This is a genomic window from Priestia sp. TGN 0903, from assembly GCF_050846855.1.
Classification (GTDB): Bacteria; Bacillota; Bacilli; order Bacillales; family Bacillaceae_H; genus Priestia; species Priestia zanthoxyli.
The window spans coordinates 111,502-220,592 of record NZ_JBOZGL010000003.1 but is presented as its reverse complement, the minus strand read 5'-3'; the positions used below and the strand labels follow the sequence as shown (position 1 = coordinate 220,592).

The 109,091-nt window shown below is 39.4% G+C and carries 140 protein-coding genes, 1 other RNA gene and 2 pseudogenes (2 of these 143 only partly in view); 41 read left to right on the top strand and 102 right to left on the bottom strand.

All coding sequences use genetic code 11. The features are described 5' to 3' along the window. Both ACRPLY_RS11970 and ACRPLY_RS11965 read right to left on the bottom strand, forming a co-directional pair. Positions 1-249: the 5' portion of a DUF4440 domain-containing protein gene (locus tag ACRPLY_RS11970; RefSeq protein WP_251439780.1), read on the bottom strand. Its footprint begins 111 nt before the window's first position; 249 of the gene's 360 nt are visible here — the first part of the coding sequence; its start codon is at positions 247-249; its stop codon lies off the left edge, out of view. Between the two features lie 107 nt (positions 250-356). Beyond that, positions 357-902, bottom strand: a complete 546-nt coding sequence (locus ACRPLY_RS11965; protein ID WP_155010002.1) for a CBO0543 family protein — start codon at positions 900-902, stop codon at positions 357-359. A 283-nt stretch (positions 903-1,185) separates the two neighbouring features. On the opposite strand from ACRPLY_RS11965, the gene ACRPLY_RS11960 reads away from it, so the two are divergent. Both ACRPLY_RS11960 and ACRPLY_RS11955 read left to right on the top strand, forming a co-directional pair. After that, positions 1,186-1,842: a DUF975 family protein gene (locus ACRPLY_RS11960; protein ID WP_028414473.1), complete on the top strand. Its 657-nt coding sequence runs from the start codon at positions 1,186-1,188 to the stop codon at positions 1,840-1,842. A gap of 114 nt (positions 1,843-1,956) precedes the next feature. Next, positions 1,957-2,370: a DUF1259 domain-containing protein gene (locus tag ACRPLY_RS11955; protein ID WP_028414474.1), complete on the top strand. Its 414-nt coding sequence runs from the start codon at positions 1,957-1,959 to the stop codon at positions 2,368-2,370. A 115-nt stretch (positions 2,371-2,485) separates the two neighbouring features. Here ACRPLY_RS11955 and ACRPLY_RS11950 read toward each other — a convergent pair whose 3' ends face one another. Then, positions 2,486-2,815, bottom strand: coding sequence for an AzlD domain-containing protein (locus ACRPLY_RS11950; protein ID WP_028414475.1), 330 nt, complete (start codon positions 2,813-2,815; stop codon positions 2,486-2,488). Beyond that, a complete protein-coding gene (locus ACRPLY_RS11945) occupies positions 2,812-3,537 on the bottom strand; it encodes an AzlC family ABC transporter permease (protein ID WP_028414476.1) in 726 nt (241 codons plus the stop codon). Before ACRPLY_RS11945 ends, ACRPLY_RS11950 begins: the two co-directional genes overlap by 4 nt. Positions 3,538-3,632: 95 nt before the next feature. Between ACRPLY_RS11945 and ACRPLY_RS11940 the strand changes: the two genes are divergently transcribed. After that, complete coding sequence (locus ACRPLY_RS11940) at positions 3,633-4,184, top strand: helix-turn-helix domain-containing protein (RefSeq protein ID WP_028414477.1); 552 nt, start codon at positions 3,633-3,635, stop codon at positions 4,182-4,184. A 38-nt stretch (positions 4,185-4,222) separates the two neighbouring features. On the opposite strand, the gene ACRPLY_RS11935 is transcribed toward ACRPLY_RS11940, so the two are convergent. Then, positions 4,223-4,906: a TerC family protein gene (locus tag ACRPLY_RS11935; RefSeq protein WP_028414478.1), complete on the bottom strand. Its 684-nt coding sequence runs from the start codon at positions 4,904-4,906 to the stop codon at positions 4,223-4,225. Between the two features lie 272 nt (positions 4,907-5,178). Beyond that, positions 5,179-6,162 carry a LacI family DNA-binding transcriptional regulator gene (locus ACRPLY_RS11930; RefSeq protein WP_028414479.1) on the bottom strand — a complete coding sequence of 328 codons (984 nt, stop codon included), beginning with the start codon at positions 6,160-6,162 and terminating at the stop codon, positions 5,179-5,181. Positions 6,163-6,321: 159 nt separating this feature from the next. Between ACRPLY_RS11930 and ACRPLY_RS11925 the strand changes: the two genes are divergently transcribed. Together ACRPLY_RS11925 and ACRPLY_RS11920 are read left to right on the top strand one after the other, a co-directional pair. Further along, positions 6,322-6,801 carry an RrF2 family transcriptional regulator gene (locus ACRPLY_RS11925; RefSeq protein ID WP_013057917.1) on the top strand — a complete coding sequence of 160 codons (480 nt, stop codon included), beginning with the start codon at positions 6,322-6,324 and terminating at the stop codon, positions 6,799-6,801. Positions 6,802-6,819: 18 nt separating this feature from the next. Next, positions 6,820-7,203: a nuclear transport factor 2 family protein gene (locus tag ACRPLY_RS11920; RefSeq protein ID WP_028414480.1), complete on the top strand. Its 384-nt coding sequence runs from the start codon at positions 6,820-6,822 to the stop codon at positions 7,201-7,203. A gap of 37 nt (positions 7,204-7,240) precedes the next feature. Here the strand turns inward: ACRPLY_RS11920 and ACRPLY_RS11915 are convergent, their stop codons facing one another. Beyond that, positions 7,241-8,065, bottom strand: a complete 825-nt coding sequence (locus tag ACRPLY_RS11915; protein ID WP_325077177.1) for an SPL family radical SAM protein — start codon at positions 8,063-8,065, stop codon at positions 7,241-7,243. Between the two features lie 446 nt (positions 8,066-8,511). On the opposite strand from ACRPLY_RS11915, the gene ACRPLY_RS11910 reads away from it, so the two are divergent. Both ACRPLY_RS11910 and ACRPLY_RS11905 read left to right on the top strand, forming a co-directional pair. Next, positions 8,512-8,640, top strand: coding sequence for a hypothetical protein (locus tag ACRPLY_RS11910; RefSeq protein ID WP_255219776.1), 129 nt, complete (start codon positions 8,512-8,514; stop codon positions 8,638-8,640). 145 nt (positions 8,641-8,785) lie between these two features. Continuing rightward, positions 8,786-9,310, top strand: coding sequence for a hypothetical protein (locus ACRPLY_RS11905; RefSeq protein WP_028414482.1), 525 nt, complete (start codon positions 8,786-8,788; stop codon positions 9,308-9,310). Between the two features lie 141 nt (positions 9,311-9,451). On the opposite strand, the gene ACRPLY_RS11900 is transcribed toward ACRPLY_RS11905, so the two are convergent. Together ACRPLY_RS11900 and ACRPLY_RS11895 are read right to left on the bottom strand one after the other, a co-directional pair. Next, positions 9,452-9,892, bottom strand: a complete 441-nt coding sequence (locus ACRPLY_RS11900; RefSeq protein ID WP_013083968.1) for a cell wall hydrolase — start codon at positions 9,890-9,892, stop codon at positions 9,452-9,454. Positions 9,893-9,981: 89 nt separating this feature from the next. Further along, positions 9,982-10,500 (bottom strand): dihydrofolate reductase family protein, encoded by a 519-nt coding sequence (locus ACRPLY_RS11895; protein WP_325077181.1) that lies wholly within the window; start codon positions 10,498-10,500, stop codon positions 9,982-9,984. Positions 10,501-10,590: 90 nt separating this feature from the next. Between ACRPLY_RS11895 and ACRPLY_RS11890 the strand changes: the two genes are divergently transcribed. Next, positions 10,591-11,526, top strand: a complete 936-nt coding sequence (locus ACRPLY_RS11890; protein WP_325077182.1) for a helix-turn-helix transcriptional regulator — start codon at positions 10,591-10,593, stop codon at positions 11,524-11,526. A 71-nt stretch (positions 11,527-11,597) separates the two neighbouring features. Here the strand turns inward: ACRPLY_RS11890 and ACRPLY_RS11885 are convergent, their stop codons facing one another. Further along, positions 11,598-14,747 (bottom strand): bifunctional cytochrome P450/NADPH--P450 reductase, encoded by a 3,150-nt coding sequence (locus ACRPLY_RS11885; protein WP_325077184.1) that lies wholly within the window; start codon positions 14,745-14,747, stop codon positions 11,598-11,600. 26 nt (positions 14,748-14,773) lie between these two features. After that, a complete protein-coding gene (locus tag ACRPLY_RS11880; protein WP_028414486.1) occupies positions 14,774-15,352 on the bottom strand; it encodes a TetR/AcrR family transcriptional regulator in 579 nt (192 codons plus the stop codon). A 303-nt stretch (positions 15,353-15,655) separates the two neighbouring features. Here ACRPLY_RS11880 and ACRPLY_RS11875 point away from each other — a divergent pair, with 303 nt between their 5' ends. Then, positions 15,656-16,024, top strand: a complete 369-nt coding sequence (locus ACRPLY_RS11875; RefSeq protein ID WP_325077186.1) for a nuclear transport factor 2 family protein — start codon at positions 15,656-15,658, stop codon at positions 16,022-16,024. Positions 16,025-16,093: 69 nt separating this feature from the next. Here the strand turns inward: ACRPLY_RS11875 and cotJC are convergent, their stop codons facing one another. From cotJC to ACRPLY_RS11860, 3 genes are read right to left on the bottom strand one after another with little or no spacing between them, the layout of a single operon-like run. After that, positions 16,094-16,663 (bottom strand): spore coat protein CotJC, encoded by a 570-nt coding sequence (gene cotJC, locus ACRPLY_RS11870; protein WP_025751043.1) that lies wholly within the window; start codon positions 16,661-16,663, stop codon positions 16,094-16,096. A 21-nt stretch (positions 16,664-16,684) separates the two neighbouring features. Next, a complete protein-coding gene (locus tag ACRPLY_RS11865; protein WP_025751042.1) occupies positions 16,685-16,945 on the bottom strand; it encodes a spore coat protein CotJB in 261 nt (86 codons plus the stop codon). Continuing rightward, positions 16,942-17,190, bottom strand: a complete 249-nt coding sequence (locus tag ACRPLY_RS11860; protein WP_033580510.1) for a spore coat associated protein CotJA — start codon at positions 17,188-17,190, stop codon at positions 16,942-16,944. The genes ACRPLY_RS11865 and ACRPLY_RS11860 overlap by 4 nt, the downstream gene beginning before the upstream one ends. A 203-nt stretch (positions 17,191-17,393) precedes the next feature. On the opposite strand from ACRPLY_RS11860, the gene ACRPLY_RS11855 reads away from it, so the two are divergent. After that, positions 17,394-17,756, top strand: a complete 363-nt coding sequence (locus tag ACRPLY_RS11855; protein WP_033580509.1) for a hypothetical protein — start codon at positions 17,394-17,396, stop codon at positions 17,754-17,756. An 87-nt stretch (positions 17,757-17,843) separates the two neighbouring features. Here the strand turns inward: ACRPLY_RS11855 and ACRPLY_RS11850 are convergent, their stop codons facing one another. The 3 genes from ACRPLY_RS11850 to ACRPLY_RS11840 form a co-directional block, all read right to left on the bottom strand. Further along, the gene (locus ACRPLY_RS11850; RefSeq protein ID WP_260503752.1) at positions 17,844-17,978 is read right to left on the bottom strand and encodes a hypothetical protein; all 135 of its coding nucleotides are present in this window, start codon (positions 17,976-17,978) and stop codon (positions 17,844-17,846) included. A gap of 158 nt (positions 17,979-18,136) precedes the next feature. Further along, positions 18,137-18,766, bottom strand: coding sequence for a LysE family translocator (locus ACRPLY_RS11845; RefSeq protein ID WP_048018916.1), 630 nt, complete (start codon positions 18,764-18,766; stop codon positions 18,137-18,139). Between the two features lie 27 nt (positions 18,767-18,793). Then, positions 18,794-19,627, bottom strand: coding sequence for an AraC family transcriptional regulator (locus ACRPLY_RS11840; protein ID WP_325077188.1), 834 nt, complete (start codon positions 19,625-19,627; stop codon positions 18,794-18,796). A 202-nt stretch (positions 19,628-19,829) separates the two neighbouring features. Here ACRPLY_RS11840 and ACRPLY_RS11835 point away from each other — a divergent pair, with 202 nt between their 5' ends. The 7 genes from ACRPLY_RS11835 (at position 19,830) to ACRPLY_RS11805 (ending at position 25,564) form a co-directional block, all read left to right on the top strand. Further along, the gene (locus ACRPLY_RS11835; protein WP_028414492.1) at positions 19,830-20,651 is read left to right on the top strand and encodes a sensor histidine kinase; all 822 of its coding nucleotides are present in this window, start codon (positions 19,830-19,832) and stop codon (positions 20,649-20,651) included. After that, positions 20,652-21,293, top strand: a complete 642-nt coding sequence (locus tag ACRPLY_RS11830) for a response regulator (RefSeq protein WP_033580507.1) — start codon at positions 20,652-20,654, stop codon at positions 21,291-21,293. Between the two features lie 177 nt (positions 21,294-21,470). Beyond that, the gene (locus tag ACRPLY_RS11825) at positions 21,471-22,463 is read left to right on the top strand and encodes a glycerophosphodiester phosphodiesterase family protein (protein ID WP_325077190.1); all 993 of its coding nucleotides are present in this window, start codon (positions 21,471-21,473) and stop codon (positions 22,461-22,463) included. Positions 22,464-22,619: 156 nt separating this feature from the next. After that, positions 22,620-23,999 (top strand): PepSY-associated TM helix domain-containing protein, encoded by a 1,380-nt coding sequence (locus tag ACRPLY_RS11820; protein ID WP_099000377.1) that lies wholly within the window; start codon positions 22,620-22,622, stop codon positions 23,997-23,999. Between the two features lie 29 nt (positions 24,000-24,028). Beyond that, positions 24,029-24,493, top strand: coding sequence for a FixH family protein (locus ACRPLY_RS11815; protein WP_099000378.1), 465 nt, complete (start codon positions 24,029-24,031; stop codon positions 24,491-24,493). Positions 24,494-24,633: 140 nt separating this feature from the next. After that, entirely contained in the window at positions 24,634-25,056 is a 423-nt protein-coding gene (locus ACRPLY_RS11810) for a NucA/NucB deoxyribonuclease domain-containing protein (RefSeq protein WP_028414496.1), read from the top strand. A gap of 163 nt (positions 25,057-25,219) precedes the next feature. Beyond that, positions 25,220-25,564: a DUF1516 family protein gene (locus ACRPLY_RS11805; RefSeq protein ID WP_028414497.1), complete on the top strand. Its 345-nt coding sequence runs from the start codon at positions 25,220-25,222 to the stop codon at positions 25,562-25,564. 40 nt (positions 25,565-25,604) lie between these two features. Here the strand turns inward: ACRPLY_RS11805 and ACRPLY_RS11800 are convergent, their stop codons facing one another. The 20 genes from ACRPLY_RS11800 to ACRPLY_RS11705 form a co-directional block, all read right to left on the bottom strand. Continuing rightward, positions 25,605-26,198: a hypothetical protein gene (locus ACRPLY_RS11800; RefSeq protein ID WP_028414498.1), complete on the bottom strand. Its 594-nt coding sequence runs from the start codon at positions 26,196-26,198 to the stop codon at positions 25,605-25,607. Positions 26,199-26,350: 152 nt separating this feature from the next. Next, a complete protein-coding gene (locus tag ACRPLY_RS11795; protein WP_028414499.1) occupies positions 26,351-27,007 on the bottom strand; it encodes a TetR/AcrR family transcriptional regulator in 657 nt (218 codons plus the stop codon). A 22-nt stretch (positions 27,008-27,029) separates the two neighbouring features. Next, on the bottom strand, positions 27,030-28,310 hold the full coding sequence (locus ACRPLY_RS11790; RefSeq protein WP_432231859.1) for a glycosyltransferase: 1,281 nt from the start codon (positions 28,308-28,310) through the stop codon (positions 27,030-27,032). 329 nt (positions 28,311-28,639) lie between these two features. After that, on the bottom strand, positions 28,640-29,125 hold the full coding sequence (locus tag ACRPLY_RS11785; RefSeq protein ID WP_154973776.1) for a hypothetical protein: 486 nt from the start codon (positions 29,123-29,125) through the stop codon (positions 28,640-28,642). A gap of 78 nt (positions 29,126-29,203) precedes the next feature. Beyond that, positions 29,204-29,872, bottom strand: coding sequence for a fructose-6-phosphate aldolase (fsa, locus tag ACRPLY_RS11780; RefSeq protein ID WP_014459236.1), 669 nt, complete (start codon positions 29,870-29,872; stop codon positions 29,204-29,206). Between the two features lie 49 nt (positions 29,873-29,921). Then, positions 29,922-30,815 carry a phosphogluconate dehydrogenase (NAD(+)-dependent, decarboxylating) gene (gene gnd / locus ACRPLY_RS11775; protein ID WP_014459235.1) on the bottom strand — a complete coding sequence of 298 codons (894 nt, stop codon included), beginning with the start codon at positions 30,813-30,815 and terminating at the stop codon, positions 29,922-29,924. 30 nt (positions 30,816-30,845) lie between these two features. Next, entirely contained in the window at positions 30,846-32,840 is a 1,995-nt protein-coding gene (gene tkt / locus ACRPLY_RS11770; protein WP_098112361.1) for a transketolase, read from the bottom strand. A gap of 28 nt (positions 32,841-32,868) precedes the next feature. Further along, complete coding sequence (gene zwf, locus ACRPLY_RS11765; protein ID WP_028414505.1) at positions 32,869-34,371, bottom strand: glucose-6-phosphate dehydrogenase; 1,503 nt, start codon at positions 34,369-34,371, stop codon at positions 32,869-32,871. Positions 34,372-34,816: 445 nt separating this feature from the next. After that, positions 34,817-35,188 carry a hypothetical protein gene (locus ACRPLY_RS11760; protein ID WP_034328210.1) on the bottom strand — a complete coding sequence of 124 codons (372 nt, stop codon included), beginning with the start codon at positions 35,186-35,188 and terminating at the stop codon, positions 34,817-34,819. Positions 35,189-35,454: 266 nt separating this feature from the next. Then, positions 35,455-36,309: a GAF domain-containing protein gene (locus ACRPLY_RS11755; protein ID WP_028414507.1), complete on the bottom strand. Its 855-nt coding sequence runs from the start codon at positions 36,307-36,309 to the stop codon at positions 35,455-35,457. 306 nt (positions 36,310-36,615) lie between these two features. After that, on the bottom strand, positions 36,616-37,182 hold the full coding sequence (locus ACRPLY_RS11750; protein ID WP_028414508.1) for a GNAT family N-acetyltransferase: 567 nt from the start codon (positions 37,180-37,182) through the stop codon (positions 36,616-36,618). 233 nt (positions 37,183-37,415) lie between these two features. Further along, positions 37,416-37,805, bottom strand: coding sequence for a VOC family protein (locus tag ACRPLY_RS11745; RefSeq protein ID WP_028414509.1), 390 nt, complete (start codon positions 37,803-37,805; stop codon positions 37,416-37,418). A gap of 5 nt (positions 37,806-37,810) precedes the next feature. Then, entirely contained in the window at positions 37,811-38,371 is a 561-nt protein-coding gene (locus tag ACRPLY_RS11740; protein ID WP_325077197.1) for a shikimate kinase, read from the bottom strand. A gap of 11 nt (positions 38,372-38,382) precedes the next feature. After that, positions 38,383-38,835, bottom strand: coding sequence for a hypothetical protein (locus tag ACRPLY_RS11735; protein WP_226313302.1), 453 nt, complete (start codon positions 38,833-38,835; stop codon positions 38,383-38,385). Between the two features lie 230 nt (positions 38,836-39,065). Next, complete coding sequence (locus ACRPLY_RS11730; RefSeq protein ID WP_154973782.1) at positions 39,066-39,761, bottom strand: ABC transporter ATP-binding protein; 696 nt, start codon at positions 39,759-39,761, stop codon at positions 39,066-39,068. Further along, positions 39,761-40,846, bottom strand: a complete 1,086-nt coding sequence (locus tag ACRPLY_RS11725; protein ID WP_325077199.1) for an ABC transporter permease — start codon at positions 40,844-40,846, stop codon at positions 39,761-39,763. The genes ACRPLY_RS11730 and ACRPLY_RS11725 overlap by 1 nt, the downstream gene beginning before the upstream one ends. Before the next feature lie 72 nt (positions 40,847-40,918). Then, entirely contained in the window at positions 40,919-42,301 is a 1,383-nt protein-coding gene (locus ACRPLY_RS11720) for a sensor histidine kinase (protein ID WP_028414514.1), read from the bottom strand. Beyond that, on the bottom strand, positions 42,298-42,972 hold the full coding sequence (locus tag ACRPLY_RS11715; RefSeq protein ID WP_028414515.1) for a response regulator transcription factor: 675 nt from the start codon (positions 42,970-42,972) through the stop codon (positions 42,298-42,300). The genes ACRPLY_RS11720 and ACRPLY_RS11715 overlap by 4 nt, the downstream gene beginning before the upstream one ends. A 163-nt stretch (positions 42,973-43,135) precedes the next feature. Then, positions 43,136-44,017 carry a PhzF family phenazine biosynthesis protein gene (locus ACRPLY_RS11710; RefSeq protein WP_028414516.1) on the bottom strand — a complete coding sequence of 294 codons (882 nt, stop codon included), beginning with the start codon at positions 44,015-44,017 and terminating at the stop codon, positions 43,136-43,138. Between the two features lie 14 nt (positions 44,018-44,031). Further along, complete coding sequence (locus tag ACRPLY_RS11705; RefSeq protein ID WP_028414517.1) at positions 44,032-44,376, bottom strand: YunG family protein; 345 nt, start codon at positions 44,374-44,376, stop codon at positions 44,032-44,034. A gap of 190 nt (positions 44,377-44,566) precedes the next feature. Here ACRPLY_RS11705 and ACRPLY_RS11700 point away from each other — a divergent pair, with 190 nt between their 5' ends. Beyond that, on the top strand, positions 44,567-45,340 hold the full coding sequence (locus ACRPLY_RS11700) for a DUF2628 domain-containing protein (RefSeq protein ID WP_028414518.1): 774 nt from the start codon (positions 44,567-44,569) through the stop codon (positions 45,338-45,340). 58 nt (positions 45,341-45,398) lie between these two features. Here the strand turns inward: ACRPLY_RS11700 and ACRPLY_RS11695 are convergent, their stop codons facing one another. The 3 genes from ACRPLY_RS11695 to ACRPLY_RS11685 form a co-directional block, all read right to left on the bottom strand. Continuing rightward, on the bottom strand, positions 45,399-46,535 hold the full coding sequence (locus ACRPLY_RS11695) for a GAF domain-containing sensor histidine kinase (RefSeq protein ID WP_048019595.1): 1,137 nt from the start codon (positions 46,533-46,535) through the stop codon (positions 45,399-45,401). 80 nt (positions 46,536-46,615) lie between these two features. Further along, a complete protein-coding gene (locus ACRPLY_RS11690) occupies positions 46,616-47,188 on the bottom strand; it encodes a GNAT family N-acetyltransferase (protein WP_028414520.1) in 573 nt (190 codons plus the stop codon). 347 nt (positions 47,189-47,535) lie between these two features. Further along, positions 47,536-47,877, bottom strand: coding sequence for a hypothetical protein (locus tag ACRPLY_RS11685; protein ID WP_432231858.1), 342 nt, complete (start codon positions 47,875-47,877; stop codon positions 47,536-47,538). 516 nt (positions 47,878-48,393) lie between these two features. Between ACRPLY_RS11685 and yjcZ the strand changes: the two genes are divergently transcribed. Then, complete coding sequence (yjcZ, locus tag ACRPLY_RS11680) at positions 48,394-48,543, top strand: sporulation protein YjcZ (RefSeq protein WP_014459214.1); 150 nt, start codon at positions 48,394-48,396, stop codon at positions 48,541-48,543. Between the two features lie 298 nt (positions 48,544-48,841). On the opposite strand, the gene ACRPLY_RS11675 is transcribed toward yjcZ, so the two are convergent. The 3 genes from ACRPLY_RS11675 to ACRPLY_RS11665 all read right to left on the bottom strand — a co-directional run bounded on the left by ACRPLY_RS11675 (position 48,842) and on the right by ACRPLY_RS11665 (position 50,992). Further along, entirely contained in the window at positions 48,842-49,288 is a 447-nt protein-coding gene (locus tag ACRPLY_RS11675; RefSeq protein WP_028414522.1) for a GNAT family N-acetyltransferase, read from the bottom strand. A 20-nt stretch (positions 49,289-49,308) separates the two neighbouring features. Continuing rightward, a complete protein-coding gene (locus ACRPLY_RS11670; protein WP_025751010.1) occupies positions 49,309-49,692 on the bottom strand; it encodes a MerR family transcriptional regulator in 384 nt (127 codons plus the stop codon). 364 nt (positions 49,693-50,056) lie between these two features. Continuing rightward, the gene (locus ACRPLY_RS11665) at positions 50,057-50,992 is read right to left on the bottom strand and encodes an aldo/keto reductase (RefSeq protein WP_325078168.1); all 936 of its coding nucleotides are present in this window, start codon (positions 50,990-50,992) and stop codon (positions 50,057-50,059) included. 269 nt (positions 50,993-51,261) lie between these two features. Between ACRPLY_RS11665 and ACRPLY_RS11660 the strand changes: the two genes are divergently transcribed. Beyond that, a complete protein-coding gene (locus ACRPLY_RS11660; protein ID WP_154990220.1) occupies positions 51,262-51,477 on the top strand; it encodes a hypothetical protein in 216 nt (71 codons plus the stop codon). 34 nt (positions 51,478-51,511) lie between these two features. Here ACRPLY_RS11660 and ACRPLY_RS11655 read toward each other — a convergent pair whose 3' ends face one another. Continuing rightward, positions 51,512-52,432: an EamA family transporter gene (locus ACRPLY_RS11655; RefSeq protein WP_154990218.1), complete on the bottom strand. Its 921-nt coding sequence runs from the start codon at positions 52,430-52,432 to the stop codon at positions 51,512-51,514. A 108-nt stretch (positions 52,433-52,540) separates the two neighbouring features. On the opposite strand from ACRPLY_RS11655, the gene ACRPLY_RS11650 reads away from it, so the two are divergent. Next, positions 52,541-53,440, top strand: a complete 900-nt coding sequence (locus ACRPLY_RS11650) for an AraC family transcriptional regulator (protein WP_165636465.1) — start codon at positions 52,541-52,543, stop codon at positions 53,438-53,440. A gap of 30 nt (positions 53,441-53,470) precedes the next feature. On the opposite strand, the gene gvpU is transcribed toward ACRPLY_RS11650, so the two are convergent. The 16 genes from gvpU to ACRPLY_RS11570 all read right to left on the bottom strand — a co-directional run bounded on the left by gvpU (position 53,471) and on the right by ACRPLY_RS11570 (position 62,708). After that, on the bottom strand, positions 53,471-53,887 hold the full coding sequence (gene gvpU / locus ACRPLY_RS11645) for a gas vesicle accessory protein GvpU (protein ID WP_013057987.1): 417 nt from the start codon (positions 53,885-53,887) through the stop codon (positions 53,471-53,473). Positions 53,888-53,910: 23 nt separating this feature from the next. Then, positions 53,911-54,792 (bottom strand): YtxH domain-containing protein, encoded by an 882-nt coding sequence (gene gvpT, locus ACRPLY_RS11640; RefSeq protein WP_033580321.1) that lies wholly within the window; start codon positions 54,790-54,792, stop codon positions 53,911-53,913. 36 nt (positions 54,793-54,828) lie between these two features. After that, positions 54,829-55,131, bottom strand: coding sequence for a gas vesicle protein (gvpJ, locus tag ACRPLY_RS11635; RefSeq protein ID WP_028414528.1), 303 nt, complete (start codon positions 55,129-55,131; stop codon positions 54,829-54,831). 21 nt (positions 55,132-55,152) lie between these two features. Further along, entirely contained in the window at positions 55,153-55,437 is a 285-nt protein-coding gene (locus ACRPLY_RS11630; protein WP_028414529.1) for a gas vesicle protein K, read from the bottom strand. Then, on the bottom strand, positions 55,388-55,678 hold the full coding sequence (locus ACRPLY_RS11625) for a gas vesicle protein (RefSeq protein ID WP_028414530.1): 291 nt from the start codon (positions 55,676-55,678) through the stop codon (positions 55,388-55,390). Before ACRPLY_RS11625 ends, ACRPLY_RS11630 begins: the two co-directional genes overlap by 50 nt. A gap of 17 nt (positions 55,679-55,695) precedes the next feature. Beyond that, a complete protein-coding gene (locus ACRPLY_RS11620; RefSeq protein WP_224980292.1) occupies positions 55,696-56,505 on the bottom strand; it encodes a GvpL/GvpF family gas vesicle protein in 810 nt (269 codons plus the stop codon). After that, positions 56,506-56,772, bottom strand: a complete 267-nt coding sequence (locus ACRPLY_RS11615) for a gas vesicle protein GvpG (RefSeq protein WP_013084016.1) — start codon at positions 56,770-56,772, stop codon at positions 56,506-56,508. Position 56,773: 1 nt separating this feature from the next. Continuing rightward, positions 56,774-57,541: a GvpL/GvpF family gas vesicle protein gene (locus tag ACRPLY_RS11610; protein ID WP_224980294.1), complete on the bottom strand. Its 768-nt coding sequence runs from the start codon at positions 57,539-57,541 to the stop codon at positions 56,774-56,776. Between the two features lie 14 nt (positions 57,542-57,555). Further along, positions 57,556-58,482 (bottom strand): gas vesicle protein GvpN, encoded by a 927-nt coding sequence (gene gvpN, locus ACRPLY_RS11605; RefSeq protein WP_033580318.1) that lies wholly within the window; start codon positions 58,480-58,482, stop codon positions 57,556-57,558. Between the two features lie 28 nt (positions 58,483-58,510). Further along, on the bottom strand, positions 58,511-58,777 hold the full coding sequence (gvpO, locus tag ACRPLY_RS11600) for a gas vesicle protein GvpO (RefSeq protein ID WP_033580317.1): 267 nt from the start codon (positions 58,775-58,777) through the stop codon (positions 58,511-58,513). A gap of 74 nt (positions 58,778-58,851) precedes the next feature. Beyond that, complete coding sequence (gene gvpJ, locus ACRPLY_RS11595; protein ID WP_013057997.1) at positions 58,852-59,118, bottom strand: gas vesicle structural protein GvpA; 267 nt, start codon at positions 59,116-59,118, stop codon at positions 58,852-58,854. A gap of 19 nt (positions 59,119-59,137) precedes the next feature. Beyond that, on the bottom strand, positions 59,138-59,611 hold the full coding sequence (gene gvpQ, locus ACRPLY_RS11590; protein WP_033580316.1) for a gas vesicle protein GvpQ: 474 nt from the start codon (positions 59,609-59,611) through the stop codon (positions 59,138-59,140). 25 nt (positions 59,612-59,636) lie between these two features. Continuing rightward, on the bottom strand, positions 59,637-60,122 hold the full coding sequence (gvpT, locus tag ACRPLY_RS11585) for a GvpT/GvpP family gas vesicle accessory protein (protein ID WP_048019585.1): 486 nt from the start codon (positions 60,120-60,122) through the stop codon (positions 59,637-59,639). A 60-nt stretch (positions 60,123-60,182) separates the two neighbouring features. After that, positions 60,183-60,443, bottom strand: coding sequence for a gas vesicle structural protein GvpA (gene gvpA / locus ACRPLY_RS11580; protein ID WP_013058000.1), 261 nt, complete (start codon positions 60,441-60,443; stop codon positions 60,183-60,185). A gap of 450 nt (positions 60,444-60,893) precedes the next feature. Continuing rightward, positions 60,894-61,379, bottom strand: a complete 486-nt coding sequence (locus ACRPLY_RS11575; protein ID WP_033580314.1) for a general stress protein — start codon at positions 61,377-61,379, stop codon at positions 60,894-60,896. A 108-nt stretch (positions 61,380-61,487) separates the two neighbouring features. Next, complete coding sequence (locus tag ACRPLY_RS11570) at positions 61,488-62,708, bottom strand: MFS transporter (RefSeq protein ID WP_165636463.1); 1,221 nt, start codon at positions 62,706-62,708, stop codon at positions 61,488-61,490. A 109-nt stretch (positions 62,709-62,817) separates the two neighbouring features. Between ACRPLY_RS11570 and ACRPLY_RS11565 the strand changes: the two genes are divergently transcribed. After that, positions 62,818-63,687 (top strand): LysR family transcriptional regulator, encoded by an 870-nt coding sequence (locus ACRPLY_RS11565; protein ID WP_325078166.1) that lies wholly within the window; start codon positions 62,818-62,820, stop codon positions 63,685-63,687. Positions 63,688-63,714: 27 nt separating this feature from the next. Here ACRPLY_RS11565 and ACRPLY_RS11560 read toward each other — a convergent pair whose 3' ends face one another. From ACRPLY_RS11560 to ACRPLY_RS11540, 5 genes are all read right to left on the bottom strand, one after another. After that, positions 63,715-64,194: a DUF2798 domain-containing protein gene (locus ACRPLY_RS11560; RefSeq protein ID WP_325078165.1), complete on the bottom strand. Its 480-nt coding sequence runs from the start codon at positions 64,192-64,194 to the stop codon at positions 63,715-63,717. A 255-nt stretch (positions 64,195-64,449) separates the two neighbouring features. After that, complete coding sequence (gltP, locus tag ACRPLY_RS11555; RefSeq protein WP_325078164.1) at positions 64,450-65,694, bottom strand: glutamate-aspartate/proton symporter GltP; 1,245 nt, start codon at positions 65,692-65,694, stop codon at positions 64,450-64,452. Positions 65,695-65,894: 200 nt separating this feature from the next. After that, positions 65,895-66,233 carry a zinc ribbon domain-containing protein YjdM gene (locus tag ACRPLY_RS11550; protein WP_029715023.1) on the bottom strand — a complete coding sequence of 113 codons (339 nt, stop codon included), beginning with the start codon at positions 66,231-66,233 and terminating at the stop codon, positions 65,895-65,897. A gap of 90 nt (positions 66,234-66,323) precedes the next feature. Then, complete coding sequence (locus ACRPLY_RS11545) at positions 66,324-66,524, bottom strand: hypothetical protein (protein ID WP_165636460.1); 201 nt, start codon at positions 66,522-66,524, stop codon at positions 66,324-66,326. Between the two features lie 32 nt (positions 66,525-66,556). Then, positions 66,557-66,739, bottom strand: coding sequence for a hypothetical protein (locus ACRPLY_RS11540; RefSeq protein ID WP_165636459.1), 183 nt, complete (start codon positions 66,737-66,739; stop codon positions 66,557-66,559). Between the two features lie 225 nt (positions 66,740-66,964). Here ACRPLY_RS11540 and ACRPLY_RS11535 point away from each other — a divergent pair, with 225 nt between their 5' ends. Then, positions 66,965-67,303, top strand: a complete 339-nt coding sequence (locus ACRPLY_RS11535) for a hypothetical protein (protein WP_325078163.1) — start codon at positions 66,965-66,967, stop codon at positions 67,301-67,303. Between the two features lie 29 nt (positions 67,304-67,332). Here the strand turns inward: ACRPLY_RS11535 and ACRPLY_RS11530 are convergent, their stop codons facing one another. The 3 genes from ACRPLY_RS11530 to ggt form a co-directional block, all read right to left on the bottom strand. After that, positions 67,333-67,944: a CBO0543 family protein gene (locus tag ACRPLY_RS11530; protein ID WP_034263929.1), complete on the bottom strand. Its 612-nt coding sequence runs from the start codon at positions 67,942-67,944 to the stop codon at positions 67,333-67,335. A gap of 43 nt (positions 67,945-67,987) precedes the next feature. Continuing rightward, a complete protein-coding gene (locus tag ACRPLY_RS11525; protein WP_034263928.1) occupies positions 67,988-68,488 on the bottom strand; it encodes a CBO0543 family protein in 501 nt (166 codons plus the stop codon). A gap of 202 nt (positions 68,489-68,690) precedes the next feature. Next, complete coding sequence (gene ggt / locus ACRPLY_RS11520) at positions 68,691-70,301, bottom strand: gamma-glutamyltransferase (protein WP_325078162.1); 1,611 nt, start codon at positions 70,299-70,301, stop codon at positions 68,691-68,693. A 176-nt stretch (positions 70,302-70,477) separates the two neighbouring features. On the opposite strand from ggt, the gene ACRPLY_RS11515 reads away from it, so the two are divergent. Then, the gene (locus ACRPLY_RS11515) at positions 70,478-71,866 is read left to right on the top strand and encodes an alpha/beta fold hydrolase (RefSeq protein WP_325078161.1); all 1,389 of its coding nucleotides are present in this window, start codon (positions 70,478-70,480) and stop codon (positions 71,864-71,866) included. Between the two features lie 36 nt (positions 71,867-71,902). Here the strand turns inward: ACRPLY_RS11515 and ACRPLY_RS11510 are convergent, their stop codons facing one another. Further along, positions 71,903-72,448: a GNAT family N-acetyltransferase gene (locus ACRPLY_RS11510; RefSeq protein WP_325078160.1), complete on the bottom strand. Its 546-nt coding sequence runs from the start codon at positions 72,446-72,448 to the stop codon at positions 71,903-71,905. Positions 72,449-72,550: 102 nt separating this feature from the next. On the opposite strand from ACRPLY_RS11510, the gene ACRPLY_RS11505 reads away from it, so the two are divergent. Then, positions 72,551-73,015: a hypothetical protein gene (locus tag ACRPLY_RS11505; RefSeq protein WP_325078159.1), complete on the top strand. Its 465-nt coding sequence runs from the start codon at positions 72,551-72,553 to the stop codon at positions 73,013-73,015. 255 nt (positions 73,016-73,270) lie between these two features. Here ACRPLY_RS11505 and ACRPLY_RS11500 read toward each other — a convergent pair whose 3' ends face one another. From ACRPLY_RS11500 to ACRPLY_RS11485, 4 genes and pseudogenes are all read right to left on the bottom strand, one after another. Continuing rightward, a complete protein-coding gene (locus ACRPLY_RS11500) occupies positions 73,271-73,513 on the bottom strand; it encodes a hypothetical protein (protein ID WP_376185460.1) in 243 nt (80 codons plus the stop codon). Continuing rightward, positions 73,488-74,672 carry a M20 family metallopeptidase gene (locus ACRPLY_RS11495; RefSeq protein ID WP_165636456.1) on the bottom strand — a complete coding sequence of 395 codons (1,185 nt, stop codon included), beginning with the start codon at positions 74,670-74,672 and terminating at the stop codon, positions 73,488-73,490. Before ACRPLY_RS11495 ends, ACRPLY_RS11500 begins: the two co-directional genes overlap by 26 nt. Next, positions 74,650-74,931, bottom strand: coding sequence for a hypothetical protein (locus tag ACRPLY_RS11490; RefSeq protein WP_325078158.1), 282 nt, complete (start codon positions 74,929-74,931; stop codon positions 74,650-74,652). The genes ACRPLY_RS11495 and ACRPLY_RS11490 overlap by 23 nt, the downstream gene beginning before the upstream one ends. A gap of 405 nt (positions 74,932-75,336) precedes the next feature. Continuing rightward, positions 75,337-75,903 (bottom strand): annotated as a pseudogene (locus ACRPLY_RS11485) (NAD(P)-dependent alcohol dehydrogenase); the annotation flags it as partial. Between the two features lie 152 nt (positions 75,904-76,055). On the opposite strand from ACRPLY_RS11485, the gene ACRPLY_RS11480 reads away from it, so the two are divergent. The 4 genes from ACRPLY_RS11480 to ACRPLY_RS11465 all read left to right on the top strand — a co-directional run bounded on the left by ACRPLY_RS11480 (position 76,056) and on the right by ACRPLY_RS11465 (position 80,543). Further along, positions 76,056-76,748, top strand: a complete 693-nt coding sequence (locus tag ACRPLY_RS11480) for a response regulator transcription factor (RefSeq protein WP_325077647.1) — start codon at positions 76,056-76,058, stop codon at positions 76,746-76,748. Beyond that, positions 76,741-77,745, top strand: a complete 1,005-nt coding sequence (locus ACRPLY_RS11475) for a sensor histidine kinase (RefSeq protein WP_325077644.1) — start codon at positions 76,741-76,743, stop codon at positions 77,743-77,745. Before ACRPLY_RS11480 ends, ACRPLY_RS11475 begins: the two co-directional genes overlap by 8 nt. Positions 77,746-77,845: 100 nt before the next feature. Further along, positions 77,846-78,607 carry an ABC transporter ATP-binding protein gene (locus tag ACRPLY_RS11470; RefSeq protein WP_047750431.1) on the top strand — a complete coding sequence of 254 codons (762 nt, stop codon included), beginning with the start codon at positions 77,846-77,848 and terminating at the stop codon, positions 78,605-78,607. After that, complete coding sequence (locus tag ACRPLY_RS11465) at positions 78,597-80,543, top strand: ABC transporter permease (RefSeq protein ID WP_325077642.1); 1,947 nt, start codon at positions 78,597-78,599, stop codon at positions 80,541-80,543. Before ACRPLY_RS11470 ends, ACRPLY_RS11465 begins: the two co-directional genes overlap by 11 nt. 48 nt (positions 80,544-80,591) lie before the next feature. On the opposite strand, the gene ACRPLY_RS11460 is transcribed toward ACRPLY_RS11465, so the two are convergent. The 3 genes from ACRPLY_RS11460 to ACRPLY_RS11450 form a co-directional block, all read right to left on the bottom strand. Then, positions 80,592-81,206 carry a GNAT family N-acetyltransferase gene (locus ACRPLY_RS11460; protein ID WP_325077641.1) on the bottom strand — a complete coding sequence of 205 codons (615 nt, stop codon included), beginning with the start codon at positions 81,204-81,206 and terminating at the stop codon, positions 80,592-80,594. A gap of 107 nt (positions 81,207-81,313) precedes the next feature. Continuing rightward, positions 81,314-81,856 (bottom strand): dienelactone hydrolase family protein, encoded by a 543-nt coding sequence (locus tag ACRPLY_RS11455; protein ID WP_411736793.1) that lies wholly within the window; start codon positions 81,854-81,856, stop codon positions 81,314-81,316. A 65-nt stretch (positions 81,857-81,921) separates the two neighbouring features. Beyond that, positions 81,922-83,124 carry a PLP-dependent aminotransferase family protein gene (locus ACRPLY_RS11450; RefSeq protein WP_325077639.1) on the bottom strand — a complete coding sequence of 401 codons (1,203 nt, stop codon included), beginning with the start codon at positions 83,122-83,124 and terminating at the stop codon, positions 81,922-81,924. Positions 83,125-83,643: 519 nt separating this feature from the next. Here ACRPLY_RS11450 and ACRPLY_RS11445 point away from each other — a divergent pair. The 3 genes from ACRPLY_RS11445 (at position 83,644) to ACRPLY_RS11435 (ending at position 84,782) form a co-directional block, all read left to right on the top strand. After that, entirely contained in the window at positions 83,644-83,970 is a 327-nt protein-coding gene (locus ACRPLY_RS11445) for a PadR family transcriptional regulator (RefSeq protein ID WP_028414558.1), read from the top strand. Continuing rightward, on the top strand, positions 83,971-84,510 hold the full coding sequence (locus ACRPLY_RS11440) for a DUF2812 domain-containing protein (RefSeq protein ID WP_028414559.1): 540 nt from the start codon (positions 83,971-83,973) through the stop codon (positions 84,508-84,510). It abuts the gene before it with no gap. Positions 84,511-84,605: 95 nt separating this feature from the next. Beyond that, complete coding sequence (locus ACRPLY_RS11435) at positions 84,606-84,782, top strand: hypothetical protein (RefSeq protein ID WP_165573543.1); 177 nt, start codon at positions 84,606-84,608, stop codon at positions 84,780-84,782. Between the two features lie 26 nt (positions 84,783-84,808). On the opposite strand, the gene ACRPLY_RS11430 is transcribed toward ACRPLY_RS11435, so the two are convergent. The 11 genes and pseudogenes from ACRPLY_RS11430 to ACRPLY_RS11380 form a co-directional block, all read right to left on the bottom strand. Continuing rightward, entirely contained in the window at positions 84,809-85,585 is a 777-nt protein-coding gene (locus ACRPLY_RS11430; RefSeq protein WP_028414560.1) for a sulfite exporter TauE/SafE family protein, read from the bottom strand. Between the two features lie 70 nt (positions 85,586-85,655). Then, complete coding sequence (locus tag ACRPLY_RS11425; protein WP_028414561.1) at positions 85,656-85,880, bottom strand: sulfurtransferase TusA family protein; 225 nt, start codon at positions 85,878-85,880, stop codon at positions 85,656-85,658. Between the two features lie 24 nt (positions 85,881-85,904). Then, positions 85,905-87,032, bottom strand: a complete 1,128-nt coding sequence (locus ACRPLY_RS11420) for an MBL fold metallo-hydrolase (RefSeq protein ID WP_028414562.1) — start codon at positions 87,030-87,032, stop codon at positions 85,905-85,907. Between the two features lie 62 nt (positions 87,033-87,094). Continuing rightward, entirely contained in the window at positions 87,095-87,646 is a 552-nt protein-coding gene (locus ACRPLY_RS11415; RefSeq protein WP_325077638.1) for a sulfurtransferase TusA family protein, read from the bottom strand. 55 nt (positions 87,647-87,701) lie between these two features. Next, on the bottom strand, positions 87,702-87,998 hold the full coding sequence (locus ACRPLY_RS11410) for a rhodanese-like domain-containing protein (protein WP_088048717.1): 297 nt from the start codon (positions 87,996-87,998) through the stop codon (positions 87,702-87,704). Between the two features lie 22 nt (positions 87,999-88,020). Next, complete coding sequence (locus tag ACRPLY_RS11405; RefSeq protein ID WP_098112400.1) at positions 88,021-88,377, bottom strand: rhodanese-like domain-containing protein; 357 nt, start codon at positions 88,375-88,377, stop codon at positions 88,021-88,023. 27 nt (positions 88,378-88,404) lie between these two features. Continuing rightward, the gene (locus ACRPLY_RS11400; RefSeq protein ID WP_013058040.1) at positions 88,405-88,887 is read right to left on the bottom strand and encodes a DsrE/DsrF/DrsH-like family protein; all 483 of its coding nucleotides are present in this window, start codon (positions 88,885-88,887) and stop codon (positions 88,405-88,407) included. A 46-nt stretch (positions 88,888-88,933) separates the two neighbouring features. Next, positions 88,934-89,162 (bottom strand): annotated as a pseudogene (locus tag ACRPLY_RS11395) (sulfurtransferase TusA family protein). Between the two features lie 92 nt (positions 89,163-89,254). After that, positions 89,255-89,515, bottom strand: coding sequence for a metal-sensitive transcriptional regulator (locus tag ACRPLY_RS11390; protein WP_098112401.1), 261 nt, complete (start codon positions 89,513-89,515; stop codon positions 89,255-89,257). Next, positions 89,505-89,864 (bottom strand): sulfurtransferase, encoded by a 360-nt coding sequence (locus ACRPLY_RS11385; protein WP_098112402.1) that lies wholly within the window; start codon positions 89,862-89,864, stop codon positions 89,505-89,507. Before ACRPLY_RS11385 ends, ACRPLY_RS11390 begins: the two co-directional genes overlap by 11 nt. A gap of 343 nt (positions 89,865-90,207) precedes the next feature. Further along, positions 90,208-90,525, bottom strand: a complete 318-nt coding sequence (locus ACRPLY_RS11380) for a hypothetical protein (RefSeq protein ID WP_028414569.1) — start codon at positions 90,523-90,525, stop codon at positions 90,208-90,210. A 158-nt stretch (positions 90,526-90,683) separates the two neighbouring features. Between ACRPLY_RS11380 and ACRPLY_RS11375 the strand changes: the two genes are divergently transcribed. Continuing rightward, entirely contained in the window at positions 90,684-90,902 is a 219-nt protein-coding gene (locus tag ACRPLY_RS11375) for a hypothetical protein (RefSeq protein WP_028414570.1), read from the top strand. A gap of 107 nt (positions 90,903-91,009) precedes the next feature. Here the strand turns inward: ACRPLY_RS11375 and ACRPLY_RS11370 are convergent, their stop codons facing one another. From ACRPLY_RS11370 to ACRPLY_RS11360, 3 genes are all read right to left on the bottom strand, one after another. Beyond that, a complete protein-coding gene (locus ACRPLY_RS11370) occupies positions 91,010-91,546 on the bottom strand; it encodes a hypothetical protein (RefSeq protein ID WP_049165631.1) in 537 nt (178 codons plus the stop codon). A gap of 149 nt (positions 91,547-91,695) precedes the next feature. Next, complete coding sequence (fabI, locus tag ACRPLY_RS11365) at positions 91,696-92,475, bottom strand: enoyl-ACP reductase FabI (protein WP_013084067.1); 780 nt, start codon at positions 92,473-92,475, stop codon at positions 91,696-91,698. 130 nt (positions 92,476-92,605) lie between these two features. Beyond that, on the bottom strand, positions 92,606-93,478 hold the full coding sequence (locus ACRPLY_RS11360) for a LysR family transcriptional regulator (RefSeq protein ID WP_205664232.1): 873 nt from the start codon (positions 93,476-93,478) through the stop codon (positions 92,606-92,608). A gap of 114 nt (positions 93,479-93,592) precedes the next feature. Between ACRPLY_RS11360 and ACRPLY_RS11355 the strand changes: the two genes are divergently transcribed. Together ACRPLY_RS11355 and ACRPLY_RS11350 are read left to right on the top strand one after the other, a co-directional pair. Continuing rightward, complete coding sequence (locus ACRPLY_RS11355; protein ID WP_028414573.1) at positions 93,593-94,486, top strand: DMT family transporter; 894 nt, start codon at positions 93,593-93,595, stop codon at positions 94,484-94,486. A 160-nt stretch (positions 94,487-94,646) separates the two neighbouring features. Next, entirely contained in the window at positions 94,647-95,066 is a 420-nt protein-coding gene (locus ACRPLY_RS11350; protein ID WP_154973836.1) for a hypothetical protein, read from the top strand. A gap of 91 nt (positions 95,067-95,157) precedes the next feature. On the opposite strand, the gene ACRPLY_RS11345 is transcribed toward ACRPLY_RS11350, so the two are convergent. From ACRPLY_RS11345 to ACRPLY_RS11335, 3 genes are all read right to left on the bottom strand, one after another. Beyond that, complete coding sequence (locus ACRPLY_RS11345) at positions 95,158-95,649, bottom strand: GNAT family N-acetyltransferase (RefSeq protein ID WP_154973838.1); 492 nt, start codon at positions 95,647-95,649, stop codon at positions 95,158-95,160. A gap of 23 nt (positions 95,650-95,672) precedes the next feature. Continuing rightward, positions 95,673-95,855: a hypothetical protein gene (locus ACRPLY_RS11340; protein WP_234943128.1), complete on the bottom strand. Its 183-nt coding sequence runs from the start codon at positions 95,853-95,855 to the stop codon at positions 95,673-95,675. 169 nt (positions 95,856-96,024) lie between these two features. Next, entirely contained in the window at positions 96,025-96,735 is a 711-nt protein-coding gene (locus ACRPLY_RS11335; protein WP_014459154.1) for a GntR family transcriptional regulator, read from the bottom strand. Between the two features lie 168 nt (positions 96,736-96,903). On the opposite strand from ACRPLY_RS11335, the gene ACRPLY_RS11330 reads away from it, so the two are divergent. Together ACRPLY_RS11330 and bglA are read left to right on the top strand one after the other, a co-directional pair. Beyond that, on the top strand, positions 96,904-98,790 hold the full coding sequence (locus ACRPLY_RS11330) for a beta-glucoside-specific PTS transporter subunit IIABC (RefSeq protein WP_325077635.1): 1,887 nt from the start codon (positions 96,904-96,906) through the stop codon (positions 98,788-98,790). Between the two features lie 13 nt (positions 98,791-98,803). Then, positions 98,804-100,243 (top strand): 6-phospho-beta-glucosidase BglA, encoded by a 1,440-nt coding sequence (gene bglA, locus ACRPLY_RS11325; RefSeq protein ID WP_289578093.1) that lies wholly within the window; start codon positions 98,804-98,806, stop codon positions 100,241-100,243. Positions 100,244-100,323: 80 nt separating this feature from the next. Here bglA and ACRPLY_RS11320 read toward each other — a convergent pair whose 3' ends face one another. The 5 genes from ACRPLY_RS11320 to ACRPLY_RS11300 all read right to left on the bottom strand — a co-directional run bounded on the left by ACRPLY_RS11320 (position 100,324) and on the right by ACRPLY_RS11300 (position 104,323). Beyond that, complete coding sequence (locus ACRPLY_RS11320) at positions 100,324-100,473, bottom strand: hypothetical protein (protein WP_013058052.1); 150 nt, start codon at positions 100,471-100,473, stop codon at positions 100,324-100,326. A gap of 200 nt (positions 100,474-100,673) precedes the next feature. Further along, the gene (locus tag ACRPLY_RS11315) at positions 100,674-102,071 is read right to left on the bottom strand and encodes an NCS1 family transporter (protein WP_034263876.1); all 1,398 of its coding nucleotides are present in this window, start codon (positions 102,069-102,071) and stop codon (positions 100,674-100,676) included. A gap of 239 nt (positions 102,072-102,310) precedes the next feature. Continuing rightward, positions 102,311-102,574 carry an excalibur calcium-binding domain-containing protein gene (locus ACRPLY_RS11310; RefSeq protein ID WP_028414580.1) on the bottom strand — a complete coding sequence of 88 codons (264 nt, stop codon included), beginning with the start codon at positions 102,572-102,574 and terminating at the stop codon, positions 102,311-102,313. Positions 102,575-102,673: 99 nt separating this feature from the next. Next, positions 102,674-103,606, bottom strand: coding sequence for a class A beta-lactamase (gene bla, locus ACRPLY_RS11305; protein WP_028414581.1), 933 nt, complete (start codon positions 103,604-103,606; stop codon positions 102,674-102,676). Positions 103,607-103,777: 171 nt separating this feature from the next. After that, complete coding sequence (locus ACRPLY_RS11300; protein WP_028414582.1) at positions 103,778-104,323, bottom strand: helix-turn-helix domain-containing protein; 546 nt, start codon at positions 104,321-104,323, stop codon at positions 103,778-103,780. Positions 104,324-104,460: 137 nt separating this feature from the next. Between ACRPLY_RS11300 and ACRPLY_RS11295 the strand changes: the two genes are divergently transcribed. Together ACRPLY_RS11295 and ACRPLY_RS11290 are read left to right on the top strand one after the other, a co-directional pair. Continuing rightward, entirely contained in the window at positions 104,461-105,078 is a 618-nt protein-coding gene (locus ACRPLY_RS11295) for a LysE family translocator (protein WP_028414583.1), read from the top strand. A gap of 108 nt (positions 105,079-105,186) precedes the next feature. After that, positions 105,187-105,321: a hypothetical protein gene (locus ACRPLY_RS11290; protein ID WP_325077633.1), complete on the top strand. Its 135-nt coding sequence runs from the start codon at positions 105,187-105,189 to the stop codon at positions 105,319-105,321. Positions 105,322-105,355: 34 nt separating this feature from the next. Here the strand turns inward: ACRPLY_RS11290 and ACRPLY_RS11285 are convergent, their stop codons facing one another. After that, positions 105,356-105,670 carry an MGMT family protein gene (locus ACRPLY_RS11285; protein WP_033580267.1) on the bottom strand — a complete coding sequence of 105 codons (315 nt, stop codon included), beginning with the start codon at positions 105,668-105,670 and terminating at the stop codon, positions 105,356-105,358. A gap of 345 nt (positions 105,671-106,015) precedes the next feature. Here ACRPLY_RS11285 and ACRPLY_RS11280 point away from each other — a divergent pair, with 345 nt between their 5' ends. Further along, positions 106,016-106,558, top strand: a complete 543-nt coding sequence (locus ACRPLY_RS11280; RefSeq protein ID WP_325077631.1) for a MerR family transcriptional regulator — start codon at positions 106,016-106,018, stop codon at positions 106,556-106,558. Positions 106,559-106,590: 32 nt separating this feature from the next. On the opposite strand, the gene ACRPLY_RS11275 is transcribed toward ACRPLY_RS11280, so the two are convergent. From ACRPLY_RS11275 to rnpB, 3 genes are all read right to left on the bottom strand, one after another. Further along, the gene (locus ACRPLY_RS11275) at positions 106,591-107,475 is read right to left on the bottom strand and encodes a LysR family transcriptional regulator (protein ID WP_033580265.1); all 885 of its coding nucleotides are present in this window, start codon (positions 107,473-107,475) and stop codon (positions 106,591-106,593) included. 357 nt (positions 107,476-107,832) lie between these two features. Beyond that, complete coding sequence (locus ACRPLY_RS11270) at positions 107,833-108,222, bottom strand: VOC family protein (protein WP_165636438.1); 390 nt, start codon at positions 108,220-108,222, stop codon at positions 107,833-107,835. Positions 108,223-108,402: 180 nt separating this feature from the next. Then, an RNA gene (rnpB, locus tag ACRPLY_RS11265) (RNase P RNA component class B) lies at positions 108,403-108,791 on the bottom strand. A gap of 248 nt (positions 108,792-109,039) precedes the next feature. Here rnpB and ACRPLY_RS11260 point away from each other — a divergent pair. Further along, positions 109,040-109,091 carry the 5' portion of a histidinol-phosphatase gene (locus ACRPLY_RS11260; protein ID WP_165636437.1) on the top strand. Its footprint extends 767 nt past the window's final position, so the window shows 52 of its 819 coding nt (coding positions 1-52); it begins with the start codon at positions 109,040-109,042; its stop codon lies beyond the right edge, outside the window.

The window sequence follows — 109,091 nt, the reverse complement described above, 5'->3', positions numbered from 1 at the left end:
ATGATAGGTAGTTAATACGCAGTCAGGAGACAATACGTCTACATGAAAATGAGAGATCTCAAATACATCTGGCGAAAGTACATGATTGTGATTGTAATCTTCTCGTTTCCATACCCTGCCCGAGCTGCCAAACTCCACGTAATCATCTGCAAGAATGTTTGAAAGCTCTTTAGCAGAGGTTCGTATCTCTGATTTTAAGTGGCTGCATTCCAACTCATAAAATGTTCGGGTGATATTCGCTTTTTCCACTTTCACAGTCTCCTCTCATTCTTTCTTACATTCATTATAAAGGAATACTGCCATTTTCCTTTAAACAAACAATACTCCTATCTCAAATAGATAGGAGTATTGTTTGTTTAGCTAACGCTATAGCCTCTCTTCTTACCCGCAACCCAATCGCTAATCATTTTCACGACAATTCCCATGACGAATACGGTAAGAAATGAATAAAACATCGACCAGTTCAGCAATTGGTACAAATACAGCGCTTTGAATATCGGAATGCCTATAAAAGCAATAACGGCAGACGTAATAATATGTGCGATAAAGAAAAATTTCCATTTGCTGAAAAATTGGTAGACGAGTGCGATACTTACCGGAATAATAGCAAAGTCAACCGTATTGAAGCGATCTGTAAACGGCAGCATCTGATGAGGATAGCACCACAGGTTAAAAAATTTCCCGAATTCATCTACTAAACCGACTATGTCAAAGCTGATAAAAAAAACGAGAAGCATAAAAAAGAGACGCTGTCTATCAATAAAAAAGTAAAAAAGTAGCAGAAAAAGAGCATTTATCACTACTATGAGCCACCATTGAAAACTAAAAAGATCTTGATGAACCCAATAAGAAAATTCCTTTTTGTTTAAGACTTGTTGCATCATTTTAATCATTTCAAACATAGAAATCCCTCCTATCTTAGCAAGTCTTTCCATGAGGGTTTCACTTCATACTAAAATAAAACATCGCACACAGTGCTTTTGCACCTCCTCCTTCTTCAAAAACAGATTGTACCTATTTAGCGATTTCTATCTGTCTAGTAAAATTTTTTCGCAGGAGCATTGCTTTTCATCTCAGAACCTATTGACTATTATTTTCATTTCATACAAAATTAACAATTGTGCATGGTTTACATGTTAATACGAGCAAAAAGATACTGTTTTGCAACATTAAAGGAGGAACAACATGAACATCGGTACGATTAAAAGAGAAGCTAAAGCTTCTTTAAAGAATCGCTGGGGACTTGCGATTCTACTGACGGTGGTGACGTACGGAGTATATACGCTTCTGCCTATTCCATTTGAAATTGTGGCAAGCGGAGGCTATGACAATTGGATGAAAGATGAATCTGATTCCGCTTCATGGATTTCAACTGCCTTTGCTATTGTCTTCTCGCCTCTTCTGATGGCGAACTACTGGGCATTTTTAGGTCTAGCACGAGGTGAATCTGTTCGATTGGGGCACTTGTTTAAAACATTCCAAGACTTTGGCCTTTATGTAAAGTCATTAGGAATTTATGTACTTATGACTCTTTATGTGATGCTGTGGTCGCTGCTTTTACTCATTCCTGGAATTATTAAAGCACTGGCATATTCACAAACGTACTATATTTGTAAAGACAATCCTACTTACTCGATGAATCAAGCGATTACAGAAAGCCGTAGGTTGATGAATGGTTATAAAGGACAGTACTTCCTGCTGCTGCTAAGCTTTCTTGGCTGGTTTTTATTAAGTATTATTACAGTAGGAATCGGCTTTTTATGGTCTATTCCATACCTTTCTGCTTCACTTGCTCGTTTTTATGAAAATTTGTTAAACGAACGTTCATCGCATGCTGAATAATAAAAAAATCCTCTTCATCGTGAAGAGGATTTTTTTATAAGAACACGGTTTGCATAAGTGAAGCTCTTATGTCATAAAGCTTACTAAGAGTATAGAAGAAAGGCAGGGGCTTATATGTATACTACAAGTGAGATATGTCAGCAGTTTGGCCAGATTTTAAACGCTAAAAGCAAAGTTAGTCCAACAGGATGCTCAGTGTCGCTTAAAAGAAGCTTTCAGGCTTCTGTTCAAGGGCGGAAAAGCAGCTCTGTCGTTCCTGTTGGTGTATCATTTGAGGCGATAGACGCGCAGGGAAACGCGTTAAACTTGGCTGAGATTGCTATTTTACAAGAAGAAATCCCTCGTTTTACAGAAGCTGCTGCGCGGCAAGGTCTTATCGTAAGCGCTTTGCATAACCATTGGCTTTTTACAGAACCCGTCCTTATGTATCTTCATATTCAATCTGTAGAGCCTCCTTTGCATTTTGCAAAAAAAATGGCTTTTTGTTTTACAACGCTAAGCAGCTTGCCTGTTTCAACAAACGTATAATAAAAAAGAAGCACCTTTTAAAAGCATGGTAGAGCTATAAAAGATGCTTCTTTTTTATGAATGAACATATTATGAGTAGACTCAATTTTATCTTCAACTAAACGAAAACACTCTTTTATGAAAATAAAAACAAACGAAGCAGCGCCATCATTCCAACTCCGCTAATAACGGTGAGAGATAAACTTTTTGTTTTCAGCGCAATCAGTAAGGTCGGAATGACTACGATGATGACGGGCCAGTTAATTTTCACACTGTCATTTGTTTGAATGATAAAGTTCTGTACAACAAGTGCTGTTAAAATACAAATAGGAATATAGGACAGCCATTTTAATACGGGTTCTGGCAGCGCGATGTTACGCACAACTAAAAACGGAACAATACGAGGAACTACGGTAACAAGGGCACACCCTAAAATAATGATAAGTGTTGAATAGTGGATACTCATTTATCCGTCACCACCCCAATCGTCGCTACAATAATCGTTGAAATTAAGACAGCTACATGTGAAGGTACAAAAAAAGACAGCACAATCATAATAATCGCCATATAAAGAATTAAACGTAAATAATGATTAAGTTTTGAAGGTAACACGCTTTCGATTTGTAAAACAAGCAGAGCTAAAAACATAGCCGTTAAGGCAAAATCAAATCCAAAGGCTTCCGGGTCAGATAGCAAATGCCCAAAAATGGCTCCCATCGTACAGGCGATAATCCAGCTGACGTAAGCCGTTATATTTAATCCGTTCATCCAGCGGTCATTAATTGGCTCCCCTTTTGCAATTTTATTTGAAGACACTCCAAATGATTCATCCGTCAGAAGTGCTCCAATTCCAACGTTTTTTAATAACGAATATTTTGTGAATTTAGGCGCGACCGTAGCACTCAAAAGAAAATGTCGTAAGTTAACGATAAATGTTGTGAGAATAATAGCTGAAATCGAACTGTTCGCAACCATCAGTGCACAAATAATAAACTGAGCAGCCCCGGCATACACGAGCGCTGATAATAAAGTAACTTCCATAACGGAAAGATGCGAGGACACGCCGACAATCCCGGCGGCAAGCCCTATGCTTATGTAACCGAGTAGCGTAGGGACACAGTCCTTGGCCCCTTGTCTGAACGTTAGATCCACTTTTTCTCTCTGCTGTACTGCTTTTTCTGCGATCACCGTACTCCCTCCTTTTCTGCTATATTATACATCTATACGTTATATTAAACAACGGTATGTTATACTATCTTTATAATCATTAAAGGAGTACAACAATGGACGCGATTCAAGATATTATTGCTAAAAATCTTGTTAAACTACGAAAAAATCGAAATTTGACGCTTGATCAAGTTTCTGAATTAACAGGTGTGAGCAAAGCAATGCTTGCACAAATTGAAAAAGGTAAATCCAGTCCGACAGTTACTACGCTTTGGAAGATTGCGAACGGCCTTCAAGTCTCTTTTTCTGTATTTATAAAAGAAGACACTCCGGATGTGCAGAAAGTAAGCATAAAACAGCTAGATCCCATCACGGACAACAAAGGTGATTACTTAGTGTATTCTTTTTTTCCTTATCACCCGGAAAAAAAGTTTGAAATTTACATTGTCACATTAAAGCCCGGATGCGTGCATGAAGCAAAAACTCACTTAGGAGATGAATACTTACTTATTAAAGAAGGAGAATTAACGGTTCGTTTTGAAAGTGAAGAACATGAATTAGTCTCAGGAGACGCTCTGCATTTTTCAGGAAATACCTCTCACAGCTATATCAATTCATCTGAAGAAGAAGCAAGCTTTTTTTTACTTATGCACTATCCCGAATCATAAAAAAAGAGCGTACGGATCATCCGTACGCTCTTTTTTTATTAAGCTGCGTGGGCTTGTTCTTTTTTCATTTTTTTGTTTTTCATGTATCCAATACTTACAACTGCAATCGTTAAGATAACTTGAACAGCAAGATGTAAAGCTGTACTTGGAACAAATCCACCAATAATTTTATCTTCAACAATCATTTTTCCAGCAGACCATGCGAGCATCGCCGCTCCAGCGTAAATGATAATCGGAAATTTTTCCATTGCTTTCATAATAAAGCTGCTTCCCCAAATAATAATCGGAATTGAAATTAATACACCAATCATAATTGGAACAAATTCATGAGCTACACCAGCTAGAGCTAATACGTTATCTAATGACATGACCGCATCTGCGATAATAATCGTTTTAACCGCACTCCATACCGTTGCTCCACCTTGAGGGTTATCGCCGTGTTCGTGATTATCGGCTAATAATTTATACGCGATCCAGACTAGCATCAAGCCGCCGACCGCTCCGATTAATGGAATCTTTAATAATGGGACAATAATAGCCGCAAATAATAATCGAAGACCAATCGCGCCGCCTGTTCCAATTAAAATCGCTCTTTTTTGTAAGTCTTTTGGTACGTTACGAGCCGCCATTGCAATCACAATCGCGTTATCTCCGCTTAAAATTAAATCAAGAAAAATAATTTGCAGCAAACCTTGCACTGATACGCCAATTAGTTCCTCCATAGTTACCTCCACCTTCTCTTTTTATGTAACGTTTCTCCTCTAAATGTCCGAGCCTTTTCCTCCTTTTTTATAATTGAATACAAAAAAGACCCTTACCAAATAAGCGGTAAAGGTCTTGCTAACAACATAATGTCGCCAACAAAGCCGAGAGATAATCTCTGTAATGACGACTTTGCTGTTAAAGCTACTCCCCTTTAGGAGATACGTTCAATTATTTGTTTGTATTTACACCATTCATACTATAGCATCTCCTACATTCTGTCAATCATTTTTTATGTAAAACGATTGTCAACGCTTTCTCTTTCAATCAATTCATAGTTCGAAAGTGTAAGCTTTTCAACTTCTTCGCCGTTAACTAGCTTGATAATTCGCTGTGCTCCCATTTGGCCCGCTTCTTTATAGTAATATTTTACGGTTGTTAAGCTCGGATGAATCACACCTGTAATTTCATAGCCTCCAAAGCCGGTAATGGATACATCTTCAGGAACGCGCAGTCCGTTTAAATAAGCTGCCTTTAACGTACCAAGCGCAATGTTATCGGTCGCACATACAATCATGGACGGGTTAAATTCTTTCATCACTGCCGTAGCTGCTCCGATTGCATCGCTCATGTTAAAGCTTGTTTCATAACAGCGGATCTCGCAATCGCTGTCTTTAAGACCTTGCTTTACCCCTTCTTTTCTCTTTACCCCTACAGCTATGTCCTTTTCAGTTACGCCTAAAAAAGCGATTTTTTTATGCCCTTTTTCCCCTATGTACCTTCCAATGTCGCATGCAGCCTCGTAATCTTGGTGAATTAAACTGTGAACTTCTTTATGCTCCTGTCCAATTAGCAAAACGGGAATTGAAATCGTACGGAACGCTTCCAAATGAGCTTTTGTAATCTGAACGGCAAGCAAAATAATACCGGCTACCTTCTGCTTAGCCAGCGTATAAATATTTTCAATTTCTCTTTCTAAATCTTGATTAGAATTGGAAACAATCATTTGATAGTGGTGGTCTCTAAGTTCTTGGTCAATACCATCTAATGTGCGGGAAGTCGCAAAAGAACCCATGCGAGGAACAATGACACCGATGATATTTGTTTTTTTTGCTTTTAAGCTTTGAGCAAAAGCATTTGGGCTATAGTTTGTTTCTTTAATAATTCCTTCAATTTTTCGTTTCGTCGCATCGCTCACAGACCCTCCGTTAAGGTAGCGGGATACAGTGCTTTTTGCTACTCCTGCAAGCCGAGCGATATCTGCAATAGTTGTCATTCTCTCATCTCCGTATTTTGTTGCTGCTTCTTTCACAGTATACACGAATATCGCGTGTATATTAAGTAACTGCTTTACTTTTTGATTCATAAGCGGTATGATAATCTAACATGGATAATCATTATCCACATTGTACACATATGGCAGGAGATGATGTTTTTGCATATGAAAACAGGCGTTGAGCAATCGGTGTATGCCATTTTGCTGCTTACGTTTTTACCTGAAAAAGCTGTGCTGCCAGGAGATGTTATCAGCACTCAGCTTGGGGGTTCGCCTACGTATTTTCAAAAGCTTCTTCGCAAGCTGGTTAGCGCTGATTTACTTGCTTCCGTTCCTGGTAGCAAAGGTGGATTTCGCTTAAAGAAAACGCCGGAAGAAATTCGTATTTATGACGTATACGTAGCCATTGAAGGCAAGCAGTCTCTTTACTCATCAAGCGGTATTTTTCACGATATGCTTAATTTAAAAGACAAAGATATTTGCTTATTATCCGATTTAATGGAAGAAGCCGAATCTTCATGGCAGTCCATTTTAAAACGGCAAACCATTGCCACGCTTACAAATGAAATTCATAAAAAATGTCCAAAAGAAAACCTGGACATGCTAAAAGCAACTGTAGAAGAAAAAATGGTGCTGTAGCACCCAAAGGAGATTATCATGGAAAACTTAAATAGATATTTTGATTTATTCGATCAATCACGTACAAGCGAACAAGCATTTGAAGAATTGGTGAGCCTTTTTTCAGACGATATCGTATTTGTCTTAAACGGCCACGAAAAGCAAGGCATTGAAAACTGGAAGCTGTTTGTGAAAATGGTTTTTAAAGAAAATGCTGATATTAAGCATATGTTTGAAGGCTGGAAAGCAGTTGAAGGTACGGACATGTTTGAAACGCCTTGGGCAGTATGCGGAAAACGTGCATCTGGTAGCGTATTTACTCAAACGGGAAAAGATATTGCTAAGCTAGATAAAAACGGGAAGATCAGTTATTTAGAAAACGTACCTGATGACACAAACATGTTTGATACGTATAAAAATTAATATGGAGAAAAGAAGGGCTATATAGGCCCTTCTTTTTTTACGGCGCAAACCCTTCTTGAGAAAGATAAATCATCGAAGAAGGATAAAATTTTTCAAAATAACGAATGGCTTTGATATGAATGTCTTTGTCATACCAGTCTAGGAAACCGTGCTGATCAAATAGTTCCGGCATCCCTAGCCTTTTAGACGTTTTCCCTAAGGAACCGTCTCCTAAGTACAAGGTATCAATGCAAATCCGGTCCATCATTCCTTCTATTTTCTCAGGAAATTCAGGCGTGAAAGGAAGCATTGGAGCAATGGCTACTTGCGTTAAAATTCCGCTTTCTTTTACTTTTTTTAACGCATTTATACGAAGTTTCATCCCCGGAGCATAAGGAGAAAAAATTTGTTTTACATCTTCTCGGTCTGTTTCAATAGTCATCGATACGCGAAGGTCACATACTTTTTGAAGCTGTAAAAGCAAATCAATATCTCTCGTCACAAGCGGCGATCTTGTTTGAATCAGTAAAAAATCAGGCGGATGATTGATCATTGTTTCTAAAAGAGCCCGAGTGATGCCTGCTTTACGCTCAGCCGGCTGATAGGGATCTGTCGCTGAAGACATAAAAATGCACACCGGCTGCTCTTTTTTTCGCAGTTTTTGTATTTCTTTTTGATAGACTTCAGCTGCGTTGACTTTCAGCTCTAACCACGTTCCCCACTCCATTTCTTTAAAACGCTGAATTGGTAGTTCTCGCACGTAGCAAAATTTGCAGGAGAATGTACATCCAGCATATGGATTTAAACTATGAGTATAACCGGATGCCAAAAAGCCGGTCGCTTTTGTTAAAATACTTTTCGAAACCACGTCTTTTTGGTTCATCTTTCTCACCTCTTTGTCCAATAAGTATATCAAGTTCACAAATGAAAAAACTACTTCCCACATGGAAAGTAGCCCTTTATGTTTTCAACTCATCAACTTTGATTTTCTTTCTTTTCACTTGTCGTTTCAAGTAAAGAGGTTAAATATGAATTTAACTCAAATTGGTCCTTTTCAATAAAATCAGATAATACAGGCTGCTCTTCTTTTCTCATCTTTCTCCACTCCCTTTGTTTTTTATGTATGTGTTTTCAATCATCAATGGATAAAAGTAATGTACTTAACTCTACCCGTATCTAAACAAAAATAATCATGGTATTTTATACTATTTTTACATTTATGCACGTTTTATTTGTATATTTTTTACAATGTAACGTAAATTAATAGCAAGATTAGTAAACGTATAAACTTGATTAACAGCTCACTTCATAGAAGGAGGAATGACAAACATGAATCATGAACAAAAATCCACGCTGTCTCCTGTTTCACAAGAGCAGCAAAGCCCCGATACTCAACTAACGGAAAAAGAAGAGCGTATGCCGGAGTATACGCATACTTCGCTTAATCCAGACTCATAGAACAAAAAGAGAAATGCCTCGGCATTTCTCTTTTTAATGTTTCTATACTTTTCTTCATTAATCATGACGTTGTGACAAATAAAGGTAAAGATAATGAACATGGCGAATGAATACCATTATCTATTAATGACAAAGGAGAACGAGCATGAAGAAAAAAGTGATGGGAGCAATTTATGCTCTTTTAACGCTGTTCATTTTAAGTGCCTGCAGTACCGAAGACGTTGTGACAAATAATTCAGATCCAAAAGTTTCTGTTTCTACTACAGTTAAACCGCTGACGAAAAAAGAATTTAGTGAAGTTGGAACATCAGGGTTAACAGGCCCTTCTAAAAAAGATTTTCACAAAGTACATATGACTCTTACTTTACGCGGTACGAACTACCTGTCGGATATTCAAGTTAAGCTACCTAACTATAAAGAAGCTTTTAATAACATGAAAGACGATCAGCAAACAAGATATTGGTTTGGCAGCGGTGCAGATGAAGAGCAAGAAAACAAAAACATCTATACAAGGGAATTTGTCCTTTATACGAAAGGCTTAACCGATAAGCAAATCAAAGATATTTTAGCAGCAGCTAAGGTAAAGACGTCCTGGGTGGTAAAAGATACAAAAGCGAAGGATCAATCCGAATTTGCTGCTGGTAAAAACATAAAATTTGAAGCAAAATGAGACATGCACCAATTAGCAAAAGCCCTCTTTATGAAAAGAGGGCTTTCTCTTATTATATGAAGAAGAATTACCTTGTCACCTGCAGCTAACGGTTTGGATTTGAGGCCAGACTTTCAAAGCGCAGCATATCTTCTAAGCTATCTACCCGTTATAAACGCTAGCGCATGTTCCAGGCTTTGGCTCATAGTAGCAATGATTTTTGTATTGACCAGAAGCGGGTTGACCGTACCATGTTGGAGGGCATGGAGCGGATGGATTAAAGTACCACAGTGCATATTTCCCCGGGTGTTCTCTCCAATAATCCAAATTCTTTTTGGCTAACCTTTTTTCAACACCTCTTGCTCGTTGATAAAATACATTTCCTTTTTGAACAGCCTCGAACGAATAGTTGCCTCCCTGCACCTGATAAATAACTTGCGGAACGGATCTTAAATTCTTGAAATCTAAACAGTTTGCTTTAAGGCGATTTACAATGACATTTCCAACATACAGCATGCCTTGTTTTCCTTCGCCTTCAGCTTCTGCTCTCATCATCCTTGCCATTAAAGCAACGTCTGAATCTCGATAATTTACTCTTGGCATTTTTTCACCCCAAAAATATACTATGAAAAAAAGCCGGTCTTGATGTCACTGTCCCTAAAATAACAGTAATTGAATGCCCCGCAAAAGACTTATCCTCTTTTGTAATACAGCTGAGCAATTTGTCCGTACTGCTTCATATTAGTGAGCTTGAAGTTCATTTCTGGAATTCCTGGCTTAAACAATGGAATACCAGCTCCAAGCAAAACGGGAATAACCGATATAATAAATTCATCCACCCTGTTTGCTTTTAAGAAATCAGCGAGAATATCAGCACCTCCCACCAGCCATATTTTTTTCGTACCTTGATTGAGGTTGTTGAGAAATGACGCCACGCTTTCGTTTATAAACTCCACATACTGATCTTTTCCTTGAGCTGAGCGGCTAAACACGTAGCACTTTTTATCGAGATACGGAAACTCGGGTGTGAGCTTCAGCACGTGATCGTACGTAGCCTTTCCCATAACGACCGCATCACACGTTTGATAAAACGCTTCGTAGCCGTTGTCCCCCTCTCCTTCTACGCTTTCTAGCCAGTCAATCTCTCCGTTTTCTCTTGCGATATACCCGTCTAAGCTTGCGGCAATATATACGACGATTTTTTTCTTCATTCCCTTTTCTCCTTTCAACTTTACTGTTTCTGTATGATATCATCTTAATACGACACTTTTTGTCATATTAAAAGAAAAAGGTGAAAATAAATGGCTAAGTCTAGACGGCTTGTTGATATGCTTATGTTTATTAATACAAAAAGAACGTTTACGGCAAAAGAACTAGCGGAGGAATTTGGCCTTTCTGTACGGACCGTTCAGCGCTATTTGCTGGACTTAAGTGAATTAGGACTGCCTCTTTACAGTGAAAAAGGACGGAGCGGTGGTTACAGAGTGTTAAAAAACCGTATTCTCCCTCCTATCTTGTTTACGGAAGAAGAAGCTATTTCGATCTTTTTTGCTTATCAAGCTCTGCAGTATTATCATGACCTTCCGTTTGATGCAGAAATTCATGCGGCTCTTCAAAAATTTTATGTGTACCTGTCTGAAGAAACGAAGAAAAAAGTAGATAAAATAAGTGCTCATATTGCGTTTTGGAATCCTAAAAGAAACTTAGACACTCCTTATTTAAAAGAGCTGCTAGAAGCAAGCCTTACAGGAAAATATATTGAATTTCTTTATGATTCAAAGACGGGTCAAACAAGAAAAGAAGTCAAACCCCTTGGCATTTATGCTCATAACGGCTTGTGGTACTGCCCCGCTTATTCCTGCGATAAGCAAAAAGTATTATTGTTTCGAGCAGATCGTATTCACTCGTTAAAAGTTTTAGAAAAAGACGAAAAGATGTCTCTTACGTTAAAAGAATGGCTTGAAACAGAACCAGTAAACTCACAGCCGATTTCGTTAAAAGTAACCTTGACGCACGAAGGCGTTCGTCAGTGTAAAGGCGTTCCGTGGCTTGAAAATCACGTGAAGGTGGCGCGTGATGGCAGTGGCTATATCGATACGATAACTGATGGAAATGAATTAAACTACATGGCTTCTTTTTTCTATACCTTAGGTGCTCATGCTTTAATTGAAGAACCTCAGGAGCTAATTGAAAAAATTTGCTGTCACGCAGAAGAAACGCTGAGGCGCTATAAATGAGGTGGGTTTAGTTATGTCTCAATCTGACTATAAACAATAACCTCCGCTAAATAGCGGAGGTTATTGTTTATTTACCCAGCCCACACGTCTTTTGCGTATCGGCCCTTTTCTTCTAGCTGCTGCAGCCATAAGCGAGCGTCTGCTTCACTTACTTCATGAACATCAGCATAGCTTTTAATAAGCGTTGCTTCAACGTCAGGTGCCATTTGGCTTCCGTCTCCGCAAATATAGAAGTGCGCTCCTTGATCAAGAAGTTCAATCAATTTCGTGCCGTCTTGTTCCATAACGTGCTGAACGTATGTTTTCGGCTGATTTGGTACGCGTGAAAAAGCGGTATGAAGCGTAATGACATCTTCATTTTGTGCGTTTTCAAGCTCTTCTTGATACAGATAGTCTTCATGAGGTGAACGGCAGCCAAAGTATAAATGCGCTTCTCCAAGCGACTGTCCTTGTTCTTTTAACTGCTTGCGAGCCTGCACAAAGCCTCTAAACGGCGCGACGCCTGTTCCTGGTCCGACCATGATAATCGGTGTTTCAGGATCTTTTGGCAGCGTAAAGCCTGACTGCGGTGTGGAAACAAAGCACGTAATTGTATCTCCTTCTTGCAGCTCAGCAAGATAGTTCGACGCAATTCCTTTATATTCTCCATATCCGCTCCACGCCTCTCCTGAGACGACGCTAACCGTGATGCTTGCTTGTTTTTCATCGACGCGAGGTGATGAAGAAATAGAGTAATAGCGCGGACGCATGCTTGGAAGAAGAGCGATAAATTCGCTGAATTCCATTTCACACGCCGGATATTTTTCAAGCAGTTCAAGCATTGTTAAGCGTTTTGCCAGCACCTTTTCTTTATACGCTTGCTTTTCAAGCAAGGCTTCAAGCTCCACTTTATGCGGCGGGCAGACCGTTTTAGCAGCCATTGCGCGAAGCTGTGTGCGCGTAACAGGATCTTGAAGCTCCACATATTGCAGAAGCTCTTCTACTGATACGGTTTTACCGAGTGGCAAATGCGCTAATTTTTCTTCTTCAGCTTCCAAACGGATTTGCTGTGATGCATCTAGACCGAACCTTGTCGTTACACGATTTACTATTCCTTCATAGTTGCGAGGAATAATACCTAAATGATCTCCTTCTTGATAAGAAACTTCTTTTGGAAGCTCAATTTCAAGATGACGCGTGCTTCGTTCACTGCCTGGTTTTTGTAGTTCTTTGCTTGCTACAACGTTCGCCGCAAAAGCACCGTGCATTTTCGCAAGCGGCATGTCCGCAGCGCTGTCGACAAATTGAAGTGAAAGCGTAGATTTATTATCTTCACTGTTTTCTATGTCGAGGTTAAAGTAAGCTGCTACGTCACTCCACATATGTTCACGCCATTCTTCGTATGTGCCTTCAAAGTCGTCGCTTGCATCTGCTTCGCCGCGTTCAGCTATGTTTTCTGCCCCTTTAGCTGCAAGCGTTTCATCGATAAAAGCAGGCACTTTTTGATACGTAGTAGCCCAGTTTTTATCGCCGCATCCAAATACGGAGTAGAGAACGCCTTTGACTTCATCAGCAGACGCTTGGTCTAACCAGTCGACAAACTGCTTTGCGTTATCAGGCGGATGTCCGTTATAAGAAGCCGTTACAATTAAAACAGCTCCTTCACGCGGAAGATTTCCTGCATGGGAATCAAGCGTTGCAACTTGCGGTGCGAATCCTTTGCTCATCGCAATATCTGCTAAATCCCTCGCCGTTCCTTCAGCTGTTCCCATATTTGAACCGTATAACACAAGCAGCGGCGTATTATGAGCGTTCTCTACCTTTTTGCGTGCTTTTTTAGCAGGCTGTTCCGTGCTAGGTGAAGGAATGCCACCAAGCGGAATTTTTTTTGATTTTGCTTTTACAACAAAGCCTTCAGGTTTTAACGTTAAAGTTTCTTTAATATCCATCTCGTAGTTTGTATGATCTTCAAAATCAAAATGTTTTAGCATCATACCAAGTACAAGCGTTGCTTCATGAAGAGCGAACTGCTGACCGATACACGCACGCTGACCGTTTCCAAACGGTTTAAACGCATGCTGCGGAATCGCGCTTGGATTTTCAAAACGCTCTGGGCGGAACTCTTCCACATCGTCTCCCCAAATCGTTTTATCACGGTGAAGCTGAGGAATCAGAACCATCAGTTCATCGCCTTTTTCTAACGGATATTCTCCTCCAAGCACCGTATCCTCTTTTGCATATAGAGAAAATGCAGGAGCTGTCGGCCATAAGCGCAGCGCTTCGTTTAAGACCATGCCGACGTATTTAAGCTGTTTCACTTGTTTATAGCTTGGAACAGGATCTACTAAAACTCGTGCTGCTTCTGCTGCTGCTTTTTGTAATACATGTGGATTTTTCACTAAGAAATACAGCGCAAATGATAAAAGACCACTTGTTGTTTCGTGTCCCGCAATTAAGAACGTAATAATTTGATAGCGAATGTTTTCATCATCAAGCGGCTCACCTGTTTCTGGGTCTTTTCCGTTTAGCATATGCGTTAATAAATCATCGCTTTGTTCACCGCTTGCCTTGCGATCTGCGATAATTTTATCTACTAAATCGTTCATTACCTTAATATCTTCTTGAAACTGACGCTTATTTTCATCGTAGGCAGGATCATCCGGATTTGCTCGCTGCAGCTTGTTCATCGCTTCGTCCAGTGCACGGACCATGCTTGTAATAAACGGGTGCGGCTGATCGCGATAAAAGCTGTTAAAGCGGTAATTAAAGCCGCAAAGACCGATTGTATCAAGCGTTAAGCGCGTCATATCTTCCGGTACTTCAATATGCTCATCTGCATTTAGACGCTCCCACTTTTGAATAAGCTGCACGGCGATATCGACCATCATCGCGTGATAGCCTTTCATCGCTTGCTGACTGAAGCTTGGAAGTAAGATATTATGCGCTTTTTTCCAGTTTTTTTCGTGCGTCCAGCTTGTAAATAAACCGTCTCCTGCAAAATCACGCACAAATTTAAGCGCTTGACTTAAGTTTTTATCAAAGCGGGATTCATCGCATGCTTCTTTAATTAGACGCTGACTTGATAAGTAGCGCGTCACACGTCCAGGCGCTTCAAATTTAAAGATTTCCCCTAATTCATCTGCAATTTTCATCAGCGTTTGAATCGGTTTATCTGTGTTTAATAACGGTAAGTTTTTAAGCTCTCCAAATGTTTTTGGCTGAGGCATTTCTTTAATTGTCATGTTATCCCTCTTTCACTTGTTAAGTTTCATGATTGTCTGCTAAGTGCTGCCCACAGACTCTCTTCTACGCCGGCAAGAAGTTCATCAGTTAAAGATAAATAGTCATTTTCAATCATTTCATATACTTCCATAAAGCTTCCAAATAAAATAGCAATGAGCGCATTTTCAGGAAGGTTTCTAATAATGCCTTGCTTTTGTCCTTCTCTGAAGAACGTGCAAACAAATTCCACCAGCTTTTGATAGGCTAAGCGACTCTCTTCTGTTAAAAAAGCTCCTTGACTATGAGTTTTAATAAAGCCAAGCGCACGAGGATGATTTTTAGTGAATGTCACCATACCTTCAAAGATATGATGAAATCCATCTCGATATCCTTCTCTTTCGTTAGCCAGGCCGCTTTCAATACACTGTAAAAACTCGTTTACATGCTGCTGAAACAGTTCGTTTACAAGGCTTTCTTTATTTTTAAAGTAGCGATAAATTGTTCCTGCTCCTACTTTGGCATTTTCTGCAATCATTGGCATCGTGGTTGCATCAAATCCTCTTTCTGCAAACAGCAGAAGCGAAGCAGAAAAAATCGCTTTTTGTTTTGTTGGAGTAGATTCCACTTTATCACCTCTTTCCAAAAACGGAATGAACGTTCATTCCGCTACAATTACAAGTATAAAAAACTGCTTCTTAATAGTAAAAAGATAACTAGACAAGTGGAAAGAAAAGGTTCTTTCACTCTAATTTTATACCATTTAAAGGTAAATAATGGAGTCTTTCAGAATATTTTATGCTTACAGAAAATTAGTCCACTTATCCCCTTTATTAACATAATTTAACACAATCTATTAAAGGAAGAAGTTTAAAGGAAAAGCAACGTGGAAATAGAAAAGAGTTACACAAGGCGTAAAGGAGGATTAAAAATGAACCAAGCAAGAATTATAGAATACGAAGAAATGCTTCGCTCAGCCATGCTTTCTAATAACGTAGAGTTATTAGAAGAATTACTTTCAGATGAGCTTATTTTTGTGAATCACTTTGGGCAATGGTTGTCAAAAGAGCAAGATATAAATGCTCATCGTTCAAAAAGTCTTGATATAGCGGGCATCGAAGTGTTGGAACAAGAAATTAAACTGTTTCAAGAACTTGCCGTTACCGTTACAAAAGTAGCGTTAAATGGGTCGCTGGCAACCGGTGAAGCCATTGGAGGAGAATACTGCTATACGCGAATTTGGAAAGATGTTGAAGGAACATTAAAGGTTGTTTCTTGTCACTGCAGTTCTAGCGCATAATCAACGCTGCCATAATAAAAAACATCCCTCCTTTCATTTGCATTCGCAAAGAGGGATGTTTTTTGCTAGTTAAAAGATTTTCTTCCTGTCTCTGTCATCTTTTAAAATCTCCACGGCCTCACGGAACCGCTGTGAATGTACAATCTCTCTTTCTCGTAAAAATCGTAAGCTGTCGTTTAAATCAGGGTCATCTGATATATCAATTAACCATTGATATGTAGCTCTTGCTTTTTCTTCTGCTGCTATGTCTTCATAAAGATCTGCAATCGGATCTCCTTTTGCCTGTATATACGTAGCGGTAAACGGAACGCCAGCAGCATTATTGTAATAAAGTGCACTATCATGGTTTACATAGTGTTCTGTCAATCCAGCTGCCTTCAGCTGCTCCGGCGTTGCATCTTTTGTTAGCTTATAAATCATCGTCGCAATCATTTCAAGATGAGCAAACTCTTCTGTCCCGATATCGTTTAGCAGTCCAACAACTTTATCGGGAATGGTATAGCGTTGATTCAAATAACGAAGTGCAGCTGCAAGCTCCCCGTCCGCTCCCCCGTACTGTTCCATTAAATATTTGGCAAGCGTTGGATTACACGTACTTACTTTAACTGGATACTGCAATTTCTTTTCATACACCCACATATAGTTCCCGCCTTTATCTGCTTATATTTGCCATGGCCAAGGGCTTGTTCCCCAGCTCCACTTCCCGTCGGTATAGCTGTTTCCATACTGCTGGAGCGGCCCGTACTTTGTTTCAAAGTTTCTTTTTAACTGCATAGCCTGCTGCGCGTATTCGTTAAACTGCTGCATAGCCTGCTGGTCATTTGGATGGGTATCTAAATACAGCGTTAATTCTACAAGTGCAAAATCAATCGCCTGTATTTCTTCTAAATCCTGATAGTACTCTGGAGGTAGTTTTTTCATTCTTCATCCCTCTTCTTATCTTTGTATGGATTTTCATAGTAGTCCCAAAAAGCCGGCCACAGCGTTCCTTTTTTTAGCGCTTCTTTCGGTGAAAACTGCTGCAGATTCGCGGGCTGAAATCCCATGTATAATTGAGGCGGCGTAGAATAATATTTAACTCCTATCGGCCGGCACGGATCATAGATACTGTGGAAAGGTTGATAGGTCTTAACCGGTGTAAACATCTTTTTTGGATTATTATCCATGAAAAGTCCTCCTCTAAAAACACACTCTGTTTTATCCTATTCAGTTTTTATCGAGTTCATGAAGGAATTCATTCCCGACTTAAGAACCAAACTTTTCTTCATAAAAAAGACCTATGTAAAAAAAGCTATAGTTGCCCAATCCCTTTAGGCAGCTTTCTCATACTTTATAAAATAGTGATTAAGAAAATAGAGGTGCTTAAAAAATGGACATTAATTACATGGATTTTTATTTTTACCCAGCACGATTTCCTGGACCTCAACTCCCGCCCGGTCCACCTAGACCACCAGGCGGTTTACCTACACCTGACCCGCAGCAAGCTCCAACTTCCCCTCCGCCGGCATTTATTCCAGCTCAGCAAACGGCAACTCCATTTGCTGTTGACCCGGGAGCCATTTCTCTTTGTCTATTCCGCAATACGTTCATATGGCTTAGAAACGGCTCTAGCTTCTGGTATTTCCCTATTTTTGTAGGACCGCGATCGGTTGCAGGATTTAGATGGAACGGACGTTTTTGGACCATTTTCGGTGTCGATACACGACAAATTGTTTCGTTTACGTGTTTTTAAACGTTAAGAAAAGAGATTGAGATATAAATAAATCAATACAATTTAAAGACGATAAAATTGAATACATGAACTAGTATCGGTGGCTTGTTACACTGCTGTTGATTTCCGTGCATGGCTTCGCTTTCCGCGGGCGGCCGGTGAGCCTCCTCGTCGCTTGCGCTTCTGCGGGGTCTCACCTGTTCCGCTTTTCCCGCAGGAGTCTTCGCCTTGCCCTCCAATCAACAGCTAGAAATAACTGAATAAATATATGAAGGCTATGTTCACCATACTAATAAAAAAATCCGAACGAGTTTGATTCTCCATCAAGAATCAAACTCATTCGGATCTTCCTTCAACTAACATATTTTTATCCCAGCCTCTTTTTTGCTTACTAGCTACTATTACACGATTGTTCTTATTCCAAAACCAATCAGCAGCACTCCGCTGCATCTCTGAAAAGCTTTTTGAAACATCGGTTTTTTAAGCCATTTTTTCACGTAATCTACTACATACACTAAGATTAAAAACCAACTTACCGCTATGAGGGTAAGAATAAAACCAAGCATAAGCAGCTGCTGATTCGTGTGAGCATCCAAGTTGATAAACTGTGGCATGAATGTAATATAAACCAATACCGTTTTAGGGTTAAGAAAATTACTAAGAGCTCCCTGTATGTATGATTCTTTATAGGCGTGATTAGATGAAGGCTTAACAGCTTTTTCTTCTTCTGAAATGTGCTCCAATGAGAGCGTGTTTTTTGTCAGAAATACCCTGATACCTAAGTAAAATAAATACGCGGCACCTATATATTTAATGGTGTTGAACAGATACACCGACTGCGCGATAGCAACAGACAAGCCAAGCACAGCAATTAACGTCCAAAACGTGAGGCCTGTAGCCATGCCGAGTATGGTAAAACGTCCTGCTTTTGCTCCGTGATGAAGCGTATTTTTCATGATAAGAATCGTATCAGCACCAGGTATCATTGACATAACCAGCGCCATCAGCATATAAGCAGCTAAATGATCCACAGCTCTTCTCTCCTTTTTAAGCTATTACTAGCATTCTGTTTTCTTTTCACTTTCAAAGATTTTCATGTATTGTTTTGGTGTTAGCCCCACCTGACTTTTAAAAAATCGAGTCAAATGACTTTGATCACTGAATCCAGTTAAAAAGGAGACGTCAATCGGTTTTTGTCCCTGTTCTAGCAGCTTTTTAGCCTGATTGATTCGAACTGTTTCTAAGTAGCTGTATGGAGAGATTCCTTTTTGCTTTATAAAAGAGCGCAGCAGCCGGTATTTGCTCCATCCAATTAGCTTACTTAATTCATCCAGCGTGATCTTGTTTGTATAGTTGTCTTCCAAATAGCTGCAGATTGTTTTGATTTCATCAGACGTGTCAGCAGCTGACGAAAAAAAGGAAAGGTTTGAATGATCGTGCATGAGCTCTTCTAGCAAATATAAAAATAACTCTTCTTTCTTAAACTCCCGTTCACCATTTAAAATTTGTAAATGAAGCTCTTTTAAACTAGAGACAGCCTCACTTCTTTGTACCACATTGCTGTTAAAACGCGGAAGACTTTCACTGCCGTTAATGTCAAAAACAGCTTTTTTCATCGCGTCTGGCGTCACGTTAATACAGCGATAATCAAGCGTTTTGCCGTCTATTTGTTCACAGCTATGGACATCATACGGATTAAACAGCAGCAAATCGCCTGGATTAATGATGTATTCTTTGCCTTGGCAGATTAAATGACGCTGACCTTCTTCAATAAATCCAATCACATAATACTCGTGAAAATGAGCAGGAAACTTTTGCATAATTCCTTTAAAACGGTAAGCTTCAATATGTAAATCAGCGTCAACGTGCGCTGTCCGAATTTCTTTTGCCATTAATAAATCACTCCTTGTCACATACTAAGCTTTTTAACCATACCATTGACTCGAGAATTTTTCTTGTATGATATTGCAGATAAGATTTTCTTTATTAACTTTATCCACTCACCCCTAAGAGTGATTTCTATTCTTTCCTCTAGTAATTTTCCGCTCAAATGATAAAATATAGACACATTTTATGGATGAAAGAAGGGATACCGTGAAATATAGACAAATTAAATGGCTGATTTTGCTTCTTCCAACTCTGACCATCGCACTTTGGGAGTATGTTCGCCATGCCTTTTTGCTTCCTTACATCTCAATGGACATGGGAAATGTTCTTTCTCCGCTGCTTGTCTTTTTTGTAACGCTTGTCTTTGTCCGCTATTTATTTTCTATTTTAGAAAAAATGCAAGAGGAACTAAGGCAAGAAAAAGAAAAGAAAGCTGCGCTTATTGAGCGTGAAAAATTAGCTCGTGAACTGCATGACGGCATTGCGCAGTCGCTGTTTCTCCTATCTGTTAAAATGAACAAGTTCGGAAGAAAAAATAACTTAGAGCAGGATCCTGATTTTATCCGAATGAAGCAAACTCTGCAGCATGTTCATGACGATACGCGCCAAGCGATTACAAATTTAAAGCACTCTCCTTCAGACTCTTCAGAAAGCTGGACTGAAAGCATTCATCAATACGTCGATGATTTAACACATACTCATTTACTAGATGTCAATTTAGATTGGAGACTGTCAGAAACAACGCTTTCGAGAAAAGAAAAAAATGAGCTGTTTGCCTGTGTGAAAGAAGCTGCTATGAACGTCATTAAACATGCAAAAACAAATAAAATCTGGATTACAGCCGGTGAAACGGCAGGCGGATGGATTTGTGAAATTACAGATTTCGGTATAGGTTTCACCTCTGAATCTCTTAAGGCCGGTCTTGGTCTGCAAATTATGAAAGATCGTGCCAAAGATATGAACTGGGACTTTTCCATTCAACGAAAACAGAACCAGACCATTGTTAGTATTAAAAAGGAGGTTACGTAAATGCAGCCGTTTCGTATTTTGATTGTAGATGATCACGCTCATGCAAGAGAAGGCATTCGCGATATTTTAGAAGAATATGAAGATTTTATGATTGTTGGCGAAGGAACCAACGGGCAGGAAGCAATCGAACTAACCGAAAAATTAATGCCTGACATTGTGCTAATGGATATTAAAATGCCCGTGATGAATGGATTAGAAGCGACAAAACAAATTAAGCTTCAGTTTCCGTATGTTAAAATTGTGGTCATCACGGTTTCAGACGATATTACGGATTTGTTTGATGCGTTGAAAAAAGGAGCCCAGGGCTATTTGTTAAAAAACCTGCAGTCTGAAGTGTGGTACGACTATTTGCGTGCGTTCGCTTTAGATGAAGTTCCTATGTCAAAAGAAATTGCGTTTCAAATTTTAAAAGAGTTTCCGCAGGAAACATCGATTACAAAGCCAGACACTCCCCTGTCTGCACGGGAGCTTGAAGTGCTTCAATTAGTGGCTAAAGGACTGTCAAACCGCGATATCTCGGCGCAGTTATTTATTTCTGAACACACGGTAAAAAGCCATTTGAAAAATATTTTAAGCAAGCTTCATTTAGAAAACCGCGTGCAGCTGACAAGCTATGCGTTTCAAAATGGCTTAATGAACTAACAGCTTTTACGAGCTGTTTTTTTGTGTCTTGGTAGATGTGAAACATTCTATTTTTCTATAAATTATCTGAAAACTATCATAGAATTATTAGCATCGGGATATTGAAAGTCAAAGCCGATTCTTATAGGATTTTTTTAGAAGTAAGCATTAAAATTAAACAACTACTTGGGGGATGCTATGAAATTTTTGAGAGCGCTTTTCAAACGAAAATCTGTATGGTTTATTTTGATAGGAACCGCTGTTTTTGTATACATAAACAATAGCTCTTTATTGACAAAAAGAAGCGGACAGCCTCTCCTTCTTGCTCATAGAGGTGTAGCTCAAACGTTTAATATAAAAGGCCTTCAAAACGACACGTGTACAGCGGAACGCATCTACAAACCTGAGCATTCGTTTATAGAAAATACAATTCCTTCTATAAACGAAGCCTTTAAAGACGGTGCTGACATAGTCGAGCTTGACGTTCACATTACAAAAGACAATCAGTTTGCTGTGTTCCATGATTGGACGCTCGATTGCCGGACAAACGGAACGGGCGTAACACGAGATTACACGATGGCGGAATTAAAAACGCTTGATATTGGGTACGGCTATACGGCAGACGGAGGAAAAACGCATCCTTTTCGCAGCAAAGGAGTTAACCTTATGCCTTCTCTAGACGAAGTGATGAAATACTTTCCGCACAAATCTTTTCTTATTCACGTAAAAAGCAATGATCCTGAAGAAGGAAAAAAACTAGCAAAGTACTTGTCACAGCTCTCTAAAAAACGCTTAACAAACATCACTGTGTACGGAGGAGACGAACCGATTGATTCGCTGAAAAAAGCGATGCCCAATCTAAAAGTTATGTCAAAAGCAACGATGAAATCTTGTCTTATTCCGTATATAGCAACCGGGTGGACCGGATACGTGCCTAAAGCATGCGAAAACACTGAACTGCATATACCTGAAAAGATCGGACCTTTTCTGTGGGGATGGCCAAATCGCTTTTTAAATCGAATGGATCACAGCAATACCCGGACGATTATTGTAGGCGGAAACGGAAGCGAATTTTCCACAGGATTTGATTCTGCCAAAGACATAAAACGCCTTCCAGCTAATTATTCAGGTGGAATTTGGACAAATCGTATTGACCGTCTAGGTCCTTATTATGAAAAGAAAAAGGAATAAACGAAAAAGCATCTGCCCTTTCCACGTGAAGCAGATGCTTTTTTTATCCATGCCCTCCTTTTATAATCCCCAACAATCACTCTCAGGGGTGATGGCTAATTCTCCCTTTCCTTCTATAATAAAAGCACGTTAGTTAGTAAAAAGGAGGAAAAAACGATGCAGGAAAAGCGCGAAGAATCAGCGAGTACAACGAAAAAAAGCACGGCGCGTTCTCAAGGTCTATACAAAGCCATATGGCGCTGGCATTTTTATGCGGGTTTAATGTTTACTCCGTTTCTTCTTATATTAGCTGTTACGGGCGGGATGTATTTATTCAAGCCTCAAATTGAAGAAAAACTGTATCACGACTTCTATCATGTACAAGCTCAGTCACAGTCCGTATCCCCTTCAGCACAAGTACAGGCTGTAAAGGAAAAGTATCCAGACGCTGATGTGTTGACGTATAAGCCCAGTGATCTCTCTACTCGTTCGTCAGAAGTAGGAATTTCATTAAAAGACCATACATATACGATGTTTGTTAACCCTCACAATGGTCACATCATAGGAAAAGTAGATGATTCCAGTCGCTTGATGAATCAAATTGAAGAATTTCACGGAGAGCTGATGGCGGGAACAGCAGGTGATCGTATCGTAGAACTTGCGGCCTGCTGGGCAATTGTCTTAATTGTAACCGGCGCTTTTTTATGGTGGCCGCGCAAAAAAGACAAAATAAAAGGCGTGCTGATTCCTCGTTTTTCAAAAGGTAAAAACGTACTGATACGTGACCTTCATGCAGTACCGGCCTTTTGGATTTCAGCGGGGATGCTTTTTCTCGTACTAACAGGACTTCCGTGGTCAGGACTGTGGGGCAATGCGTTTCAGCAAGTCGCCACAAACGCAGGTGTTGGGTACCCTCCGTCTATTTGGGTAGGCAGTGCTCCTACTTCAACCGTGCAAACAAAAGATGTTGCGGACGTGCCTTGGGGAGCTGAAACGTTAGAAGTGCCAAGCTCCACAGCTTCGCAATATACAAAAGTATCGCTTGATGACATTGTCACGATTGCAAGAGAACAGCATATGCACGACGGCTACACCATTTCTATTCCGCAAGACGCTCAAGGTGTGTATACGCTCTCTGTTTTTTCACCAAGAGCTCAAGATGAAGCAACCATTCACCTTGATCAATATACCGGAGCTGTGTTAGCCGATTATCGGTACGACAACTATGGATTTATGGGCAAATTGATTGCGCTTGGTATTACGCTTCATAAAGGCACACAGTTTGGATTTATCAATCAGCTTATGGGCCTTATTATTTGTATCGGAATTGCTGGTATCGCTATCAGCGGATCCTTACTGTGGTGGAAGAGAAAACCAGCTAAAAACATGGGGGCTCCTAAAGTTCCTGAAGGAAGTGCAATGCGAATCGTGACGTGTATAATCGTCGTGTTTGGTATCCTCTTTCCTTTAGTCGGACTGTCCTTAGTTATCGTGTGGCTTTTAGATTTCTTTGTTATCAAACGAATTCCAGCATTGAAGCGATTTTTAAACGCATGATTGATGAAACGATGTGAGGTGCAGTAACAATGAATAAATGGAAAATGTCCGGACTAGTCATACTCAGTACGCTTGTGCTTTCCGCGTGCTCCGTAAACAGTGACGCAGACCAGCTCTACAAGCAGCAAAAGCCTCTGTCGGCGCATGTGATGCTTCCTGAAAATATAGAGCCACAGAGCACACAGGTGTTAGAAGTCCATGTGATGCAAGAAAATAAAACGGTGGATGACGCCAAAAGCGTTCAGTTTAACGTGTGGAAAAAAGATGCTCCCGGTAAAGTTGAAACAATAAAGGCACATTATGACGGCAGTATGTATAAAGCAAAAGCAGCCTTTAAAGAGGATGGTATTTACTATATTAAAACCGATATTAATGCTCGCGGTGAGCACATCCTTCCTACTCAGCAAGTCGCAGTAGGCAAATTATCAAAAGAAGAGTTACGTTCACTACAGCCAGCTGAAAACGAAACGCATCATCACCACTCTCATCATTAGACATAAGCTCACGTTCAGCAGCTGAACGTGAGCTTATGTTTGTCTTATGAATTCTAGCTAGTTCCATTATATGTTTTTACATTTTTTTCTTATTACTTTACAATAAGAGTGATAAACGTTTTATAAAGGAGTTTTACAGGTTGAAAAAAATTGTTTCTGGTATTTTAATTTTAGTAATAGCCGTTATTGTTATGATTGAAGGAAATCCGTTAGAGCAGAACTCTTCAACGAATACCTCCTACGATGAAGTCATTTCCTTCCCTGCTGATCGTTACCCTGAAACTGCAGCGCACATTCAACATGCAATCGATAAAGGAAAATCGGCTGTTTGTACAATCGATCGAGACGGTGCTGAAGAAAACCGCCGTGAGTCTTTAAAAGGCATTCCGACTAAAAGCGGCTATGACCGAGATGAGTTTCCGATGGCCTTTTGTGAAGAAGGCGGAAGCGGTGCAGATATTGAATATGTAAAGCCTTCAGACAACCGAGGCGCCGGGTCTTGGATTTCACATCAAGTAGATGAGTTTCCAGACGGTACGAAGGTTTTAATTGAAGTGAAGTAAAAAGAATGGTCATTGCGACCGTTCTTTTTTTATGTTGAGAGCCTGTATAAGAAAAAGAATAAAAAAGGAAGAATTGTTCTTGCCTAAAGATACTCTTCACTTTTAAAATAAAAATGTATGTTATACATATATGCATCATCGTTTTATAGGAGGAATGAGTTTCTTGGACAATCTATGGCAGCAGTTACTTCCTGCCTCATGGCAATTAACTTTATTTATTTTCTTTTTTGTCTATATCTTGCGCTACAAACAAGAGAATAAATTCAGCATGCAGCTTCACGTGCTGCTTAAGTTTCTTTATGCCGTTATTTTGATTTTAAATGCGGTGTTGTTTTTAGTGGAAAGTCAGCGCGATTTTCTTTTTTATGCAACGCTTTTCATGAGTATCCTGACAATTATTTTGATGGAGTTCACGCTTTCTGCAAAAAAACAGAACGAGCTTGATTTTATTTCAGCCGTTTCTTGCTGTGTTCTTCCGATTTTTATTTCTTTACTTGAACTTAGTTAATGAACCAAAGGCCTCTGGTGATTCAGAGGCCTTTTTGATGTTATTGATCTTTGTTGTTACGGTCCATCATATCTTTTGGATCTTCTACAATATCTTCTGGATCACGGTTGTTGTCTTTTTCATCATCTTTATAGATGTTGTCATTTTTATCTACACCAGGTACGTTATTGTTGTTATTCATATTGTCTAAACCCGTGTTGACAAACGCCACGTATACTTTGTCAATTTTACTATCTGCTTCTCTCACACGGTCCGCAATTTTTTGTTCAAAATCAGTTGAAACTTCATGATAAGTATCGCCGTTATACGTTACGGTGTTCACCTTGCCGTTATCGTTGTTGTCCGCTGCGTCATTTCCCGCTAAGTCTACCGTTACATAGGCATTATTATTATCGCGAAGCACATACGCATCGTCAACTTCCTTCATATCTTCTACATTTTGCGCTGCTTCAACTGACTTGGTCGGCTGATCAGTATTATCCATTGGAATATTGTTATCAACTCCGTCGTTTGTAGAAGTGTTGCGTAAGTCATTTTGAGTATTGTCCATTGCGTTATTGTCTTTATTTCCTCCACATGCAGCTAAGCCTGAAAGAAAAAGAACTGAAGAAGCAATGATAAGCCCTTTTTTCATTTTTTCCATCTCCTTAAATATAGTTTGCAGTCGTATTATGCTTAATTTTTGCAAAACTATTCAAAGGAGACGAAGAAGTGAGTACCTTTTTTCTCACTATACTTACCGCTGCTAGCCATACGATAAGGAACATTTCAAGATTGCAGCTGTACTTATTCACCTAACAGCTTTCGGACAGCTACTGACAGCGTATTGATATGACGTTCTACGTTTGCCTCTTCTGCAACTTGTTTCTGTTCATCGACGTTGTAAACCGGCGCTGGATTTTGTGTAATTCCATTAATCGTTGTAGCCATAAAAGCTAGCAGATCATCTGTTGGTACAGCCGGAGAGAAATTCTTTACTTCTATTTGTTCCGTAATAAAGTCGTGAAGCTTTTTTTGAATATATTTAAGGTTTGATACTTCAACTAGCTGATTTTCAATTTTCATAAAACGCTGAGGGTCTTTTGAATACAATGCTACTAGTTCAAAGTAAATTTCTCCTCCTGCTGTCATTGATTCCTGGATATGCTCTCCAATATACATAATGAAATCATGCAGCATTTCAAAGGAGTCTTTCTTTGTCTGAAGCAGGGCTTCAATTTTATCTTTTACTTTATAGCTGACGCTTTCTTGATTAAGAAGTCCGACAAATACTTCATCAAGGTTTGAAAAATATTTGTACACGCCTCCTTGACTCATTCCAGCTTCCAAAACGATATCTCGCATGGCTACATCATGCACCGGTTTGCTCTTGCATACTCTTTTGGCTGCTTCTAAAATCTCTTGCTTCTTTTTTTCAGCGTATCCTTCCCTTACTTTTGGCATTTTTTTCACGCTCGCTTACTGTTTATTTATTCCCGAATGTCTCGAGTGTATTAATAATCACCTGAGCTGCTTTTTCGGCTCCTTGTTCAGCTCGGATTTGTTTTCCGATTTCTTGTGCTTTGGATTGAATTTCATTAACTTGCGTATAGGAAATAGCTGCGGATAATTTTTCAGCCGTCAATTCTTTTCTAGGAATGGCTTTTGCTCCAGCTCCCAGCTCATAAATTTTTCTTCCCCAAGCGAATTGGTCATTTCCATAAGGAATAATAACACTTGGAACGCCAGCTCGAAGGCCTTCGGCTGTTGTTCCCGCTCCTCCATGATGAACAACGGCAGACATTTTAGGAAACAGCCACTCATGAGGGATATCTTTTACAAATAAAATGTCTTCTGTTATCTCCCTCGTATGATTCATTCCACTTCCTCCTATATTGATGATACCTCGTTTCCCGGCAAGTTTTAAGGCTTTAATCACTAAAGCAGTCGTTTCGCCTGCGTTTTTTTTATCCCCAATACTTCCAAATCCAATATAAACCGGCGGTTCTCCATTCTTTAAAGATCTTTCCAGCTTCTCTTCCGACTCATAGCTATGGTCACTGTCCATAAACCAATTTCCGTAGGAATGAACGTGTTCAGGCCAATCTTTAGATACGGAAAATACGGCGGGACTTGATGAAATAATAGTTGGGTTAGCTGCTGTACGCTGCTTTGGGTACGGACATAAAAAATCTTCAGGTCCTTCTCCATGCTGCTGAACCCAATATTTTTTTAAAGGACCACTTACTACTTTCCAAAATCCCCATTCAAAAATGCGATGCGTCAGCTTATTGTATATTTTTCCAAATCGTGGTCGATCATAAAAAATTAAAGCTGGATAGTCTTTTGTTGGTGTCATTGGAAAAGGGCTGGCTAAGATACTTGGTATATTCATCTCTTTAGCAGCAAAGTAACCAATTGCCGCACCTGGATGATATACAATTGCATCGGCTCCTTTGCATGCTTTGTGCAAATCTTCTTGTATATTAATCATCATACCCATCATCTTTTCATTTTTTAAGCTTGAAAAAAATTTGAGAGGATTGTCTGCATTAATTGCGTCGTCTGCTGCTCCGCTCTCTATAATTTTAGAAACATCTCCTCGAAGCATGGCATATTCAAACCCGTACGATTCTATGAAGTTTTGGTAAGCTTCTGAAGCGGCAATTCGTACACGGTATCCTTTCTTTTTTAACTCTAATCCTAAAGCCATAAAAGGCTGGGTGTCTCCTCGAGTTCCTGTTGTTAACATCGTAATAAGCATCATTTCAGCCTCCTTATATTAAAACGACAACTATGTCGTTTTAATATAATGTACCCTTCTCCGATTAATTCGTCAATAAAAACGACAATATTGTCATTTTTATTGCTATCCTTTATTTTCCTAAGGCTCTTTTCGTAAAGTTAAATAGTTGAATTTGCTTGTCTTAAGTCCAAAAACGTAACATAGATGTCTTTAATCATTGAGAAAGCGCCTCCTGAAAGAGTATTCTAAAGATAACCCCCTCTTTATAAAGAATGAAAAAAAGATGCTTCGGGTTTTAAACGAAGCATCTTTTACCTATTAGAGCTATGAATAGTTACCTATTTTTCAAGTTAAACTGCTCGTGAAGCAGCTAATTTCTCGATTGGGGCTTGTTCAATGTCTGCTGCTGAAATATGCAGCAACTTTTCTAAAATAGCCGTTATGCCCTCATTTGTTTCATTAGTTTTTTTACAGTCATTAATATGCTGGTTTAATTGCTTTTTATAAGCCTCGGTATGAATGAGCCACTGACTTAAAAGCGCTTTTGTCGCCTTTCTTTCGTCTTCGCTTTTAGCTCCAAATAAGCTCTCCATATCAGGTTCTTGAATAGTTAGTTTACTAAAATCTTCCCTTACTGCAAGCCAAAAATAGTTCTTTTCGTATTCGTAATATCTGTGTTCTTTTAATAAAAAGTAGCCAATTTCAAATTCAATGCGATAGAGCGGCTGATTAACTTTCGGCGCATGAAGGCTTTTAAAGTTAATATGCTCTGCATCATCTACATAAACTTCTGAACCGTATTGGGTTTTAATAATTTTAGCGTCTACTGTATTCATGATGTTTACCTCTTTAAGGATATTATGAGAGAACGCGTGCATTCTTTTTCTAGAATGCGCACGTTCTTTATCTTTTACTTAGTTTTGAACAGCGTTTTTCCAATCAGCCGCAAACTTTTCAATTCCTTGTTCGGTTAAAGGATGTTTGACAAGCTGCTCGATTACTGAATATGGAATAGTTGCAATATGAGCTCCGGCAAGGGCTACGCGTGTAACGTGATCCGGATGTCTTACAGAAGCCGCAATGATTTGAGAGTCAATATTTTGAATGCGGAACAGCTCGGCAATTTTAGCCACAAGCTGCACGCCGTCTTCAGAAATATCATCAAGGCGACCAAGGAACGGAGATACATATGTTGCACCTGCACGAGCTGCTAAAAGCGCTTGGTTTACAGTGAAAATAAGCGTTACGTTTGTTTTTACACCTTTTTTAGCAAGGTAGCGAGTCGCTTCTAATCCAGCGATTGTCATTGGAAGCTTAATCGTAATATTTTGGTCCCCGCCGTTAATTTTGATTAGTTCTTCTGCTTGCGCAATCATGTCTTCTGCTGTTTCGGCATCCGGCGTCACTTCTGCTGAAACGGATTCTACTTCTGGAACGGTTTTTAAAATTTCTTCAATACGATCTTCAAACTTTACGCCTTCTTTTGCAACAAGAGAAGGGTTTGTTGTGACGCCAGATAAAACGCCCACTTTGTATGCTTTTTTAATATCGTCAAGGTTTGCAGTATCAATAAAAAATTTCATTTTTTCATTCCTCCATTAGTTTTTTTTACTATACCCACTATTTCACTTGTTATTTCTTTTCCACAGCATGACCGCCAAACTCGTTTCGAAGCGCGGAAACTACCTTTCCTGTAAAGGTATCATCTTCAAGCGAGCGATAGCGCATCAGTAAAGACATCGCAATAACCGGCGTAGCTGTTTGAAGGTCTAGAGCCGTTTCGACCGTCCACTTCCCTTCACCAGAAGAGTTCATAACTCCTTTGATGTCATCTAGCTTAGCATCTTTAGAGAATGCATTTTCCGTTAATTCCATGAGCCATGAACGAATAACTGACCCGTTATTCCATACTCTCGCCACTTTTTCGTAATCATAGTCGAACTGGCTTTTTTCAAGAACTTCAAATCCTTCTCCGATTGCTGCCATCATGCCGTATTCAATGCCGTTATGAACCATTTTTAAAAAGTGGCCGCTCCCTGCTTCTCCAGCATATAGATATCCGTTTTCTACTGCTGTATCGCGGAAGATAGGTTCAACAATTTCCCACGCTTCACGATCTCCGCCAATCATATAGCAAGCTCCGTTACGAGCGCCTTCCATTCCGCCAGATGTTCCAACGTCCATAAAGCGAATTTTGTTTTCTTTTAACTCGTTATAGCGTCGAATAGACTCTTTGTAATGAGAGTTTCCGGCTTCAATTACGATATCTCCTTCAGCTAAAAGAGGAGATATTTCACTAATAACAGAATCAACAACCGTATGAGGAACCATCAGCCATACGACTCTTGGCGTTTCTAATGACTGAACAAGCTCCTGTAAGCTTGATACTCCTGACGCACCGTACCCTTTCATTTGTTCCACTGCGTTTGAATTTACGTCAAATGCTACAACGTCATGACGCTGATCCAGTAAGTTTTGTCCTAAGTTAATCCCCATTTTCCCTAAACCAACTAATCCTACTTTCATGTGAACAGCTCCTTCTATTTGTCTAATTGTTTAAGCCTTTAGCAATTCTTTTGCTTGTGCCACTACGTTTTCTTCTGTAAATCCAAACAGCTTCATCACATCAGCTCCGGTTCCTGAAGCACCGAATGTGTCAATAGCTAACACTTTTCCTTTTTGTCCTACAAAACGTTCCCAGCCAAGTGAAATTCCCATTTCTAGAGAGATTCGTTTTGAAACAGATTCAGGCAAGATGCGCTCTTGATACTCTTTTGACTGTTTGCCAAACAGCTCCCAGCTAGGCATTGCTACAACTCGAACAGATGTACCTTCACGCTCTAGCTGAGCTTTTGCACTGACCGCTAGTGCTACTTCAGAACCTGTGGCGATGAAAATCATCTCCGGGTTATCGTCTGTTTCAGTTAATACGTAAGCACCTTTAGCTAGGTCGTTGATATTTTGTTTTGTTTCTTCAAATACAGGCAAGTTTTGACGGCTAAGCACTAAGGCTACAGGACCTTCCGCTTGCTGAAGCGCGTAAGCCCAAGCGCTTGCTGTTTCGTTTGCATCAGACGGACGGATTACGGTAAGCCCTGGAATTGCACGAAGAGAAGCTAAATGTTCAACGGGCTCATGAGTTGGTCCATCTTCTCCTACTGCTATGGAATCATGAGTAAATACATATGTGACCGGCAGCTTTTGCAGTGCAGCTAAACGAATCGCTGGACGCAAGTAATCATTAAAAACAAAGAATGTGCTGACAAACGGCTTCACACCGCCGTGAAGGGCCATTCCATTACCGGCCGCTCCCATTGCATGTTCACGTACGCCGAAATAAATATTTCGATTACCGAAATATCCGGGTGCGTAAGGGCCTTCTTCTTTAATGTCCGTCATCGTGGAATGTGATAAATCAGCACTGCCTCCAAAAATAGATGGCACAGATTTAGTGAAATAATTAATAGCTTCTCCGCTTGCAACACGCGTCGAAATCGCTTTTTCCGATGAGAATGTTAAAATATCATTCACTTCAATTAGTGCCTCACCAGTAATGGCACGTTCTAATTCATCTGCCAGCATAGGGTATTCTTTTTGGTAAGAAGCAAACAGTTCGTTCCACTCTGCTTCTGCTTTCATCCCTTTTTCTTCTAGCTTTTCAAAATGAGCTTTTACTTCTTCTGGAACATAGAAGTTTTCTTCAGCGTCCCAGCCGTAGGCTTGTTTTGTTGCTTTTGCTTCTTCTTCTCCAAGCGGATTGCCGTGTGCTTTATTTGTTCCCGCTACTTTTGGACTTCCGTAGCCAATAATTGTTCTCACTTCAATGAGCGTTGGCTGTTCCGTGTTCTGTTTCGCTTTTTCAATGGCGCTTGTGATTTCATCCACGTCATTTCCATCTTCTACACGTAAATACTGCCAGTTTGCAGATTCCGCTCTTTTTTGGATATTTTCGCTAAATGAAAGATTTAATTCCCCGTCTAACGAAATATCGTTGGAGTCATATAAAGCAATAAGTTTACCAAGCTTCATATGGCCAGCCATTGACATCGCTTCATAAGAAATGCCTTCCATTAAGTCACCATCGCCTACTAACGTATACGTATAGTGATCAATAACAGAGAAATTTGGTTTATTAAATTTTGCCGCTAAATGAGCTTCTGCCATTGCCATTCCGACTGCATTTGCAATTCCTTGACCTAAAGGACCTGTTGTTGCTTCTACGCCGTCCGTATGGCCAAATTCAGGATGACCCGGTGTTTTACTATTTAGCTTGCGGAAGCCTTTTAAATCTTCTACTGATACATTGTATCCGCTTAGATGCAGCATGCTATACAGCAAGCTTGAGCCATGACCGGCTGATAAGATAAAACGATCTCGGTTAAACCAGCTTGAATTTGCCGGATTATGCTGTAAGTGATTCGCCCACAGCGCATAGGTCATCGGAGCCGCTCCCATCGGAAGTCCCGGGTGTCCTGAATTAGCTGCGTTCACCGCGTCAATTGACAGGGTGCGAATCGTATTAACTGCGAGTGTATCTATGTTGGTACTCATGTGTCATCCTTCTTTCGCTTTGTTTGTATTAAACTGGCTGCACTTCGCGTGATTGACTTGCTGTTTCTTCATCCAACCACCATTTAAAGCCGTCTTTTTCTACCAGTGCATGTGATGCATCAGGGCCGTATGAACCAGCAGCATATTTGTGAAGCGGCACTGTATTTTCCTGAAATGCTTCAAGAAGCGGCTGAACCCATTCCCAAGCTAGCTCTACTTCTTTCCAATGAGCAAAAAATGTAGAATCTCCGGCGCATGCATCTGCAATAAGGCGTTCATATGCTTCCGGTGCTCCTTCTTGCTGACCTGAAAAATTAATTTGTACAGGCTCAATATGACCATGATTAAATGGATTTTTGCTGTTTAACTGCAGCGTAATATTTTCGTGCGGGTTAATTTCAATGATCAACAGATTTGGAGATGTTGTTTCTCCTTTGTCTAAGTACAACTCTTTTAGCGAGTCTTTGAATTCAATAACAATTCGCGTCGCTTTTTCCGCCATTCTTTTCCCTGTACGAATGTAGAAAGGAACGCCGTTCCAAAGCGAATTATCGATATATAGTCTGGCTGCTAAAAAAGTGTCCGTCTGAGAAGATGGTGATACACCGGGCTCATTTATGTAGCTCGGCACTGAAGCCCCGTTTATTTTTCCAGCCTCATATTGACCGCGAACAACGTCTAGATCCATATCTTCTTTTACAAGCGGACGAAGCGCTTTTAACACATTTATTTTTTCGTTTCGAATATCATCAGCGCTAATGCGGGCCGGTAAGTGCATAGCCGTCATCATCAGCATTTGCAGCATATGATTTTGAACCATATCTCGAATGGCTCCTGAATGGTCATAATAGCTTGCTCTTTCCTCTACGCCGACCGTTTCACTTGCTGTAATTTGTATATTCGCAATATGTTCGTTATTCCATAATGATTGAAGAATAGGATTAGCGAATTCCAGCGCTTCTAAATTTTGTACCATCGACTTGCCAAGATAGTGGTCAATGCGGTAAATCTCTTCTTCTTTAAACGCTTTGCTTAAGTTTTCGTTTAATTGACGAGCTGACTGTAGATCATGGCCAAACGGTTTTTCAATAATTAACCGTTTCCAACCTTTTGTAGCACCTAAGCCACTGTCTTTAATATGCTCGGCAATCGTACCAAAAAATTCTGGTGCAACGGATAGATAAAACATTCGGTTGCTTGGAATGTTTCGTTCCTCTTCGCGTGCTTCTACTAGATTTAACAACTTTTTATAATCTTCAGCATTCGTTGCATCCAATGGGCTGTAGCGAAAAGCTGAAAGAAAATGCTGCATAAGAGATGAATCTTTTTCGACGCGACGTGAAAAAGTATGAATAGACTCTTTTACTTTTTCCTGAAAGTCAGCGTCGGACATCTCCCTTCTGCCTAGTCCTACAACAGAAATTGATTTAGGGATTTTCCCGTCTACAAATAAATTATAGAGTGCAGGATAAATTTTGCGTTTCGCTAAATCACCTGTTGAACCGAATAAAACAAAAGTCATCGCTTCCATATCTCTTCCTCCTGTTAGGAAAAATATAATCTTTAAAAAGTAACTTTTCTTTCATTCGTTACTTTATGTAACCTATCTTATTCCTGAAATATTTTTTCGTCAAGATATAAAACTCATAAAAAATCATTTCAATTTTCTTTTGTTCTTTAAACCCTATAGCCGCTTATCTTAGATAATTTATGGAAAAATAATGAAAATACTTTTTAGTTGAATTTAGAAAATAAATCTGCTTTAATGGATTTGATAGAATTGTATGAAAGTAAAAGCATACATAATGTTTGCATATGTACCAAGGGAAAATATCAAAAGGTGGAAGTAATATGGAAGTTCAGCTAATCAAGATGCCTGAAGATCTATCTGTTTTTCACATAGAAAAATCGTAGCTCAATCCAAAAGAGTCACCGGAAGTTGACCTCTTTTTTTGAGCTACACTCACACTTTAACTTTAATGCGTCACTGCGACAAGAAGCATAAGCATCATATAGAGGTTAAAAACAGCAAGTAAAACAAGAACGATATAGACTAGTTTTTTACCTATCTTACCTAAAAAGTAGACGTTGACTAACATAAAATACACGCCTGCTGCGCATAAAACGAACGTAAGAAACTCTTTACACTCGTTCAATGTCATTTGAAAATCTTGATTATAGTAAATTCGGAGATCTTTACTAATAGCGAACGGCACGGTCCACCACCTGATCAAAATTCCAATAAACATAAGTATCCCTATTGTGTTTAAAGTGGACTGAAGTGTTCTCCGCTGTTTCTTTCTCATATCCACATCCGTTTGTGCGGACCTTTTAAAGTTTGTTCGCATGTATTTCCCCCCATGATGTTTTTGCATACAGCAAAAAGGGTCATCAGCCATACACAGGTCTCTCCCCCGGCTATTTCTTACACCACCAAAAGGTGCGTAATGATCATCACGCAAGGCTTCAATGAAGCTACATTCTTTATCTATATTCACTTTATGCTGCATTTGATGCTTTCACAGCTTCTGAGCATACCAGCTTGTTTTTCGTTTCGTATTGAATTATATACATACACAAAAATAAGCCCTGGCTGATAGAGCCAAGGCTTGGTTCATGTTTTGATTAAGTTATACCCCACACATTGAAGAGCTTGTTGAATATTTTTCACGACTTTTAACTGTAAGTTTCTCAAATCATGATTTTTAGTTTGCTCTTTCGCAAATGTGGGGGTTACACCTGTTATAACTGCTTGAGCACCCATGAGCTGAAGTGCTGTAATCATTTTCAAGAAGAAATTCGGAAACTCTTTTTCTCTCAGAAGCAGCTTCGATAAATCAATGATAAAGTAATCTATTTCATTATGAGCTGCATCGTGAAGCACATCTGTCATAATCTGATCCGCACGCTCTTTATCAATAATACCTTGAAGAGAAAGAATCGAAACCCCCTCTGTAATCGGAATAATTGGGACGCTTAAAAATCCCATCTGATATCGTGTTTCATCCAGATCGATCATATGGGATAAGATACCTGCCATTGATTGTAAAAAAGCAATATCTTCTCCTGAAAATTCTTTTTCTTCCTTGTCCATTACACAGAGTGTTCCAAATACATTTCCTTTTAAATCTTTTAATGTAACACCTAAAAAACCTTTTACCTGCAATTGATCCGTTACTTCTAGCTGTCTTGTAACGGCATCCTTCATCAGATTTGCCGTATGCATAACGTCTCCGTCATTCATAATAATTAAGCGGCAGTATGTACCTCCGTATTCAACGCTGTATCCTTCAGGAATAATCTCTTCCTTCTCGTTATATGAGCTGAGGACCGTCATCGCTGTTTCTCCTCTTCTAGTTACGTACGTTGTGCTGACATTCAGCTGTTTGGTAATAACCTCAAATAATTTTTGCGAAACAGACCGCAGTGAATAAAAATGAGGAACTTTATTTTCTCCATCAACGTTCATTTAGTTACCTCCATCGCAACTATCATTCTCTCTGCCATAAGTGCATTCTTTCATAAAGATACGCACAGCTTGGCTATAACTTTTTTGTAGTATGAGAGAGGACAGCTATATTGCCTATTTTCTATCTTATACATACCAGATTTGACATATGACATGATTTCACATAAGAAAAACTTCTTCCGTTCATGAAGGAAGAAGTTTTAAATTATATAAAAATCTCACACGTCCCCATTTTCCCTCTATTCCCCATATTAGGATATATCAAACTAAACTGCCTAGTTCAATGACAACATAGCACAAAGGGTATTAGAGCTCCTGCTTCATCTTTTTGTTCCATTCTCTTCGCAGAATTCCCATTTTGACGCTATCAAAATATTCACCGTTTACGATACGTGCTTCTCTGATTCTTGCTTCTTCTTTCATACCTATTTTTGCCGCTGTTTTGATCATTCTGATATTGCCTGACCACGTAGACATGCCGAGTCTATGCAAAGGTGTAAACTCAAATAAAAAGTCGATCCACATTCCATAAGCTTCTGATCCATATCCTCCGCTCCAATAGTCTGAATCGTAAATGACAATTCCAGTTTCCATCCAGTTTGTACGTTTGTCCACCCAGTAACAGTTCACCGTTCCTACAGCTATTTCATCAATAATAACCGCAAGCATTCGGGGAACTGATGGATAAATCTCATACTCTTCTTCCCATGAATTCATATACTTTTCTTTCGTCAGCTTTCGATCTGGTATGTACGGAGCATTCCATTTTTTCGCTTCTTGTTTTTTCTCTTCGTATTTCCAGTAATAGAGCGTATTAACATCTTCCTGTGTCGCTTCTCTTAATAACACTTTTTCTCCTATTAATTTTATCATGAGAGGCATTACTCCTTGATTTATGAAATGGCTTATTAAATTTTAGAAACTTAAAGCGACTCTTAATACACGTTTATACAATCATAGCGTTAAATAATGAAGAAAAGGAGTAAATTTATAAAGAATAGTATTGCTACTGCCAATCAGCAGATGAAAATGAAAAGTAACTTATCCTGCTTTGCCTGTAAAACACCGAGACAATATATATGCTCCCGGTGTTTTTTGTTTTTGCTCTATTTATTATTCGCGTTTTCCATAACTGCAAAATAGTTACCTTCACTGTCTGAAAAATTAAAGACTTTTCCTGAAGGCATCGATACAATTTCTCCCACCGTTACGCCTTTAGCAGTTAAATCTCTATATAATTCATCCACATTCTCCGTAAAAAACAGAAGCGAAGGTGTCCCGACATTTAATTCCGGCTGCATTTTTGCTATTAGCTGTTTGTTATGAAGGATAATGGTTGTTTCAGCACCCGCTACCGGCGCTAGCTCAATCCACTTCATGCCTTGTTCATTATTTTGTTCGGACATAACCTGAAATCCCATTTTTTCTGTCCAAAACTTTACCGCTTGATCTTGATCGTTTACATACACCATAATTTGACCGATTTTTTTAATCATTGCTTTCACTCCTTCGATATAGATGAAATAATTTCTTTTGCTACTGTATCTGCCGACTTTTCCTTTGTGTAAATTGTTTGCTTTGCCAGCAGCTCATTTGACGGATGCGTTACAAAATGTTTGTTAAGCTTAAAAACATCTTCATCATCCGTTATTTGCTGCAGTCTTTGATGTAATAGTTGTATGGACTCTTCTTTATTAGCACTGGGAAGCAATAAAAATAGAGACTGATAAGGTTTTAATATCTTTTCTACTTGCTGAAACAGTCCCATGTCTTCGTAGACCGAGTGACCGGCGCCAAAATCAATGACCGCATGTTTGTACTCTTCTAGTATTCTTTTAACGGCATAGGCTTCAAACGGCTTCCAATAGGCGTACATCCCCTGAAACCCTTGTTTTTCTCGAATGTCCTGCTGTGTTTCTTTGCTGAAACCTATTTCCTCGTAGTAAGAAAATCGCACTTCGTCCATTGAGCACTGAGGAATACTTAGTTTTTGCGCTACTTTTTCACCAACCGTCGTTTTACCCGCGCATATAAGTCCAATGAGAATAATAGGGGGTTGCATAGGCTCTCTCCTTATTTCACTTCCAATACAAACGCGTACGATGCATCTCCATTAGATACATTTTTTTGACTTTCATCCATCCACCACACTGAATATGAGTAGTAGTACGTGCCTGATTCAGAAGGTGCTTTCAGCTTATTTTTCTTCAGTGGTATTTCCACTTCATGGCTGTTTTGTATTTGTGCCATATGCTTTTCGTTGGGCTGCCGCTTATACTTGATAACAAGCGATAGCGATTCATTTGCTTTTACTTTAATCGGCTGTTCTGTTTTTAACAATTCTAAAGGGCCTGCTTTATCCACACACGTGTTTTTCCAGCAGTAAGTGCCAACTTTTGTTTCATAAAGATGGTTGCTTGCTTCGAGATACGCTTTTGGCGGGAATTCTTCAAGAAATCCACTGCTTGAACATCCTGTAAAGCTTGCTATGATAAGTCCACCTGCAGCTGTCTTCCATTTCTTCATCATTTCATCACCTTTTTACTATTTCTTCATTGTTCTGTTATCTCCTGTTTCTTACTTTCTAAATAGCATTGCTTTATTTTCAATACACGCTTTTTAATAAAATGGAATATGAATACCTAACTGATTTACTAATAAAGGAGTGAACGTATGAAGGCGCCAAACCGAGACGACAAATATGCACATGATGAAGAACGCAAAAAAGTGCTGCTCTTGTCAAGAGCAGCACTTTTTTAGACTTGCACGCTATTTGATTCTACTAATTTCCCATCTTCCATCCACACAACGCGATCGCATAAATCCAGCATTCTTTGGTCATGGGTAACCATTACAGCCGCTTTTCCCCTTAGCTTCACTTCATCTGCAAGCATTTGAACGACCGCTCTTCCTCGCTCTGAATCCAAGCTTGCCGTCGGCTCGTCTGCGAAGATAATTTCAGGGTTATTCATCCACGCTCTTGCAATCGCTACCCGCTGGCGCTCTCCGCCGGATAGACTTTCAGGATAGTGATGTTTTCGATGGGCAAGCCCGAGCTTTTCAAGCAAATCATCCGCTCTTTTTTTTGCTTCTTTGTTTCGGTTTCCTTCTAGTTCCGTGACAAGAAGCAGCTGATCGCGAACCGTTAAATACGGGATTAAATTAGCTGATTGAAAGATAAAGCCAATTTTTTTAAGACGAATGCTGTTCATTTGTGATGGAGACATTTTATTAATCTCGTCTCCGTCAATAATTACACGTCCGCTAGACGGTGAAAGCAGCGCGCCAGCAATGGATAAAAAGGTACTTTTCCCAGAACCAGAAGGCCCGACTATAGCCACAAGCTCTCCAGCTTTCACACGCAGCGATAGGTCATTTAACACGACTACAGCGTTTTCTCCGTCTCCAAACGACTTGCTAACACTCTCTAAAACTAATTTTTCTTCACTCATTATACAGCCCTCCCAATCGCTTCAACCGCATCTACTTTTGCTACGCGATAAAGCGACAATAATGAACTCAGTACAGAAACGGCTATAAACAGCGCGGAGCAGCCTGCGATTAGCGATACGTCTAAGTGAAACGGCATCGAATCCGGCAATACGGCTGCTACTCCGTACGTCAATCCAATACTAATAGCAAGACTGCATAAAGTTAACACAACTACTTGAGATAAAATCGTTCGCGCTAAATAGCTTGTTTTTGCTCCTATCGCTTTTAACACGCCAAACTGATTCATTTTTTGAAGCGTCATCACGTAGAAGAAAACGGCTAGCACAAAAGCGCCAATGATAAACAAAAATGCGACCATCATTAAAAGCGAGCCTTGTTCTTCTTGATAACCTGGAATTCCTTTTAACGCTTCATCTTTACTAATCACGTCAATGTCAGACTCCTTTTTTTGAAGAGCATGTGCTTTTTTATCGTTCATGTTTAACACCACTGCATTAAACGCACCTGTGTTTTCAATTATTTTCCACTCTTTAAGATTAATATGAATAACAGGCGCGTGACTAAACGACTGATTTTTTGTAAAACCAACAATTGTAAAGCTTTTTCCTGAAGCCGTATCTTTTATCGTATCACCTAGCTTTACTCCTTCTTCTTTTAGCGAAGAGTCCGCCACGGCTTCATGTTTCGCATCGTCCGTAATCATCTTCCCTTCCGTTATGTTCGGAGCTAAAAAGCCGCTTGTGCTTATGGCAAAAAACGAGGCGTCTATTTTTTTCTCTTTTCCTTCATTTATAACGGCTGTCATCATCACACCAAGCGGCTCAGCTTTTTTCTTTCCGCTTAGTTGTTGAATATCTTCTGTTTTGTTTGTTGATAAAACAGAGCGCGTCAGGCGCTGATCCGCTTCTTTTTGAAGCGCAACGTAATTTCCTTTCATTTCTTGAACAGCTGAAGCATTGTCAGAGGAAAGCCCTTTTGCTAAGCCTGATACAAAAAGCACAAGCCATACAATTAACACCATAATCACGCCAATGAGTAAGTAGCGCAGCTTCGCATGTTTTAATTCACGTAAAGCCAAAAACATCTTTCTTTCATCTCCTTTTTTCATTCTATTTAAAGTATAAAAACAGAAAATGAATGGAAGATGAACGGCTCATTACATTTTCGGAAGATAGACGTGAAAAGTGCTGCCTTTTCCTTTTTCGCTTTCAACGTGAATGGAACCTCCGTGCATGTCGACAATTTGCTTCACAATCGCTAAACCAAGACCGCTGCTTCCTTCCGTCCGGCTTCTTGCTTTATCTTCCTTATAAAAACGATTAAAAATATGCGGGAGGCTTTCTTTTGACATACCGATTCCCGTATCTTGAAACTCCACGTGGCAATACGTATCTTCCATACCAACGCGAAGAGACAGCGTTCCTCCTTCTTCCGTGAACTTTACGCTGTTAGTAATCAAATTTGTCCACACTTGATGAAGCAGTTTTTGATCGCCTGAAATCATCGTTGAAGGAAGATCCATTTCAATGGCCAATTCTTTTTCACGCCAGCTCCACTCCGTCATGAACAGCACTTGCTTGATTTGAGTTGCAACGTCAAACGTGCTTTTTTCGATATGCTCACTTTCTTTATCAAGTGAAGCAAGCGTAAGCAGCTGTTTGCTGAGGGACGACATGCGCCGGCTTTCTTCTTCAATAATAGACAGATACTCATTTCTTTGTTCATCTGAAAGGTCAGCAGAACGGAGCGTTTTCGAAAACCCTTGAATGGACGCCAGCGGAGACTGAATTTCATGTGACACGTTCGATACAAATTCCTGGCGCATCTCTTCAAGCTGCTCTAAACTTTTAGCCATTTCGGAAAAATGTGAAGCAAGCGCGCCGATTTCGTCTCGGCGCTTTACGTACAGCTCAACGTTGTATTTTCCTTTCGCCACTTGCTTTGTTGCTTCCGTTAGCTTGACGATTGGTTTTACTAAATAACGCGTGCTAATAAGTACAAACAAAATGCTTAATACAATCATCAGCAGTAAAATGACCGAGAAAAAAATGCGCATTTCCCCGAACTGCAGCTGAATATCAGGGCGAATAAACAGCGCTTGCTGCTTGTTACCCTCTCCTTTTAACGGCACGCCGATGGTATTAGCTAACACATTATCAAAAAACCCCGTCACAAACACCTGTGAAGGAAAGTTTGCAATTCCGTGATACATTTTGCCTTCTAACACTTGTTTGACAGCACTCTTTTCTAAGCGCTGGTTTCTAAACTCTCGTCCGTAAAACGTCTCATGTCCAGTGCTGTCCACTACATATATTTGATAGCCAAGTTTACTAATATGCTGTAAATAAGACTGTTGATCTACGCCTCTATTGCTTTCGTAAAAGCTCACAATGTCTTTTGCCATACGCGTAAGCTTTTGATCGTTATAAGGTTTTAAGCTGTACTGATAATAAACGTTCGCCACAATAAACGCGAGGAGACTGCTAAATACCATCACAGCAATCGTTGTCAGGACAATCCGCAAATAGAGCGTCTTCATTTTGCCGTCACCTCAAGCTTATAGCCGACGCCTCGAACCGTCGTAATGACAAAATCATCGGTATGTTCAAACCGCTCGCGCAGCCTTTTTACGTGTACATCAATTGTGCGGTTATCTCCGTTAAAATCCGCTCCCCATATCAGATGAATTAATTCTTCTCTTGTGAAAATTCTTCCTGGATAGCTCGCGAGCTGAGCTAATAATTCAAATTCTTTCATTGGAAGAATGAACAGTCGTCCGCTGCAGTGCACTTCATAGCTTTTTCGGTCAATAGAGGTGCTGTTCAGTACGATCATCTTTTCATTTACCACTTCGTATCGGCGAAGCAGTGCTTTGATTCGGAAAATCAATTCTTTTGGTTCAAACGGCTTTGTCACATAGTCATCCGTTCCCGCTAAAAAGCCTTTTTCTTTGTCTTCGAGCTGATCTTTTGCTGTTAATAAAATAATGGGAAAATCATAGTAGCTGCGTATTTCTTCGCAAACTTCATATCCATCTTTATGAGGCATCATAATATCGACAACCGCTAAATGAATGTGCTGCTTAGCAAGCAGACCCGAAGCTTCCTCTCCGTCTTTTGCTTCATGAACCATATAGCCTTCAAGCTGCAAATAGTGACGAACTAATTGCCGCATATGCTCATCGTCATCCGCCAGTAAAATGTGAATCATTTTTTCTACCACTCCTTTTATCAACCATTTAAAATGGCGGCCTTTTGGCCGCCATCATTTATTCTTTCACTTTCTATCTGTTTACTAGTGTAACCAAACGCCGTGTTCATATTGCGTTTTTATTAGGGTAGAGACTTATTGTGAACAGCAGATGAACAGCTTGTTACAAAATCCATTCACCGCGCGCAATCATCTCTACTTTTCCGCCTACTTTAATGTGAAAAGTTTCTCCGTCATAACTAGCTTTTACATACAGCAGTGAAGGTCTTCCTATTTCGTATCCTTGTTCTACACATATGTCAATAGCTTGCTGATTAAAATAACCGTATTTGACTAAATATGCTGCTAAACAGCCGTTGGCGCTGCCAGTTGCCGCATCTTCTGGAACGCCGTAATAATCAGCAAAATCTCGCACGTTTACGTGATGATCTTCGTGATAGGTTTCCGGTGAAAAGACCATAATTGCTTTTGCTTCCGTGTTTTCTATCAGCTTGAAATATTTTTCTTTGTCTACGTTTATCTCTTTAGCTGCTTCTAATGATGTTAACGGGACAAGGATGACCGGCAGACCCGTGGATACTTCTTGAACGGGAAAACGCATATCGATATAAGTTTCATCAAGGTTTAACACGTCCGCCACCTGCTTTTTATCTAACACTTTCCCAAACGTCGGCTGACCTTGTGTCATCCACAGTACATCTTTTTGTTCATCATATGTAACGGGCGTAGGACCTGCTTTATAATGAAGAATAAGCTCCTCTGTATCTTTTTCTTCTAGTTCTTCTCGGATAACACAAGCGGTACCGAGCGTCGGATGGCCTGCAAATGGTACTTCTTCATTAGGTGTAAAAATCCGCACGTCATATTCTCCTTTTTGCGGAGAAGCCGACGTAATGAACGTCGTTTCAGAGAAATTAATTTCTTTAGCCATTTGCTGCATCTCTTTGTCTGAAAGGCTTCCTGCGTCTTTAAAAACGGCTAGCTGATTTCCCGTATATTTTCTCTGTGCAAATACATCAACAATGGAATACTGAATAGTTTTCATTCCTGTGTTCCTTTCTAACGCAAATTTTTATGTACAAAATGGGTCATTACTTTTTTCTTTAAAGCCTCATATTGCTCCTCATTCGTATCCATAAACGCTTCTTCCCGACTGGATAAAATATCTGCGTAATGGAGAGGCTCACGAAATTGTTCTTGTGTAAAATCATAGCGCTGTTCGTTGAGCTGATTATAGAAATGCCAGCCTTCTTTACACGGAGTTTTTAAAATATCTCCTCCTTTGATATCTTGAACGACAAGAGCTGTCACGCCGCACTGTCCTTTAGCAGGATTGTCAGCCGTCCACTTCGTGCTCGAATGAATTGACCACGATTGATGCAGGGCTTTCTTTAAACGATTCACGTTGGGGAAGCTCCTTTTTCTTCAAATCTACCATATTCTTCTTTTTTATGAAAGTTCTCATTAAAAAATTGACAGCGCAAATATTCTTACTTTAAAAATAATTTAAGGAAGAATAGAAAAATACTAGAAATAATGTATAATAATAGAGTCATTTTAGATGATAGATTATAAACAATGAAAGGTGTTTTAAATGGAAGAACAAGCAGTAAATGAACTCCTGTCTTTTGAAGAAGAGTATAAAGTAGTTCAAACAAATACGCCGTATTATGATTTGAAATGGGGAAAAACAGCCAATCCAGCTAAAAACAACACGTGGAACTGGGCAGCCTTTTTTCTGACAAGCGCTTGGTTTGCATACCGAAAAATGTATAAGCACTTTTTTATTTTAACGCTTATTGAAGTATTTTGGTTTTCCCTTTTGTGCTTTGTAGACATACCAGAGTGGTCGGATGCAATTGTATTCGGCGGTGCTTCACTTATTACAGGGCTATGTGCCAACCGCTGGTATTATAAACACGTTAAAAACGTGTTAGCTCGAGCCGAAGCTCAGCCGGAGCAGCGGAAAGAAGCTTATTTGCAAATAAAAGGCGGCACTCACATCGGAATTGCTATTGGTTTAAGTATCTTAGCGCTTGTGATTACGTTTGGAGTCGGAGCGGGATTATCATATTTACCAACAAAAACAAATATTAAAGATGTGGTTCGCTACGGCGACGAAGCAATTACGCTTGAAACGTACAACGATCATCCAAAATGGACCTATATTAAAAAAGAAGGCCGTCATCACGTTGTACAATTTACCGGCTACGATTATACAGAAAAAGAGCATGTGCGCATTGTGTTTAACGTTTATTTGGATAAACAAATTTACGAATGGGACAAAATTTACATCAACGGCAAAAAGTTAAACAAAAAAGATGCGGAAGACTATGAATACTGGATTGAAGACAGTTCAGCATATTAAAAAAGTCAGCCAAAAAAGAAAGGATGAGTGCGTACTCTCCTTTCTTTTTTGTTTTATCTTAAAGCGTCAAAGGCAGCTTCACCGTCACTACTGTCCCGTTCTCATCACTTTCAATCGCAAGCGTACCGTTATGCTCGTTGATGATCGTTTTACAAATAGAAAGCCCTAACCCCATGCCTGTTCCATCTTTTGTTGAGAAAAACGGATTTCCTACTTTATTAATAATGGATAGCGGAATCCCAGAACCGGTATCTTGAATGTCAATAAGAGCCCAATCTTCCCATTCTTTGATAATAAGATTTACTTCCCCGTGTTTCTTTTTCTCCATTGCTTCAATGGCATTTTTCAAAAGATTCATAAACACTTGTCTCATTTGAGCAGGATCGATTGATACAAGTGGAATGGCTCCTTCTATTCTTACGTTCATTTCGACATTATACAGCGCAGCTTCACTTTTCAAGAAAGCAACGGTATCATGAATAACTTCTACAATCGATACGATTTCTTTTTTAGGCGCTGTTGGCTGCGTGACAAGCAAAAAGTTGTTAATAAGTTCATTCATACGATCCAGTTCATCAAGAACAATTTTTTGAAAAGGCTCTGCCTGCTCATTTTCATTAAATAAAAATTGAATAAAGCCGCGCACCGACTGCATCGGGTTTCGAATCTCATGCGCTAACCCTGCTGCTAGCTGCCCTACGAGTGCCAGCTTATCAAGCTGCAGAATTTTCTCTTCAATTTTCGGCAAAACAGCCGCTTGATTTTTATAAATAATATGAGACAAAATACCAGCCAGCCGGTTTAACCCTTGAATTTCACTTTCGCTAAACGGATAAGGATCCGGATCGACCGCACATAAGGTACCAAACATTCTCCCATCTTCTAGCACAATAGGTGTTCCTAAATAAGAACCTACCCGGGCACCATCAATGATGGCTAAATTAGACGTTCTAACATCGCGTTTTGTATTGGGAATAACAAGGGGTTCATCACACGTGACTAAGTTGCATACCGCAAGCTCTAACGGCAGCGTCAGTCCATCCTCTACAAGGCTTCCCCCTTCTTTATTAAAGGCTTTCATAACTGAAAATTGTTCGTCGAAAATCCCTACAAACAGCGTCCTGCTTCCGACTACTTCGCTGGCCATCTGCAATACATCCCAAACGGCTTTTTCATTGATGTTCCTCTCTTCCATTACCTTAGTCACCTACTATTTAAATATAGACTGTTCTATTCTCTTATTCTCATTATAAATTTTAAATGTACAAACGTATATCAAAATTTTAAGAACTCGTTTATTTCTTCTATTTTGTCATTAGGGTTAAGGATAGCTAAGACTTGATGATCTTCCCATATGCCATTAATATTTACATTTTTTCTAGCGATTCCTTCTCTATGAAACCCAGCTTTTTCGAGTACGCGCTGAGAAGGCACATTACGTGGCATGACGCCGGCTTCAATGCGGTGAAGATGCAGCTCTTCAAACGCATAGTCAACAAGTGCTTTTATGGCTTCTGTTGCGTACCCTTTCCCATTATGATGGTGATCTAAAAAATAGCCGATAACTGCGCTTTGTAAAGATCCCCGCATCACTTGAAAAAGACTAATGGTGCCAATTAATTTATTATTCTCTTTTTGAAAAAGACCAAAATAGTATTCTTGATCGTTTTTCCTATTCTCTTCGTGACGCTGAATTTTTTCTACTTGGCTCTCTAATGTATAAAAAGAATGCTCTCGACTCATAGAAAACTGCTTAAAAAAGTCTCGATTGTCCTTTTGCAATCGGAGGCTGTCGTGCGCATCGCTGGCAGTCAACGGGCGCAAATAAATAGTGTGGCTTTCAATCATGTTATGTCTCTCCCTCTTTTACTTCTCACAGAAAGTTGTGTAAAAAGAATGCTTCGTTAATATCTTCCATTTTCTCACATAGTAAGCGTTTCTTACTGTAATGTAAAGAACCAAAAGCACGATTCTAACATCTTTTCTTTATCTCTTCCTGCCACTATTTTTTATTTCTTCACTATGTAAAATCAAAAACCACCTGGAAAAATGACCAGGTGGTTTTATATATGAGATGGGGTGTACGTTCTGATTCACTGTGGATGGATATAATGCCTTACGTTTCCAAACAGACTTCCTTATAGAAAAGAATGATATAAAAAATACTTCTTCTGAGATTTTTCTTTTATTTATATTTAACAGCCGCAGCCAAAGCCATAACCGCCGTAGCCGCCATACGGATAACCACCGTAACCGTATCCGTAACCGCCATAGCCATATGGTGATAGCAGTGAGCCTGCTACTAGCCCACCTGCTAATCCTCCTAAAAATGGACCTCCAAAGCCATAGCCGAATGGTCTGCCAAAGCCAAAGCCAAACGGGCGTCCAAAACCAAACGGTCTGCCAAAGCCAAAGGGCCTGCCAAAGCCAAAGGGCCTGCCAAAGCCAAAGGGCCTGCCAATAAACCTTTCATCTGCGTGTTGAAGTTGATGATCTTGAGAATACATAGTGGGTAAAAAATGCATTTCTGAATCCATAAGAGAAACCTCCGTTTTTTTGTTTTTTGCTTTCACCCAAGAATATGCATTTACCTATTCGCTGTCTTGGGCAAATATCTTAGTTATGCTGAAAATAAGGGAAAAGAATTACGAAAAAAAGCAAATGACTAAGTTTATATGAAAATGAGCTTGATTTCTCTTTAGTACCTAATACATACAAAAGAAGCGGATCCTGACTTAGAAGGGTATACGGAAAGTACTAACATGTTTACTTCATAGTAAAAAACAAGAAGCCGAAGAAAAAATTCTTCGGCTTCTACTTCATTATGTACGCAGGCTAAGGAGGAAGTGGTATTAGCCTGCTTCGTTATAACATGGGGGCTCATATATGAGATCTTGGGATGATTCATCCTATGTAGAAAGTGAAAAAAAGTACCGTGTCCATCTTATTTTCTTATCTTTTTTTATTTTCATTGAAATCATTGGATATTTTTGGAGCACTTTTGCATTTCAGGCATATGTTAAAAATGTACTCAGAACTTGGAGGTGAACTATATGGGCTTCTATGGTGGCTGTGGTTATGGCGGTTACGGTTACGGCGGTGGCGGCTGCGGATTTGGCAGTGGCTTTGCTTTAATCATCGTATTATTCATTTTATTAATCATCATCGGCTGTGCTTGCTGGGGAGGATTTGGCGGTTGCTAATCATTAGAAATAATGATGAACAGCTTCATTTTCACTAATTTTTTTACCAAAAGCTAGCTTTCCACTTTATTATGAAAAAGCAGTGTCCACATAAGGGGCACTGTTTTTAGGTGTGCTCACAATGAGACTCACCACTGAGAAAAAACCACGGGCTTTTTAATCTACCGTTCCTTGTTTACGCCTTCTCATTACCTTATTTTTCTTGTTCATACTTCCCTTTCTTCTACATATTAATAGGTAAAAAGAGTAATTAAAAAGAGAGCCACTCTGCAGCTCTCTTCCCGCTTTATGTAAAAAATTATACAAACGATTTTTTCAAGACGACCCGCTGATCATTTACAGTATAGCCGTTTCTTTCATAAAAAGCCTGTGCAGCTCCTCCAGTCGCCGTTAAGAGATACAAGCTGTTGATATCGTGTCTTTGAAGTTCGTTCTCAAACCGGCTTAAGATAGCTGAACCATATCCTTTTCCTTGCACGCTTGCACTGACGCAAAGCTCGGCCACGTAAAAGGTCATACCGCTGTATGATTTTTTCGCGTGACCTGCAATCATGCCAATCAACTCTCCTTGGTCATAAAATAAATAGCCTATAAATTTAGGCGTGTTCAGTAGATCAGTCAGCCTTTCTTTAGCTGATTCTTCCGTCCATGGTTCATCCCAAGGCTTTTTTGTAAATACATCTAGATACAAGTCAATGCACTGCTGTATATTCTCTGCAGTGAGAGGTACTACTTTTTCGATCATTTTTACGCTTCCTTTTTTGTTTAGTTTGAAGGCTTGTTAACAATTCGCTCGTACATTTCCGGCAGGTGCTTAATTTTATAATCAATCGTCTCAAGCTTGTGATGGATTTCTTCGATTTCTTTTTGCACCGCTTTTTTATGGTCCATCAGCATTTGCAGACTTTTATCAAGCACGGCATTTTCAAGCGTACAGTTTTCAATAAGCGTTCGAATATCCTTGATTTGCATACCCGTGCTTTTTAAACAGCAAATTAAATCAATCCATTCAATATCTTGTTCTTTAAAAATACGATTTCCTGACGCTGTACGATCTAAAAATGGAAAAAGCCCTTCTTTATCATAATAGCGAATGGTATAAATTGTCACGTTCAATTTCTTCGCAACTTGTGAAATGGTATACGTCATACTGCTTCCTCCTACATCTTAACCTTCTCAGAAAAACATCATGATTTTGCCTTGACCTCTAGTTATCTCGAGGATTTATTCTTTTAGAGTCTTCTTCATTGCGCTTTTTATGCTGCAGACTTTTTGTACAAGCAGCAACATACATTCAACTCAGAAAGGATGATACGATGAATACTGCTCACATGATGCTTACCATTGTAATCGGCGGTTTTATTGCCTTTTTATTAGGTTTTGGCGTCACAAAAATAATTGAGCTGCTGCTAAATCTTTTTCTAGCTTAACCAGTAGTTCTTATCGTAAAACGCAGGTAACTCCGTTCTATGTTCGAACGGAGTTACCTGTTTTATTTTAGAGACTAAAGCGGTTAAGGCACCATGTTGCCAGCGGCTTTATAAATATCGTACCATTCTTGGCGTGTTAACTTGATTTCTGAACCTTTGCTTGCATCTTTCATACGCTGAATATTTGTCGTACCAAGTACTACTTGAATATTTGCAGGATGCGTTGTAATCCACGCAACGGCAATCGCTGTATTCGTCACGCTATATTTACTTGCGATGCAATCAATTACTTCGTTTAGCTTTCCAAATTTCTCTTTATCACCTAGGAAAGGTCCTTCAAAAAATCCGTTTTGGAACGGCGACCATGCTTGAAGCGTGATATCATTTAAACGGCAATATTCAAGCACGCTGCTGTCACGGTTCACAGCTTGGTCGATACCCATATTTAACGAAATACCAGAATCAATGATTGGCGTATGTGCGATGCTGAACTGCACTTGGTTTACGACAAGCTTTTGGTTAATATATTTTTCAAGCAGCTGAATTTGCGCTGGGTTGTGATTCGATACACCAAAGTGAAGTACCTTTCCGCTGCTTTGAAGCTCATTAAATGCTTCTGCTACTTCTTCAGGGTCCATTAGTGGATCTGGACGATGCAGTAATAAAAGATCTAAGTAATCTGTTTTTAAACGCTCTAAGCTGCCGTTAACAGAGTCTATGATATGCTTCTTTGAAAAGTCATAGTAATTTTCCGCTGCGTTAATGCCGCATTTGCTTTGAATCACCATTTTTTCACGAAGACTTGGGTTCATTTGTATAGCGTTTGCAAAATATTCTTCGCATTGTCCTACATAATCAGGACCGTAAATATCAGCATGATCAAAAAAGTTAATTTCTTCTTCCATCGCTGTGCGGATTAGCTTCTCTGCTTCTTGTAAAGAAAGCTCTGTTAAACGCATGTTTCCCATAATTAAATTTGATACGTGTAAGTCAGTATTAGCAATTGTATGATACTTCATGTAAAGCCCCTCCTTGAAATAATACTACTACAAGATAAACCATAGAGTTAACTCTAGGTCAAGCAGAAAGAATAAAAAATTTTGCAAGCAGCGGCGGTAAAACACCCTATCTTTTTTGGTAAAAAGATGAAATACTAGGTTGTGGTGTGATAAAAGTCACTGCCGCTTTGCATTTGATTTAGTAGTATATGTTACGTTCTTTTCTTCCTTTTTATCAAAGCTTATTTCATAGCAATACATTAATTTATCAGGCAAAGGAGTTTATCACCATGGAGAAAACGAAAACAAAACAATTTGAAATACATTATTCCGTTCTAAAAGATGAAGCCAAAATCAAAGGAACTTTTTTAGTAGAAGCTGCTAAAAACCGAGACGACGCATCAAGACTTGCTAAATTAAATGTTTCTACAAAAGAAAGAGTGTTTATTCAATATGTAAAGATTTTAAAAGTCAAACGAGTGTCCACAGATTCGGTGGCAAAGTGACATTGGTTTGCTTCTTCTTTTAGCAAGCCTCCATTTATGCTGAAAGTGTCGTCTCAGAAGATGCTTGTTTCGTTCGTGTGAGTAGTAGAACTAATCCAATAATACAAGCTGTGCCAATCCATTGATAAAAACCAAAAGGCTCTTTCAGCCAAACAACGGTTGTAATAACAGCGGCTAAAGGTTCTAAACTTCCAAGCAAACTCGTTTCTTTAGGTAAAAGACTTTGCAAGCTTTCTACGTAAAACCAAAAAGCAAGCATCGTGCCAAAAATAATGACAAATAAAATATATCCCCAAGTTATTGGTGATAAGCTTGACGCTTCCCAAGGCGGATGAATAAAGCTCATTACGCTTCCCCCAATTACCATTGACCAGCCAACGATAACAAGCGAACTGTACTTTTTGATCAGCGGGACGGCATACAGCGTATAAAATGCTGCTGCTACGCCGGATAACACTCCCCAAACAACGGCAGATACAGGCACAGACAGCTGAGAAATAGAGCCGTTTGTTAATAAAAAAAAGCAGCCCCCCAGTGCCAGCAGAACAGTGATGACGTCTTGTCGCGTAAATATAGACTGCTTGCGCAAAAGCAAATAAATGATAATCATCACCGGTGATAAATACTGCAGCAGCGTAGCTACTGCTGCATTTCCATGCTTAATAGAAGCCATATACGTATACTGAACGGCGAGCATACCAGCTATGGCAAAAACGACGAGCTGAAAAGCTGACTTTCGGTTCTTCCATACTCCAAGTACGTGATAACGATTCCTTTTTATACATGAAATCATTAACAGCAAAAAACCCGCAGTGAGCAGCCGTACTGAAACAAGCCAGTCTACACTGATTTCAAATTCTTGAAAAAGCTTTTGAGCAACCGTTCCTCCCATCCCCCAACATATAGCTCCCATTGTTACAAAGAAGAACCCTTTTTTTCTGCTGAGATCGTTCATCTTTCATCCCTCACTTTTATTATAAGAATAGTGTTATAATAAGTGAAAAATGGGGCAGAAAATACGCATATTGCATTAAAAAATATAAATATATTGAGGTGACCATGTATGCCAGCAGCACATTTTAAAATTGATGAAAACTTAAAAGAGCTAACGACCCATCGCACCGTTGAGCTGCCAGTAGCATGTTATCAAACAACGATCAGTGATCACATAAACGGCTACATCCCTCTTCACTGGCATGATGAGCTTCAATTTGTATTGGTTATAAAAGGTCATGCGTCTTTTCAAATAAATGAAAAAACAGTGACTGTAAAACAAGGCTACGGACTGTTTATTAACAGCGGATGTCTTCATATGACTGAAGACATAAACAAATCCGGCTGCGTGTACATTTGTTTAAATGTTTCTCCTCATTTTCTTGTGCCGCAAGAGCTTTTTACAAATTACGTTTATCCCTACATTCATGCAACGAATCTACCACATTTATTCATCAGTCCAAAGCAAGCGTGGGGGAATAACGTGTTAGAGTCTATACATAAGATATACACATGGATTCATAAGCAGCCGCATCACTATGAAATAGAGATTGCCTCTGCACTCAGCATACTGTGGAAAAATGTAATTCTTAACGGTTTGCAGCTGAAATACAATGAAAAAGAAATGATCAAAAATCAGCGGATGAAGCAAATGCTTAATTGGATTCATTTGCACTTTGCTGAAAAGATTACGCTCGATGATATTGCCAAAGCGGGACAATTAAGCCGTTCTGAATGCTGTCGATATTTCAAGAAAATGTTAAAAAAATCTCCTTTGACCTATGTATTAAACTATCGAATTCAGCAAAGCTTAGTTATGCTGCAGCAAGCAGAAGCAAATGTGACGGACGTCGCCTATCAAGTAGGATTTAATAGTACAAGCTATTTTATTAATCAGTTTCGAAAAGAAATGAAGATGACTCCGCTCATGTATCGAAAAAAGAAGCTGCATATCTCATCACATCACTAAAAAACGGCGGGGCACTCACCCCGCCGTTTTTTATGAACTCTTTTTACTCGTTGATTTTGCATCAGAAATCTTCCCTAAGAAGAATCCGTCTACTTCTGCTATTTTTCCTCTCCAAAAGATCTTTCCTTTTGAAGGAGTAGACTTACTGTCTCCACAGTAGATCTTTGTATTTTTCAAATGAATAAAATGGGCTTCTGCTTCTCCGTTTGATTCGCTCGCTTCGCTTGCTAAAGAGAATTGTTCGCTTAGCGCCTGAGCCACTTCACTGCCTTCTTCAAACGTTTCGCTTAAGTAATCAAAGTATTCTTTTGCTGAAATCATGGTACCGGAAATCACAGCGCCGTTTACATTTAATGAAATATCAAGTGAAAAGCCGTGTTTATTAGAAGCTTTCACAAAGTATTCAAGCGTATTGTCTTTAGTTGAAAAAGAAGGGCCTGTACTCATGTATTTCTTTCCTCCTTTACGTCTTAGGCTGTTGTATCGTCTTCACTAGAAAGAGATGTTGCGTCATCATCTTCTTCATCCGTGTTTTTCTTTGCTTTTGTATTTTTTGATTTTTTAGCTGTTGACTTTTTTGGTTTCGCTTCCTTTTTTTCTTCTTCACTTTCCTCTTCTTCGTCTTCTTCTTCTGTTTTTACTTTTTTATTTTTTTTGTTTGAACGAGAATCTTCCTCTTCTTCCTCGCTGTCTTCGTCACTTTCACTTTCTTCTTCCTCTTCTTGCTCCTCTTCTTTTTTGTTCTTTTTACGAGGCTTAGATGTTTCTTCTTCGTTTTCATCGTCCTGCTCGTTTTCTTCGTTCTCATCGTTCTCTTCTTCGTCAGAATCTGTATCTTCCGCTTCTTCATTTTGATTTTTATTGAGGCTAAGCTCAACAAGCATGTTCATTTTTTCTTCAAGCTGTGATAAACGGTCTTGAAGCGTTTGATTTTCTTCTTTTAACTCATCGTACTCTTGAACGTTATCGTCTTCTGTTTCGCTACTAGAAGAATTTACGTTTTCTTCATCATCTTTTGATTTATCTTTATCTTTTTTAAACAAGCTTCCCGCAGATGTTTTCAGGCTGGCCACGCTGCTTTTTGATTTTTCTTTTACCTTTGTTCCTAAATCAGATGCTTTGCTTTTTAATTCGTCTGTATCGATGCGGTCAAGAAGGCTTTTTCGATTTTCAGGAGTCGATACATATCCAATCGTTGCACCGATGATACCTCCTGCTACCGCTCGTTTGATTGGCCCGCTGCTTGTTGTTTTGCTTGCTTTTGAATCGTTCTTTTCTTTTGAACCGTTTTCCGTATTTTTGTTTTCCTTGTTTTCTGCCTGTGTGTTATCTAATTTTGTTTCAGTTGCCATTGTAAATCCCTCCATTTTTTAAGTAGCGTACAGTTTTTAACGTTCTGTTTCTATTTTTTCTTCAAGCGTTTTTAACCGCTCATGCAGCATTTTATTTTCTTCTTCGAGCGCTTTACTATTGGCTCCTTTTGAACTGAGATAGGGATCATTTTCCCACCAGTCCATGCCGATTTCTTTTGCTTTATCAACCGAAGCCACAATCAAGCGGATCTTTATCGTTAATAGCTCGACATCTGCAATTCCTACGGTGATGTCCCCCGCTATGACGACTCCTTTATCCAAAATCTTTTCGAGCACATCTACAATCGTACTTGACTGCATATTATGTTCGACTGCCATACTGTTCCTCCCACTGACCGCTTAAAGCAGGCTGCCTAGCGGTCCAAGATCAATATTTAAATCTTCTGCGTCCAGACCGAACACCTCTTTCAACTCGTCCATTTTTTCTTCTAAGTTCATTAGTGCAATTCCTAAGTTTTCAATTTGTTCGTCCGTCAACGTTCCACCCTCCACCCGCCTCATGGCATGACGTTCAACGATTTGCCTCAATAGCTCAATAACTGTCATCACAAGCTGCGCTAAGCCTTGTTCAGCTTTATCGGGATCCAAGTGGATTCGTCCATTTGCTTGGCTGACCGGTTGCATCCAGTAATTCCTCCTTTTGTTTATCAAATTGTTCAGAAGTGATGGGTTTGCGATTTCCTTCTTTTGCTTGCACAAGCGTTTCAACCGAAGAAATAAGCACCCGCAAATCCAAATACACTAAATCGACGCCGGCTATGGAAATGATTAAGTCTCCTTTAATGGCGACTCCTTTATCTAAAATGACATCTAAAATATCAATAAGAGCAATATCTTTATTCTCCATGGATTGTTTAAGAGACATAATGTTAATTCCTCACTTTACGCAAAGCTCGAGAAATGATAGGGTGGCCATGGTCCCGTCACTTCAAATTTCCAGCCTTTATTTTCAAGCTTTTGCTGAAGCTCTTCTATTTCGTTTACAAACTTAGTGATCTGCAGAGACGGAAGAAGAAACACGCTGTTCCACGCCATCTGTTCAGCTGCGCCCGTTACGTCCTTGCTCCAATTCTTTTTAACAGAGTCGTAAAGCGACAGTTCTTTTAGCTTGTCATGTATCTCTTCACACACTTTGTTTTTGTGAAGCTCTAATTCTCTTTCAATCAGCTGATCTATTTTTTTCTTTTCAAAAAACTGTCTTCCTGGTGACAATTCACTAATTTCTTCTTTTTTCGCTTTCACGCTTTCATTCGTTTCGCTGATTCCTTTTTTAAGCTCTTTATCATCACAGTAAATCTTCACGTTCCACTCTTCATTTCCTTGAAGCAGCGTCAGTGAATTCTCTAGCTTTTCTTTGTTAAGCTCAATAGCTGCTTGCAGACTTTCTTTACTTTTATAAATGGTGCAAAATTTTAATGGAATGATCGTAAATTCTTCGTACAAAGCGGCTACGGTTTCGTGATGATGAAATGCTTTTTCCTGCAGCCAGCTCATATCCTGCTCCATTTTTTCTTTAATCACTTCTTCTGAATAGGCGTCAGCATCCAGCTTAGAAACGACAGCCGTCACCTGATCAATCGTTATTGGGTACAGTGAATGTTCTCCGTCAAACCCTTTATAAGATGGAAACGGCTCTCTGGCTGCTGCTTCTTTTGTTGGAATTAAACCGTATAAATACAGTAATTCTCCCATCTAGGATTCCTCATTTCTTTTTTTTGTCAGCTCTTCCCATTGTTCAATTTCTCTGCGTTTCGCGATTTCGTACCTCATTAACAATTCATCTTCTTTTTCTTGAAACGCTTCTTCCGGAATTTCACCAAGCTCAAACATCATTTGAAGCTGAATGAGTTTTTGCTGAATCGTCGGAAGGTCATATAGCTGTTTATCAGCTTCTTCCTGTACTTTTTCGCCGATTTTCACTACAAGGTTAATAGGTGCGGTTACTAATTTGTGAAGCACGTTATTTCTCTTCTACTTTTAGGCGAATGTTCACAAAATTATAAGCAGGCCATGGACCGCTGTAATGAAAATCGGCTTTGTCTTTCCAGTTTTCATGCGCTTCATTCACTTTTTCATCAAACCTCGCTTCGTCTTCTCGGTTAATTAAGAAAGAAGCGTTTAAAAGCATCGTTTCGCCCGTTGGCTCATTTGCTTTTGCTGCTTCAGCTGCTTCTTCAAGCGGAGAAAACACATCTGTCTTGACTTCTTTTTGCAGGGAAGTAAACATCTTTTGAGCCATTCCTCCAAGCTGAATACGCTCATAATAACCGGCTGCTTCTGATTTTCCTTTTACGGATGCTGATACTTTTTCAAGTTCAGGATTTTCGTTTACTTTTTTCTCGAGCCATTCTTTTTTTCCAATTACTTTTAAACCAACTTCAATTTTTCCTTTGATGGCTGGAAACAGCTTTTCAAACTGCGGATAAAGGTTTTCTAAAAGAACTTTTACGTCTTCTTTTGATTTGAATACATTCCCAAAGCTGATTGGAATAACCGTATCATTTTTGTCCATAATCGCTGCTACTGCGTGTTGATGCATTAATAGATTTTGACGATTAGGATGATAAATTTTCATCGGCACTTCAGCTGCTACCATCGCCGCGTCTTTGTAGCGAATCAAAAACGTTTCAGCTTTTGTTCCTTCTACTTCTACCGATCCAAAATCTTCGTCTTTATCCGTTTGAATGGCGCTAAAAATATAAATGCCCGTTTCGTTTGTTTCACTCATGTTTTCAAGCTCCTTTACTTTTCTTCAGTGTCTATATTCTTACACTCTTCTAAAATGATTTTTTCGGCTTTGCTTTTTGCATTTTTCTCGTCTAAACATTTGGTAAGCGGATGATGCAAAATATCCATACATAACGTTTGAAAATCTTCATCATCTCCATCGATAGCAATGTCTTGCTGCGTAGCAAGGGTAGCGATCATAAGCGAAGCCCGCAGGCTAAGCCCGCTGCTGTTTTCGTCTCCAGAGCGGTTTCGCACGTTTGCTACGAGCGTTACAATTGTGCGCGCTTCGTCTTCTTCTACATCCGTTTTCTCCGTTAAAATCGCTGTCTCTCTGTCGATGTCTTTATAATCAATAAACATAGTAATTAACCTGTCAAGAAGCGCATCTTGCGTATCATATACGCCGGCATACTCAGCTGGGTTGCTCGTGAAAATGACGCGGAAATCGGGATGCACGCGTACAAAAGGATCGGTCATTTTCACTCCATACAGCGGCAGCACGCCTTCTTCTAATATCGATAGAAAGATATTATTCGTCGCAGGCTTAGACCGAGTAAATTCGTCGTAAATCAGCGTATAGCCGTTTTTTACGGCTTCAAGCAACCGTCCATCCTGCCAGTTTTCACTTACTTGTTCATCTTTTTTATAAACAGAACGAACATACTGGTCGATTACTTTTTTGCTCGTATAGCCCGTAAAATCGCCAATTAAATCTTTGTTGTTGAGCTCGTGATTCCCGTGCATCAGCATCACAGGACGCTTTCTCTTTTTAGCAAGCGCTCGCGCTAAAGAGGTTTTACCTCCGCCGGCAGGACCTGTAAAATGAATGGAATAGCCGGATTTTAAATAGCTCAGCGCTCTTGAAAGAACCTCTTTTGTCTCGTCATCTTGTATAAAAGCTCCACTGCCTTTTTTCCTTTTGTCTGTTAAGACGGTCATTTTTACGTTCCTCCTGCCATCTTATCGTTTATGCTTCAATGCCAATGGCGCTTCTATATCTGACGTCGAGTCGTTTGAATGAAATGACTTCTTTTTCTTTATTTAAAAAGCACTCGTATGTTCCAAGCATTTCATCTTTGGCGTACTTTTTCATATATTCTCGTTCTTCAATGACTTCAACAATAACTCTCCAGCCTTCATCTTCAGTGACTTCCACCGAGGTAATTTTATGAGGAGGAGCTACGTTTTCAGCAAAAAAGTCGTTCACGGCTTGCATAATTTTTTTAATTTCCATCTTTAGTAGCCTCCAATAGTTAGATCTAAAAGCTGGAACCACCCTCAAAAAGGAAGGTTCCATACCACTTCATATTAAATACTAAAACGCGGCTGCCCTTCACTTGAATTTGAACGTTCAGGAAGGCCGTTTTCTTCTACGTCGTCACGAAGAAGCCCTACTGCTTCTGCATAGCGTAACCATGTATCAACACTGGCAATAACCACTCGTGCTTCAATTGTTAAAATTTCAATTCCTACAACAGACACTCTTGCAAACGCATCAATAACAATTCCTTTATCTAAAATACGGTCAATGACTTCTGCTAAACTTGAACTATTAGTACTTTTTTGAATAGACATATCCCATTTCTCCTTTCGCTTATGATCCCATTGTTTTTAAATCTGTAGATGATTTAATATCATTGGAACTTTTAATCTTAGTAGAGCTTTTAATATCCGTTGCTTTTTTAATCTGATTTACGCCTTTTATTTTCCGCTTGTTTTTTGACTTATCTTTATCGTCTGAAGAAGAAACTTTTTCTTGAAAGTCTTCTCCAGCTTCTTTTACATCGCTAAGCTTATCTTTTACTGATAATAAGACGTCTTGAAGCTTTTCTTTTGCGTCTTCTCCTTTGCCGTGTACCTTTTGAGCATTTTTTTCTTTCGTTTCCTGCAGTTTTTCTGACGCTTCATCCGCTTTTTCCTGCAGTTTCCCTTCGGTTTTTTCGACAAACTTTTCTTTCGCTTTTTCTTTAACCTTTTCTTCTACTTTCTCCTTAACAGGTTCAGGCGTGTGCTCAACTATTTTTTTCCCTGCTTTTAAGGCTGCTTTCTCCACATCTTTTTTATCCATGAAATTCCCCTTCAGGACGGATATCTTACTTCTTCGCGTCCATGAGTTTGTTTAGCATCTCTTCAATGCGCTGCAGCTGATCGTTCATATTTTTATTTTCTTCTTTTAACTCTTCGTACTGAGACGTTTCCATTTCTGCGCTTGCGCTGACTTCTTCCTGCGAATCTCCCTGTTCATTTGATGTTTCTTCTTTTTTCTTTTTAGGTGCCAGCAGCTTGCTTAAATTGTCTTTTTCAAGATAGCCTGTAGCCGTCTGTCTTAACGCTCCCATCGCTTGCTGCGTTAAAATATCCTGTGCGTTTCTTCTTAACTCTTGTCCTGTCGCACGTACAATTTCTGATTGTCCTAAGCGACTGAGTACTTTTTTACTCGTTTGCGGACTTGAAAGAAGTCCAATTCCCGCTCCTACTACGCCTCCTAAAATGGCAAGATTCAAAGAATTTTGCGTTTTTTCTTCCTGCTGCTGATTTTCTTGTTTTTCACTTTGTACATTCTTATCAGTTGTTGACATGTTTCATCCTCTTTTCTCTTATTATTATTTATTTAATGAATTTTCTTACGATTAAAAGACTTAAAAACTAAGCCCTGCTCCTCGCTCCTCTGTTCGGCCAGGCAGCCCTTCTTCCTCTACTTTGTCGGTTAATAACCCGACCGCTTCTGCGTAGCGAAGCCACGTATCGACACTTGCAATAACGACTCGTGCTTCAATCGTTAAAATTTCAATTCCTACGAGTGATACTCGAGCAAAAGCATCGATGACAATTCCTTTGTCTAGAATTCGATCAATCACTTCTGCTAAACTTGAACTATCTGTACTTTTTTGAATACTCATTTTTTAGCAGCTCCTTTCGAGATTTAACTAAATGAATGATGCTACTAAACAACCTGCTTAACTTTTTTTAGTAAACATACTTTTGAAATATACTTTTTAGCCCTCTTTCAAACATGAATAATTTGCTAAAAATTAATTCTTGAAAAATAATTAGAAAATTATTCTACTTCGTATAATAGTTTACAGTTAATTTATGGATGTATTTTGCGCGTAAATCCCGTTGTTAAAGCTTTTATTGAAACTAAAATTCCAAAATAAAACAATAAATACATTATTGTTACAATAATATTACATTATAATTTAAGGCATATTATCTTTCAGGTTACCCTCAAATACTTTGATATTTTTAACTATTATGGAATATTATTGTGCATGTAGTTCTCTTAAATAAAACCAGCGCATAAAAAAAGCTGCCGCACTGCGACAGCTTTCTCCTATACATAATAAGTTCTATAAAATCATTCCGGTTAAAGGCGCTTTCGGGTTTCCATCATGATCCCAGTCTTCTTTGTCTACTAAAACAAGCAGGCTGCCTTCTTTGACTGAATCATTATAGTGCTCGGCCTGCTGTTTTGGAATTCCCATACCGACTAAAATACCAGACAGACCTCCTACACTCGCACCAGCTGCTGCACCTGTTAATGTAGCTACAATCGGACCAGCCGCTACAATTGGGCCTATTCCCGGGATTGCAAGAGCTCCGGCACCTGCTAATATTCCGGTCAAGCTCCCTAACGTACCTCCGGTAAGCGCTCCAGTTGCTGCCCCTTCTGCTTTTGTATTCGTTTCTTTCTGAACTTTTTTGGTCTTTTTATGTTTACCGATAATAGATATTTCTTCTGATGCGTATCCTTCTTTTTTTAAATTCTCTACAGCATGAATTGCTTCTTGTTCCGTTTCATATACTCCCACAACATTCTTTGCTTTTGCTTCCATACTATCTCCTCCTCATTAATGTTGTGTGTACCCGGGAGCATGACTTTGAAACGTTTTAGAGAGTAAGAGGTCTTCTCTATTCTTAAATAAATGGCCCTACATCACTTTTCATTTAGTGACGTTTTTATTTAAAAATGAATGAACTCGCTCTTTTTTTAACCATATTCCTCCACAAGCAATGATGCATGCAGCCGTACTAAAAGCCAACGCGTAGCTCCGGAGCCAATCCACAAGGAGCCCAAACCAAATCGGTGCAAGCACAATGGCAAATTGATTGAGCGTTAACGCAATGCTTACCGTTAAACCGATAAAACGATCATCCGCTTTTTCTGCTATTAACACGATAAACAAACTAAACCAGCCAATTGCAAAAAAGCCGAGGCTAAAACAAAAAATAGTTAGTAGCCAAAAAGGCAAAGTAAATCCAATATAAGAAATAGCTATGATTAGTCCTACAGTCACCCAAACCGTCGCTTGCAAAGGTGTTCTTCGATTTCCGTTATACACATGATCGCTTAGCCAGGCTAAAGCAATTCTCCCAATCATTCCCCCTAACAGTGTGACGCTCAACAACATGCCCGCTGAAGCAAAATCCATCTTTATGGCTTTCGTTAAATAGCTTATAAAGTGCGCCACAATGATCATTTGAAGAGAAATCATTGAAACACCTACAAAGAATAAGGGATAGAGCGTTTTATCTTGAGAAATACGCATGATTTTTTGACGAAGCGTAAATGTTTCTTTTTTTTCTGGCGATGATGGGTATTCTCGATAGAATACTAAAAAAAGAAGACCTCCCCCGATAGCTGCCGCAGCCTGTATGAGAACAGCCCCATGCCACCCGTATTGATAAAACACCAGCGGTAATGCCGCGGAAGCAACAGCGCCTCCAATGGGAATTCCCGTTTGCCGAATCCCCATGGCAAGGCCTCTATGATGAGATGGAAACCACTTCACCACGGCTTTACTTCCTCCTGGCTGTGCTGTTCCATACCACACTCCTGCTGCGAGAAGTACGCCTGTTAGATACAAATAATGATCAACGCTATAGGCAAAAAGCATGCTTATCCCCAGCAAAATAGATCCTCCTCCTACAAGCCACCTTTCTCCATATCGATCCATCCAGTTTCCAAAGAACAGCATGGAAAAAATCGGACCAATTTGAACAGCTGATACGAGCAGTCCTGTTTGAAACTGCGATAAATCATATAGTCTTTGCCAAAGCGCTGCCAATGGTCCCGCGCCGTACGTGACAAACGTTGCACACGCCTGAGAAAGGGTGGCAATAAATAAAATCATCCACTTATAAGAAGCTTTTTGTCTGCTCATTTTCTCTCCTCCACCTTTACTTTCAGTGTAGAGTAGCGGTGATATCATGTAAAATAAGCAATAAAGATAAAAGTCATCAATAAAAATGATAGCTGAAGGAGGAGATTTGATGGATATAAAAGATTTGCTTGTTTTTACAACGGTAGCAGAAGAAAAAAACATTTCAAAAGCTGCCAAAAGCTTAAGCTACGTGCAGTCGAATGTGACGATGCGAATTCAGCAATTAGAAGCGGAGCTGGGTACAAAGCTCTTTCAACGAAGCGGTAAAGGGGTAACGTTAACTTCCAGCGGAGAGCTGTTGCATCGTTATGCTGAACAAATTCTTCGTTTAACCAATGAAGCCACGGCAGCTGTGCAAAGCAGCTCGCACACGCCGATAGGACCTTTAAAAATAGGTGCAACTGAATCCACCGCGGCTCTTCGGCTGCCGCCTTTGCTTTCTACTTATTGCACTGCCTATCCTAATGTAGACTTCATCTTAGAAACACATACAACCGATGTTCTTATTCAACTGGTTTTAGAACGAAAACTTGAAGGCGCATTTGTGGCGGGCAGCTGTGACCATCCCGATCTAAACTCTTTATTTATTCGAGATGAAGAGCTTGTACTTGTGAGCCGCCATCCTCTTCCTTCTCTTTACAGCCTAAACGATATGAATTTATTAGCATTCAGCAGCGGATGCGCATATCGACATACGTTAGAAATGCTCATGACAAAAGATGGCGTGTTTCCAAAACGCATATTAGAATTTGGTACGATTGAAGCTATTATTGGGTGTGTAAAAGCAGGTATGGGCGTAGCTGTAATGATGAAATCCATTGTATCTAATCACGAACATTCATTAACGTTAACTCCGCTGCCGCAGCCATATAGAAAGGTTCCCACTTTTTTTATTACGCGAAAAGATGCCTTTGTATCGGCGGCTTTGCGTGAATTTTCTTCTCTTCTGACTGAACAGCTTTGCACAACAAAACCCTAAGAAAATAGGCGTTCTTAGGGTTTTGACTTAAGCCGTTGCCGGATTCTTTTTCACAAATTTCATAAACAATCCGCGAACTAAAGGTCCTATAATAAGAAGCTGAAGCGGATAGGCTACGATAAAGTTTTTCATAACGATCAGTGCATAGCTTGAAAGAAGCGGCTCTCCGTCTAAACCTTTCGTAAGTGACATCGTAATTAATCCGTATACAGACATGGAAAGCACCATTCCAATAACCATGCATGATGATAAAATCAACACGACTTTTAACTGTTTAGACTTATCAAACGGCAATGAAAATGCTACTTTTTTTGCTACGGGACCTACTAAGAAAGTTTCGACAGCCATGGCAACTACAAATGTGATAACCAAGTTTAAAATACCTTCTGCAAGTGTGATATGCCCGATGACATCATTTATGAACATGTTATACATCGTCATCACAAGCACCATCCCTCCGCACATCATCATTCCAAAATATATACTTTCTTTTTTAGTTGTGGGCATATTCCTCATCCTTTTCATGTTTTTTACTTGGCTTAGTATAGCTTTTTATCTTCCTTCTTCGTAAGTGAACATTTTGTGAACATTCATCTAAAAAAAAGCCCTGTGACCAAAAAACAGTCACAGGGCTTTTTTTTTAGACTTAAGCGGCGCGTCCTCTTTTTTTGAGTAGGGCTGAGTATGACAAATTACTCTAGTCTACATCGTTAATGATTTAAGAAAAAACCCCCGCTCTATGAGCTAAAGCGGGGGTTGGTTTTATAAAGATTCCGTGTGAGATGCAGGCGGAATTGGCGTTTGGGTTCGAAATACTTTTTCCCATTTCGAGACGACGATACAGGCAATGGCGTGGCCTGGAACGTTGACTCCTGTTCTTGCCATATCCATGATGCGGTCCACTCCTGCAATGATTGCGACTCCTTCAGCCGGCAGACCTACTGCATTAGCTGTTGCTAAAAGCACAACAAGTGAACCTGACGGGACAGCCGCAATTCCTTTACTTGTCATTACGAGTATAAGCATCATAAATAATTGCTGAGTTAAGGGCATGTCAATATTAAAAGCCTGTGCTAAAAAGACGCATGAAACGGATAAATACAAAGTAGATCCATCACAGTTTAACGACAGGCCGGACGGAATAACGAACGACACCACTCGTTTAGAACATCCGTACTTTTCCATACGCTCCATCAGCTGTGGCAGCACCGTCTCTGTACTTGTTGTTGAAAACGCAATAAGAAACAAGTCCCAAATCATTTTGAAGACTTCAAAATAGTTGAATTTGAACAAAAACCCAACAAGCGGAAATAAAATAAATAAAATAATAAAAAGGCCTAAAAAGACGGTTCCAATTAGCTTCAGCATCGGAAGCAGAAGGACAATGCCGTATTGCCCCACAGATGCAGCCATTAGCGCTAGTACACCAAGAGGCGCTGTGACCATGACAATTTGCGTTAATTTAAACATAATTTTAGCGGTTGATTCAAAAAATTTCATTGCAGGTTCGGATGCTTTCCCAACTCCTGAAGCGGCAACACCGAATAAAATAGCAAAGAAAATCACGGCCAGCAAATCATTTTTTGCCATCACATCTACGATATTCGTTGGAATGATGTTTAAAATCATTTGTTTAAAGTCCACGACCTTGTCGGTATACTGAGACAATTCACCGATATCTTTTTTAACAAGATGAGAAAGATCGAGGCCTACTCCGGGCTTTAGCAAATTCACTAACAGCAGACCAATCCCTAATACGATGGTAGTAATAATTTCAAACCAAATAATCGTCTTTAACCCTAGACTTCCCATTTGTTTCATACTGCCGCTTCCCGCAGCACCTATGACGATGGTTGAAAAGACAATCGGCACTACAATCATTTTAATGAGCCGGATAAACCCGTCTCCTACCGGTCTTAAAGCCATCCCGAAGTCCGGAAAAAAGTGCCCGATAACAGCTCCAATTACTAATGCAATTAAAATTTGAAACGCTAAAAATTTTTTCACATTTCTCCCTCCCCTTTGTCTTCATGAAACGGACATAAGTTCCATTAATATCCAAGTTCTCAGACACTTTAAGTAAATTCGGGACATTTAGCTAAATCCCTTCTAAAATAGACAAAACGGTCTATATATTTCACTTTGTCCGTTAAGATACATAGAAAAAAGCCAGGATGAAAGTCTTCTTCATCCTGACTTTTTTATCGTTATGCTTTTTTCACAAACTGAGATTTTAAGCTCATCGCTCCAAATCCATCAATCTTGCAGTCAATGTTATGATCGCCTTCTACTAAACGAATGCTTTTTACTTTCGTTCCGATTTTTACAACCGATGAGCTTCCTTTTACTTTTAAGTCTTTGATGACAGTAACTGAATCTCCGTCTTTTAAAGCATTACCGTTTGCATCTTTTACAGTAAGCTGTTCTTCCGTGCTTTCTGCTTTTTCATCTTGACCCCATTCATGCGCACACTCCGGGCAGATGAACAGGTTTCCATCTTCATATGTATACTGTGATTGACAGCTTGGGCAATTAGGTACATTCATTTTCTTTTCCTCCAACAGCAGCCCGTAACCAATGGTACGATCACGAGATTACGTTTTTTATCTGTTTTATACTGTCACATTTTTATACGTTTAACAAGCTTTTCTATTTTCTCTCTGCTGATGTTTTCTTTTCCAAATAAGTGAGCCGATAAACAGAACAAAACCCGCTCCAAAGACAAGAAGCTGATCTAAATAAAGGTCACCTGTCTTTACATACCGTATAATAAATAATCCTCCAAACAAGAGCATCAGCATACATGAAAACCGAATGAGGTATGAATTAATTTCCATTTTTCATTCCTCCTTTTTGTAAGACTTTTTTGTTACGAATAAAACGCGAACCATATGCCGAATGTAACTGCGTATAACGGCAAAATGACGGCTAGTTTTTGCTTCCACCCTTTAAAAAAAGAAGAATTACGAGGTGCAAACCAAAGCTCTAACGTACCGTATACCAGCAGTGCTCCCGCTGCTAGTATCGCAATCACAGTCTCTCCCAAGCCCATAAACACTCCTCACTTTCATTCTACGCACTTGAAGCTAAGCGCAGCGTATATAGTAAATCTCATCATTACAAAAGACCTTATAATCGTGATGCATGCGGATTTTGAGTACTTTCTAACAATACATTTATTACCATTGTATCATAATAAAAGCATTTTTGAGACTTTTTATATATGTAAATTATTGTATAATGAAAAGTAGACACAGAGAAAAAAGGGGAGGATTTTTTGAAGAAAACTCAGCTTATTTTTGTTATTACCCTGCTTATTGAAGGGGGATTAACCTATGCGTGCTCATCATTTTTGTCCGTTCGCTTTATTGAGCTTATGTTTTTTAGCGGACTTTTGTTTTCAGTTTTAACTTTTTGGTTTTCAAGCAGCGGAAGCAACAGCGCTCATTCTCACTATAACACTCACTCCATGAGGTTAATGTCTGGAGCCAATGTCGAACATAATCCGTTTCGTTTGCGCTGGACGGCTTATTTTCTTGCTTCTTTAAGCTTTACGGGAGTCGGCATGATTTTTTTCATTCTGTTGCTGACGGACGTTATTCCTCCAGTAAGCTAAAAAACCTGCTCTTCACAGAGAGCAGGCACTTACGAGAACAGCTTGAGGAGCAGGCATTTCCGCCTTACTTTATTCGCAACAGCTTGAGTCACATGATCTTTTAAAGGCCGAGTCAATATTCGTTTCAGCGGATGTTTTAGCATTCGTTTGCTAATGGGAACTTTAAAAATGATGCTGAGAACGACTGTTGCAAAAACCGATAGCAGCAAGACCGCAAAAGGCTTTTTTTGAAACCATCTCGAAAAGATAAGCATCATTACATAAATAAGTGCTGACCACCCCAAATGCCAGCCGTGTCTAAATGTAATCCCCTTACACCTCAGACCAAGCCATTCTACAAATGAAGCTGTACATACCCATTTTACGATATATTTTACCTGTTTAAGAAGTGTAGACGGATAAGTAGCTAAGAACGACAAAATCATGAGAGGTGTAATAAACATAAGGTGTAAAATACGCAGTACTTTTAATGAAAGATGAGAAGATTTAAAATCCCAAAGCAACTTATCGTTACATAAAAAGTAATAAAGAATATTAAAAAAGCTCACGTATAAAACCCCAGCATATAGCTCGTGAATTTTTTTCCACGTTTTCTTCTGGATATTTTGAAAAATCAGCCATAGAAGGACAGAAATATGCACCTTTGTTCACCTCTCTAACGTCGTTTTTAGAACCAATGTTATGTTATTTTATTTTCATTTCGTCCTGCTTCTTTTCAATTTTCCGAATCCATCCAATCAGCAGCCGGTTAAGGTAGGATTTTAACGTTACGCTAATAAAGGTGTGGTACCACATCCAGCCTGTTTTCCATTCGATGAGCTTCGTTCGTTTTTCAGCCCATAATTCAATAAAAAACATGGGAATCGTAAAAAGTACAATTTTATATAAAATCTTTAACCCTTTATCGTGATACGTAGCCTGATTAATCATAACGGATATGCTAGGATACAGTAAAAAGTCGAACAACACATTAATTCTAAACTGTTTTTTCAGTAAGCGAGTTGGATATCGAAGAAGGCCGTGAGAGACAATAAATTTATCAATAATACCATTTGTTAATGCATTAAATGCATAAGCCAGCAGCCAGTCTTTGATCGGTGGTTTTCTAAATAGAAAAGGGAGCATTCCCAGCCCTATAATCAGCATTGTACGTAAAAAATTCACTTCAAATTTTTTATTTCTCATAACCTTTTCGCTCCTTTCACCAAGTGTTGTTAGTATACCTTCGTGTCGATTGGCAGCTTAAGACGGTTGTTCTAATCCCGTTCTCTTTACGTACATGTTTGTTTTAGTTTTCAGTTCTTTGAAGAGATTTATACATATGGTTGAGACATGAAAAAAGCCCGACTCTAATCAGTACGGGCTTCTTTCTTGATCTATTTTGTTCTTACCATCCAGCTACACAACCATCCGTTCGTGATTCACTTCCTCCGCATAGCACGCCGCTTTCAGCGTCTCTCCAAATAATCTGTCCGCGCCCAAATGCCATCGAATCCACGGCTACTTCAATTTTATGTCCTTTTCGTTCAAGCGCTTGTGCTACGTGTGAAGGAAAAGTCGGCTCAACAAGCACCGTTTTATCTTTTTTCCACTGCCATCTTGGCGCATCTAAAGCGGCTTGAGGATGAAGGTGAAAGTCAATCGTATTCATGACAACTTGCATATGTCCCTGCGGCTGCATAAACCCGCCCATCACGCCAAAAGGTCCTACGGGCGCATTATTTTTAGTGAGAAAGCCTGGAATAATGGTATGAAACGTTTTTTTATTAGGAGCAAGACAGTTATCGTGATTAGGGTCCATTGAAAAATTGTGACCGCGGTTTTGCAGAGCAATTCCCGTTTCTGGCACAACAATTCCAGAACCAAAGCCCATATAATTACTTTGAATGAATGAAACCATGTTTCCTTCTTCATCAGCCGTTGCTAAATACACTGTTCCGCTTCCGACAGGTTCTCCTGCTTCAGGCTGCAGAGCATGTTCTTCTATAAGGCTGCGGCGATAGCTTGCATATGTATCAGACAGCAGTTCCCTGACAGGTACGTTCATTTTCGCTTCTTCGGTAATGTATTTTGCTCCGTCCGCAAACGCAAGCTTTATCGCTTCGATTTGTTTATGATACGTATCGACGGCGTCTTTTTCTTGAAGCTCAAAGCCTTTTACGATATTTAATGCCAGTAACGCAATAAGCCCTTGTCCGTTCGGAGGAATTTCCCAAACATCATATCCACGGTAGTGAGCGGAAATAGGATTTACCCACTCCGGTTCGTAAGCTGCCAAATCTTCTTTTGATAAAAAGCCGCCATATTTTTTGCTGAATGCATCCATACGTTCTGCAAGCTCACCTTTATAAAAGGCTTCTGCATTTGTCTCACCAATGAGCTGAAGCGTATGAGCATGATCAGTAGACGACCACATCTCTCCTGCTTTTGGTGCTCGTCCATTCGGCGCAAACGTTTGAAACCACGATTCAAATTCTTCGCTTGTATGTACTCGTTTAAACGTATCGTACGCTTGTTTCCATTGTTTAGCGAGTGTAGGCGCTAACGGAAATCCTTCCTTAGCATATTGAATAGCAGGCTCCAGCACTTGAGAAAGAGGCAGTTTACCAAATCGCTTTGATAAAGCAGCCCAACCAGCCGGAGCACCGGGAACCGTAACGGGCATCATTCCGTACTTAGGAATTTCTTTGTATCCTTTTTCCTTCAGCGCATCAATGGAAATAGACTGCGGAGAAGGTCCGCTCGCGTTTAGTCCATACAGCTGATTATTCGTCCAAACAAGCACAAACGCGTCTCCTCCGATTCCATTAGAGGCGGGCTCTAATACGGTAAGACTTGCCGCTGTCGCGATCGCTGCATCAATAGCATTACCTCCTTTTTTTAAGATATCAAGACCTGCCTGCGCTGCAAGCGGCTGAGATGTGGATATCATTCCTTTCTTTGCATAAACGGGAACTCGGTAAGATGGATATGGATGATAATGCGGATCATAGGTCATAAAAGCTTCTCCTCTTTTACACTTCTAGATTTATTTTAATTTTCTAAATAATTTAACTTCTTTATTTTACCATATTTATAGCCCAGCTCCTTTCTTTTTATCTCAGAATGACATGACTCCATTTACCTAAAATTGGTATACTAATAGAGTACAAGAATTGCCAAGGAGGATGATGTATGAAAAAAGTAAAAGCTGCCCTTCCACTCGCTGTTTCTTTAGCTCTCGGCCTTCAAGCACTCCCTATGTCCACTTCAACCATTCAAGCTGAAGCAGCGGCGAATGCTGCTCATCACTCAGCAAAAGTTGAAGTCAAACGAGCAAACGTATTTTTAACGAATGTAGCAAACGGAAAAACAAAAGAAGCTACGCGCTACTTTTCCCGCAGCCTGCAGTCAAAAATGAGTGAAGACAACCTAAAAACGTGGTGGTCATCTCTAACGGCTCAGTTAGGTGCTGTAAAAAAGATTGGGACAGCTGTACAAGGTGAAGTCAATACCGTTCATCGAAATGTAGAAATCCCCATTGAATTTGAACATGCATCAGCTACTTTAACCGTTCGCTTTAGTCAAAATCGTCAAATTGATGACTGGCGAATTGTACCGGACGAGCGCCAATTTTCATTTTCCACACCGCCTTATGACACCCCTAAGAATTACAGAGAAACACGACTTTTAATCGGCAAAGCACCTTACGAACTTCCAGCAACGCTCACTCTTCCAACACGTTCAAAGCATCAAAATGTACCCGTTGTCATATTAGTTCACGGATCAGGTCCTTCTGATCAAGATGAAACGTTTATGAGCTTAAAGCCGTTTCGAGATCTGGCTTCTGGACTGGCTTCTCAAGGAATCGCCGTTTTACGCTACAACAAGCGTACATACGAACATACAGCTAAAATGTCCGGTGAAAGTAAGATAAGCGTTGACGACGAAACAACGAACGATGCCGTACTTGCAGTCAAAGCAATGGCGAAACAAAAAGGCATCGACAGCCGCAATATTTTTATACTAGGACACAGTCAAGGCGGCATGATGATGCCTCGAATTTTAAATCAAACGCCTGATAAAAGCGTGCGGGGCTCTGTTTTACTTGCTGCACCGAGCCGCACACTTCCAGAGTTAATGCTTGAACAATTTGCCTATCTTGTATCGCTGAATCAGCTTCCGAAAGAGCAGCTTTCTTTTTTCCAGCAGCAGTTTGCCATTTTACAAGACCCAAATTTTTCGCCAGCTCAGCCGCCAAAAGAATTTTTGCTTGGCACGCCTTATTTTTGGTATGACTTAGCTCACTGGCACCCTGCAGAAGTTGCAAAATCTCAGAACACGCCGCTGCTTTTTTTACAAGGAGCGCGTGATTATCAAGTAACGACCGAAGATTTTGAAGGTTGGAAGCAAAGTTTATCTCAGCGTTCCAACACTTCTTTTAAGCTTTATCCAAAGCTCAACCACTTTTTCACAGAAGGAACTGGTGAAAAAAGCACGCCCGATGAATATGCTGTTTCAGCCAACATCCCTTCTTATGTCATTGATGATATTGTCAAATGGGTTCGTGAAACGCAAAAGTAACGAAACAAGGCGCTGTTTTATCAGCGCCTTGTTCTCTTACTCTTTAAACCTTCCCATTACAACCGTACTATAGTACTTCCCGTCAGACAGCACCTTGTCATTCTTTAATACTCCTTCTACTTCAAATCCGAACTTTTCATATAAATCAATGGCTTTTTTATTCGTTTCTAACACATTCAGCGTCATTTTCTTCATGCTCGCGCTCTCTGCCCACAGTATGGATTGCTGTAAAAAACCTTTGCCAATTCCGTATCCCCAATATTCTTTTGCGACGCATACACCAAACTCTACTTTATGAGCCAATCGCTTCAACTCATTACCTTCACATCTTGAAAATCCGACAATTTCATTATGTACAACCGCTACTAAAAATAAGTTTCGTTTACTTTCTGTTTCACGTTGAATAAGTTTTTCAAAGTCGGATTCGTCCATATACCCTTCTCCTGATTCACGATCTAAGTTTTCCGTTTCTCCATCTAGCTGAACTCTTAGGTGAGACAGTTCGTTTGCATCGCGAATGTGAGCTGAACGAATGATGTACTGAAGTCCTTTTACATGGTAAATCTGCTGATTGATGACCATCCTATACCTCCAAATGTATTTCTTTCATTCAATCTATCAATTAGTTTTAATTTCCTTTATTATAAATATTATACATAAAGAAATGAAAGAGAGTTGAAGGAATTGCTTTGGTTATTGCTTTTGATTCTATACGGCATTTACAAGTTGTATAAATCAAGAAGACCGCTAACGAAGTTTGGTCACTTTTATGAGAAAGCGTTTGAGCTAGAAGAAAAAAAGCGATATGAAGATGCGCTTGATATACGCAACCAAGGGATTGAACTCCATACCCTTACGGATTTAGAACGAGCTGATTTACATTTAGCGAACGGGCGTATGCTTTTAAAACTAAGGCAATATGAAGAATCAACGAAACACTACGATGCATCATTTAAACTCGCAAAATACGAAAAGTTTCCTTATTCAAAGGGATTCGACGAAGTTATTGAAGCCTACTTGTATGCAGGGCGTAAAGAAGATGCGCTGATAATAACCAATAACATGTTAAAACGGCAAAGCTATGATCAAAAATTCAAGAAGCTCGAGCCTTTAAAAGAAAAGCTTCTTTCATATGAAGACTCATGGTAAAATTAAACAAATGAAAGCGTATTATTCAGAGCGATTGAGGTGAGCATAGTGGTCATAACGGTTATTGTAGGAGTGCTAGGTCTAATTGGTTTAATTGCAGCAGGATTTGCGACGAATTATAAGGATACAAAGTAAGATGTCGTAAAGAAGAGTCGGTGGGACAAACGTAGTTTAGTTGAAAAAAGATCCGAACCATAAACAGTTGGGATCTTTTCATTGTGCTAGCGAACGTAGATTTAATCTATGTAGTAGCTTCTAGCTGTTGGTTGGAGGACAAGACGAAGACTCCTGCGGGAAAAGCGGAAGAAGTGAGACCCCGCAGGAGCGTAAGCGACGAGGAGGCTCAGCGGCCGCCCGCGGAAAGCGAAGCCTTGCACGGAAATCAACAGCCGTGTCACAAGCAATCCATACGAGCTCCTTTGTGCCTTTTTTCGTCTTTAAATTGGGGCATTGTATGTCTGAATCTCTTTTTTTAACGAGCCAACAGCTTTTCAGCAACGCGCAAAAACATCTTTACTCCAACTTCAAGCGAGGCTTCATCTACCGTAAACTTCGGATGATGATGAGGGTATACGATGCCCTGTTCTTCATTTCGCGCTCCAATGTTAAAAAATGCTCCTTCCGTTTCCTGCAGGTAAGCTGAAAAGTCTTCTCCTCCCATTTTAGGAGACAGCGTCTTTACACGGTCTTTTCCGTATTCTTCAATGGCTGTTTCTTCAATTAACCTTGTAATTTCTTCAGAGTTAATGACAGGGTGATAGCCTTTTTCATACGTAAACGTGTACTCTGCGCCGTAGGCTTCTGTTAGTCCTTTTACAATCCGGTCAATTTGTGCCGGAACTTTTTCTCGCAGAGCCGCGTCAAAGCTTCGAACGGTACCATTCAGCTCCACTTTATCAGGAAGTACGTTGTGCGTAGTTCCTCCGTGAAATTGTGTAACCGATACGACTAATTTATCGATTGGATTCGTCGTTCTTGAAACAATCGTTTGAAGGTTCGTCACAATTTGCGCTCCTACAACGATCGCATCAACTGCTTCATGAGGCGCTGCGGCGTGTCCTCCTTTTCCTTTAATCGATATGTTAAACGTGTCAGGCGAAGCCATCATAGGACCTGCAAGCACGCCGATTTCTCCGACGGGAAGACCAGAATTCAAGTGCGTACCAATTACATAATCCACACCTTCCATCACGCCTTCTTTCACAAGCTCCTGGGCTCCTCCAGGCAGCAGCTCTTCTGCGTGTTGAAAAATCAAGCGAATTTCTCCTTTAAATTCATTTCCTAACTGAGAAAGCACAGAAGCTACTCCTAGCAAAATAGCCGTGTGACCGTCATGTCCGCATGCATGCATCACGCCTTTATGAACCGAAGCAAATGAAAACGTATTTTCTTCTTCGATCGGCAGCGCGTCCATATCCGCTCGAATTGCTACTACCTTTCCCTCTTCTTTCCCTATTAATCTAGCTACCACGCTTGTTGGTGTAGGACGCGTAATGATAAAGCTTCCAAACGAACGAAGCGTATCTTCCACAAACTGAGCCGTTCGGTGCTCTTGAAACGATAATTCAGGATAGCGATGAAAATGTCTTCTCCATTCAATTACCTGCTTCTTCAAGCTTTCTGTGACGCTGTATTCACCGATTGATTTGACTGTCATAAACAAATTCCCCCTTTGTTTGACTATATCGATTGGCTGGAACGGAAAGATTTAAATTTCCGCGCAGCGTATCGCTTTCATATGAAGTGTCGTAAAGCCCGCGCTCTTGCAAGATAGGCACCACTTTTTCCACAAACTGATGAAACGTCTCGCTCATAAACGGGCGAAGCACAAATCCATCCGCTGCTTCCTGCTCATACCATTTTTGCATTTCATCCGCTACGTGCTCTGGCGTTCCTGGAAACGGCGAACGAGGCAAAATTGTTTCAAGCGCGACCTCTCTTAACGTTAACTTTCGAGCAGCCGCCGCTTGTTTAATTTTATTCGTGGTGCTTTGAAAGGCATTGGCTCCGATATCCCCTAACTCTGGAAACGGTGCGTCTACGTCAAATTGATGAAAGTCATAATCATCAAAAAAACGAGCTAAATATGTAATGGCATGATCAATTGGAATTAAAGCGGCAAGCTCTCCATATCTTCTTTCTACATCTTCCTCGCTATCTCCTATAACTAAATCAATACTAAAAAAAAGAGATGCTTTGATTGTTCAAAGCATCTCCAGTCGTCTGGTCAATCGGTTTTAAATAGCTGTTTAGTTGACTTATCTGCATGTTATACCTACTATCCGGGTAAGTCAAATCATCTTTTCAAATATGTAGTTTTATTACTTTAAAACTACAACCACATTTCCTACCTTATGTCCGGTCTCTACATACTCATGAGCTGATGGAATTTGTTCTAGAGAGTAGCATCTATCAATGACTGATTTGATCCGGCCTTCTTCCATGAGCTTTTTAAGAAACAATAAATCTTCCGTCTGCACTTTCGCAATTCCTTGTCCTTTTACTGAAACAAAGCGCCCATTTAGTGTTAACGCTTCCTTACACTGGTTTTTTGTAAGTTTTCCAACGGCATCAAAAATAAGATCATATCTTTCTTCTTTTTTAGTAAAATCTTCGTTTTGGTAGTCGATGACGTAATCTGCTCCTAAAGATTTTACTAGTTCCCTGTTTTTAGCACTGCTCACGCCTGTCACTTCAGCTCCGTAATAGTTAGCAAGCTGTACAGCGGTAGTTCCTACGGCACCTGACGCACCGTAGATAAGCACTTTTTGTCCGGCTTGAATGTTTCCTTTTCTAAAAAAATGCAGAACCGTTGTGCCACCAAAAGAAATAGAAGCCGCCTCTTCATAGGTTACATTTTCTGGCTTTACAGCTATTGTCCCTTTTTCACTAGCGTTCAATATATGTTTATAAGCTATGCTCATCAAAAGCTATTCTTTCACATTTTATAAAGAACGTCGGTGAATCTACTGTCACATATGGTAAATAAAAGGATATTGCTATAAAATAAGTATAAAAACAGAAAGCGTGGTACGTGTTATTGTTTAAACTTCTTTTAATTGAAGATGATGTAACGCTGTTTAACGAACTGAAAGAGCGGTTGGAGCAATGGTCATATGATGTTTACGGCATCCGTAATTTCAGTAACGTTATGCAGGAGTTTAGCGAGGTAAAACCTGATTTAGTGATTATGGATATTCAGCTGCCGAAGTATGACGGCTTCCACTGGTGCAGAATGATTCGCTCTCACTCGAAAATCCCTATTATATTCCTATCTTCACGAGATCATCCTTCTGATATGGTCATGTCTATGCAGTTTGGAGCCGACGACTTTGTGCAAAAGCCGTTTCATTTTGATGTGCTTGTAGCAAAAATACAAGCCCTTCTCCGCCGCGTGTATAATTATAGCGTTGAACAAGTAAGCCTTCTTTCGTGGCAAGGCGCAACGATTGATTACGAAAAAAATAAAGTATCAACGGAATCTAAAGCTATTGAATTAACCAAAAATGAAATCTTTATTCTAAAATGCTTAATACATAAAAAGAATACGATTGTAAGCCGAGATGAGCTGATTAATAGTTTGTGGGAAGATAAACGGTTTATCAGTGATAATACCCTAACGGTAAACGTCAATCGCCTGCGAAAAAAGTTAGATGAAATTGGACTGGGAAGCTTTATTGAAACAAAAGTCGGTCAAGGCTACGTAGCGATTGAAGAGGAACGCTATGATTAAACTCTTTATTCGCGAGCGTCTAAGCTGGATCCTTTTCTTTTTTATCATACATTTTTTTATGCTATTTATCGCGTATATTGATGAATCCATTCCTCTGTCTTCGATTCTCTATATCGTGTTTTTATCATCGATTATCTTTCTTATTTTTTGCGTCTTCCGCTATCAGAAAGAAACGAAATTTTACCAAGGGTTAAAAGATGAAGAGGATTTCTTTGATTCTTCTACTCTTTCTCATCCGCTGCGCCCCTTTGAAAAGATTGTTCAGCAAAATCTGATGCAACAATTAGAACAGGCGAAAAAAGATGCGGTGCAAACTCAGCTGCACGTGACGCAGGAAAAAGATGAAATGTTAGCTTGGATTCACGAAATTAAAACGCCGTTAACTGCAATGCATTTAATAATTGAACGCTTAGAAAATCGAGAAGTTAAAGCAAACTTGACGTTCGAGTGGCTCCGTATTCACTTTTTACTTGATCAACAGCTGCATCAAAAGCGCATTTTCTTTATCGAAAATGATATGTATATTGAACATCTGGATTTAGAGTCCCTTATTTTCACTGAAATCAAAACGCTGCAAGCTTGGTGTATGCAAAAAAATATTGGGTTTGATGTGGACATACAGGCAGAACGTGTACTGTGTGACGCAAAGTGGTTTTCGTTTATTATGAGACAGCTCTTAACAAACGCAGTCAAGTACAGTGAAGCATCTGACGTAATGATTAGAAGCTACAAGCACCATGGTCAAGTGTACGTCGAGATAAAAGACAGCGGACGCGGCATTTCTCCTCAAGATATGCCGCGCATTTTTGAGAAAGGTTTTACATCAACCACTCAGCATGAAGACAGCCGTGCCACAGGTATGGGTTTGTATCTCGCTCAAAAAGCTGCGCACGCTCTTTCTATTCACATTGGCGTGCAGTCAGCTCTTAACGAAGGCACGACGTTTACACTTGCCTTTCCTAAATCAAATGATTTTGTTGATATGAAAAGCATGTGACAAAAATGTCACATGCTTTCGTTATTTGTTCGGTGAATCAAAGGAAAAGCTAAAGCCCTTTTTCTATAATAAACGTATCAGATTAAAGGAGTGAGTACATATGAACATATTAGAAGCAACTAATATTCATAAAAGCTACGGAAATAAATTTAATAAACAAGAAGTATTAAAAGGTGTAGATATTATGATTATGAAAGGAGAATTTGTAGGAATTATGGGGGCTTCCGGCTCAGGTAAAACGACGCTTCTGAACGTGCTTTCCTCGATTGATAAAATCAACGGCGGAACCATCAAAATTGAAGGAAATGAAATTAGCAGAATGAAAGAAAAGCAGTTAGCAAACTTCCGAAAAACACATTTAGGCTTTATTTTTCAAGACTATAACTTGCTCGATACACTGACAGTCAAAGAAAATATCCTCTTGCCTCTTTCTGTTGTCAAAACTCCTTCGGCAGTAGCTCACAAAAAATTTGACGCGCTAGCCAAACAGCTCGGCATCTATGAGCTCAAAGATAAATATCCAAATGAAATTTCGGGCGGACAAAAGCAGCGTACTTCTGCTGCAAGAGCCTTTATTCATGAGCCAAGTATGATTTTTGCTGACGAACCAACCGGTGCACTTGACTCAAAAGCAGCCAGCGATTTGTTAAACAAACTGACCGAGCTTAATGATAAAAGAAGCGCAACCATTGTGATGGTAACGCATGACCCAGTGGCAGCCAGCTACTGCAGTAAAGTCATTTTTATAAAAGACGGACAAATTTATACGCAGCTGTATAAAGGCGACCAAACGCGAAAAGACTTCTTTGAAGATATTATGAAAACGCAAGGCGTACTAGGCGGAGTCCAAGATGAATATTAATCAGCTCGTTTTCCGCAACTTCAAAAAGAATGTAAAAAACTATTATTTGTACGTTTTTGCACTGATTTTCAGCGCAGCTTTATATTTTGCTTTTGTCACGCTTCAGTACGATCCTGCTCTTGATGCAACCAAAGGCTCCATTAAAGGAGGCGCGGCGGTTCGGGCCGCTTCTGTTTTACTTGTAGCCATTGTTTCTATCTTTCTACTATATGCAAATACGATTTTTATTAAGCGACGCAGTAAAGAAATTGGCTTATTTCAGCTAATTGGCATGACCAAAACAAAAATTTTCCGTATTTTGACCGTTGAAAATTTTATGCTGTATTTTGCCTCACTGATTGTCGGCATTTTAATTGGGTTTTCGTTTTCAAAAGCGGTCATTATGATTTTGTTTAAAATCACCGATACAAAAGGCATTGCCAAGCTTCACTTTTCAGAAGAAGCCTTGATTCAAACGCTGATTGTGTTCGGCGTCATCTATTTGTTAATCATGACGATGAACTATCTTTTTATTAAAAGACAGACCATTTTAGCCCTATTCCGCGTTACGTCATCTACAGAAAGCAAAACAAAAAAAATCAGTATTCTTGAAATTATTATTGGAATTCTTGGCATGATCTTTATTGCTTCCGGCTACTATATTTCTGCTAAATTGTTTGACGGATCTTTTACAAGCATGAATGATTTGTCCATCGCAATGGTATCTATTTTAGCTTCGGTTATCATCGGAACCTATTTGTTTTATAAAGGCTCAGTTCGCTTTTTATTAAATCTTATGCGAAAAAGCAAAAAAGGCTATTTGTCGATTAACGACGTATTATCTCTTTCTTCCATTATGTTTCGAATGAAATCAAACGCATTATTACTAACGGTGATTACAACCGTATCCGCTCTTGCTATCGGTTTTTTATGCTTGAGCTACATTTCCTATTACTCTGCTGAAAAGTCGGCTGGAGACTATGTACCTAACGATTTTTCTATAAATAATACAAAAGACGCTGCTTTGTTTAAAGCCGCGCTGGATCGAAAGAAAATAGCATATACGGAAAAAAAGATCGACGTCATCCAAGTAAAAGCAAACGTAAAAAGCATCTTAGAACATGAACTAAAAAGTCCAATGGTAGACTCGTCCGCTATGACGATTCCGATGATTAGTGAAAAATCAGTTAATGGCTTAAATCTAGCTCAAAACGAAACCTTGTTTACTGGCTATAATAATATGCTTCAAAAAACAATGGCATTTAAAGATTCGGGACAAATTGAGTTAAAAGGAAAGAAAAAAGTAATTTTCCAAAAATATGTAGGATTAAATCGAGAATTTCTTCTACCTATTTATTTTACCGGGGGCGGTTTGCCTACTGCCATTGTAGATGATGCTGTATTTAATGAGCTTAAACAGAATGCGGACCCTTCTATTCAAAAAGAATCGTCTGTCTACACTGGAATAGACATATCAAATGAAGATAACTTACAAAAAGCAAATGAGCTTTTCGGAGAAATGAAATTTAGCAATAACAGCTTAAATGATTCCCGTATGGATATGATGGGGAGCCAAAAGCAGACTATGGGTCTAATTATGTTCATTGTCGCTTTTCTAGGACTGGCCTTTTTAATCACGTCAGGGTGCATTCTTTACTTTAAACAAATGGACGAAAGTGAAGATGAAAAGCCGAACTATACGATTCTTAGAAAACTCGGCTTCACTGAAAATGATTTACTAAAAGGCATAAAAATAAAGCAGCTTTTTAATTTCGGCATTCCGTTAATCGTAGGCTTGCTTCACAGCTATTTTGCCGTACAATCCGGCTGGTTCTGGTTTGGAACAGAGGTTTGGACACCAATGATTATCGTCATGATTGTCTATACGGCGCTGTACTCTATTTTTGGTATTTTATCTGTTCTTTACTATAAAAAAATTATTAAACAAGCTCTCTAAAAATAAAAAGCACAAGCTATAGCTTGTGCTTTTTATCTTTAAATGCCATTAATTGCTGGCGTTTTCTTTATTTTCCGCACTGGCTTCATGTAAAAAATTTTCTAATCGCTTTTTGACAAACGGCCATTCGTCATCGATTATACTGAAGATGACCGAATCTCGTACGTATCCATCTGGTAAAAGCATATGTTTTCTGCTAATGCCTTCTTGCGTAGCACCTAACCGTTTAATAGCCGCTCTAGACCGCTTGTTTTGCGCATCCGTTTTGAATTGGACGCGGTGAAACTTCAGCTCTTCAAAACAGTATTTTAATAATAAATACTTACACTCCGTGTTGACTCGAGTTCGCCACACGGATGGATGATACCACGTCCACCCTATTTCTACGCTTTTGTTAGGAAGTGATATATCTAAAAATCTTGTGCTTCCTACAATTGAATGTGACTCTATATCAAATACAGCAAAAGGCAGCTCTCTTCCTTCCTGCTTGGCTTTTAAAGCACTTTCAATCAGCTGTTTCATATCACTTAGACGATGAACTTTTACCGGGAGATGCTCCCAAATTTCTTTCGGTTTTGCAGCTTCATAGAGTCCTTGCTCATGCATTTTTTCAAGCGGCACTAGCTTTACCGCTGTTCCTACAAGTTCAACTGACTTTAGCATAACCTCACTCCTTTTTGATACGTTTAAAGAAAATGTTAATACAGGTATACGTACTGAAAAAGGGTCAGTTTCTGCTTATTGCAAGGTATCACTTTCAGCGTGTATAGCTAGTGATCAGCTAAGTGCTTTTCGAGAAAGTCACTTACTGTTTGGAAGGCTTCGTCCGCTGATTCTTTATTAAAGGTTTGTGAAAAAGGATTCATAAACCCATGAAATCCATAAAACTTTTTGATTTCCAAAAGCGGCTCTCTTTTTTGCTCTAGTGAGTTTATTAAACAGTCTACATCAAATGTTTGCTCCTCAGCGGGAAAAATAAGAAGAGTTGGACACACAGGACGTCTATTTATATAGTCTCTAATGCGCGATCCGTAACAGCCAATCACAAAGTCACACAAATTGTTTTCACTGCATAGCCACGATATTGTGGCTCCTACACTAAATCCTATGACCCCTACTTCTTCATATTCTTGCTTTAGCTGAGTTAACATGTTATTGATTTGTCTTGAACCCTCATCAATACCGATGTTTTGAACAAAGTTTTGATAAGCCATGTCCTCTTCTTCATAACGATAAGGAACGTCTCTAGATAATAAGTTAGGACAGATAATATCTGCCTCTAACTTAGACAATTCCTGTTTTACAAACTTCATATGATCGTTCACACCGTATATTTCATGAATTAATAAAATGGCTTTATTTAATTTTTTCATTTCTTTTATAAAACAGTCGTTTCTCTCGCCAGTTCACGGTGCAATACGTCTCCCATGCGCTTCATGCCTTCTACGATTTGTTCAGCAGACATATTAGAGTAATTCAAGCGCAGCGCGTTGTTTCTTGTGCCATTTGGAAAGAATGGTGTTCCCGGAACACAGGCTACGTTATTTTTTAGAGATTCTGAAAAGATATGTGCTGAATCGATTCCTTGGGGCAGCTCTACCCAAATAAACAATCCGCCTTCTGGCTTACTGTAAGACAAATTCTCCGGAAAAAATTCTTCAATACAAGATAACATTTGTGTACATCGCTCTTTATACACAGCTTTAATTTTTTGAATGTGCTCTTCGATATCATAAAGCTCCATATACTTAGCCGTTACCCGCTGAGCAAAGCTGTCCGTATGCAAGTCTGCTACTTGTTTAAATGCCACGTACTTATCAATGAAAGCTTCATCTGCGCACACCCAGCCGATTCGAAGACCTGGTGCAAAGATTTTAGAGAATGTGCTGATATAAATAACTCTGCCTTCTGTATCAAAATGCTTAACGGGCGGAAGGGTTTCTCCTGCAAATCGTACGCCTCCGTATGGATTGTCTTCTACAATCAGCACGTCGTATGCATTCGCAAGCTCGATCATTCGCTGACGTCTTTCTCGCGTTAAGGTGCGTCCTGTAGGGTTTTGAAAATCTGGAATTGTATAGATAAATTTAGCATTCGGATTTTCCTGAAGTTTTTTCTCCAGCTCTTCCATAATCATTCCGTCTTCGTCCATATCTACTTCTACAAACGTTGCATTGTAAGATTTGAAGACGTTAATGGCTGCTAGGTACGTTGGACTTTCACAGATTACCACGTCTCCGTCATTAAGAAACAGTCTTCCTGTAAGATCGATTGCCTGCTGAGATCCGGACGTAATTAAAATGTTCGAAACAGTGGACTCGATGCCAATATGCTTCATTCGTGTCGAAATGGCTTCTCGTAAAGGAATATACCCTTCAGTTGTACTATATTGGAGCGAAGCGGCTCCGTCTTCATTTAATACGGCGCGGCACGCATCGTTCATTGCTTCAACGGGAAATAGCTCCGGCGCTGGAAGTCCTCCTGCAAACGAAATCACTTCTGGTCGTTCCGTTACTTTTAAAATTTCGCGCGTTTCAGAGGATTTTACAAGACTAGCTCGTTGGGCAAATTTATCTTTCATTGATGATCATTCCTTTTTTAGATTTTAAACTTTTGCAGTGACTCAAACTTTCAATGGCAAAATTAATTATTCGAATAGTCAGAAAAATTAAGACGGATGCTTCTATTCATGAGATTATGCAGCTTTTACAGCTTGCAAGATGCCTTTTTAACAGACAACTAGCATGTGCGTCCTCTCTGACTCTCCCTTTCTCCTTTCAATATATATTTTTCTTATTCCCTATCTGTAATACAATTCAAAGGTCGTACGATAAATATGGCCTTATATTTAATGTATGTTAAAAAGGATAACATAAAATTCAAATAAATAAACAATAAATTCTACAAATTCTTAATTTTTTATACAAATATATTTATCTCACTAAACGATTCTTCAAAATCATTCCTTTTATATATGTGTCAAAGAAGTTCATGGCGCAATTATAGACCTAAAATTTAACATTTTCTATTGACTATTTATATCATTAAATGATATATATTAATTAACGATATATCGTTTAATGATATAAGGAGGTTGAATATGCCGCGAAACGATTCATTAGAGACGGGGGAACTTACCGACACGTCTTACTACATCTTAGTGTCCCTCATAGAAGCAAAACACGGGTATCTTATCATGAAAACCATTGAAGATATGACCAATCAACAGTTTTCGATTGGACCTGCATCTATGTACACTACAATTAAAAAACTTCTTGCAGCTGAGTTAATCATGCTTTATGGCGAAAGCAAAGACAAAAAGAAAACGTATGTTGCAACAGAAAAAGGAATTCAGTTTTTAAAAAAAGAAATTCAGCGTCGCAAAGAAATGATTAAGCACGCTGAAGATATTTTAGGAGGTTTATAAATGAAAAAGACAAAGTACATACTGAGCGGCGGGACTGCTTTTGCCGAAAAAGAAGATTTACAAAAGCTCAGCGACTATGCAAAAAAAGGCTGGCTTTTAGACCGTTGGGCTCTTTTTGGATATACATTAAAAAAAGGAAAGGCTCAAGAGCTTCAATATTCACTAGATTTTCAAGAACATGCAGATGATGAATATTTTTTGCTTTTTAAAGAAGCCGGATGGCAGCACGTTTGTTCAACAGGTCATGCTATGCATATTTTCAGCGCATCTCCGGGAACAAAACCTATTTATTCCGATGTAGAAACGATCATTGACAGATACGAACGAGAAAAGCGTTCTGTAGGAAAAGCAGCTCTATCTATTCTTGTCGCGATGGTGTTTCTGCTGCTTTTTGACGTTATGAGCTTATACGGCTGGCTTCCGGAAGCAGTAGGTACAATAAGCGAGATTTTATTAGCGATTTCAACAGTAATTTTAGTATTTCCAGGACTTCCTTACCTTGCGTATCAGCGTAAGCTAAAAAAGCTTAGTAACATCTAAAGAGATTCCCTTTTCATTGACCTGCCGTATAAAACTCGTTATAATCCTTATTAACTCGATAAGATTTAAAGGTTTTAGTACAGGAGTGATGAAAAGTGAAATGGCTTCATTTTCTGTTTAATGAACGATGCCCAAAATGCAAGCAAGTGTTAAATACATCAAAATCTAACGCACTTCACGCTACTGTTGTGAAAGTGTGTCCGTCTAACCACTATCAAAAAGAATTTCATCCTGCGCTTGAAACGTATGTGGAAAGTGATGAAGTGCTATAAAAAAAGCTATGGGAATCCATAGCTTTTTATAGTAGCCCCCACCAAATCTTAATTGCCGTTGCTAGAATCAAACCGGCAAGGATCCACTGAAGCACTTTTGTATTCATTTTCTGACCAACTTTTGCACCGACTGGAGAGGCAATTAAACTTGCCGCAACTAAAATAAGTGCCGGTATAAATGGGACTTGATGGGTCACCAGCTTTCCAACCGTTGAACCAATGGAAGAAATAAAGGTAACGGCTAGTGAAGTTGCGATGGTTATTCGAGTTGGAATTTTAAGCACCACAAGCATCACAGGAACTAAAATAAAGGCTCCTCCTGCTCCTAACACTCCTGCTACGGCTCCGATAAGCAGTGATAAAATAGAAGCTAATCCTTTATTGAATTGAAGTTCGCCTTCTTTTATCTCATCTACATTTTTCTTTGGAATAAACATCATAACAACCGCAATAAGAGCTAAAACTCCATATACAACATTTAACCCTTGTTCATTCATATAATGTGAGCTGTAGCTTCCAAGCATGCTTCCGATTAGAATATTGCTGCCCATATATAAAATTAATGATTTATTTAAAAATCCACTTTTTCGATATGCCCATACGCCGCCTATTGTCGCAAAGAACACTTGAATGGCTCCTGCACCTGAGACTTGATGAGCCGTTAGTGCTCCTACTCCTACTACTGGGGGAATATATAACAGCATCGGATAATTAATAACAGACCCGCCAATACCGACCATACCGGAAATAAACGACCCAATAAATCCAATAAGAAAAAGCGTGATGATAAACGTAAGATCCATCTATAGTCGCTCCGTTTCATATAAGGAAAGGGTACCTTTTACAAGAGATACCCTTTTCATCCATTATTTCTTATCCTTTTTTAATCCAAAATTTAAGAACGTCGCCTTCTTCTGTCTGAAGAAGCTCATGACCGCCAGATTTTGCCCAAGCTGCAAGGTCATTTTTCGCTCCTTTATCCGTTGCGTGAATTTCTAACACTTGACCTGGTTCTAGTTCATTCATTGCTTTTTTTGTTTTAACAATCGGCATTGGACATGCCAGCCCTTTTGCATCTAGTACTTTATTTGATTCCATTTCTCTCTCTCCTTTGTTTAGGTTTTAGCGAATCGCACAGCGGTTTGGTCCAATTTCCATTTCACGCTGTTTTTCTTCATCTGGGATTACTTTTCCCATGTTGGTTTCACGAATTTCTTGATACGCATTCGGCTGCGGCGGTAAATTATCTGTTACTAAGTGTCTGAACTCTGCTTCGTTTTCAATATTTAATCCATGATTTTTTGCAAACAACGTACCTAACTTTTCAGCTACGCTGCCGTTGTCATTTAGCTCATCAATAATCATAAAGTGAGCTGGTAATACGATTAACTCATCTGATAATGCTTTATAGCGTGTATAAAGCGTCTCGCGCAGATCGCCTACCCAGTCTTCAGCCATACCAGCTAAATCAGGACGTCCAATTGAATCAATGAACAAAATATCACCTGAAAGCAAGTATTGATCGTCTACGATAAAAGAAGTTGATCCAATCGTATGACCCGGTGAATAAAGAGGCTGAATCGTAATCATTGTGTTACCAATCACGACATCGCTGCCTTCTTCTAAAGCCTTGTAGTCAAAAACCACTTCTTCTGCATCTTTTGGAGGCAGCCAGTACGCTGCATTTGTTGCTTCCGCAATAACTCTTCCTCCTGAAATGTGATCTGCATGAAGGTGCGTATCAAACACATGCTTAACAGTGACGCCAAGTTCTTTGGCAAAGTTGATGTACACATCTGCCATACGCGTCGCATCAATAATAGCCGCTTCACCGTTTGATACAATCATATAAGATAAGCATCCTTTACCGATACGAACAAACTGATAAATTTCTCCGCCGTCTTTTAAATCTCCAACTTTAACAGGCTCTAAATATTCACTCCACGCTTTCATACCGCCTTTAAGGTACGATACGGTAAGTCCCGCTTCTGAAAGCATGTCAGCTACCATCACGGATGAACCTTCTTTAGCACAGACAACTAATACTTCTTTATCAGAAGGGATTTTTTCTAAGATTTCTTCTACTCCGTCTAAAAGATCGAAGTATGGAACATTTAAATGCTGAAATTGATGACCTTCAATTTTCCAATCGCTAAAATCACTTTCGTTACGAACGTCTAAGATAAATAGCGGTTCTTTATTGATAATTTTAGATGTAACTTCTTTTGCAGTAAGTACATGTACTGTCATATTAAAATACCTCCTTAGGTATATAAACTATCAAATTTTTTTAATTCGCTATGCTCAATTGATTATTCTACTTTACCCGTCCAGTCACGCATACCAGGAACCACATTAACCAAGTACTTAAATCCTTGCTTCTTCATCGTTTGGCCTGCCATTTCACTTCGTCTTCCAGAGTGGCAAATAATATAAATTTCATCTTCTTTATTTAACTCATTGAAACGTTTTTCTACTTCACCAAGCGGAATATGAACCACGCCTGGAATATGAGCTTCATCGTATTCTTCTACTTCACGAACGTCTAAAATGTGAAGATGTTCATCATTCTCTACTTTTTTCGCAAATTCTTCTAATGAAATTTCAGGAATTGGCGTTACGTTTTCTTCAGCTCCGCCTTTACGAAGAAAGTGGTGAAGAACGTCACCTGCTGCCTCGGTACCTAAATACTCATGACCTGTGCTTTTTGCCCACGCTTGTAAGTCAGCGGTAGAGCCTTTATCCGTTGCTTGAATTTCTAGCACTTGACCTGCTTCTAATTCATTCATTTTCTTCTTTGTTCTTACGATTGGCATTGGACATGCTAACCCTTTTGCATCTAATACGAAGTTTGCTTGCATCATTTCTTTTTCCTCCTTGGTTTAAATACTGATAGGGGTATATTTTTATCTAAAAAAATTAGACCGTTTCCCCTTTCCACTCCATCATGCCGCCGGTCATATTCGTTACACTGTAGCCTTGCTGCTCCAGAAAACGAGCTGCCATTCCGCTTCTGCCACCAGAACGACAGACAACAATATAATTCTTTGCTTTATCTAACTCATGCATACGAAATTCTAATAAAGGAAGCGGGATATTTAACGCGTTTGGAATTTTACCTATTTTTACTTCCTCTACTTCACGCACATCTAAAATGTGAATTTGTTCTTGTTTTTTTACTAGCTGTTCTACTTCTTGTGCTGCTATTGTCTTCACGCTGCGTCTCCTCCTTCTTGATTTATCTCCACGTATTCATGCCGCCTTTAACGTTGGTAATGGCTATAAAACCTTGCTTTTTCAACAGCTTACTTGCTTTCATACTTCTCATTCCGCTTTGACAAATAACGACTACTTCTCTGTCTTTTGAAAGCTGACCTGTTTGCGCTGGCAATTCTGATAAAGGAATGTTTCGAAACCCTTTAATATGTTTGGTACGAAATTCATGTGGTGTTCGCACATCGATAAACTGGTTATCTTTATTTTTTAACTTTGCTTTTAACTCCGTTGTGGCTATTTGCTGAATACCTTTTACTGTTGCAAAACGCTGATACAAAAACCACAGCAGAAAAACGATAATAAGCGCATTGACAATCATATTGACCCTCGCTTCATGAGTTATCTTTTAGATGAATAAGTTTACGTTTCCGTCTTCTGCGTCGGCTAAATACGCCGCTACGCCCGCATATTCAATATTATCTAACAGTTCTTTTTCCTGTAACCCTAGAAGATCCATCGTCATCGTACAAGCCACTAGCTTCACATCTTGTTCTTGTGCCATTTCGATAAGCTGCGGTAGCGTTAGAGCATTATGCTTTTTCATTACGTTTTTAATCATTTTAGGTCCCATACCTGCAAAGTTCATTTTAGATAAGCCCATTTTATCCGCACCGCGCGGCATCATTTTGCCAAACATCTTTTCTAAAAATCCTTTTTTCACCGGCACCATTTCTTCTTTACGAAGCGCATTCAATCCCCAAAACGTATGGAATATTGTCACTTCATGGTCATAAGCAGCCGCTCCGTTGGCAATAATATAAGCTGCCATCGCTTTGTCATAATCACCGCTAAATAATACAATTGTTGTTCGTTTCTTTTGTTCAGTCATGTTGTTCCTCCTCTTACCCCATGGGGTATATTTAATTCCAAAAAAATTAGCTCTTTTGAATGTAAAAGATAAATGTACTGCCTTCTTCTTTAAAATCAATAAGCTCGTGTCCTGTTGATTTTGTCCAAGCTGTTAAATCACTTTTAGCACCTTTATCTGTCGTTTGCACTTCTAATACTTGACCTGTTGTTAAAGTATCCATTGCCTTTTTTTGTTTTTACGATTGGCATTGGACACGCTAATCCTTTTGCATCTAAAACTTGATCAATTTTCATAGTATTTATCTCTCCTTTTTATATACATATACCTGTAAGGGTATATTATACTAAATAATGATATTCGTCAACCTTAAACAAGGTGACAATTATTAACGACTTTTCACTAACAGCTGTACAGCTTCTTTCACTAAACCTTCCGTTGGCTCTCCTTGCTGAAGGCTTTCTCTGACGCACTGCTCAAGATTGTTGCTCACAATAACTCCCATTGTGCGATCAATGGCACTTCTTGCAGCAGATAATTGAGTCACGACGTCTCGGCAGTCTTTTCCTTGTTCCATCATGCTAAGCACGCCTTTTAACTGCCCTTCAATTCGGCGCATGCGATTTTTCACTTGTTGATTATACTCCATAATCGAATACCCCTTTCTTTCCTTTACTTTTACACGCTGCTAACTCATAGCTGCGTACTTCAAAACCTTTTTTTCGTAAGAACCGTACGCCTAAATTTAACTCCACTCTATCTCCGGCAATCAGATGAACGCTGCCCTGTGGAATTTCTGAATAAAAGCGTTTGAGATACGCATACGGCATAACTAACCCCTTAGAATCATGAACTTCATGGTAATGGCGAATATCTACAATCGTTCGCCCAAGTTCTTTTGCTTCAGATTTCCGTATGCACTGTATTCCTTTAACAGGATAATAACGTCTGTATGCAATAAATAAAATAGCAAGCAACAATACTGCTATATAAAGCATAACAATCACCGCCTTGCTATCGAATTGATGTTGTTTACATACTCCATATTATACCCCTACAGGTATATTGTCAAGCGAGAAAATTATAGTTGATTTTGCTTATTTACATGGATCCTTTCATATGAACCAATCCACTTTATACAGCTTAGGAATCATGAATGTTTTCTTTAACCTGCTTTATTGTGTGTACCCCCTACCCTATAGATCAAACATACTTTTCCGTTTTCATGCATCACCTGGGCTCATATAAATGACTAGAAAATAAGCTTACTGTATCATTCACGTCTACACACAAAAGATCCAGTTCCCAAGGAGAACTGGATCTTTTGTGGTAAAAAGCTGATTAGCTTTGATGATAAATATTATGCCATTGATTCCACGAACTGTGTGGATGCTGCTGGTGCCACTGATTCCATGGCACATATGGATTTTGCTGATGCCACTGATTCCACGTACCGTGCGGATACTGCTGGTGCCACTGATTCCAAGGTGTGTATGGATGTTGTTGATGCCATTGATTCCATGTGCCGTGCGGATACTGTTTGTGCCACTGTTCCCAAGGTACATGTGGATGTTGCTGATGCCATTGATTCCACGTGCCGTGCGGATGCTGATGATGCCATTGTTCCCATGGAATATATTGTTGCTGTCCTTGATGCATGTTTCTTCAACTCCTTTTCCTTTGCCACATCATATGTTCTTTTTAGGATTTAGAGCTTATCTATTTTAAAATATATAGGCGTTTGATTAATTATGAATTACATAACACTTTTGTTTTTATATGGTAATATCAATATAAAACATCCAGGAGGATTTCAGTTGGTTAAAAACTTACCTTTATTAATGGCTATCTTACTTATAGGAGTAAGCTCTTCTCTTATAAGCGGAAGCATAAACTTATCTGGAAGTATAGAATGGATATTTTTTATTATTAGCCTTATTGCTAATATTACTGCCGTGATTGGTCTTTCTTTACACGTATTCCTTTACCTTCCTATGAAAAAAGCTGAGAAAAATCTAAAAGAAACGTTTAAATGAATATAAGCAAAAGAAGCAGATTTCTTATGAGAAGTCTGCTTCCTTTGTCAGCTTGTATTAAACTTGTTTTTTTCGACTTCTTTACACCAAAAGATGCATATAGCTCTTTATTCGGAAGGAGATGGAAATCTTGCTGCTTCGAAATGCGACACATTTTCTGTTGTGACAATTGTGCCGTCAACATTACTTTCCGCGAAGACTTCAACTCGATCTCCTTTTTCTAAATTGTAAATAGTAGAGACCGATACTACGTTAACAAATATAGTGTTTCCACCAAAGAAATCGTTATCAATTGCGATAACCGCCGTGCCGTTGACACGAATTTCTACGCGCGCTCGATAATCGACAGTCGTATCATTAGGAAGAAATCCAATTGTAGCAACAAGGGAATATACGCCATCTTTTTTGGGGCGAAAAACAGACGTAACGGGATTGTATTCATTTGCTAAATCAAACTGTTTAAACTGATAGGAAACTTTTACAGACGTGTTTGCTGATACTGGCTGATTTGTAAGGTTAAGAGCACGAAACGCTGAGTCTCTTGTATTTCCTTGCTTGTCTTGTGGACAAGAACTATGGTGATGTTTCTTAGAAGAATAAGATCTTTCTACATGATATTTATCATCTTTTTTAATCGTAATCATCCTTTCTTTGTGTGTCTATCTATTTTATTCATTCGCAGGAAAAATGCTTGGATGCTTGTTCTTTGACTCATAATTTTTAATAGAGGAAACGATAGATTTCTGAATTTCCCACAAAAAAACACCTTCTCATTTGAGAAGGTGTTTTGCAATTAACCTACAATATTATAACCAGCGTCCACGTGTACGATTTCTCCCGTTACGCCGCGTGAAAGGTGGCTCAGTAATACAACCGTCATGTCGCCAACTTCTGCTTGCGTTACGTTACGCTTAAGAGGTGCTTTTTCTTCAACATGGTGAAGAATTTGGTTAAAGTCAGAAATGCCTTTCGCTGCAAGTGTACGAATTGGGCCTGCTGAAATCGCATTTACGCGGATATTGTCTTTCCCTAAGTCTAATGCTAAGTATTTTACTGAAGACTCAAGCGCTGCTTTTGCTACGCCCATTACGTTATAGCCTTCAACTGCGCGCTCTGCACCAAGATAGCTCATCGCTACAAGAGAACCGCCTTCTGTCATAAGAGGTTTCGCTGCTTTCGCTACGGCGATAAATGAATAAGCGCTTGTATCTTGAGCAAATGCATATCCGCTTCTTGATGTATTGATGAACTCACCGTTTAAATCTTCTGAGTGAGCAAACGCAACAGAGTGAATCACTCCGTGAACTGTGCCTGCTTCTTCTCCGATTTTTTTGAAAGCTGCTTCAATACTTTCGTCGCTGTTTACGTCACATTCAGCAATTAATGATGCTTGAATTTCATTTTTTTCTAAAAGCTTGTTCAATTTTCCTAGTGAACGTTCTTTACGGTATGTAAAAATTAAGTTTGCTCCTACTTGATGAAGGGCTTTTGCAACACCCCAAGCAATACTTCTGTCGTTGGCAACTCCCATAATCACAATGTTCTTGTTCTTTAATTGTAATAAATCTTCCATATTATCCTCCAAAAAAAATTAGTCATCAATGATGACTAATAGGTAATTGTATAGCTTTATTATAGCACAAAGATGCTCTTAGTTCCTAAGAGTCTTATGAATTAACCGATTTTGCTTTATAAATAATCTCTTACTTGTCCGAATTTTGCAGCCATGCTTGCGTTGTTTCAGCAAATTTTTTAGCTGCAGGTGAAAGATGATAACGAGTAGCTAGACCAATTGAACGGTAGCTGTCCACTTGAAATGGAATCGCACGCAGCTCTTGCGGGATAGAATCCAAAAGCATTTCAGGTAAAATGCTAATGCCTAAGTGATACGTAATCATCGATAGGATAGCACTTTCATCCATTAATTCAAAGCGAATTTCAGGCTGAACCCCCTGTTCTTCAAACAATTGCTTAATATCATGATATCCGCCGTATGTCGGCATAATAAACGGTTCTTTCTCTAAATCTTTAAAGGAAACGTTTTTTTGATGATACAAAGCACTTTGATTTGATACGACACACAGCAGCGGGTCTTTTTTTAAAGGGATAATATGAAATTGACTTGAATGCGTAATGTTAATAAAACCGCAGTCTATTTCTCCGCTCAGCAGCCACTGTTCAATTTCAAGATAATCGCCTTCTTTTAGCTGAATTTGAATGGCCGGATAGCTTTTTTCCATCAGCTGAATAATTTCAGGGAGCCACTTGGTGGATACGCTTTTAAAAATCCCAACTTTAATCGTTCCTTTTGCAAGACCTAAGAGACTGGCTGCTTCTTGATGAACTTTTTCATTTTCTTGCAGCACTTTCCGAATGGCAAGAAGCATCGTTTCGCCTTCTGTTGTTAAGGTAATACCTGATCTGTTTCGATTCACAAGCGAAAATCCAAATTCTGTTTCGAGATTTGTAATGGCATGACTGACCGCTGACTGCGTGAGTGCCAGCGCATCTGCCGCTTTTGTAAAGCTTTTCACTTCAGCTACTTTGTTTAAAATTTCATATTTCACTAAGCTCATTTTATCCCACCTTAACATGAATTTAATTCATGTTCATCATTATAAAGATTCATTTTATTAATATCAAATTCCTTTGTATACTGTGAGTACATCATAAACAATGGAGGGTTGAACGTGAGTTACCGCACGCGAGCAAATATGATGATGGTTGGTGTAAATGTATTTTGGGGCATGTCGTACGTGTTTATGAAAATGGGGCTGGGTTCGCTCGGATCATTTACTATCATTGCACTCAGATGTTTAATTGCTTTTTTGATTGCCGGACTGTTTTTCTATAAGCCTTTACTACATATCACGCGCAAAACGATTTTATCATCAGCTATTTTAGGCTTTTTACTATTTTCCGTTTTTTCGTTTGTCACGTTTGGCGTCAGCATGACGTCTGCTTCAAATGCCGGATTTCTTGTCAGTTTAACGGTCATTTTTGTTCCGTTGCTCAACTGTTTGTTAGTAAAGAAGCTTCCTTCTTGGCCGATTGGACTTGGAGTTATTGTTACCCTAACCGGTATAGGTGTGTTAACTTTAAAGCACTCCTTTCATATGAATACTGGTGATGTACTTTGCATCGGAACGGCGCTATGTTATGCCATTCATATTACCTTGACCGGCACGTTTACGAAAAATGAAAATCCAATTGCACTCGGCATTTTACAGCTAGGGTTTGCTGGATTATTTGCACTGACTTGCAGCTTTTTATTTGAACACCCCAGCATTCCAACTACGTTATCATCATGGATTGCGATTTTAGGTCTTGGCGTTCTTTGCAGCGCGATTGGATTCATTTGTCAAGCCATTGCGCAGCGCTACACAACTCCTACTCACACAGGACTTATTTTTGCAACAGAGCCTATTTTTGCTGCGCTGTTTGCCGTTCTCTTTTTGCATGAGCTGTTTACGCTTAAAGACCTTGTTGGTTCTATTATTGTGATTGCGGGGATTTTAATTGCTCAATTAGACGATTTGCTATTTAAAAAAAGAGTTCATTACCAAGAGACTTTGCCAAAGTAAAAGCCGCTAGATAAGAACCTAACGGCTTTTGTTATGAAGCTAAGATATAAGATTTCTTATAGCAGCCCCAACACTATTTCCACTTTTCTTTTAATAGATGCTAGTATTTTTCAGACTACCTTGCTATTCTATATAAAAAAGTACGTCTAGGTGAACGACTGTGAAGCTTATTAAACGAATACTTTCAACTATTATTTCATCGATATGCGGCGGTGTGGTTTGCATCGAAATATTTGAATTAAATTCCCTTGGCTATACAAGTATAGTAGATTATTTATCGACTTTGCTTATTGGTGTGTATCTTACCGCTCCATTTATTATTATAGTAGGCATCCCTTGTTCAATAGCTATAGCAAACATCATGAAATACATAGCTTCATTTAAAATATTAATTGAACTAATCCTATATCTTCTTTTCGGTATCGTGGGAGCACTCGCCGTATTAACTTTATTTTTGCTAAGTGACGGAATATCGGCTTTTAGTCTCTTTCCGCGAATCCTTATTGTAACGTTGAGCTGTTCACTGCCGTTTGGGTTATCTTCTATACTCATAAACAAGCTATCTAAAAAGACGGTCTAATATACATAGACCGTCTTTTTAGATGCTTTGCTACAGACACATCGCTATCGTTCATTACACTAACCGATATGATTTTGCATAAAGGCTAAGCTTATACCTCATATGTATAAAACTTTTTATCTACGTTCATCACTGGGAAATTTGCAGGCAGCTTTTCTTTTTCTATATGTTGAAATCCATTTTTCTCATAAAATCGATGCGCAGCCCTATATTGTAACGTCGTTCCTAAGTATATTCTTTCCACTTCTCTCTCTTTTGCCCACCCGATGGCTGTATGCAATAAACGGTGAGCTGTTTTGAAGGTGGCTCCTCTATAAGGTTTGGCTACAAACATTTTCCGTAGCGCTACTTGGCGGCTTCCAATGTCTATTAAAGCTACGCTTCCCACTACTTTTTCGTTGCAAACAGCAACCCAAAAGTTTCCGTTGCCCTGTTGATAAAAGCTTTCGATTTTAAATAAATCGGGCTGATCTTTCTCCGTTATTGGAATGTGATATTCTTGCTGCTGAATAGGAAGAATTAAATCCACTACTTCTTGTTGATACTTACTAGCATATGGCTGAATGATGATACTTTCACTCAAAACCTCCACCGCCTCTAATCAGTTTACTCCACCTTACTTTTGGCTGTTTTTAATACTGCATAACCTATGTTTATTATAAAACCAATTACAGCACCTGCAAGAATCGATATCACACCTACAGCGATAAAATCGCCTTTAGTCGGCTGAAATAAATTCATGGAAAGCAAACTAAACATAAAAAGCATTGGAATAAGGTAGCTCAGCATCTTTTTCAACTTAGCACCTCATTTCCTTATTTCTATAAACCTTGTAACCATTTTATCGTATATTAATTTCCTATTTATTACAATCTTTATCTTCTTTCATGTTTTTATCAAAGAAATGAAAAAAAGTGCCTGCCTCTCGTTCCTTAGTAATTGAGAGACGGGCACTTTTTTATAAAACATGACTCGTTGCTTGTAAAAAGAACTGCGACTGTTCGTAGTTATATGTCACTTTTGAAAAGTCAAACGGCTGGCCGTTCGCTAAGTGAAAAAGTGTTTCAATAAATAATTTAGGATCGCCTTCTTTTAATCCTAAGTACTTTGCTTCTTCTTCGTTCAGCTTGCCGACGTGAAGATATAGATCAGAAAACCCGATTTTTAAGCCAAGGCCTTCTTTAATGTAATGAAAAATAGACTGAGAAACAATTTCGTTATTTAAGTACGTAACGATGGACTTATTATAAAACGATTCTTCCAGACAAAGCGTCTGGCCGTTAATATACCGTACTCTTTTTACATAATAGACGTCGCTATTTTCTTCTATGTTTAAATTTAACGCCGCTTCTTGCGTCGGTTTCCGTACATCTAGCTCAATTACTTCCGACGTTAACTGAAAATCTTCAAGTTCACTTGTAAATCCTTGATTGGAAAGCAAGCCAATATATCCTTTTCGTTTATGACGACGGACAAAAATGCCGCTTCCTCTTACTTGAAAAACAACGCCTTTTTTCTCTAATAGATCTAAGGCCTTTGTTACCGTACTTTTACTCGCCTCAAATTGTGCCATCAGCGTTTCTAATACCGGCAGCTTGTCTCCTTGCTGAAGCTTGTGTTCTTCAATATAGGTTTCAATTTCAATTGCAATTTGTTGGTATTTGATCATAGCTATACCTCTTTACTGAATTTGTCTCAAGAATAACACGATTATACCATAATCTAACTCCATCCCATAAACTTAAATTATTTATTGATTATTATTTTATTTGGGTATTGATAAATTGTATCGGTACAATTATACTGAAAGCGTATACTCAACAAGGGGGTTGAACATATGGGAGGGAAAATTAGAGATTATCACAAGCTTGCAGCAGATATTTTAGATGCAGTAGGTGACGAAGAAAATATCGTAAGCGCTACACGCTGTGCTACGAGGCTGCGAATTGTATTAAAGCGCTCGAAGCCAGAAGCCAAACGTAAGGTGTCTTCTATGGCTGGTGTCATTACGGTTGTTGAAAACAGCGGGCAGTTTCAAGTCGTTATTGGACAGCACATAGGAGACGTTTATGAAGAATTTGCTAGTTTAGTAAATTTGGATACAGCAGAGGAGCAAACTGAAAACAAAGGCACGATTTTAAACCGTGTGATTGCTACAATGTCCGCTGTGTTTGCACCATTTGTATATATCTTAGCAGCGGCAGGAATTTTACAGGGGTCGTTAATCTTAATTAATTTGTTTTCGGATAGCTTTGCCAAAACGGGCACCTATCAAGTATTAAGCTTTATTTCGTGGGCACCGTTTGTTTTTTTACCTATCTTTATTGCCATCACAGCATCCAAGCATTTTAAAACCAACACCTACATCGCAGTGGCGTGCTGTGCCGCATTAGTCAGTCCAACATGGGCAGAAATGGCGGCCAAAATTACCGACGGAAGCAGCATTTCGTTTTTAGGTCTTCCCTTATCCGAAACGATCTATACTTCTTCTGTTTTACCGCCTTTATTTTTAGTATGGATTTTGTCTTACCTTGAAAGGTTCCTAAACAAGAGCATTCATGAAGTGGTTAGACCGCTGTTTGTTCCGTTTTTATGTATGGTGATTATGGTTCCTATAACGATTTTACTCATTGGCCCCGTTACAACGATGGGAGCTAACGGAATCGCTCACGGCTATAACTTTTTAGCTGAAAACGTACCTGCCTTAGCTGGAGCAATCATTGGTGGCTTCTGGCAAATTGTTGTCATCTTTGGAGTACATTGGGGAATTACGCCGATGGTGCTTGCAAACTTTGATTTAAACGGCAGAGATTCATTTCAAGCGTATCAAACAATTGCCGTAGTAGCTCAAGTTGGAGCGGTGCTTGGGGTTATTTTAAAAGCAAAAAGCCAAGAAGCACGTAAAGTAAGCGTATCAGCCGGAATAACAGGATTATTTGGTATTACAGAGCCAGCTATCTACGGCGTAAACTTACGTTTTAAAAAGCCGTTTATCTTTGGATGCGTTTCAGGTGCTATTGGTGCCGTTGTAGCAAGTTTCTTTCACCCATATTACTTTGCTTACGCAGGATTGCCTGGACCGTTGACCATTGTAAACGGCATCAGCCAAGACTATCCGATGTCAATCTGGGGAATTTTAATTGGATGTGCTATTGCGATTATTCTTCCAGTTGTGCTTATTCAAGTATTCGGTTACGGAGAAGACGCAGCAAAAGAAGCTGCTGCTGCTGCTCCTTTAAACGAAGTAGCTGTCAGCAACCCGAACGAAAATGAAGAAACGATCAGCGCACCGTTTAGCGGGAAAGTTATCCCACTTTCTAGCGTACCGGACGAAGTATTCAGCTCAGGTGCGATGGGAGAAGGATTAGCGATTGATCCTTCAGATAACAAGCTTTATGCACCTTTTGACGGAACGGTAGTCATGGTAGCGCCAACAAAGCATGCTATCGGCCTTCGTTCAGAATACGGCGTTGAGCTGCTTGTTCATATTGGATTAGATACCGTTACGTTAGACGGCAAGCCGTTTACCCTGCACGTAGAAGACGGTGTAAAGTTTAAAAAAGGCGATTTACTAATTGAATTTGATAAAGAATTTATTGAAACACAAGGGTTACAAACGATTACACCGGTTATTATCACAAATTCAAACGCTTACCGAGAAGTAATCGTTGAAGATGTTGAAAATAGCGGACTGAATCAAACATTATTTACCGTAGTGAAATAAGGAGGAACTAACGATGACAAAAATGCCAAAAGATTTTTTATGGGGCGGCGCATTAGCAGCTCATCAATTTGAAGGTGGATGGAATCAAGGCGGAAAAGGACCGAGCGTAGTAGACGTTATGACTGCAGGTGCGCACGGTGTACCGCGACAAATCACTGAAACAGTGGAAGATGATAAATTTTATCCAAATCACGAAGCGATTGATTTTTATCACCGCTACAAAGAAGATATCGCACTGTTTGCAGAAATGGGCTTAAAATGTTTGCGAACGTCTATCGGCTGGAGCCGTATTTTCCCTAAAGGCGATGAAGCTGAGCCAAACAAAGAAGGACTAAAATTTTACGACGATGTATTTGATGAACTGTTAAAGCACGGGATTGAACCGGTTATTACGCTGTCTCACTTTGAAATGCCTCTGCATTTAGCTCGAGAATACGGCGGATTTAGAAGCCGAAAAGTGGTAGATTGCTTTGTGAAATTCGCTGAAGTTTGTTTCGACCGCTACAAAGACAAAGTCACGTACTGGATGACGTTTAATGAAATCAACAATAAAATGGACGTAAACAATCCTCTATTTCTATGGACGAACTCAGGCGTTTCTGTAAAGCCTGGTGAAAATGCAAAAGAAGTGATGTATCAAGCGGGACATCATGAACTTTTAGCAAGCGCTCTTGCCGTATCAAAAGGAAAAGAAATTAATCCAGATTTCCAAATCGGAGCAATGGTGTCACATGTGCCAATTTATCCGTATTCTTCAAACCCTGAAGACGTGATGTTAGCAGAAGAAACAATGAGACAGCGCTACTTCTTCCCTGACGTTCAAGTTCGCGGCTATTACCCGAGCTACGCGTTAAAAGAATTTGAACGAGAAGGCTATCATATTCCGTTTGAAGAAGGCGACGAAGAAATTTTACGAAACGGAAAAGTCGATTATTTAGGCTTCAGCTATTACATGTCCACAACGGTTAAAAGCGACGTTGAAGCTGATAACACGGGTGATATCGTAAACGGCGGCTTGCCAAACGGCGTAGCAAACCCTTATATCAAATCAAGCGATTGGGGCTGGTCGATCGATCCAACGGGCTTGCGCTATACGTTAAATCGTTTCTACGACCGCTATCAAATTCCGCTATTCATTGTAGAAAACGGATTTGGCGCCATCGATACGGTTGAAGCAGACGGTTCCATTCATGACGCATCGCGAATTGAATATTTAAAATCGCACATCGAAGCGTTAGAAAAAGCTGTAACGTACGATGGTGTTGATTTAATGGGCTACACGCCGTGGGGAATTATTGATATTGTTTCCTTTACAACAGGCGAAATGAAAAAACGATACGGGATGATTTATGTCGACCGTGACAACGAAGGAAACGGATCGATGAAACGCTACAAAAAAGATTCTTTTAACTGGTATAAACATGTGATTGAAACAAACGGTGAAGAACTGTAAGAAATCAGAAAAGCCGGGTACCTGCGTGAAGACACAGGAACCCGGCTTTTTTAAAACGTGTAAAAATAAATGCAAATACGTTATCTCGGTTTATCTACTAGCTGTGTTTGCGCAATTTCTGTTTGCTTAATTCCCGCTCGTTGAATTTCATCCGCAAACGATTCATGTTTCAGCGTTTTAATTACCTTTTCGCTTCCATCTCGAAGAGTATACACTCTAAATTCATACATACTCTGCCCTCTCCTTTAAGCTGTGATTGATGCGATACATTAGATGCGCTCCTGTTCAAAGCAACTCCTAATAGAGGTTACTTTTTACTCTTCTTTACTTTACCCACTTTTTAGGAAACTAGACAAAGAGATTTGCTCTGACGCGATAAAAGACACATAAAAAGCCTTTGCCGTAAGCAAAGACTTTTATCTATTGAATATTATTGTTCAAAGATGGTTCCTTTTTTGAACTTTGACTGTTTAAAAGCGAATTTCGTTAAAAGAATATACGCAACTCCTGCGACTACTACTCCTATAATCCAGCCTAAATCAACTTCAATAAACGCAGCGCCTGCACCGATGAGCATCGCAAGCATGGCGCACGGATTGTAGCCGGAAAACGGCCCTTTTTCTTGATACAATTCCTCTACATTCACTTTTTGCTTCCGTAAAATATAGTAATCGACTAGTAAAATAGAAACAATCGGCCCTAAAAAAGCAGAGTAAATCAAAATGAACAAACCAAGACCTGCAGCTGATGAATCTTGAACAAGCACCCAAGGGAACGAGCAAAAGGCAAGCAGCCCGGTAATCGTAACCGCTACTTTATAGTTTGCTTTTGTCAGCAGCGTAATGACATACGTAGGCGGAATAATGTTTGCCACCATGTTTACGGCAATCACGCCAATCACAATAAATGCTGATACAGCAACAGTGATATACGAATTATCGACTACAACCGCGAACGCTTTAACTGGATTGGAAATACCCGTAGCAGAAGCAAGCATTGCTCCGATTGTCAGAACGAATCCGTAGGCTACTAGAATCGGTGTAAAGTATAAAAATCCGCGCTTCTTGTCGCTAATGCCTGGCTTTAGCTCTCTGGAGTAATCGGCTGCGCTTAGAAAAATCGCCGCATAATTACCCATAAACATCATAATGAAAGAAAAGAACGGAAGTCCCCACGAACCTTTTGTATGTACCCACTTCTCCCCTACTACTTCACTATGAGACGTTAAAAGAACACCAAATACATACACAAGACCAAGCAATATAATGATTGACGCAAGCATCTCTACCCATTTAACCGCGTGGAAGCTGTACAGCGAAAGAACAATTTGCAGCAGTTGAATGATAATAAAACAAAGAACAAGATTGTCAAAAGACCCTTTGCTCACAATTTTACCAATTTCGTTTAAAGCTGTACCGCCTGTCCAGCTTTGGAAACCATACCAAATGATAGCTGGAATACCTCGTAAAAGAGACGAGATGACGGATCCTTTTATTCCAAAAGACATTCGAAGCTGCATCACATACGGTATACCCGTCTTATAGCCAATTCGATCGTTTAACACAAAAAAAGTAGAAATAATACCAATGGCAATAATGGCTGCCACAAACGTTTGAAAAAGATTTAATACCGCTGTACCCGCAATTACTAAGCTCGCACCAAGCGTCATATTTCCTAAATTAACGCCGTCTCCAATCCACATAAACATATAGGACAGCGGTGTTAGCTTTCGATCACTTTCCGCTTTTGGCTTTAGTGACGGATCAAGACCCCTATCTTGATGAGAATGTACCTCTTCTATAACGGTACTTGTTGCATTTGTAGACACTATACACTCAACTCCTTTTTTATGGTGATTCCACGCCCTAACCTAACATCAAATGTAAGTTAACTTAACATGTACATAGTGTATACGAATTGCAGTGTAAGTTCATCATTATTTATGTGAATTTTCTGATATTAATTTGTGCAACTTGACTAATTGTTGACCTCAGTTCGTAACAAACAAAAGTTGATAATAAAAAATCCAAGCGCTTACAATAAGCGCTTGGATGAGTCACTCAGTATTTATTTTTCACAGGCAATGTAGTCTTTATCTCGATCTAGCTTTGTATTGGCATCATACAGTGCTTTTGATACGTACGGTTTGTACTTTGTTTTGCCGCCTTTATTCTTTACATTAGCCGCACGAGCTACGCCGCCTTTGTAGTCTTTGTTTAATTCGGTACAGTTTTTGTAAGATTTAGCTGCCGCATCTACGTTTGAAACCATGCCAAAAGATACGCTTGTTAATAAACCGAAAGATAGAACAATTGGAAAAATCTTTTTCATAAGAGATACTTCCTTCCTATATTTTGTCTCATTAATAATAGAATGTTCTATCAATCTTTTCAATCTTTTTTTTACATTTAAACTACTATTATCCATTTTTTATTTATGAGTAACTTTAAGAGCCTTGACCGCTTGTTTAGCCGCTTCTGCAATCAGTTTATCATGATACTCCGCATCTTTTTCCGTACGATCGGAAAGGATCGCAAGAACAATTGGATCTCCGTTTGGCGGCCAAAGAATGGCAATATCATTTCGCGTCGCGTAGGAGCCTGCGCCTGTCTTATCGGCTACTTCCCAGCTTTTTGGCACGCCCGCTCGTATCAAGGCATCCCCTGTCGTATTTCGTTTCATCCAATCCGTTAAAAGTGCACGTTTGTCTTCAGGAAGTGCCTGTCCAAGTACATACGTTTGAAGGCTTGCAGCAAGTGCTCTTGGTGTACTTGTATCGTGGGTTTCTCCTGGATTCACTTCATTTAAATCGGGCTCAAACCGCTCAGGCAGCGTTACATCGTCTCCTATGTTTTCTAAAGCTTCTTTAAATCCGTCCGGTCCGCCCAGCTGCTGCAGAATTAAATTCCCTGCCGTATTGTCGCTGTAGCGAAGCGATGCATCCGCGAGTTCTTTAAGAGTCATGCCTGTATCCACGTGTTTTTCTGTAATAGGGTTATAGTTCACAAGGTCATCGCGCGTATAAAAGATTCGCTCGTTGAGATCTTCAATTGATTTCTGCTGTAAAAGTGCACCGACAGCAAGCGCTTTATGAGTAGACGTATAAGCAAAACGCTCGTCCGGGTGATACGTTACCGTTTTATTTGTACCGGTATCTAATGCATAAATGCCAAGATTCGCATCATATTTTTCTTCAAGCTTAGCAAACTCTCGATCACTTTTAGTTTCTTGTTTTTGACACTTCACCGTTTCAGCCTGTACTCCGCTGCTTGAAAAGCCTACAACCGCCGCGCATGATAGAGCCAGTGCAGGCATCATTTTTTTAAGCTTTGAAGTGTAAAACATCTCTTTCCATCTCTTCATTACCTTTCAACACCTTTCCAAAAAGTATTTAGTATGTAGTCTCTTAGGTAGAGGTTACCAACAATTCTATTTTATCAATTGTTTACTCTCACAAACATGATAGTTTTATCACATTTATATAATAAAGTACCCGATAATGAAGAATAACTAGCATACCACCTATTAATAAATTTAAAATACCGGCGGCGTAACGGAAAATAAAATAACGGCTTTCTCATCAAACGGATTGTCCCATTTGTGCTTAAGATGCGAAGGGATTTTGACGCTATCTTCTTTTTCTAGCACGTATACTTCCTCGTCCAAATACACTTTAATTTTTCCTTCTAAAACGTATGCCACTTCCTCCCCTTTATGCGCTAAAGGAGTTTCAGATGAAGACATCATGGGAGGGACTTCCATAATCGCCGTAGCTAGATTTCCAGTAAAATCTGGTGATACTAGCGAATACGTTAACTCTTTTACCTTCATCGTTTTACGCTCGTTTGACCGTACGACTAAATGAGAGGTATTTATGTCTTCAAGCAAAAAGCTAAAAGTAGGCACGTCGAGGCATTTAGCTAAAATCTTAAGCGTTGAAATAGACGGATTAGCTAACCCTCGTTCAATTTGACTTAGCATAGACGGCGTGACATCCGCTAATTTTGCTAATTCACGACTGCTTAGTCCCTTTTCTTTTCGAAATTTCTCTACTTTTTTTCCAATATCTATGTTTTCCATGATGATTCCTCCGTAAAAGATGTTTAATTATATTTAATTTTATTAAATTAAACTTAATAAACTGAGTTAAGTGTGTTAAATTATATTTAATAAATAAAGTATATTTTAATTTTATCACAGCGAGGAGGAAGAAAAAAATGAATGACATCTTGACCTTTTTGGTTCTTACATTGTTTGTTATTATGAGCCCTGGTATCGATACCGCCCTTATCACGAAACGAACGATGGCAGACGGACAAACGGGCGGCTATAAAATGGCATTAGGCTTAGCGAGCGGCTCTTTAGTTCATACGCTCGCCGCCACGTTTGGCTTATCGGCTCTTCTCCTTCAGTCAGCTTTGGCATTTGAAATCGTAAAATACGCAGGAGCCATTTACTTAATGTACTTAGGCATCTCGGCCTTCCTTTCTAAAAAAAGCAATGCATCTTCTTCTGTAAAAGAGGAAAAGTCAAAAGAAACATCCGCTTTTCGTCAAGGCCTTGTCTCAAATGTACTTAATCCAAAAGTAGCCGTGTTTTTCTTAACTTTTTTACCTCAATTTGTTCAAAGCGATCAAAACGTAACGCTTCAATTGCTTCTTATGGGAATAACGTATACGATCCTGGCTATCACGTGGTTTTTCGTATTCGTCTTTTTTATTAACTATTTACGAAAATGGCTTACAACACCTAGCGTGCAGCGCTTTATGGATAAAGCAACGGGCGTCGTGTTAATCGGGTTTGGATTAAAGCTCGCTTTTGAAAAACATAAATAACAAAAATAAGTTAGTTGAAGAAAGTTCCGAACGAGTTTGATTTTTGATGGAGAATCAAACTCGTTCGGATTTTTTTATTAATAGGGTAAATGCAGGTGCTTCTAGCCGTTGATTGAAGGGCAAGGCGAAGACTCCTGCAGGAAAAGCGGAATAGATGAGCCCCCGCAGGAGCGCAAGCGACGAGGAGGCTCATCGGCCGTCTGCGGAAAGCGAAGTCTTGCACGGAAATCAACAGGCGTGTAACAAGCAATTCATACTCGATCATTTATCTCAATTGTTATTTATGCACGTCAGGTTCATAGAGATAGAGTTTAAGATCAAGTCTTCCCTCTGAAGAAACGAGTATTCCTTCCGCTTCGAGTGAAAGCTTTTGAACAACATGCATTTCTTCGTCTTTAAATCCAATTTCTCCTTTAGAATTGATCACTCGGTGCCAAGGCAGTTTGTGTTTTTTGCTCATCGAATGCAAAACTCTTACCACTTGCCTTGCACCTCGAGGACTCCCAGCTAGGCGGGCAATTTGTCCGTATGTCATGACTTTTCCGCGAGGAATTTGTTTAATAAGGGCTACTGCTCGCTCTGTAAAACTCATGCTGTCCCTCCTTTTATTGTTTAGTACAACATTACCATAATTAATAAACCGTGAAGTAATCACTCGATTTTTCTTCAGCAACATTATAAGATAATACATAAGAAGTACGCTCATCATTGTGCAACATTCTTCAGGTAAATGCTTGTATTTCCTATTCTTCAACTAGCAAATCTTTGCGCGAGTGGCAGCTTATCCCTTATTTATGACACTGTGATTATAAAAACGTTACAGAAATCAACACAGCAAAGTACGTAGAAGCGTTACATGATAAGATAAACAGTAGATACTAGTACAATTTCAAATTGATGCTGACGAATAAGTAATCATTTAAAAAGTGGTGAGAAAATGACAAAATGGCTTAGTGTAAAAGAGTTATCTGAAGAAACGAGTATTCCTACTTCAACTATCAGAAGATACATAGATAAATTCGAAGATTTCTTTATACAAAAAGAAGATCATCGACCAAAACAATATGAAGCTGCAGCTGCGACCGTTTTACTGAAAATTAAGCAGCTTTATGATGAAGGCTGTCAAGCAGAAGAAATCAATGAAGCACTGCAAAAAGAATTCTCTTTGACTACAAGCAAGGATCAAGCTGCCGTGTCTCTAGACGAAGACAAAGAGAACACAGCAGAAGCAGCTGACCAGCCCGAGGCGGATGACCAGCAGCCGACACCTCCCGAACAGCCGGTACAGCCTCCACCCCAACAAGAGCCTGATACAAAACAAATTCTTCAGGAAAAAGATAAGCAGCTTATTCAATCTTTGCGTAAAAGTCTGCGTGAACAGCAGGCCATTTCAGAATTAGTAGAAGCTTCAAAAGAAAGCAGCGTAGTAGGTAAAAAGAGATCGATTTTAAAACGATTATTCCAACGAAAAAAGGACTAAGTTTGTAAACAAGCCTAGGCCATGAAGCATCTTTATTTCTGATCATTAAATTTATGTAAAACAAAGTTTCTAAACTGTTTAACAGCCGGTGATAGATATCTTCCTTCAATCCATGCTAGTCCAATGACTCGGTGGCAGTTGGCCTTAGCTAATGGGATTTTCACTATTTTGCTTTGATCGATTCCGTGTAAATCTGGAAGGATAGAAATTCCTAAGCCGGCTCCTACTAGTCCCGCTACGGTATCAGCTTCCTCTCCTTCAAACATGATGTGAGGCATTCTTCCTGACTCTTCAAATAACTGCTCAAACGTAAGACGAAGAGAAAAGCCTTCTTTTAAGTGAATAAATGATTCCTCAGCAATTTCTTCTAGTGCAATACATTCACGATCAGCGTACCGGTGATTTTTCGGTACGATTACAAACAGCTCTTCACTCCAAAGATGCTGCCATTTAATGAACGATTTCTCTTCCATCGGCGCAATCAAACAAAGATCCAGTTCGCCGAGCTCCAGCTGTTCAAGAAGCACGTGCGAAGGACTTTGCCTCAGCTGAAAATTCACCTTAGGATATAAACTGCGAAACGAAGCGATTAAATCTGGAATCAAATCCGTGCTGAGCGTATGTAAAAATCCAAGTGACACCTGCCCTTTTTCAGGATCTAGCAGCGCTTGAATTTCCTCTTGTCCTTTATCAAATTCTTTCATTATGTTATCTACACGCTTTAAAAAAACTTTACCATATTGATTTAATATAATGGAACGTCCTTGCCGGTCAAATAGCGGTGCTCCTACTTCCTCTTCAAAACGAGCGATTGAACGACTGAGCGCAGGCTGCGTAATTAACAGCTCTTCTGCGGCGCGCGTCATATGCTGCGTACGTGCTAGCGTTTGAAAATATTTAAACTGCTGCCATTCCACTTTGTACCATCTCCTTATCAACCATTCTATCCATTACATAGATGTATGAAAAATATGATTATAATGAATTATACATTATAAATAGCAGGTGTTACGATAAAAAATGGAAACATACTCGAGGATGTTTTTAGTTCATCTTGATGACTGCTGTATACGGCTCTTATTAAAATTTTATGATCATCATTTTCTAGCAGAAAGAAGGATTTGTTATGAAACGTAAGGGGATTATTAAAAAGCTAACTAAGATATCATAGTAACTACACAGCAAAAAGACCCTTCTATCACACTAAAAGAAAGGTCTTTTTTGAGAATCTAAAACACATTTTTTCTTGTATGTACCCCTTAAAGTAGACTTTTTTAGAATTTAACTCGTTCTACTAACTGCAGCAATTCATCATTAGGTCCGTGAAATAAAATCATTCGTCCGCCTTCAAGCGTTGGCTGAGGCTCAGATGATAAAAATTCAATTCCTTTGCTCTTATAATGTTGAATCGCCTTATTTATATCCTCTACCGTAAAGGCAAGATGGTTAACAATCCCGCTATTGGTATACTCGCCAATCGGATCAATATCTCGAATGAGCTCAATTTCAATACCCGGCTGTTCTTCAAGATACAAAAAAGCCATCTCTCTTTTTTCGGTAGAGCCTTGAAGGCGAACTTTAAAGCCAAACATATCCCCGTAGTAGTGAATCGTTTCATCCATATTTCCAACAATAATTGCCGTATGTTCCATTTTCTTAATCATCGATATTCTCCCTTTCCCCATATTTAGTAGGTACAAGTAAACTATACAGCAATTTAGGCAATATGTATTTCCATATACCTCGAGTCCTCATACTATGGTTAAAAAATAACAAACAAAAAAACAAACCCCAGTGGTTTGTTTTGGTTACATCTTATATAGTCAGTCTCTGTTTCAACAACGTTCGATAAGCCATGTTTTGTACCTTTGTACTGCAAACGATTTTACTCTCGTACTCTGGTGGTAATCATCTATCTACGATTACGCATGTAACCGTCCGTCTCTCCGTTAAATTCCTTCGAGACAGTTCCCCTACCATTGTTTGGGTTTCTCGCTCGTGGGGTTTACCGCGTTCCACCTTTGCTGTTTCCAGCAAAGCTTCGTCACTGTGGCACTTTCAGGGATACTCGACCATATCCGAGGACTTAGGTGGTTTTTCCCGCCGTCAGCTAAGCTATAAGCCAAGCTGCCCTAGCTTATTTTTTCACTAGGCACGAACACTACGGGCATCTCAGCACCGTGCGAGCATGGACTTTCCTCTACATCAAATGATGCAGCGATTACCTGAACGTTATTTCAGATCGTGTATGAGTAGTATATGCGTTTTAATAAGCCAAATCAAATGTAACTTTTGGAACGGATTCCAATTCAATTTTTACAGCAAATTAAATAAAATAACTTGTTTCTGTACACTCTTTTTAGTAGATGAATCACCCGCAAATTCAAGAAATATTCTCTTCATCCATTTCTACGAGGGATACTTTGTTTCTTTGTAGAATATTCTATACACCACACAAAAAGATGACAGAGGTGATGAAACATGAACGCTGAGTTAAAATTTGATTTTCATACCCATCACGACCGATGCGGAC

Excerpts from the sequence above, each read along its gene's own strand:
- ACRPLY_RS11545 (WP_165636460.1), bottom strand. The coding sequence starts at position 66,524 with ATGGAAATTAATTCATACCTCATTCGGTTTTCATGTATGCTGATGCTC.
- ACRPLY_RS11655 (WP_154990218.1), bottom strand. The coding sequence starts at position 52,432 with ATGAACGATCTCAGCAGAAAAAAAGGGTTCTTCTTTGTAACAATGGGA.
- ACRPLY_RS11950 (WP_028414475.1), bottom strand. The coding sequence starts at position 2,815 with ATGAGTATCCACTATTCAACACTTATCATTATTTTAGGGTGTGCCCTT.
- ACRPLY_RS11885 (WP_325077184.1), bottom strand. The coding sequence starts at position 14,747 with ATGACAATTAAAGAAATGCCTCAGCCAAAAACATTTGGAGAGCTTAAA.
- ACRPLY_RS11745 (WP_028414509.1), bottom strand. The coding sequence starts at position 37,805 with ATGATTAAAAAAATCGGTCAAATTATGGTGTATGTAAACGATCAAGAT.
- ACRPLY_RS11405 (WP_098112400.1), bottom strand. The coding sequence starts at position 88,377 with ATGATTGTCAATGCGCTTATTATCGTTTTTCTGCTGTGGTTTTTGTAT.
- gnd (WP_014459235.1), bottom strand. The coding sequence starts at position 30,815 with ATGAAAGTAGGATTAGTTGGTTTAGGGAAAATGGGGATTAACTTAGGA.
- ACRPLY_RS11935 (WP_028414478.1), bottom strand. The coding sequence starts at position 4,906 with ATGGAGGAACTAATTGGCGTATCAGTGCAAGGTTTGCTGCAAATTATT.
- ACRPLY_RS11380 (WP_028414569.1), bottom strand. The coding sequence starts at position 90,525 with ATGCATCAAGGACAGCAACAATATATTCCATGGGAACAATGGCATCAT.
- gvpU (WP_013057987.1), bottom strand. The coding sequence starts at position 53,887 with ATGAGTACAGGCCCTTCTTTTTCAACTAAAGACAATACGCTTGAATAC.
- tkt (WP_098112361.1), bottom strand. The coding sequence starts at position 32,840 with ATGAGTACCAACATAGATACACTCGCAGTTAATACGATTCGCACCCTG.
- ACRPLY_RS11340 (WP_234943128.1), bottom strand. The coding sequence starts at position 95,855 with ATGCTGAGCTACCTTATTCCAATGCTTTTTATGTTTAGTTTGCTTTCC.
- ACRPLY_RS11760 (WP_034328210.1), bottom strand. The coding sequence starts at position 35,188 with ATGCGAACAAACTTTAAAAGGTCCGCACAAACGGATGTGGATATGAGA.
- ACRPLY_RS11930 (WP_028414479.1), bottom strand. The coding sequence starts at position 6,162 with ATGACAACTATTGCAGATATCGCTCGGCTTGCAGGAGTAGCAAAAAGC.
- ACRPLY_RS11830 (WP_033580507.1), top strand. The coding sequence starts at position 20,652 with ATGCAGCCGTTTCGTATTTTGATTGTAGATGATCACGCTCATGCAAGA.
- gvpT (WP_048019585.1), bottom strand. The coding sequence starts at position 60,122 with ATGTCAACAACTGATAAGAATGTACAAAGTGAAAAACAAGAAAATCAG.
- ACRPLY_RS11430 (WP_028414560.1), bottom strand. The coding sequence starts at position 85,585 with ATGGATCTTACGTTTATCATCACGCTTTTTCTTATTGGATTTATTGGG.
- ACRPLY_RS11720 (WP_028414514.1), bottom strand. The coding sequence starts at position 42,301 with ATGAAGACGCTCTATTTGCGGATTGTCCTGACAACGATTGCTGTGATG.
- ACRPLY_RS11540 (WP_165636459.1), bottom strand. The coding sequence starts at position 66,739 with ATGGGCTTGGGAGAGACTGTGATTGCGATACTAGCAGCGGGAGCACTG.
- ACRPLY_RS11280 (WP_325077631.1), top strand. The coding sequence starts at position 106,016 with ATGACAAAATGGCTTAGTGTAAAAGAGTTATCTGAAGAAACGAGTATT.
- ACRPLY_RS11755 (WP_028414507.1), bottom strand. The coding sequence starts at position 36,309 with ATGAACGTTGATGGAGAAAATAAAGTTCCTCATTTTTATTCACTGCGG.
- ACRPLY_RS11865 (WP_025751042.1), bottom strand. The coding sequence starts at position 16,945 with ATGAAAAAACTACCTCCAGAGTACTATCAGGATTTAGAAGAAATACAG.
- ACRPLY_RS11385 (WP_098112402.1), bottom strand. The coding sequence starts at position 89,864 with ATGCTTTATATAGCAGTATTGTTGCTTGCTATTTTATTTATTGCATAC.
- ACRPLY_RS11495 (WP_165636456.1), bottom strand. The coding sequence starts at position 74,672 with ATGACAGTCAAATCAATCGGTGAATACAGCGTCACAGAAAGCTTGAAG.
- ACRPLY_RS11560 (WP_325078165.1), bottom strand. The coding sequence starts at position 64,194 with ATGCCCACAACTAAAAAAGAAAGTATATATTTTGGAATGATGATGTGC.
- ACRPLY_RS11940 (WP_028414477.1), top strand. The coding sequence starts at position 3,633 with ATGGACGCGATTCAAGATATTATTGCTAAAAATCTTGTTAAACTACGA.
- ACRPLY_RS11740 (WP_325077197.1), bottom strand. The coding sequence starts at position 38,371 with ATGCAACCCCCTATTATTCTCATTGGACTTATATGCGCGGGTAAAACG.
- ACRPLY_RS11960 (WP_028414473.1), top strand. The coding sequence starts at position 1,186 with ATGAACATCGGTACGATTAAAAGAGAAGCTAAAGCTTCTTTAAAGAAT.
- ACRPLY_RS11610 (WP_224980294.1), bottom strand. The coding sequence starts at position 57,541 with ATGAGTGAAACAAACGAAACGGGCATTTATATTTTTAGCGCCATTCAA.
- ACRPLY_RS11840 (WP_325077188.1), bottom strand. The coding sequence starts at position 19,627 with ATGGCAAAAGAAATTCGGACAGCGCACGTTGACGCTGATTTACATATT.
- gvpN (WP_033580318.1), bottom strand. The coding sequence starts at position 58,482 with ATGACCGTCTTAACAGACAAAAGGAAAAAAGGCAGTGGAGCTTTTATA.
- ACRPLY_RS11815 (WP_099000378.1), top strand. The coding sequence starts at position 24,029 with ATGAATAAATGGAAAATGTCCGGACTAGTCATACTCAGTACGCTTGTG.
- bglA (WP_289578093.1), top strand. The coding sequence starts at position 98,804 with ATGACAAAAATGCCAAAAGATTTTTTATGGGGCGGCGCATTAGCAGCT.
- ACRPLY_RS11725 (WP_325077199.1), bottom strand. The coding sequence starts at position 40,846 with ATGTTTTTGGCTTTACGTGAATTAAAACATGCGAAGCTGCGCTACTTA.
- ACRPLY_RS11370 (WP_049165631.1), bottom strand. The coding sequence starts at position 91,546 with ATGATTACGATTAAAAAAGATGATAAATATCATGTAGAAAGATCTTAT.
- ACRPLY_RS11860 (WP_033580510.1), bottom strand. The coding sequence starts at position 17,190 with ATGGATAATAATCCAAAAAAGATGTTTACACCGGTTAAGACCTATCAA.
- ACRPLY_RS11730 (WP_154973782.1), bottom strand. The coding sequence starts at position 39,761 with ATGAGTGAAGAAAAATTAGTTTTAGAGAGTGTTAGCAAGTCGTTTGGA.
- ACRPLY_RS11825 (WP_325077190.1), top strand. The coding sequence starts at position 21,471 with ATGAAATTTTTGAGAGCGCTTTTCAAACGAAAATCTGTATGGTTTATT.
- ACRPLY_RS11415 (WP_325077638.1), bottom strand. The coding sequence starts at position 87,646 with ATGATGCAAGCAAACTTCGTATTAGATGCAAAAGGGTTAGCATGTCCA.
- ACRPLY_RS11715 (WP_028414515.1), bottom strand. The coding sequence starts at position 42,972 with ATGATTCACATTTTACTGGCGGATGACGATGAGCATATGCGGCAATTA.
- ACRPLY_RS11440 (WP_028414559.1), top strand. The coding sequence starts at position 83,971 with ATGAAAAAGACAAAGTACATACTGAGCGGCGGGACTGCTTTTGCCGAA.
- gvpJ (WP_028414528.1), bottom strand. The coding sequence starts at position 55,131 with ATGGCAGTCGAACATAATATGCAGTCAAGTACGATTGTAGATGTGCTC.
- ACRPLY_RS11735 (WP_226313302.1), bottom strand. The coding sequence starts at position 38,835 with ATGAAGAAATGGAAGACAGCTGCAGGTGGACTTATCATAGCAAGCTTT.
- ACRPLY_RS11330 (WP_325077635.1), top strand. The coding sequence starts at position 96,904 with ATGGGAGGGAAAATTAGAGATTATCACAAGCTTGCAGCAGATATTTTA.
- ACRPLY_RS11750 (WP_028414508.1), bottom strand. The coding sequence starts at position 37,182 with ATGATAAAATTAATAGGAGAAAAAGTGTTATTAAGAGAAGCGACACAG.
- ACRPLY_RS11875 (WP_325077186.1), top strand. The coding sequence starts at position 15,656 with ATGAACCAAGCAAGAATTATAGAATACGAAGAAATGCTTCGCTCAGCC.
- fabI (WP_013084067.1), bottom strand. The coding sequence starts at position 92,475 with ATGGAAGATTTATTACAATTAAAGAACAAGAACATTGTGATTATGGGA.
- ACRPLY_RS11360 (WP_205664232.1), bottom strand. The coding sequence starts at position 93,478 with ATGAGCTTAGTGAAATATGAAATTTTAAACAAAGTAGCTGAAGTGAAA.
- ACRPLY_RS11910 (WP_255219776.1), top strand. The coding sequence starts at position 8,512 with ATGAATCATGAACAAAAATCCACGCTGTCTCCTGTTTCACAAGAGCAG.
- ACRPLY_RS11905 (WP_028414482.1), top strand. The coding sequence starts at position 8,786 with ATGAAGAAAAAAGTGATGGGAGCAATTTATGCTCTTTTAACGCTGTTC.
- ACRPLY_RS11400 (WP_013058040.1), bottom strand. The coding sequence starts at position 88,887 with ATGACTGAACAAAAGAAACGAACAACAATTGTATTATTTAGCGGTGAT.
- ACRPLY_RS11650 (WP_165636465.1), top strand. The coding sequence starts at position 52,541 with ATGCCAGCAGCACATTTTAAAATTGATGAAAACTTAAAAGAGCTAACG.
- ACRPLY_RS11710 (WP_028414516.1), bottom strand. The coding sequence starts at position 44,017 with ATGAAAACTATTCAGTATTCCATTGTTGATGTATTTGCACAGAGAAAA.
- ACRPLY_RS11270 (WP_165636438.1), bottom strand. The coding sequence starts at position 108,222 with ATGATTAAGAAAATGGAACATACGGCAATTATTGTTGGAAATATGGAT.
- ACRPLY_RS11525 (WP_034263928.1), bottom strand. The coding sequence starts at position 68,488 with ATGAGAAATAAAAAATTTGAAGTGAATTTTTTACGTACAATGCTGATT.
- ACRPLY_RS11475 (WP_325077644.1), top strand. The coding sequence starts at position 76,741 with ATGATTAAACTCTTTATTCGCGAGCGTCTAAGCTGGATCCTTTTCTTT.
- ACRPLY_RS11445 (WP_028414558.1), top strand. The coding sequence starts at position 83,644 with ATGCCGCGAAACGATTCATTAGAGACGGGGGAACTTACCGACACGTCT.
- ACRPLY_RS11900 (WP_013083968.1), bottom strand. The coding sequence starts at position 9,892 with ATGCCAAGAGTAAATTATCGAGATTCAGACGTTGCTTTAATGGCAAGG.
- ACRPLY_RS11300 (WP_028414582.1), bottom strand. The coding sequence starts at position 104,323 with ATGGAAAACATAGATATTGGAAAAAAAGTAGAGAAATTTCGAAAAGAA.
- ACRPLY_RS11920 (WP_028414480.1), top strand. The coding sequence starts at position 6,820 with ATGGAAAACTTAAATAGATATTTTGATTTATTCGATCAATCACGTACA.
- ACRPLY_RS11510 (WP_325078160.1), bottom strand. The coding sequence starts at position 72,448 with ATGGTCATCAATCAGCAGATTTACCATGTAAAAGGACTTCAGTACATC.
- ACRPLY_RS11855 (WP_033580509.1), top strand. The coding sequence starts at position 17,394 with ATGGACATTAATTACATGGATTTTTATTTTTACCCAGCACGATTTCCT.
- ACRPLY_RS11285 (WP_033580267.1), bottom strand. The coding sequence starts at position 105,670 with ATGAGTTTTACAGAGCGAGCAGTAGCCCTTATTAAACAAATTCCTCGC.
- ACRPLY_RS11700 (WP_028414518.1), top strand. The coding sequence starts at position 44,567 with ATGGAAGAACAAGCAGTAAATGAACTCCTGTCTTTTGAAGAAGAGTAT.
- ACRPLY_RS11695 (WP_048019595.1), bottom strand. The coding sequence starts at position 46,535 with ATGGAAGAGAGGAACATCAATGAAAAAGCCGTTTGGGATGTATTGCAG.
- ggt (WP_325078162.1), bottom strand. The coding sequence starts at position 70,301 with ATGACCTATGATCCGCATTATCATCCATATCCATCTTACCGAGTTCCC.
- ACRPLY_RS11630 (WP_028414529.1), bottom strand. The coding sequence starts at position 55,437 with ATGCAACCGGTCAGCCAAGCAAATGGACGAATCCACTTGGATCCCGAT.
- ACRPLY_RS11670 (WP_025751010.1), bottom strand. The coding sequence starts at position 49,692 with ATGACGTATACCATTTCACAAGTTGCGAAGAAATTGAACGTGACAATT.
- ACRPLY_RS11575 (WP_033580314.1), bottom strand. The coding sequence starts at position 61,379 with ATGGAAGCAAAAGCAAAGAATGTTGTGGGAGTATATGAAACGGAACAA.
- ACRPLY_RS11690 (WP_028414520.1), bottom strand. The coding sequence starts at position 47,188 with ATGATTGAAAGCCACACTATTTATTTGCGCCCGTTGACTGCCAGCGAT.
- ACRPLY_RS11295 (WP_028414583.1), top strand. The coding sequence starts at position 104,461 with ATGAATGACATCTTGACCTTTTTGGTTCTTACATTGTTTGTTATTATG.
- ACRPLY_RS11795 (WP_028414499.1), bottom strand. The coding sequence starts at position 27,007 with ATGCCAAAAGTAAGGGAAGGATACGCTGAAAAAAAGAAGCAAGAGATT.
- ACRPLY_RS11660 (WP_154990220.1), top strand. The coding sequence starts at position 51,262 with ATGGAGAAAACGAAAACAAAACAATTTGAAATACATTATTCCGTTCTA.
- ACRPLY_RS11965 (WP_155010002.1), bottom strand. The coding sequence starts at position 902 with ATGTTTGAAATGATTAAAATGATGCAACAAGTCTTAAACAAAAAGGAA.
- ACRPLY_RS11470 (WP_047750431.1), top strand. The coding sequence starts at position 77,846 with ATGAACATATTAGAAGCAACTAATATTCATAAAAGCTACGGAAATAAA.
- ACRPLY_RS11820 (WP_099000377.1), top strand. The coding sequence starts at position 22,620 with ATGCAGGAAAAGCGCGAAGAATCAGCGAGTACAACGAAAAAAAGCACG.
- gvpA (WP_013058000.1), bottom strand. The coding sequence starts at position 60,443 with ATGAGTATTCAAAAAAGTACAGATAGTTCAAGTTTAGCAGAAGTGATT.
- ACRPLY_RS11420 (WP_028414562.1), bottom strand. The coding sequence starts at position 87,032 with ATGACAGTACATGTACTTACTGCAAAAGAAGTTACATCTAAAATTATC.
- ACRPLY_RS11790 (WP_432231859.1), bottom strand. The coding sequence starts at position 28,310 with ATGATGCTTATTACGATGTTAACAACAGGAACTCGAGGAGACACCCAG.
- ACRPLY_RS11800 (WP_028414498.1), bottom strand. The coding sequence starts at position 26,198 with ATGAAAAAAGGGCTTATCATTGCTTCTTCAGTTCTTTTTCTTTCAGGC.
- ACRPLY_RS11425 (WP_028414561.1), bottom strand. The coding sequence starts at position 85,880 with ATGGAATCAAATAAAGTACTAGATGCAAAAGGGCTGGCATGTCCAATG.
- ACRPLY_RS11785 (WP_154973776.1), bottom strand. The coding sequence starts at position 29,125 with ATGAATACAGTAGACGCTAAAATTATTAAAACCCAATACGGTTCAGAA.
- cotJC (WP_025751043.1), bottom strand. The coding sequence starts at position 16,663 with ATGTGGGTGTATGAAAAGAAATTGCAGTATCCAGTTAAAGTAAGTACG.
- zwf (WP_028414505.1), bottom strand. The coding sequence starts at position 34,371 with ATGGAAGCGATGACTTTTGTTTTATTCGGTTCAACAGGTGATTTAGCG.
- ACRPLY_RS11335 (WP_014459154.1), bottom strand. The coding sequence starts at position 96,735 with ATGATCAAATACCAACAAATTGCAATTGAAATTGAAACCTATATTGAA.
- ACRPLY_RS11890 (WP_325077182.1), top strand. The coding sequence starts at position 10,591 with ATGGCTAAGTCTAGACGGCTTGTTGATATGCTTATGTTTATTAATACA.
- yjcZ (WP_014459214.1), top strand. The coding sequence starts at position 48,394 with ATGGGCTTCTATGGTGGCTGTGGTTATGGCGGTTACGGTTACGGCGGT.
- ACRPLY_RS11675 (WP_028414522.1), bottom strand. The coding sequence starts at position 49,288 with ATGATCGAAAAAGTAGTACCTCTCACTGCAGAGAATATACAGCAGTGC.
- gvpT (WP_033580321.1), bottom strand. The coding sequence starts at position 54,792 with ATGGCAACTGAAACAAAATTAGATAACACACAGGCAGAAAACAAGGAA.
- ACRPLY_RS11460 (WP_325077641.1), bottom strand. The coding sequence starts at position 81,206 with ATGCTAAAGTCAGTTGAACTTGTAGGAACAGCGGTAAAGCTAGTGCCG.
- ACRPLY_RS11625 (WP_028414530.1), bottom strand. The coding sequence starts at position 55,678 with ATGTCTCTTAAACAATCCATGGAGAATAAAGATATTGCTCTTATTGAT.
- ACRPLY_RS11565 (WP_325078166.1), top strand. The coding sequence starts at position 62,818 with ATGGATATAAAAGATTTGCTTGTTTTTACAACGGTAGCAGAAGAAAAA.
- gvpQ (WP_033580316.1), bottom strand. The coding sequence starts at position 59,611 with ATGGATAAAAAAGATGTGGAGAAAGCAGCCTTAAAAGCAGGGAAAAAA.
- gvpO (WP_033580317.1), bottom strand. The coding sequence starts at position 58,777 with ATGGAAATTAAAAAAATTATGCAAGCCGTGAACGACTTTTTTGCTGAA.
- ACRPLY_RS11955 (WP_028414474.1), top strand. The coding sequence starts at position 1,957 with ATGTATACTACAAGTGAGATATGTCAGCAGTTTGGCCAGATTTTAAAC.
- ACRPLY_RS11390 (WP_098112401.1), bottom strand. The coding sequence starts at position 89,515 with ATGGAGTATAATCAACAAGTGAAAAATCGCATGCGCCGAATTGAAGGG.
- ACRPLY_RS11665 (WP_325078168.1), bottom strand. The coding sequence starts at position 50,992 with ATGAAGTATCATACAATTGCTAATACTGACTTACACGTATCAAATTTA.
- ACRPLY_RS11915 (WP_325077177.1), bottom strand. The coding sequence starts at position 8,065 with ATGAACCAAAAAGACGTGGTTTCGAAAAGTATTTTAACAAAAGCGACC.
- bla (WP_028414581.1), bottom strand. The coding sequence starts at position 103,606 with ATGAAGAGATGGAAAGAGATGTTTTACACTTCAAAGCTTAAAAAAATG.
- ACRPLY_RS11450 (WP_325077639.1), bottom strand. The coding sequence starts at position 83,124 with ATGAAAGATAAATTTGCCCAACGAGCTAGTCTTGTAAAATCCTCTGAA.
- ACRPLY_RS11570 (WP_165636463.1), bottom strand. The coding sequence starts at position 62,708 with ATGAGCAGACAAAAAGCTTCTTATAAGTGGATGATTTTATTTATTGCC.
- ACRPLY_RS11620 (WP_224980292.1), bottom strand. The coding sequence starts at position 56,505 with ATGGGAGAATTACTGTATTTATACGGTTTAATTCCAACAAAAGAAGCA.
- ACRPLY_RS11515 (WP_325078161.1), top strand. The coding sequence starts at position 70,478 with ATGAAAAAAGTAAAAGCTGCCCTTCCACTCGCTGTTTCTTTAGCTCTC.
- gvpJ (WP_013057997.1), bottom strand. The coding sequence starts at position 59,118 with ATGTCTATTCAAAAAAGTACTAATAGTTCAAGTTTAGCAGAAGTCATT.
- ACRPLY_RS11685 (WP_432231858.1), bottom strand. The coding sequence starts at position 47,877 with ATGGATTCAGAAATGCATTTTTTACCCACTATGTATTCTCAAGATCAT.
- ACRPLY_RS11455 (WP_411736793.1), bottom strand. The coding sequence starts at position 81,856 with ATGAAGTTTGTAAAACAGGAATTGTCTAAGTTAGAGGCAGATATTATC.
- fsa (WP_014459236.1), bottom strand. The coding sequence starts at position 29,872 with ATGAAATTTTTTATTGATACTGCAAACCTTGACGATATTAAAAAAGCA.
- ACRPLY_RS11320 (WP_013058052.1), bottom strand. The coding sequence starts at position 100,473 with ATGTATGAATTTAGAGTGTATACTCTTCGAGATGGAAGCGAAAAGGTA.
- ACRPLY_RS11310 (WP_028414580.1), bottom strand. The coding sequence starts at position 102,574 with ATGAAAAAGATTTTTCCAATTGTTCTATCTTTCGGTTTATTAACAAGC.
- ACRPLY_RS11550 (WP_029715023.1), bottom strand. The coding sequence starts at position 66,233 with ATGAATGTACCTAATTGCCCAAGCTGTCAATCACAGTATACATATGAA.
- ACRPLY_RS11895 (WP_325077181.1), bottom strand. The coding sequence starts at position 10,500 with ATGAAGAAAAAAATCGTCGTATATATTGCCGCAAGCTTAGACGGGTAT.
- ACRPLY_RS11465 (WP_325077642.1), top strand. The coding sequence starts at position 78,597 with ATGAATATTAATCAGCTCGTTTTCCGCAACTTCAAAAAGAATGTAAAA.